110 protein-coding genes, 1 tRNA gene and 2 pseudogenes (1 of these 113 running past the window's edge) are annotated in these 109,352 nt (G+C 64.4%); 41 read left to right on the plus strand and 72 right to left on the minus strand.

The window, feature by feature from the left end:
• Nucleotides 1–351 carry the final stretch of an SLC13 family permease gene (locus PSAL_RS16830; RefSeq protein WP_119838715.1) on the plus strand. Its footprint begins 1,422 nt before the window's first position, so only the last 351 of its 1,773 coding nucleotides appear in the window; its start codon lies off the left edge, out of view; the stop codon is at nt 349–351.
• A gap of 162 nt (nt 352–513) precedes the next feature.
• Nucleotides 514–771, plus strand: coding sequence for a DUF6455 family protein (locus PSAL_RS16835; RefSeq protein WP_119838716.1), 258 nt, complete (start codon nt 514–516; stop codon nt 769–771).
• 9 nt (nt 772–780) lie between these two features.
• Here the strand turns inward: PSAL_RS16835 and rimO are convergent, their stop codons facing one another.
• The 5 genes from rimO to meaB form a co-directional block, all read right to left on the minus strand.
• A complete protein-coding gene (rimO, locus tag PSAL_RS16840; protein ID WP_119838717.1) occupies nt 781–2,160 on the minus strand; it encodes a 30S ribosomal protein S12 methylthiotransferase RimO in 1,380 nt (459 codons plus the stop codon).
• Between the two features lie 306 nt (nt 2,161–2,466).
• Complete coding sequence (locus PSAL_RS16845) at nt 2,467–3,051, minus strand: GcrA family cell cycle regulator (protein WP_119838718.1); 585 nt, start codon at nt 3,049–3,051, stop codon at nt 2,467–2,469.
• Nucleotides 3,052–3,212: 161 nt separating this feature from the next.
• A complete protein-coding gene (argF, locus tag PSAL_RS16850; RefSeq protein WP_119838719.1) occupies nt 3,213–4,139 on the minus strand; it encodes an ornithine carbamoyltransferase in 927 nt (308 codons plus the stop codon).
• Nucleotides 4,140–4,196: 57 nt separating this feature from the next.
• Nucleotides 4,197–5,381, minus strand: coding sequence for an aspartate aminotransferase family protein (locus tag PSAL_RS16855; RefSeq protein WP_119838720.1), 1,185 nt, complete (start codon nt 5,379–5,381; stop codon nt 4,197–4,199).
• Nucleotides 5,382–5,724: 343 nt separating this feature from the next.
• Nucleotides 5,725–6,708: a methylmalonyl Co-A mutase-associated GTPase MeaB gene (meaB, locus tag PSAL_RS16860; protein WP_119838721.1), complete on the minus strand. Its 984-nt coding sequence runs from the start codon at nt 6,706–6,708 to the stop codon at nt 5,725–5,727.
• 140 nt (nt 6,709–6,848) lie between these two features.
• Here meaB and hrpB point away from each other — a divergent pair, with 140 nt between their 5' ends.
• The 3 genes from hrpB to PSAL_RS16875 all read left to right on the plus strand — a co-directional run bounded on the left by hrpB (nt 6,849) and on the right by PSAL_RS16875 (nt 10,556).
• Nucleotides 6,849–9,254 (plus strand): ATP-dependent helicase HrpB, encoded by a 2,406-nt coding sequence (gene hrpB, locus PSAL_RS16865; RefSeq protein WP_119838769.1) that lies wholly within the window; start codon nt 6,849–6,851, stop codon nt 9,252–9,254.
• A gap of 281 nt (nt 9,255–9,535) precedes the next feature.
• Nucleotides 9,536–9,826: a 50S ribosomal protein L28 gene (rpmB, locus tag PSAL_RS16870; RefSeq protein WP_119838722.1), complete on the plus strand. Its 291-nt coding sequence runs from the start codon at nt 9,536–9,538 to the stop codon at nt 9,824–9,826.
• Nucleotides 9,827–10,112: 286 nt separating this feature from the next.
• Entirely contained in the window at nt 10,113–10,556 is a 444-nt protein-coding gene (locus PSAL_RS16875; protein ID WP_119838723.1) for a copper chaperone PCu(A)C, read from the plus strand.
• Nucleotides 10,557–10,586: 30 nt separating this feature from the next.
• Here the strand turns inward: PSAL_RS16875 and PSAL_RS16880 are convergent, their stop codons facing one another.
• Nucleotides 10,587–11,282 carry an NAD-dependent deacylase gene (locus tag PSAL_RS16880; protein ID WP_119838724.1) on the minus strand — a complete coding sequence of 232 codons (696 nt, stop codon included), beginning with the start codon at nt 11,280–11,282 and terminating at the stop codon, nt 10,587–10,589.
• Nucleotides 11,283–11,346: 64 nt separating this feature from the next.
• Between PSAL_RS16880 and PSAL_RS16885 the strand changes: the two genes are divergently transcribed.
• Complete coding sequence (locus PSAL_RS16885) at nt 11,347–11,850, plus strand: low molecular weight protein-tyrosine-phosphatase (protein ID WP_119838725.1); 504 nt, start codon at nt 11,347–11,349, stop codon at nt 11,848–11,850.
• Between the two features lie 31 nt (nt 11,851–11,881).
• Here the strand turns inward: PSAL_RS16885 and PSAL_RS16890 are convergent, their stop codons facing one another.
• From PSAL_RS16890 to PSAL_RS16900, 3 genes are all read right to left on the minus strand, one after another.
• A complete protein-coding gene (locus PSAL_RS16890) occupies nt 11,882–12,214 on the minus strand; it encodes a hypothetical protein (protein ID WP_231388554.1) in 333 nt (110 codons plus the stop codon).
• 380 nt (nt 12,215–12,594) lie between these two features.
• Nucleotides 12,595–13,374 (minus strand): MBL fold metallo-hydrolase, encoded by a 780-nt coding sequence (locus PSAL_RS16895; RefSeq protein WP_119838726.1) that lies wholly within the window; start codon nt 13,372–13,374, stop codon nt 12,595–12,597.
• A gap of 561 nt (nt 13,375–13,935) precedes the next feature.
• On the minus strand, nt 13,936–14,733 hold the full coding sequence (locus PSAL_RS16900; protein WP_147407616.1) for a hypothetical protein: 798 nt from the start codon (nt 14,731–14,733) through the stop codon (nt 13,936–13,938).
• Between the two features lie 95 nt (nt 14,734–14,828).
• On the opposite strand from PSAL_RS16900, the gene lepA reads away from it, so the two are divergent.
• Together lepA and PSAL_RS16910 are read left to right on the plus strand one after the other, a co-directional pair.
• Nucleotides 14,829–16,628, plus strand: coding sequence for a translation elongation factor 4 (gene lepA, locus PSAL_RS16905; RefSeq protein WP_119838771.1), 1,800 nt, complete (start codon nt 14,829–14,831; stop codon nt 16,626–16,628).
• 204 nt (nt 16,629–16,832) lie between these two features.
• Nucleotides 16,833–17,540 (plus strand): hypothetical protein, encoded by a 708-nt coding sequence (locus PSAL_RS16910; RefSeq protein ID WP_147407617.1) that lies wholly within the window; start codon nt 16,833–16,835, stop codon nt 17,538–17,540.
• 94 nt (nt 17,541–17,634) lie between these two features.
• Here the strand turns inward: PSAL_RS16910 and PSAL_RS16915 are convergent, their stop codons facing one another.
• The 3 genes from PSAL_RS16915 to PSAL_RS16925 all read right to left on the minus strand — a co-directional run bounded on the left by PSAL_RS16915 (nt 17,635) and on the right by PSAL_RS16925 (nt 19,376).
• A complete protein-coding gene (locus PSAL_RS16915) occupies nt 17,635–17,772 on the minus strand; it encodes an entericidin A/B family lipoprotein (protein WP_119838730.1) in 138 nt (45 codons plus the stop codon).
• Nucleotides 17,773–17,877: 105 nt separating this feature from the next.
• Nucleotides 17,878–18,015 (minus strand): entericidin A/B family lipoprotein, encoded by a 138-nt coding sequence (locus tag PSAL_RS16920; protein WP_119838731.1) that lies wholly within the window; start codon nt 18,013–18,015, stop codon nt 17,878–17,880.
• Between the two features lie 599 nt (nt 18,016–18,614).
• Nucleotides 18,615–19,376, minus strand: a complete 762-nt coding sequence (locus PSAL_RS16925; RefSeq protein ID WP_119838733.1) for an alpha/beta fold hydrolase — start codon at nt 19,374–19,376, stop codon at nt 18,615–18,617.
• 111 nt (nt 19,377–19,487) lie between these two features.
• On the opposite strand from PSAL_RS16925, the gene PSAL_RS16930 reads away from it, so the two are divergent.
• Nucleotides 19,488–19,862 carry a hypothetical protein gene (locus PSAL_RS16930; protein WP_147407618.1) on the plus strand — a complete coding sequence of 125 codons (375 nt, stop codon included), beginning with the start codon at nt 19,488–19,490 and terminating at the stop codon, nt 19,860–19,862.
• On the opposite strand, the gene PSAL_RS16935 is transcribed toward PSAL_RS16930, so the two are convergent.
• From PSAL_RS16935 to PSAL_RS16950, 4 genes are all read right to left on the minus strand, one after another.
• Complete coding sequence (locus tag PSAL_RS16935; RefSeq protein WP_119838735.1) at nt 19,801–20,712, minus strand: DUF817 domain-containing protein; 912 nt, start codon at nt 20,710–20,712, stop codon at nt 19,801–19,803. The two genes, PSAL_RS16930 and PSAL_RS16935, sit on opposite strands and share 62 nt — an antisense overlap.
• A gap of 60 nt (nt 20,713–20,772) precedes the next feature.
• Nucleotides 20,773–21,216, minus strand: coding sequence for a MaoC family dehydratase (locus tag PSAL_RS16940; RefSeq protein ID WP_119838736.1), 444 nt, complete (start codon nt 21,214–21,216; stop codon nt 20,773–20,775).
• A gap of 87 nt (nt 21,217–21,303) precedes the next feature.
• Nucleotides 21,304–22,176, minus strand: a complete 873-nt coding sequence (locus tag PSAL_RS16945; protein WP_119838737.1) for a TIGR01459 family HAD-type hydrolase — start codon at nt 22,174–22,176, stop codon at nt 21,304–21,306.
• A 347-nt stretch (nt 22,177–22,523) separates the two neighbouring features.
• A complete protein-coding gene (locus PSAL_RS16950; RefSeq protein ID WP_119838772.1) occupies nt 22,524–23,444 on the minus strand; it encodes a manganese-dependent inorganic pyrophosphatase in 921 nt (306 codons plus the stop codon).
• A 183-nt stretch (nt 23,445–23,627) separates the two neighbouring features.
• On the opposite strand from PSAL_RS16950, the gene PSAL_RS16955 reads away from it, so the two are divergent.
• Entirely contained in the window at nt 23,628–24,287 is a 660-nt protein-coding gene (locus PSAL_RS16955; RefSeq protein ID WP_119838738.1) for a DUF2161 domain-containing phosphodiesterase, read from the plus strand.
• Nucleotides 24,288–24,289: 2 nt separating this feature from the next.
• Here PSAL_RS16955 and PSAL_RS16960 read toward each other — a convergent pair whose 3' ends face one another.
• Nucleotides 24,290–24,709: a nuclear transport factor 2 family protein gene (locus PSAL_RS16960; protein ID WP_119838739.1), complete on the minus strand. Its 420-nt coding sequence runs from the start codon at nt 24,707–24,709 to the stop codon at nt 24,290–24,292.
• Nucleotides 24,710–25,060: 351 nt separating this feature from the next.
• Here PSAL_RS16960 and PSAL_RS16965 point away from each other — a divergent pair, with 351 nt between their 5' ends.
• The 4 genes from PSAL_RS16965 to PSAL_RS16980 all read left to right on the plus strand — a co-directional run bounded on the left by PSAL_RS16965 (nt 25,061) and on the right by PSAL_RS16980 (nt 29,092).
• Complete coding sequence (locus PSAL_RS16965) at nt 25,061–25,348, plus strand: co-chaperone GroES (RefSeq protein WP_119838740.1); 288 nt, start codon at nt 25,061–25,063, stop codon at nt 25,346–25,348.
• A gap of 57 nt (nt 25,349–25,405) precedes the next feature.
• Nucleotides 25,406–27,055, plus strand: coding sequence for a chaperonin GroEL (groL, locus tag PSAL_RS16970; protein WP_119838741.1), 1,650 nt, complete (start codon nt 25,406–25,408; stop codon nt 27,053–27,055).
• Nucleotides 27,056–27,346: 291 nt separating this feature from the next.
• The gene (locus tag PSAL_RS16975) at nt 27,347–27,865 is read left to right on the plus strand and encodes a GNAT family N-acetyltransferase (protein ID WP_119838742.1); all 519 of its coding nucleotides are present in this window, start codon (nt 27,347–27,349) and stop codon (nt 27,863–27,865) included.
• 93 nt (nt 27,866–27,958) lie between these two features.
• A complete protein-coding gene (locus tag PSAL_RS16980; RefSeq protein WP_119838743.1) occupies nt 27,959–29,092 on the plus strand; it encodes an alpha-D-ribose 1-methylphosphonate 5-triphosphate diphosphatase in 1,134 nt (377 codons plus the stop codon).
• 85 nt (nt 29,093–29,177) lie between these two features.
• Here the strand turns inward: PSAL_RS16980 and PSAL_RS16985 are convergent, their stop codons facing one another.
• The 3 genes from PSAL_RS16985 to PSAL_RS16995 form a co-directional block, all read right to left on the minus strand.
• On the minus strand, nt 29,178–30,263 hold the full coding sequence (locus PSAL_RS16985; RefSeq protein ID WP_119838744.1) for a 5-(carboxyamino)imidazole ribonucleotide synthase: 1,086 nt from the start codon (nt 30,261–30,263) through the stop codon (nt 29,178–29,180).
• On the minus strand, nt 30,256–30,744 hold the full coding sequence (gene purE, locus PSAL_RS16990) for a 5-(carboxyamino)imidazole ribonucleotide mutase (protein ID WP_119838745.1): 489 nt from the start codon (nt 30,742–30,744) through the stop codon (nt 30,256–30,258). Before purE ends, PSAL_RS16985 begins: the two co-directional genes overlap by 8 nt.
• Nucleotides 30,745–30,916: 172 nt before the next feature.
• The gene (locus PSAL_RS16995; RefSeq protein WP_119838773.1) at nt 30,917–31,141 is read right to left on the minus strand and encodes a YdcH family protein; all 225 of its coding nucleotides are present in this window, start codon (nt 31,139–31,141) and stop codon (nt 30,917–30,919) included.
• Between the two features lie 167 nt (nt 31,142–31,308).
• Here PSAL_RS16995 and PSAL_RS17000 point away from each other — a divergent pair, with 167 nt between their 5' ends.
• The 3 genes from PSAL_RS17000 (at nt 31,309) to PSAL_RS17010 (ending at nt 33,000) form a co-directional block, all read left to right on the plus strand.
• Complete coding sequence (locus PSAL_RS17000) at nt 31,309–31,722, plus strand: Hsp20 family protein (protein ID WP_119838746.1); 414 nt, start codon at nt 31,309–31,311, stop codon at nt 31,720–31,722.
• 5 nt (nt 31,723–31,727) lie between these two features.
• Nucleotides 31,728–31,985 (plus strand): DUF1150 family protein, encoded by a 258-nt coding sequence (locus PSAL_RS17005; protein WP_119838747.1) that lies wholly within the window; start codon nt 31,728–31,730, stop codon nt 31,983–31,985.
• A 154-nt stretch (nt 31,986–32,139) separates the two neighbouring features.
• Nucleotides 32,140–33,000, plus strand: coding sequence for a glycosyltransferase family 10 domain-containing protein (locus tag PSAL_RS17010; protein WP_119838748.1), 861 nt, complete (start codon nt 32,140–32,142; stop codon nt 32,998–33,000).
• 36 nt (nt 33,001–33,036) lie between these two features.
• Here the strand turns inward: PSAL_RS17010 and PSAL_RS17015 are convergent, their stop codons facing one another.
• The 3 genes from PSAL_RS17015 to trxB all read right to left on the minus strand — a co-directional run bounded on the left by PSAL_RS17015 (nt 33,037) and on the right by trxB (nt 37,247).
• On the minus strand, nt 33,037–33,915 hold the full coding sequence (locus PSAL_RS17015; protein WP_119838749.1) for a glycosyltransferase family 2 protein: 879 nt from the start codon (nt 33,913–33,915) through the stop codon (nt 33,037–33,039).
• A gap of 62 nt (nt 33,916–33,977) precedes the next feature.
• Nucleotides 33,978–36,062: a bifunctional sulfate adenylyltransferase/adenylylsulfate kinase gene (locus PSAL_RS17020; protein ID WP_119838750.1), complete on the minus strand. Its 2,085-nt coding sequence runs from the start codon at nt 36,060–36,062 to the stop codon at nt 33,978–33,980.
• A gap of 177 nt (nt 36,063–36,239) precedes the next feature.
• Nucleotides 36,240–37,247, minus strand: coding sequence for a thioredoxin-disulfide reductase (gene trxB / locus PSAL_RS17025; protein ID WP_119838751.1), 1,008 nt, complete (start codon nt 37,245–37,247; stop codon nt 36,240–36,242).
• A 187-nt stretch (nt 37,248–37,434) separates the two neighbouring features.
• Here trxB and PSAL_RS17030 point away from each other — a divergent pair, with 187 nt between their 5' ends.
• On the plus strand, nt 37,435–37,938 hold the full coding sequence (locus PSAL_RS17030) for an Lrp/AsnC family transcriptional regulator (RefSeq protein WP_119838752.1): 504 nt from the start codon (nt 37,435–37,437) through the stop codon (nt 37,936–37,938).
• 30 nt (nt 37,939–37,968) lie between these two features.
• On the opposite strand, the gene pgeF is transcribed toward PSAL_RS17030, so the two are convergent.
• From pgeF to lgt, 3 genes are read right to left on the minus strand one after another with little or no spacing between them, the layout of a single operon-like run.
• Nucleotides 37,969–38,724: a peptidoglycan editing factor PgeF gene (pgeF, locus tag PSAL_RS17035; RefSeq protein WP_119838753.1), complete on the minus strand. Its 756-nt coding sequence runs from the start codon at nt 38,722–38,724 to the stop codon at nt 37,969–37,971.
• Complete coding sequence (locus tag PSAL_RS17040; RefSeq protein ID WP_119838754.1) at nt 38,721–39,809, minus strand: class I SAM-dependent methyltransferase; 1,089 nt, start codon at nt 39,807–39,809, stop codon at nt 38,721–38,723. Before PSAL_RS17040 ends, pgeF begins: the two co-directional genes overlap by 4 nt.
• A complete protein-coding gene (gene lgt / locus PSAL_RS17045; protein ID WP_119838755.1) occupies nt 39,806–40,708 on the minus strand; it encodes a prolipoprotein diacylglyceryl transferase in 903 nt (300 codons plus the stop codon). The genes PSAL_RS17040 and lgt overlap by 4 nt, the downstream gene beginning before the upstream one ends.
• Nucleotides 40,709–40,883: 175 nt before the next feature.
• Between lgt and PSAL_RS17050 the strand changes: the two genes are divergently transcribed.
• Nucleotides 40,884–41,129 carry an accessory factor UbiK family protein gene (locus PSAL_RS17050; RefSeq protein WP_119838774.1) on the plus strand — a complete coding sequence of 82 codons (246 nt, stop codon included), beginning with the start codon at nt 40,884–40,886 and terminating at the stop codon, nt 41,127–41,129.
• Between the two features lie 57 nt (nt 41,130–41,186).
• On the opposite strand, the gene PSAL_RS17055 is transcribed toward PSAL_RS17050, so the two are convergent.
• The 8 genes from PSAL_RS17055 to PSAL_RS17090 all read right to left on the minus strand — a co-directional run bounded on the left by PSAL_RS17055 (nt 41,187) and on the right by PSAL_RS17090 (nt 49,860).
• Nucleotides 41,187–41,831 (minus strand): DUF4136 domain-containing protein, encoded by a 645-nt coding sequence (locus tag PSAL_RS17055; RefSeq protein WP_119838756.1) that lies wholly within the window; start codon nt 41,829–41,831, stop codon nt 41,187–41,189.
• Nucleotides 41,832–42,004: 173 nt separating this feature from the next.
• Entirely contained in the window at nt 42,005–43,150 is a 1,146-nt protein-coding gene (locus PSAL_RS17060) for an iron-containing alcohol dehydrogenase (protein WP_119838757.1), read from the minus strand.
• A gap of 10 nt (nt 43,151–43,160) precedes the next feature.
• Complete coding sequence (locus PSAL_RS17065) at nt 43,161–44,537, minus strand: aldehyde dehydrogenase family protein (RefSeq protein ID WP_119838758.1); 1,377 nt, start codon at nt 44,535–44,537, stop codon at nt 43,161–43,163.
• A 2-nt stretch (nt 44,538–44,539) separates the two neighbouring features.
• Entirely contained in the window at nt 44,540–45,901 is a 1,362-nt protein-coding gene (locus PSAL_RS17070) for a glutamine synthetase family protein (RefSeq protein WP_119838759.1), read from the minus strand.
• A 129-nt stretch (nt 45,902–46,030) separates the two neighbouring features.
• Nucleotides 46,031–47,080, minus strand: a complete 1,050-nt coding sequence (locus PSAL_RS17075; protein ID WP_119838760.1) for a TRAP transporter substrate-binding protein — start codon at nt 47,078–47,080, stop codon at nt 46,031–46,033.
• A gap of 56 nt (nt 47,081–47,136) precedes the next feature.
• The gene (locus tag PSAL_RS17080) at nt 47,137–48,462 is read right to left on the minus strand and encodes a TRAP transporter large permease (protein WP_119838761.1); all 1,326 of its coding nucleotides are present in this window, start codon (nt 48,460–48,462) and stop codon (nt 47,137–47,139) included.
• Nucleotide 48,463: 1 nt separating this feature from the next.
• Nucleotides 48,464–49,057, minus strand: a complete 594-nt coding sequence (locus PSAL_RS17085) for a TRAP transporter small permease subunit (protein WP_119838762.1) — start codon at nt 49,055–49,057, stop codon at nt 48,464–48,466.
• Entirely contained in the window at nt 49,054–49,860 is an 807-nt protein-coding gene (locus PSAL_RS17090; RefSeq protein WP_119838763.1) for an N-formylglutamate amidohydrolase, read from the minus strand. The genes PSAL_RS17085 and PSAL_RS17090 overlap by 4 nt, the downstream gene beginning before the upstream one ends.
• Before the next feature lie 116 nt (nt 49,861–49,976).
• Here PSAL_RS17090 and PSAL_RS17095 point away from each other — a divergent pair, with 116 nt between their 5' ends.
• Nucleotides 49,977–50,873 carry a MurR/RpiR family transcriptional regulator gene (locus tag PSAL_RS17095; RefSeq protein WP_331274414.1) on the plus strand — a complete coding sequence of 299 codons (897 nt, stop codon included), beginning with the start codon at nt 49,977–49,979 and terminating at the stop codon, nt 50,871–50,873.
• On the opposite strand, the gene aroQ is transcribed toward PSAL_RS17095, so the two are convergent.
• The 9 genes from aroQ to PSAL_RS17140 all read right to left on the minus strand — a co-directional run bounded on the left by aroQ (nt 50,870) and on the right by PSAL_RS17140 (nt 59,963).
• Entirely contained in the window at nt 50,870–51,310 is a 441-nt protein-coding gene (gene aroQ / locus PSAL_RS17100; RefSeq protein WP_119838764.1) for a type II 3-dehydroquinate dehydratase, read from the minus strand. The genes PSAL_RS17095 and aroQ overlap by 4 nt on opposite strands.
• A gap of 56 nt (nt 51,311–51,366) precedes the next feature.
• The gene (locus tag PSAL_RS17105) at nt 51,367–53,346 is read right to left on the minus strand and encodes a sulfotransferase (RefSeq protein ID WP_119838765.1); all 1,980 of its coding nucleotides are present in this window, start codon (nt 53,344–53,346) and stop codon (nt 51,367–51,369) included.
• Complete coding sequence (locus tag PSAL_RS17110) at nt 53,343–54,113, minus strand: hypothetical protein (RefSeq protein WP_119838766.1); 771 nt, start codon at nt 54,111–54,113, stop codon at nt 53,343–53,345. The genes PSAL_RS17105 and PSAL_RS17110 overlap by 4 nt, the downstream gene beginning before the upstream one ends.
• Nucleotides 54,114–54,264: 151 nt before the next feature.
• The gene (locus tag PSAL_RS17115) at nt 54,265–55,215 is read right to left on the minus strand and encodes an AEC family transporter (RefSeq protein ID WP_119838122.1); all 951 of its coding nucleotides are present in this window, start codon (nt 55,213–55,215) and stop codon (nt 54,265–54,267) included.
• Nucleotides 55,216–55,257: 42 nt separating this feature from the next.
• On the minus strand, nt 55,258–56,055 hold the full coding sequence (locus PSAL_RS17120; RefSeq protein ID WP_119838121.1) for an MBL fold metallo-hydrolase: 798 nt from the start codon (nt 56,053–56,055) through the stop codon (nt 55,258–55,260).
• Nucleotides 56,055–56,867 (minus strand): TatD family hydrolase, encoded by an 813-nt coding sequence (locus tag PSAL_RS17125; RefSeq protein ID WP_119838120.1) that lies wholly within the window; start codon nt 56,865–56,867, stop codon nt 56,055–56,057. The genes PSAL_RS17120 and PSAL_RS17125 overlap by 1 nt, the downstream gene beginning before the upstream one ends.
• A gap of 63 nt (nt 56,868–56,930) precedes the next feature.
• A complete protein-coding gene (locus tag PSAL_RS17130; RefSeq protein ID WP_119838119.1) occupies nt 56,931–58,079 on the minus strand; it encodes a DNA polymerase III subunit delta' in 1,149 nt (382 codons plus the stop codon).
• A complete protein-coding gene (tmk, locus tag PSAL_RS17135) occupies nt 58,076–58,708 on the minus strand; it encodes a dTMP kinase (RefSeq protein WP_119838118.1) in 633 nt (210 codons plus the stop codon). The genes PSAL_RS17130 and tmk overlap by 4 nt, the downstream gene beginning before the upstream one ends.
• Nucleotides 58,709–58,724: 16 nt before the next feature.
• Entirely contained in the window at nt 58,725–59,963 is a 1,239-nt protein-coding gene (locus PSAL_RS17140) for a D-alanyl-D-alanine carboxypeptidase family protein (RefSeq protein ID WP_408004193.1), read from the minus strand.
• A gap of 212 nt (nt 59,964–60,175) precedes the next feature.
• On the opposite strand from PSAL_RS17140, the gene PSAL_RS17145 reads away from it, so the two are divergent.
• Nucleotides 60,176–60,265, plus strand: a tRNA-Ser gene (locus PSAL_RS17145).
• 349 nt (nt 60,266–60,614) lie between these two features.
• Nucleotides 60,615–61,451, plus strand: coding sequence for a DUF3883 domain-containing protein (locus PSAL_RS17150; RefSeq protein ID WP_119838117.1), 837 nt, complete (start codon nt 60,615–60,617; stop codon nt 61,449–61,451).
• Between the two features lie 63 nt (nt 61,452–61,514).
• Here the strand turns inward: PSAL_RS17150 and PSAL_RS17155 are convergent.
• The 3 genes and pseudogenes from PSAL_RS17155 to PSAL_RS17165 all read right to left on the minus strand — a co-directional run.
• Nucleotides 61,515–61,784 (minus strand): annotated as a pseudogene (locus PSAL_RS17155) (DDE-type integrase/transposase/recombinase); the annotation flags it as partial.
• Nucleotides 61,736–61,933, minus strand: coding sequence for a hypothetical protein (locus tag PSAL_RS17160; protein ID WP_119838116.1), 198 nt, complete (start codon nt 61,931–61,933; stop codon nt 61,736–61,738). The gene PSAL_RS17160 and the pseudogene PSAL_RS17155, both read right to left, overlap by 49 nt.
• A 21-nt stretch (nt 61,934–61,954) precedes the next feature.
• The gene (locus tag PSAL_RS17165; RefSeq protein WP_119838128.1) at nt 61,955–62,419 is read right to left on the minus strand and encodes an SRPBCC family protein; all 465 of its coding nucleotides are present in this window, start codon (nt 62,417–62,419) and stop codon (nt 61,955–61,957) included.
• A gap of 404 nt (nt 62,420–62,823) precedes the next feature.
• Between PSAL_RS17165 and PSAL_RS17170 the strand changes: the two genes are divergently transcribed.
• From PSAL_RS17170 to PSAL_RS17180, 3 genes and pseudogenes are all read left to right on the plus strand, one after another.
• Nucleotides 62,824–63,108, plus strand: coding sequence for a hypothetical protein (locus tag PSAL_RS17170; RefSeq protein WP_196941875.1), 285 nt, complete (start codon nt 62,824–62,826; stop codon nt 63,106–63,108).
• Nucleotides 63,109–63,158: 50 nt separating this feature from the next.
• Nucleotides 63,159–63,374: pseudogene (locus PSAL_RS17175) on the plus strand (integrase core domain-containing protein); the annotation flags it as partial.
• Between the two features lie 379 nt (nt 63,375–63,753).
• On the plus strand, nt 63,754–64,404 hold the full coding sequence (locus PSAL_RS17180) for a hypothetical protein (protein ID WP_147407601.1): 651 nt from the start codon (nt 63,754–63,756) through the stop codon (nt 64,402–64,404).
• Between the two features lie 111 nt (nt 64,405–64,515).
• Here the strand turns inward: PSAL_RS17180 and PSAL_RS17185 are convergent, their stop codons facing one another.
• The 4 genes from PSAL_RS17185 to PSAL_RS17200 form a co-directional block, all read right to left on the minus strand.
• Nucleotides 64,516–65,799 carry an RNA polymerase sigma factor gene (locus PSAL_RS17185; RefSeq protein ID WP_119838114.1) on the minus strand — a complete coding sequence of 428 codons (1,284 nt, stop codon included), beginning with the start codon at nt 65,797–65,799 and terminating at the stop codon, nt 64,516–64,518.
• Complete coding sequence (locus tag PSAL_RS17190) at nt 65,792–66,175, minus strand: YciI family protein (RefSeq protein ID WP_196941876.1); 384 nt, start codon at nt 66,173–66,175, stop codon at nt 65,792–65,794. Before PSAL_RS17190 ends, PSAL_RS17185 begins: the two co-directional genes overlap by 8 nt.
• A 90-nt stretch (nt 66,176–66,265) precedes the next feature.
• Nucleotides 66,266–66,595: a DUF1330 domain-containing protein gene (locus tag PSAL_RS17195; RefSeq protein ID WP_119838112.1), complete on the minus strand. Its 330-nt coding sequence runs from the start codon at nt 66,593–66,595 to the stop codon at nt 66,266–66,268.
• 23 nt (nt 66,596–66,618) lie between these two features.
• On the minus strand, nt 66,619–67,014 hold the full coding sequence (locus PSAL_RS17200; protein WP_119838111.1) for a hypothetical protein: 396 nt from the start codon (nt 67,012–67,014) through the stop codon (nt 66,619–66,621).
• Nucleotides 67,015–67,148: 134 nt separating this feature from the next.
• Between PSAL_RS17200 and PSAL_RS17205 the strand changes: the two genes are divergently transcribed.
• The gene (locus PSAL_RS17205; protein ID WP_119838110.1) at nt 67,149–67,937 is read left to right on the plus strand and encodes a helix-turn-helix domain-containing protein; all 789 of its coding nucleotides are present in this window, start codon (nt 67,149–67,151) and stop codon (nt 67,935–67,937) included.
• Nucleotides 67,938–68,091: 154 nt separating this feature from the next.
• Here the strand turns inward: PSAL_RS17205 and PSAL_RS17210 are convergent, their stop codons facing one another.
• The 3 genes from PSAL_RS17210 to PSAL_RS17220 are packed head-to-tail and all read right to left on the minus strand — an operon-like array spanning nt 68,092 to nt 69,653.
• The gene (locus PSAL_RS17210; protein ID WP_119838109.1) at nt 68,092–68,418 is read right to left on the minus strand and encodes a DUF1349 domain-containing protein; all 327 of its coding nucleotides are present in this window, start codon (nt 68,416–68,418) and stop codon (nt 68,092–68,094) included.
• 6 nt (nt 68,419–68,424) lie between these two features.
• Nucleotides 68,425–68,703, minus strand: coding sequence for a DUF1349 domain-containing protein (locus PSAL_RS17215; protein ID WP_196222715.1), 279 nt, complete (start codon nt 68,701–68,703; stop codon nt 68,425–68,427).
• A gap of 17 nt (nt 68,704–68,720) precedes the next feature.
• On the minus strand, nt 68,721–69,653 hold the full coding sequence (locus PSAL_RS17220) for an SDR family NAD(P)-dependent oxidoreductase (protein ID WP_119838107.1): 933 nt from the start codon (nt 69,651–69,653) through the stop codon (nt 68,721–68,723).
• Between the two features lie 137 nt (nt 69,654–69,790).
• Between PSAL_RS17220 and PSAL_RS17225 the strand changes: the two genes are divergently transcribed.
• On the plus strand, nt 69,791–70,417 hold the full coding sequence (locus PSAL_RS17225; protein ID WP_119838106.1) for a TetR/AcrR family transcriptional regulator: 627 nt from the start codon (nt 69,791–69,793) through the stop codon (nt 70,415–70,417).
• Between the two features lie 264 nt (nt 70,418–70,681).
• On the opposite strand, the gene PSAL_RS17230 is transcribed toward PSAL_RS17225, so the two are convergent.
• Entirely contained in the window at nt 70,682–71,290 is a 609-nt protein-coding gene (locus PSAL_RS17230; protein WP_119838105.1) for a glutathione S-transferase family protein, read from the minus strand.
• Nucleotides 71,291–71,354: 64 nt separating this feature from the next.
• Here PSAL_RS17230 and PSAL_RS17235 point away from each other — a divergent pair, with 64 nt between their 5' ends.
• Nucleotides 71,355–72,041: a helix-turn-helix transcriptional regulator gene (locus PSAL_RS17235; protein WP_119838104.1), complete on the plus strand. Its 687-nt coding sequence runs from the start codon at nt 71,355–71,357 to the stop codon at nt 72,039–72,041.
• A gap of 131 nt (nt 72,042–72,172) precedes the next feature.
• On the opposite strand, the gene PSAL_RS17240 is transcribed toward PSAL_RS17235, so the two are convergent.
• Together PSAL_RS17240 and PSAL_RS17245 are read right to left on the minus strand one after the other, a co-directional pair.
• Nucleotides 72,173–72,949: an anti-sigma factor family protein gene (locus PSAL_RS17240; RefSeq protein ID WP_119838103.1), complete on the minus strand. Its 777-nt coding sequence runs from the start codon at nt 72,947–72,949 to the stop codon at nt 72,173–72,175.
• Nucleotides 72,946–73,443 (minus strand): RNA polymerase sigma factor, encoded by a 498-nt coding sequence (locus tag PSAL_RS17245; protein WP_231388555.1) that lies wholly within the window; start codon nt 73,441–73,443, stop codon nt 72,946–72,948. Before PSAL_RS17245 ends, PSAL_RS17240 begins: the two co-directional genes overlap by 4 nt.
• A gap of 476 nt (nt 73,444–73,919) precedes the next feature.
• Between PSAL_RS17245 and PSAL_RS17250 the strand changes: the two genes are divergently transcribed.
• Nucleotides 73,920–74,831, plus strand: a complete 912-nt coding sequence (locus tag PSAL_RS17250; protein WP_119838101.1) for a jacalin-like lectin — start codon at nt 73,920–73,922, stop codon at nt 74,829–74,831.
• A gap of 148 nt (nt 74,832–74,979) precedes the next feature.
• Here PSAL_RS17250 and map read toward each other — a convergent pair whose 3' ends face one another.
• On the minus strand, nt 74,980–75,834 hold the full coding sequence (map, locus tag PSAL_RS17255; RefSeq protein WP_119838100.1) for a type I methionyl aminopeptidase: 855 nt from the start codon (nt 75,832–75,834) through the stop codon (nt 74,980–74,982).
• A gap of 115 nt (nt 75,835–75,949) precedes the next feature.
• Here map and PSAL_RS17260 point away from each other — a divergent pair, with 115 nt between their 5' ends.
• Nucleotides 75,950–76,156 (plus strand): ParD-like family protein, encoded by a 207-nt coding sequence (locus PSAL_RS17260; protein WP_119838099.1) that lies wholly within the window; start codon nt 75,950–75,952, stop codon nt 76,154–76,156.
• A gap of 104 nt (nt 76,157–76,260) precedes the next feature.
• On the opposite strand, the gene PSAL_RS17265 is transcribed toward PSAL_RS17260, so the two are convergent.
• The gene (locus PSAL_RS17265) at nt 76,261–77,163 is read right to left on the minus strand and encodes a LysR family transcriptional regulator (protein ID WP_119838098.1); all 903 of its coding nucleotides are present in this window, start codon (nt 77,161–77,163) and stop codon (nt 76,261–76,263) included.
• A 102-nt stretch (nt 77,164–77,265) separates the two neighbouring features.
• Here PSAL_RS17265 and PSAL_RS17270 point away from each other — a divergent pair, with 102 nt between their 5' ends.
• Nucleotides 77,266–78,006: an SDR family oxidoreductase gene (locus PSAL_RS17270; protein WP_119838097.1), complete on the plus strand. Its 741-nt coding sequence runs from the start codon at nt 77,266–77,268 to the stop codon at nt 78,004–78,006.
• Between the two features lie 330 nt (nt 78,007–78,336).
• On the opposite strand, the gene PSAL_RS17275 is transcribed toward PSAL_RS17270, so the two are convergent.
• The 5 genes from PSAL_RS17275 to PSAL_RS17295 all read right to left on the minus strand — a co-directional run bounded on the left by PSAL_RS17275 (nt 78,337) and on the right by PSAL_RS17295 (nt 86,228).
• Nucleotides 78,337–79,014 carry a glutathione S-transferase family protein gene (locus tag PSAL_RS17275; protein WP_119838096.1) on the minus strand — a complete coding sequence of 226 codons (678 nt, stop codon included), beginning with the start codon at nt 79,012–79,014 and terminating at the stop codon, nt 78,337–78,339.
• 32 nt (nt 79,015–79,046) lie between these two features.
• Nucleotides 79,047–79,910 (minus strand): glutathione-dependent disulfide-bond oxidoreductase, encoded by an 864-nt coding sequence (gene yghU, locus PSAL_RS17280; protein WP_119838095.1) that lies wholly within the window; start codon nt 79,908–79,910, stop codon nt 79,047–79,049.
• 673 nt (nt 79,911–80,583) lie between these two features.
• Nucleotides 80,584–81,939 carry an efflux transporter outer membrane subunit gene (locus PSAL_RS17285; protein WP_119838094.1) on the minus strand — a complete coding sequence of 452 codons (1,356 nt, stop codon included), beginning with the start codon at nt 81,937–81,939 and terminating at the stop codon, nt 80,584–80,586.
• Complete coding sequence (locus tag PSAL_RS17290) at nt 81,936–85,043, minus strand: efflux RND transporter permease subunit (RefSeq protein ID WP_119838093.1); 3,108 nt, start codon at nt 85,041–85,043, stop codon at nt 81,936–81,938. Before PSAL_RS17290 ends, PSAL_RS17285 begins: the two co-directional genes overlap by 4 nt.
• A 3-nt stretch (nt 85,044–85,046) precedes the next feature.
• The gene (locus PSAL_RS17295) at nt 85,047–86,228 is read right to left on the minus strand and encodes an efflux RND transporter periplasmic adaptor subunit (protein WP_119838092.1); all 1,182 of its coding nucleotides are present in this window, start codon (nt 86,226–86,228) and stop codon (nt 85,047–85,049) included.
• Between the two features lie 78 nt (nt 86,229–86,306).
• Here PSAL_RS17295 and PSAL_RS17300 point away from each other — a divergent pair, with 78 nt between their 5' ends.
• Entirely contained in the window at nt 86,307–86,888 is a 582-nt protein-coding gene (locus PSAL_RS17300) for a TetR/AcrR family transcriptional regulator (protein WP_119838091.1), read from the plus strand.
• Nucleotides 86,889–86,936: 48 nt separating this feature from the next.
• Here the strand turns inward: PSAL_RS17300 and PSAL_RS17305 are convergent, their stop codons facing one another.
• On the minus strand, nt 86,937–87,905 hold the full coding sequence (locus tag PSAL_RS17305) for an SLAC1 anion channel family protein (protein ID WP_119838090.1): 969 nt from the start codon (nt 87,903–87,905) through the stop codon (nt 86,937–86,939).
• A 420-nt stretch (nt 87,906–88,325) separates the two neighbouring features.
• On the opposite strand from PSAL_RS17305, the gene PSAL_RS17310 reads away from it, so the two are divergent.
• Nucleotides 88,326–89,420 carry a TRAP transporter substrate-binding protein gene (locus tag PSAL_RS17310; protein ID WP_119838089.1) on the plus strand — a complete coding sequence of 365 codons (1,095 nt, stop codon included), beginning with the start codon at nt 88,326–88,328 and terminating at the stop codon, nt 89,418–89,420.
• A gap of 112 nt (nt 89,421–89,532) precedes the next feature.
• Here PSAL_RS17310 and PSAL_RS17315 read toward each other — a convergent pair whose 3' ends face one another.
• Nucleotides 89,533–90,924: a TRAP transporter large permease gene (locus PSAL_RS17315; RefSeq protein WP_119838088.1), complete on the minus strand. Its 1,392-nt coding sequence runs from the start codon at nt 90,922–90,924 to the stop codon at nt 89,533–89,535.
• On the minus strand, nt 90,924–91,499 hold the full coding sequence (locus PSAL_RS17320; RefSeq protein ID WP_119838087.1) for a TRAP transporter small permease subunit: 576 nt from the start codon (nt 91,497–91,499) through the stop codon (nt 90,924–90,926). The genes PSAL_RS17315 and PSAL_RS17320 overlap by 1 nt, the downstream gene beginning before the upstream one ends.
• 579 nt (nt 91,500–92,078) lie before the next feature.
• Between PSAL_RS17320 and PSAL_RS17325 the strand changes: the two genes are divergently transcribed.
• From PSAL_RS17325 to PSAL_RS17350, 6 genes are all read left to right on the plus strand, one after another.
• Complete coding sequence (locus PSAL_RS17325) at nt 92,079–92,405, plus strand: cyclic nucleotide-binding domain-containing protein (protein ID WP_119838086.1); 327 nt, start codon at nt 92,079–92,081, stop codon at nt 92,403–92,405.
• The gene (eutB, locus tag PSAL_RS17330) at nt 92,402–93,433 is read left to right on the plus strand and encodes a hydroxyectoine utilization dehydratase EutB (RefSeq protein ID WP_119838085.1); all 1,032 of its coding nucleotides are present in this window, start codon (nt 92,402–92,404) and stop codon (nt 93,431–93,433) included. Before PSAL_RS17325 ends, eutB begins: the two co-directional genes overlap by 4 nt.
• Entirely contained in the window at nt 93,423–94,409 is a 987-nt protein-coding gene (locus PSAL_RS17335) for a cyclodeaminase (RefSeq protein WP_119838084.1), read from the plus strand. The genes eutB and PSAL_RS17335 overlap by 11 nt, the downstream gene beginning before the upstream one ends.
• 84 nt (nt 94,410–94,493) lie before the next feature.
• The gene (locus PSAL_RS17340; protein ID WP_119838083.1) at nt 94,494–94,973 is read left to right on the plus strand and encodes an Lrp/AsnC family transcriptional regulator; all 480 of its coding nucleotides are present in this window, start codon (nt 94,494–94,496) and stop codon (nt 94,971–94,973) included.
• A 146-nt stretch (nt 94,974–95,119) separates the two neighbouring features.
• The gene (locus PSAL_RS17345; RefSeq protein WP_119838082.1) at nt 95,120–96,595 is read left to right on the plus strand and encodes an NAD-dependent succinate-semialdehyde dehydrogenase; all 1,476 of its coding nucleotides are present in this window, start codon (nt 95,120–95,122) and stop codon (nt 96,593–96,595) included.
• Between the two features lie 32 nt (nt 96,596–96,627).
• Complete coding sequence (locus PSAL_RS17350) at nt 96,628–98,013, plus strand: aspartate aminotransferase family protein (protein WP_119838081.1); 1,386 nt, start codon at nt 96,628–96,630, stop codon at nt 98,011–98,013.
• A 57-nt stretch (nt 98,014–98,070) separates the two neighbouring features.
• On the opposite strand, the gene PSAL_RS17355 is transcribed toward PSAL_RS17350, so the two are convergent.
• The 5 genes from PSAL_RS17355 to PSAL_RS17375 all read right to left on the minus strand — a co-directional run bounded on the left by PSAL_RS17355 (nt 98,071) and on the right by PSAL_RS17375 (nt 105,253).
• The gene (locus PSAL_RS17355) at nt 98,071–99,390 is read right to left on the minus strand and encodes a sigma-54-dependent transcriptional regulator (protein WP_119838080.1); all 1,320 of its coding nucleotides are present in this window, start codon (nt 99,388–99,390) and stop codon (nt 98,071–98,073) included.
• A 60-nt stretch (nt 99,391–99,450) separates the two neighbouring features.
• Entirely contained in the window at nt 99,451–101,346 is a 1,896-nt protein-coding gene (locus PSAL_RS17360) for a sensor histidine kinase (RefSeq protein ID WP_119838079.1), read from the minus strand.
• A 96-nt stretch (nt 101,347–101,442) separates the two neighbouring features.
• Complete coding sequence (locus PSAL_RS17365) at nt 101,443–101,823, minus strand: DUF1850 domain-containing protein (RefSeq protein WP_119838078.1); 381 nt, start codon at nt 101,821–101,823, stop codon at nt 101,443–101,445.
• A gap of 22 nt (nt 101,824–101,845) precedes the next feature.
• The gene (locus PSAL_RS17370) at nt 101,846–103,936 is read right to left on the minus strand and encodes a TRAP transporter permease (protein WP_119838077.1); all 2,091 of its coding nucleotides are present in this window, start codon (nt 103,934–103,936) and stop codon (nt 101,846–101,848) included.
• A 369-nt stretch (nt 103,937–104,305) separates the two neighbouring features.
• A complete protein-coding gene (locus tag PSAL_RS17375) occupies nt 104,306–105,253 on the minus strand; it encodes a TAXI family TRAP transporter solute-binding subunit (RefSeq protein WP_119838076.1) in 948 nt (315 codons plus the stop codon).
• Nucleotides 105,254–105,500: 247 nt separating this feature from the next.
• Between PSAL_RS17375 and PSAL_RS17380 the strand changes: the two genes are divergently transcribed.
• Entirely contained in the window at nt 105,501–106,550 is a 1,050-nt protein-coding gene (locus tag PSAL_RS17380; RefSeq protein ID WP_119838074.1) for a Gfo/Idh/MocA family protein, read from the plus strand.
• Between the two features lie 314 nt (nt 106,551–106,864).
• Nucleotides 106,865–108,169, plus strand: coding sequence for a DEAD/DEAH box helicase (locus PSAL_RS17385; protein ID WP_119838073.1), 1,305 nt, complete (start codon nt 106,865–106,867; stop codon nt 108,167–108,169).
• A 274-nt stretch (nt 108,170–108,443) separates the two neighbouring features.
• Here PSAL_RS17385 and PSAL_RS17390 read toward each other — a convergent pair whose 3' ends face one another.
• Nucleotides 108,444–108,656: a DUF1127 domain-containing protein gene (locus PSAL_RS17390; RefSeq protein ID WP_119838072.1), complete on the minus strand. Its 213-nt coding sequence runs from the start codon at nt 108,654–108,656 to the stop codon at nt 108,444–108,446.
• Nucleotides 108,657–109,352 lie beyond the last annotated feature (696 nt).

Genomic DNA, 109,352 nt, shown 5'->3' on the forward strand with positions numbered 1-109,352 from the left:
GGCCTCGTGTCGCTGACCAACGGCTGGCCGGCCTGGGCCATCCTGACCGCGCTGATGGTGGTCACGATGACCCTGTCGGATGTGCTGAACAACACCGCCACGACCATCGTCGCCGCACCCATCGGAATTTCCATGGCCGCGAGCCTGGGCGTTTCGGCCGACCCCTTCTTGATGGCGGTGGCCATCGCGGCCAGCTCGGCCTTCCTGACGCCCATCGGGCACAAGAACAATACGCTGATCCTTGGCCCCGGCGGCTACAGCTTTGGCGACTACTGGCGCATGGGCCTGCCGTTGGAGATCCTGGTGGTCGCCGTCTCCATCCCGCTGATCCTGGTGTTCTGGCCGCTGTGACGACGCTCAGGGGGGCCTCCCTGCTCATATCCTGAGCACCTCGGGCGCGCTTGTCGGCCGCGCCGCGCCAATTTGATCCTGATCAAGGCGGGGCCCCTTTGGCGGTCCATAGCCTGATGGGCAGAAAGGCCGGAAACGGCCCTCGCGTACAGGAGACGACCGATGAAACCGCTTGGCGACCCGAACGAACATTACTGGCGCGTCCAGCGCATGGCGAAGGCGGTCGGCTCGGATCTGGCCGCAGCCCAAACCGAAGGACGCCTATCCGACCAGGACTGGGCCGATATGGTCACGCGTTGCCGGGGCTGCTCGGTGACCTGCGCCTGCAGCGACTGGCTGGACCGGGCCGAGATGGACGGGCGGACCCGAGACAGCGCCATCCCCGGCTGCGAGAACAAGCTGGTCTTCCCAAAGCTCTGACAGGTCGCGTCAGGCGTCCTGAATGCGGCCCCATAGATCGTATTCCCCGGCTTCATCCACCTCGACCGTGACAATATCGCCGGGTTTCAGCGTCTCGTGGCCTTCGTCGATGAACAGGTTGCCGTCGATCTCGGGGGCATCGCCCTTTGTGCGGCAGGTGGCGGCATCTGCGTCGACCTCGTCCACGATGACATCGATCACCTTGCCGACCTTGGCGGCCAGCTTGGCCTCGGAAATCGTCTGAGCCTTCTCCATGAAGCGATCCCAGCGTTCCTGCTTCAGCTCCGCGGGGATATGGTCGGGCAGATCACTGGATCGCGCACCGGCGACGTTCTCGTACTGGAAACAGCCCACGCGATCGAGCTGAGCTTCGTCCAGCCAGTCGAGCAGGTAGTCGAATTCGGCCTCGGTTTCGCCCGGATAGCCGACGATGAAAGTCGAGCGCAGGGTGATATCCGGGCAATCAGAGCGCCAGGCAGCGATTTCGTCCAGGGTGCGGGCACTTGCAGCAGGACGCGCCATGCGTTTCAGCACCTCGGGGTGGCCGTGCTGGAAGGGGATGTCAAGGTAGGGCAGCACCAGACCATCGGCCATCAGCGGGATCAGGTTACGCACATGCGGATAGGGATAGACGTAGTGCAGCCGGACCCAGGCGCCGAGGGAGCCGAGGTCGCGCGCCAGATCGGTGATATGGGCGCGGTGGCCGCGGTCTTCGGCATGCTTGATATCAACGCCGTAGGCCGAGGTGTCCTGGCTGATGACCAGCAATTCCTTCACCCCCGCCTCGACCAGCTTTTCGGCCTCGCGGACCACGGCATGGGCGGGGCGGCTGGTAAGTCGTCCGCGCATGTCGGGGATGATGCAGAACTTGCACTTGTGATTGCAGCCCTCTGAAATCTTCAGATAGCTGTAATGCCGCGGTGTGAGGCTGACGCCGGAAGCAGGCAGCAGATCGACAAAGGGATCCGGGCTTGGCGGTACGGCCCTGTGCACCGCGTCGAGGACCTGTTCGTATTGATGCGGTCCGGTGACCGCGAGAACCTTGGGGTGGGCGCCAGTGATGAACTCCGGCTCGGCCCCGAGGCAGCCAGTGACGATGACCCGCCCGTTCGCCGACAGCGCTTCTCCGATCGCATCGAGGCTTTCGGCCTTGGCGCTGTCGAGAAAGCCGCAGGTGTTCACGATGACCGCGTCGGCGCCGGAATAATCCGGGCTGATCGCATAGCCTTCGGCACGCAGCCGGGTCAGGATCCGCTCGCTGTCGACAAGGGCCTTGGGACAGCCGAGGCTGACCATACCGAGGGCGGGCTGGCCTGCCCGGCGCGTCCCGCTGCCAAATTGCGGCGCGGGGGCGAGGTCGGGGCGTAGGTCTGGCGGGTTCTGGGACATGAGGTGCCTATAGAGCGAATCGGTGGCTTTGGGAATTGGGTGTGATCACCGTGGGAAACCGTGTTGGGCAAAGGGGCGCTGCCCCTTCTTGCCCCCGTGCCGGTGGCAATTCATCCCCGGAGTATTTCCGGCCAGATGAGCGAGCCCGGATGGCTTCGTTGGATCGACGGCGCTACAGCGTGCGACCAAGCTTGCACTGACCCGTTCGCCTATGGGCACGCTTATTCACCTGGCCGGAAATACTCCGGGGATGAATTGGGCCTGAAAGGCGCAAGAAGGGGCAGCGCCCCTTCCTGTCCTTCGGGATTAACGTTTGCGATCGCGGCGCGAGGACATCGGTTGGAAAGCCACGCCCACATGAGCATCGCAATAGGGCTTGCCGGCCTGGACGGGCAGGCCGCAGAACCAGAAATCCTCGGTGGCAGGATCGCCCACCGGCCATTTGCAGGTCCGTTCGGTCAGTTCCATCAACGTGAGCCGCTTGGCCTTCTTCTCGATGGCCGAGACCTTGGCCAGGGCTTCGGGGCTGATTTCGTTGGCCGAGGGCTGCGGCGGCAGGGGCTGACCGGCCGGGATGATCGCCTTGCGCGCCGGGCTGGGCGCCGGTGCAGGGACCACGGCTGTCGGCTCGGGCTTGGGCTCTTCGCGGGGCGCGGCGGGCGCTTCTGTGGTTTCGCGCTTCGGCGCCGCCGGCTTGGCCTTGGCTTCGGGCTTGGCCGGAGTCGCGGCAGGGGCCGCCCCGCCGGTCCGGTTGGACAGGCCGAGGCGATGCACCTTGCCGATCACGGCGTTGCGCGTGACGCCGCCAAGCTCTTTTGCGATCTGGCTGGCCGACTGACCCTCCGACCACATCTTCTTCAGCAGCTCGACGCGCTCATCGGTCCAGGACATTGGGGAAGCCTCCAGCTTTCAGTTTGGCCGCCCGCGCCACGACAGTGGGGGCGGGCCGGGACGGCTTTTCTTGCCGCCTTTTCGGATCAGGTCTCTATTCTAGGCATCGGGGACGAAGTTACAAGCGGCCCCCGATGTCCTTCCTGCGCGTCAAAGCGGTTTCACAGGCCCAGACACCAGCGCATCACGGCCTTCTGCGCATGCAGGCGGTTCTCGGCCTCGTCGAAGATCACCGAATGGGGGCCGTCCATGACCGAGGATGTCACCTCTTCATCGCGATGCGCGGGCAGGCAATGCATGAACAGCGCATCGGGTTTCGCCGCCGCCATCAGCGCGTCGTTCACCTGGTAGGGGCGCAGCATGTTGTGGCGCCGTTCGCGCATGCTTTGCGGGTCATGCATCGACACCCAGGTATCCGCGACCACCAGGTCGGCCCCTTCGACGGCGCGCATGGCGTCGCGTTCCACGGTCACCCGGACGCCCTTGTCGCGGGCAAAGCCCATGGCCTTGGGGTCGGGGTCCAGCTGCATCGGACCTGCAAAGGTCAGGTCGAAGCCGAATTGTCCCGCCGCATGCAGCATCGAGGCACAGACATTGTTGCCGTCCCCCGTCCAGACGACCTTCTTGCCCTTGATCGGCCCGCGGTGTTCCTCGTAGGTCATTACATCTGCCATGATCTGGCAGGGATGGGTCGCATCGGTCAGCCCGTTGATCACCGGCACGCTGGCGTATTCGGACAGCTCGTGCAGGATATCCTCGGAAAAGGTACGGATCATGATAAGGTCGACATAGCGGCTCAGCACGCGGGCGGTATCGGCGATGCTCTCTCCGTGGCCCAGCTGCATCTCGCTGCCCGACAGGACCATCGTCTGGCCGCCCATCTGGCGGGTCCCGACATCAAAGCTGACGCGGGTCCGGGTCGACGGCTTCTCGAAGATCAGCGCCACCATGCGCCCGGCCAGCGGCTGGCTGTCATCCGGCGTGCCCTTGGGGCGGCCTTCGCGGGCGGTCTTCATGGCGCGGGCGTGGTCGATCATCTGCCGGAGTTCCCCGGCATCGGTCGTGTGCAGGTCTAGAAAATGGTTCATCGGTATACCTTGTCTGCGCGCGCGCCGCCTCGGGCGCGCGCAATGTCGTGCGTGAGATCAGCCGGCAAGCGCCGCCGTCACGGCGGTCGCGGCGGCATCCAGCCGGGTGACGGCCTCGGCGATCTCGTCTTCGGAAAGGGTGAGCGGGGGCAGCAGGCGCAACACGTTGTCAGCCGCCGGAACGGTGATGATCTCCTGCGCGAAACCGGCCTTGACCACTTCGCCGCAAGGAACCTTGCATTTCAGGCCGATCATGAAGCCCTGACCGCGCACGGCCTCGAACACCTCCGGATGGCCTGCGACCAGCCCTTCCAGCTTCTGACGCAGCAGACCGGCCTTGCGGTTTACCTCGTCCAGGAAATCGGGGTCCGAAACGATTTCGATCACCGCGCAGCCCACGGCACATCCCAGCGGGTTGCCGCCATAGGTCGATCCGTGGGTGCCGAGGGTCATTCCGCTCGCGGCCTCTTCACTCGCCAGCACGGCCCCAAGCGGAAAGCCTCCGCCGATGCCCTTGGCGACCATCATGATATCCGGGGCGATCCCGGCCCATTCATGGGCGAACAGGCGCCCCGTCCGTCCGATACCGCATTGCACCTCGTCCAGGATCAGCAGCACACCGGTCGCGTCACAAATCGCGCGGATCGTCTTCAGATCCTCGTCCGACAGCGGGCGAATGCCGCCCTCGCCCTGGATCGGTTCGATGATCACGGCGGCGGTGGTCTCGGTGATGGCGTCCTTCAGAAGGCCCCAGTCGCCGTGCGGCAGAACCTTGAAACCGGGCAGCAGCGGGCCCATCCCCTTGACCATCTTCTCGGTCGGTGCCGCAGCGATCGCGGCCGAGGACCGGCCATGGAAGGCGCCCTCGAAGGAAATGATCTCGACCCGCTCGGGCTGACCCTTCTCGTACCAGTATTTCCGCGCCATCTTCACCGCCAGCTCCATCGCCTCGGTGCCCGAATTGGTGAAAAAGACCGTGTCGGCAAAGCTCCGGTCGACCAGCATCGCGGCCAGGGCTTCCTGTTGCGGGATCTCGTATAGATTGCTCAGATGCCAGACCTTGCCGGCCTGTTCGGTCAGCGCCGCGACCAGCGCGGGATGGGCATGGCCAAGCGCGTTCACCGCGATCCCGGCCCCCATGTCCAGGAATCGGCGCCCGTCCTCCTCGATCAGCCAGGAGCCTTCGCCCTTCACGAAATGAAGCGGCGCACGGGAATAGGTCGGCAGAACAGGAGGGATCATGGGAGTCCTCTGGGGATGTAAGAGGCCTTCTCAGAGCATGCGCTCAAGGGCCAAGTCAAGTTTTCAGGAATTTGGCGAAATTTCCGCCGGGATGCGCCGCGACATTTTGGGCGCAGGATCACTCTGCCGCCTCCCGCAAAACGGGAAGGCAAGGCTTACGCGCGTCGGCGTCGGCGGATAATGGGGGCCAGAGCGATCATGGCGGATGGTCTAGGCCATTTCCCGCCCCTTGACCAGAGACATCCGCGCACCCTGCATGTTTCCCTGTTCCAAGTATCCCGGGGGGGCTCCGGCACGGAGACGGGGCAGAGCCCCATACACCATCCCGAACCTCTTGCCCGCCTCAACGCGGCACTACCCCCAGTCCCGTCAGCATCGTCTGGGCGGCTAGCTCCGGGGTCAGCTCCCCGGCCACCACCTGCGCCGCCAATTCCGCCATTCGGGCCTTCGCCGCGCCGTTGTCGAGGGCGCTCAGCAGCCCTTCGCGCACCTCCTCGCCGAACCAGAACCGCGCCTGTTCGGACCGGATGCGGTCGTAGTGCCCGGCCTCGCGCCGCCAGCCGACCAGCGCCTGCATTTCGTCCCATGCGGTCTCCAGCCCGGCGTTCTCCAGCGCCGAGACCGTGATGGCCTTGGGAAAGCCCTCGGGATCGCGCGCCCGCTTGCGCAGCAGACGCAAGGCGCCTGCGTAATCCGCGCAGGTACGCATGGCGGCGGGCTTCAGCGCACCGTCGGCCTTGTTCACCAGGATCAGGTCGGCGCGCTCCATGATGCCGCGTTTCACCCCCTGCAATTCGTCCCCGCCGGCCGGGGCCAGCAGCAGCAGGAACAGGTCGCTGATCTCGGAAACCACGGTTTCGGACTGGCCGACGCCGACGGTCTCGATCAGCACCACGTCGAATCCGGCGGCTTCGCAGAGCGCTACGGCCTCGCGGGACCGGCGGGCGATGCCGCCCAGCTGGCTTTGGCTGGGCGAGGGGCGGATATAGGCGCCCGGCGCGCGGGCCAGGAGCGGCATCCGCGTCTTGTCGCCCAGGATCGAGCCTCCGGTCCGGGTCGAAGACGGATCGACCGCCAGCACCGCCACGCGCAGGCCCTGTTCGGTCAGCATCATGCCGAAGCTCTCGATGAAGGTAGACTTGCCCACCCCCGGTGTGCCCGACAGTCCGATCCGGAAGGCCTGCCGCCCGGCCTGCGCAAGCTGCTGCAACAGCGCCGCCGCCTGGGCCCGGTGATCGGCGCGGCGGCTTTCCACCAGCGTGATCGCGCGCGACAGGGCGCGGCGGTCCCCGTCGACGATCTTCTGCGCGAGGGTCTCTGTCTCCATGGGCTTTGATCCTGTCCTGCTTCCCTCGGGTTTAACGCCCGCTGTCCAAGTCGAAAAGAGCGTCTGCCCGTTTCCGGCGCAAGCAAGAAGGGGAAGGTCCGAATATGGACGTGCCGTCCCCCGCGGCGCATAAGGACGCCATGGAAAGATTGCCGATCGAAGAAGGCCTGCCGCCGCTGCTCTCCGCCCTCAGGGTGCGGGGGCGCGCCGTGTTGCAGGCCCCGCCGGGGGCGGGCAAGACCACGCGCGTCCCCCTCGCGATGCTGGACGCAGACCTTTGTCAGGGCCGCATCCTGATGCTGGAACCCCGTCGCCTCGCGGCCCGCGCGGCCGCTGAGCGCATGGCCGAAAGCCTTGGCGAAAGCGCGGGCCAGACCGTCGGCTACCGGGTGCGCGGCGACAGCAAGGTTTCGGGCGCCACCCGGATCGAGGTGGTGACCGAAGGCATCCTGACCCGGATGATCCAGACCGACCCCGAACTGACCGGCATCGGCGCGGTGATCTTCGACGAATTCCACGAACGCTCGCTGAACGCGGACCTCGGACTCGCGCTCTGCCTCGAGATCGCCGGGGCGCTGCGCGAGGACCTGATCCTGCTGGTCATGTCGGCAACGCTGGATGCGGCGCCTGTCGCGGCGCTGATGGGCGACGTGCCGGTGGTGACCACCGAAGGCCGCGCCTTTCCGGTCGAGATCCGCAATGCCCCGGCGGCCCTGCCCAGGGGGCCGAAACTATGGCCCGCCCTGGCCGATCTGGTGCTTCTGGCGCTGGCCGAGGTCGATGGCTCGGTCCTGGTCTTCCTGCCCGGTGCGGGCGAAATTAATCGGGTCGCCACGGCACTGCAGGGGCGGGTTCCGGGGGATGTGCAGATCCGCCCGCTTTATGGTGCGATGAAATTCGCCGACCAGCAGGCCGCCCTGCGCCCGCCATCGCGGGGGCGCAACGTGGTGCTGGCGACCTCGATTGCCGAGACTTCCCTGACCATTCCGGCGGTGCGCGCCGTGGTGGATGCCGGGCTTGCGCGGCGGGCCCGCTTCGATCCCGGTTCGGGCATGTCGCGGCTGGTGACCGAAAAGGTCTCTCGCGCCGAGGCCACGCAGCGGGCCGGTCGGGCGGGCAGGGTCGCGCCCGGCCTCTGCCTGCGGGCCTGGACCAGGGGAGAGGAGGGCGCCCTTCACGCCTTCCCCCCGGCCGAGATCGAGGCGGCGGATCTGTCGGGTCTGGTGCTGGAACTGGCGCTTTGGGGGGCGGGACCGCAGGCGCTGGCCTTCCTGACGCCGCCCCCGGAGGGCGCCTGGCGCGAAGCCCAGTCGCTGTTGCGGATGCTGGGCGCGCTGGACGATCACGGCATCACCGCCCATGGCCGCAAGCTGGCGGCCCTGCCGCTGCACCCGAGGCTGGCGCATATGCTGGCCCGGGCCGGGCGCGGCGCGGCGGGTCTGGCGGCATTGTTGGCGGATCGCGATCCCATGTCGCGGGGCACGCCCGTCGATCTGACCTTGCGCCTGAAGGCGCTGGAGGGCGGGCGTGATCCCCGCGCCGATGCCGGCGCCATCGCCCGCATCCGCACCGAGGCAAAGCGGCTGGCCCGCGATTTGCCCAGTGCGCCCGGGCTGGGCGTGGCCGAAATGGCGGCTCTTGCCTATCCCGACCGGATCGGCCTGCGCCGTCCGGGCAGCGCGCCGCGCTATCTGCTGTCGGGGGGGAAGGGGGCGGTACTTCCGTCCGAGGACCCGCTGGCCGGGGCACCGCTGATCGTGGCCACGGATCTGGACGGCGACCCGCGCGAAGCGCGGATCCGTCAGGCGGTCCAGATTTCGGAAGGCGCAGTGCGTTCGCTGTTCGGTGACCAGATCGAATCGCTGCGCATCTGCAACTGGTCGCGACGGGATCGCCGGGTGCAGGCCCGCGAACAGGACAGGCTGGGCGCCATCGCGCTGACCGACCGCCCCTGGACCGATGCGCCCGAAGACTCCCTGGCGGCGGCCATGCTGGACGGCGTGCGCGACCTTGGCCTGAACCCGACCGGCAAGGCGCGGCTGTTCCTGTCCCGCGTGCGGCTGGTCGACAGCCTGCCGGATTTCTCGGACGCCGCGTTGCTGGAAACCATCGACGACTGGCTGCTGCCCTATCTCGGCAAGGTGCGCAGCGCCGAGGACTGGAAGCGTTTCGACCTGCTGCCCGCGCTGAAGGCGCGCCTCGGCTGGGACGGAGAGCGCATCCTCGACCGCGAGACGCCGGGCAGTTTCACCACCCCGCTGGGGCGCAAGATCCCCATCGACTACGCGGGCGACGCCCCGGCCATCGCCTTGCGGCTGCAGGAGATGTTCGGCCAGACGCGCCACCCGGTCGTCGCCGGCCGCCCGCTTGTGGTCACGCTTTTGTCCCCGGCGGGCCGTCCGGTGCAGGTCACCCAGGACATCCCCGGCTTCTGGACCTCGTCTTACGCGGATGTTCGCAAGGACATGCGGGGGCAGTATCCGAAACATCCCTGGCCCGAGGATCCGACGCAGGAGGATCCGACCCTGCGCGTTAAACGCAAGTAACCTTGGATCCGACGCAGGAGGATCCGACCCTGCGCGTGAAGCGCAAGTAACCTTGGATCCGGCGCGCGGACGATCCGGCCTTGTGCGCGGCGGCCAAAACATTGAGGACCCGCCCATCCCCCCGGATCAGGGCCCATTGTCATCCTTCCGTCACCAGAGGCTTGACCTTCCCGCTTCCGGGGCCTAAAGACCCCCAACAAGATTCAGGGCGCCGCCGCAACGGTGCCCGTATGCATTGAACTGGGCGCGACCCGCCCTTCTGATGAGACGAGGATAGACCCATGTCGCGCCGTTGCGAACTGACCGGAAAAGGCCCGATGACTGGCAACAATGTCAGCCACGCCAACAATAAAACGCGCCGCCGCTTCCTGCCCAACCTGAACGACGTTTCGCTGCGTTCGGAGACCCTTGGCCGGAACGTGAAGATGCGCATCTCTGCATCCGCCCTGCGTTCGGTGGACCACCGTGGTGGTCTGGACAAGTTCCTGGCCAAGGCCAAGGACATCGAGCTTTCGGCCAACGCGCTGAAAATCAAAAAAGAAATCGCAAAAGCCCAAGCCGTTCAGGCCTGAGCTGGCTGACCTGCCCGGCAGGTCACACATGCGTTTCGACAGTTTGAACCCCGCCTTTTCGCAAGGTGGGGTTTTTGCATTGGAAATGTCGTGCGTGTGGGGCGGGTCGACAGATCACGCAAAAGTTTGCTGTCCTCGCGCCTTGCTGCCCTAGGTTGATCGCTCGGGGCAGGCAGGTGCAATGGCCCCCGGCCGGATCGGGGCAGGGGCACGGGTTCAAGCGGACCATCTGGCGCCCTGGGGCCGGATTGACTGGCAGAAGTGATTCTCTGGAAGGAACAAGACAATGAAAATCGTGACGCGTACGGCTTCGGCTTTGGCACTTTCTGCGGGCCTCGCGGTCTGCGGGCTGACCATGACGGCGACGTCGGCGCTGGCGGATGTCTTCGTCAGCCAGTCCCGGATCGTGCCGGGGCCCGACGCAGGGACGGCCACGGTCTACATGGTGCTCAAGAATACCTCGCGCGAGGACGAGGTCCTGATGTCGGCCTCTTCACCCGCTGCGACGCAGATCACCATTTATCAGGGGCTGCGCAAGGGGGGCGAGACCGTCGCGACCCCCACGACCAACGGGCTGACCATCCCGGCAAAGCGGACCCTGCGGCTGACGCCGGACGGGCACTACATGACGCTCTCGGGTGTCACTGGATTGCAGCCGGGGGCCAGCGTGCCGATAGACCTCGATTTCGGAACTATTCCCAGCAAGACAATCGATGTTCCCGTCGAATGATCTGCCAACTGCGACTGTCGGGCTGGCGTCCTAGCTGACTTCAGCCAACATGTCGTCGACCCAGGCCGGCACCAGTTCCGTCGCGCTGCCCTGCCGGGCCTCGGCGAACTGGCTGGCAGAGTGCGATGCCTCGAGGTTCAACTCCAGCGTATGCGCGCCCACGGAATCGGCCAGCCGAAAGAACCCGGCGGCGGGATAGACATTGCCGGAGGTCCCGATCGAGACGAAGTAGCTGCAATTGCTCAGCTTCCGTTCGATTTCATCTATGTAGTAGGGCATTTCGCCGAACCAGACGATGTCGGGGCGCGCCTTTGGGGCCTGACAGGCGGGACAGGCCTCGCCCGGCTGCATCTGTTCCGGCGCCGGCCAGCGATGGCCGCAGGCGGCGCATAGCGCGCTGTTGACGGCACCATGCATATGCAGGACCTCGGCCCCGGCAGCTTCGTGCAGGGCATCGACATTCTGGGTAACGATGGTGACCTCACCGGGATAGTCACGCTGCAGGCGGGCGAGGGCCTCATGTGCTACATTGGGCCGGGCTGCGGCGGCCGCCCGGCGGCGGTCGTTGTAAAAGCGCTGCACAAGGGCGGGATCGCGGGCAAAGCCTTCGGGCGAGGCCACGTCTTCGACCCGGTGGTTTTCCCACAGGCCATCGGCGGCGCGAAATGTCGCCAGACCGCTTTCGGCGGAAATGCCCGCGCCTGTCAGGATCACGATCCGCTCCATGGTGGTTTTCCTTCTCGTAAATCGGTGGCTAGACTGTGGTCACCCTGCCCCGAAAGGCGCCCGCATGACCAGTTCCATCCTGTTCGTCTGTCTTGGCAACATCTGCCGGTCCCCCTCGGCCGAGGCGGTTGTGCGCGGCTTGGCGGCCAAGCAGGGCCTCCCGCTGCGGCTTGACAGCGCCGGGACCGGTGGCTGGCATGCCGGAGAGCCGCCCTATGGCCCGATGCAGGCCACCGGGCAGGCGCGGGGGCTTGCCATGTCCGACCTGCGGGCGCGCCAGATCCGGGTACAGGATTTCGCGGATTTCGACCTGATCCTGGCCATGGATGACAACAACCTGGCGGATATTGAGGCCCTTCGTCCTGCAGGGGATGCGACGCCGCTGCACCGGTTCACGGACTACCTGCCCGAAGACAGCCGCTTTGCCGGCGCGACCGAGGTGCCGGATCCCTGGTACAGCCGCGATTTCGACGGCGCGCTGGATCTGATCGAGGCGTGTGCCGCGGGTCTGCTGAAGTCCGTCAGCGGCACCGCAGGGTCAAAAGGCCAGCCTCGCCCGGCGGGCTGACCTGATCCCGGTGCGCCGGGGGAGCCTCAGGTCAGGAACACATCGCCTGAGCGGCATTGCCGAAGGATGTATAGCGTTCCCAGAAGGCATCGTCCCTTGGGCGCTTGGACATCTTCACTTCCTGCGCGCGATCGGGTTCCTGAAAGATCTTGGCGGCCAGGCGTTGGTCGCTGCGGTTCATGGTCATGTCCGCAACCTGCTGGATGCAACCGCAAAGCCGCGTCTGACCGGCGCCCTTGCTGGAGCCGAGGCAGGCCTGGCTGACCGGACCCGCCTGCGCCGGGAAGGCACCTGCAAAGGTCAGGCAAGTGGCTGCCACGAAACCGGCGGTCAGGGCCGCCCTTGGAAAAATAGTCTTCATCATCTGCCCTCGTTGAAAGCCCGGCCCGGCCATTCCTGCCGGTGCAAGGCTGATCTGCCTCTGCATGCCACCCCGAACAGGCGCCGGATGGCGCATGGAAGACGGATGCGGATCCATTTTCACGGATTCTTTCAGGACATTGCCCAATATTTCAAAAAATCTCAATAAAAAGCGATGAGAGGGCACGGGATGGTGATGCAGAACGGGGTTTGCAGGCCCGTAGCCCTTCGGAACCTTGCGGGAGAAGGGCGATTGCGGCGAATCAGGCCCGGGCCCGCGGCTCTGGATGACACGTGGCTCGGGTTGGCCGGTGTTTCAGCCGGGAACACTACGATCTGGCAGTTTGGCCCGGCGCTGCAAATCGCGCGCCGGGCCAGGCCGGATCAGGAGTACCAGGTGCCGCGAACGACGTCGGTCGGCACGTCCTGTTCGCTCAGCAGGGATTCGAAGAGATCGAGATCGCTGTCGTTGTAGTGGTAGGGATAGACCACGCCGGGGGCGAAGCCGCCGACACCGGTGGCCGCCTGGGCCTCGGTCATCGTGTAGGGCATGTTGAAGGGCACGAAGGCGATGTCGATGTCCTCGAGCGCCTTCATTTCATCGGTGTCCTCGGTGTCTCCGGCGATATAGACCCGCTTGCCGCCAACCTCGATGATATAGCCGTTGTCGCGGCCCTTCGGGTGATACTGCAGGCGTTCTTCGGTGAAATTGTAGGCCGGGATGGCTTCGATCGGCAGGCCGAGCAATTCGGCGTTCTGGCCGTTTTCCATCGCCGTGGCGGCGGCGCCGACTTCGGGGTCGAGCTGTTCGTGCACCGTGGGGTTGGTGATCATCGGGACCGGCCCGCCGGCGCGCTGTGTGAGGGCGGCAAGGGTGTCGGGGTCAAAGTGGTCGCCGTGGTGGTGGGTGATGAGGATGGCGTCCGGAGCCGGCAGGGCTTCGTACAGTGCGCCGCCGCCGACGGGGTCGACGTAGATGACTCCGGCGGGCGTGGTCATCACGAAGCTGGCGTGGGAGATCGGGTGGATGGAAAGGGTATCGGTGCCGTCGAGGGCGTAGATGTCGCCGGTCAGGTTCTGGGCCATTGCGGCGAAGGGGCGGATGAGGCTGGCGCCAGCGGTCGCGGCGGCGGCACTGGCGATTAGGTGTCGGCGGGTGATCATGGGCACATTCCTTGATTGATATGCTGCCAAGATAGGGCGGTTTGGCAGAGGGAGTCTTCACGATTGGTTTATGGGGGCTAGCTGGGGGCGATTGGGGCGTGGGCCTGTGTCTTGGCCCGGCGGGCTCGCCGGGCAGCGTTCGACCTTCCCCACAGGGGGGGTGATACGGTTGCGGGGTGTGTGGAACGGTGCTGCTTTTGGTCGAGCGGCTTTGCGTAGGGTGGGAATAGCGCTCGCCCGAGGTCGCGCGCCGCCCTTTGGGCATGGAGAATGCCAAAGAGCCTGGGGCTAAGGAAGATGTGGCATCCAGCGTTCGACGGCCTCGATAAGAAGCTGCACTGACTGAGCGTGCGCGGCAAGGTAAGTCATGCCGGCCGGAACGCCCCAGTCAATCGCCCTGTCTGCTGCGCGATCGAGCTTGCGGCCAATCCACTTCAGGCAAGCACGAAGACCTTCCCGGATTGCGCGCAGCGCGCTTTCCAACCGGGCCTTGTCCGGCACTTCCTTTTCGACCTCGTCCGCGATGTCGTCGATGGCGGCCCAGATGATCGTAACGGATCGTTAGGCTTCTACTGGGAGTTCGATGGGTTCTGGCGGTGCGTTGCCGCCGATGCCATGCCGGGAAGTCGCAGCCTGCAAAGCCCTCTCGGCCTGTAACGCGCATAATTTTTGCTTCACCTCGAAGCGAGCCTCGATCTCCGCGATGCGTTCGGCCACGGCTTCGGGGCCTTGTCGCCAGATGTCGTCGGGGATCAGGGCGATCCCGCGCTGTAGGTCCCAGGGCAATAGATTTCCGGACATGGCGCGGTCGTACCAGCGGGACCAGAAGAACCAATGTTCAGCGCTCTTCAGCAAGTTGTCCTTACCATCTGCATATCGGTCTAGCTCAATTTGGAGTTCAGGGGGCACGGAAACTTCTAGGGTCATCAGGTCAAATTTTGCTGCTGAGTTTGCGTCCCGAATGATCTCTTTCTCTAGAGACTGGCTACCCACAGAAAAAGCTATTCCGGCGGTGTTCAGAGCTGACTCGGCCGCAAATAGGTATCTGCTGGATTCTTCTTCTGCAGCAGAGCGGGCAGCGTAGAGAGCAGCATCGGCAGGTGCGAAGTTGTTTGGCCCCCGTTTGGCAGCAAGGTCACAAGCATTTTGGAGGTCTCGGTCGGTTCCTGAGTGAGTGCTGCTGGCGCAGATCAGGGCGCGAAATGTCCCTAACAGAACGAGTTGATCAGATTTGGAAGTGACTTTTCCAATGATGGAGAAGCCAAGTGCTCTGAGTGCAGCACGTGTAGCGAGCGCAGTGCACTGCGCTCGGGATTGAGTAGCAAGCCAATGACCAATCTCTGAATAGTCCTCAACCAACCTTCTGCCTCCACTCCGTGTTCGGCCTGATGTCCCACCATACCCCCTCACACCCCCTTGCCAACTGCCCCTTTCCCCCGCATATGCTGCCGATCATGACCGATCTCGCACATATCCGTAACTTCTCCATCGTCGCCCATATCGACCACGGGAAATCCACCCTGGCCGACCGGTTGATCCAATCCACCAATACCGTCACCGCGCGGGAGATGAAGGAGCAGCTGCTTGATGCCATGGACATCGAGCGCGAGCGCGGGATCACGATCAAGGCGAACACCGTCCGGATCGAGTACATCGCCGACAACGGCGAGCTCTACATCCTGAACCTGATCGACACCCCCGGTCACGTCGACTTTGCCTACGAGGTCTCCCGCTCCATGCGCGCGGTCGAAGGCTCTCTGCTGGTGGTCGACAGCACGCAGGGGGTCGAGGCGCAGACGCTGGCCAATGTCTATCAGGCCATCGACGCCAATCACGAGATCGTCCCGGTGCTGAACAAGATCGACCTGCCCGCCAGCGAACCTGCGCGCGTGGCCGAGCAGATCGAGGACGTCATCGGCATCGATGCCTCCAACGCCATGCTGGTCTCGGCCAAGTCCGGCGTCGGCATCAAGGAAACGCTGGAAGCCATCGTGCACCGCCTGCCGCCGCCCACCGGCGACCGCGACGCGCCGCTGAAGGCCATGCTGGTGGACAGCTGGTACGACCCCTACCTGGGCGTCGTCGTGCTGGTGCGCATCATGGACGGCGTGCTGAAGAAGAACGACCGCGTGCGTTTCATGCAGAACGGCACCATCCACCAGGTTGACCGCATCGGCGTCTTCCGCCCCGCGATGCAGAACGTCGAGGCGCTGGAACCCGGCGAGATCGGCTTTATCACCGCGCAGATCAAGCAGGTCCGCGACACCAAGGTCGGCGACACCATCACGCACGAGAAGAAGGGCGCCGACACACCGCTGCCCGGCTTCAAACCGTCGATCCCGGTGGTATTCTGCGGCCTCTTCCCGGTGGATTCCGCTGAGTTCGAGGACCTGCGCGACGCGATCGAGAAGCTGGCCCTGAACGACGCCTCCTTCAGCTACGAGATGGAAACCTCGGCCGCGCTCGGCTTCGGCTTCCGCTGCGGCTTCCTTGGGCTGCTGCACCTCGAAGTGGTGCGCGACCGGCTTGAACGCGAATACGATATCGAGCTTATCACCACGGCGCCCTCGGTGGTCTATCACGTCCACATGAAGGACGGCACGATGGAAGAGCTGCACAACCCCGCCGACATGCCCGACCTGACCTATGTCGATCATATCGAGGAACCGCGTATCAAGGCCACCATCATGGTGCCGGACGAATACCTCGGTGACGTGCTGAAGCTGTGCCAGGACCGCCGCGGCATCCAGCAGGAGCTGACCTATGCCGGCACCCGCCCGCTGGTGGTCTACGACCTGCCGCTGAACGAGGTGGTCTTCGATTTCTATGACCGGCTTAAATCGGTCACCAAGGGCTATGCGAGCTTCGATTACCAGATGATCGGCTACCGCGAAGACAACCTGGTGAAGATGCAGGTGCTGGTTAACGACGAACCGGTCGACGCGCTGTCGATGATGGTCCACCGCGACCGCGCCGAAGCCCGTGGCCGCGCCATGTGCGAAAAGCTGAAAGAGCTGATCCCGCGCCACATGTTCAAGATCCCGATCCAGGCGGCCATTGGCGGCAAGGTCATCGCGCGCGAGACCCTGTCGGCCATGCGCAAGGACGTGACGGCGAAATGCTACGGCGGCGACGCGACGCGCAAGCGCAAGCTGCTGGATAAGCAGAAGGCCGGCAAGAAGAAGATGCGCCAGTTCGGGAAGGTGGATATCCCGCAAGAGGCGTTCATCTCCGCGCTGAAGATGGATAGTTGAAGAGAGCCCGGGGCAAGTCTCCGGGTTTTTCAATTGCCCGGGGCATGAGGCTCCGTAGGGTGCGTGCTGGCGCGCAGCAAAGCTTTCGCAAAGCCTGCCACCTCATGGCGCCCCGCAACTTCCCGCCCAGGGCGCCAAACGCCCCTTGCGACTTCTCCGTTTCCACGGCTCTGTCATCGAAAGACAGCCAGTATGGGAACCAACATGGCCATCGAGTGGATGAAGACCTCCGCAATCGTCACGGCGCTGCTGCTCCTACCCGCAGCGGTCTCGGCCAAGGCCTGCGATTACCGGCCTACCAAGATCTTTCGCAGCGACGGGGGCGGATCGGTCACGGCGCGGGCGGCTGATGCCGGGGTCAGCGGCGCGGTCGAGGGGTTCTATACCCTGGTCAACGTGAGCAGCGGCGCGACGATGCTGGGGGCGGGGGCCACGGCGGCATCCGGCGTTGCGGCGGCGGCGACCTCGGGGGCGGCGGCGGCTTCGGCCATCGCGCTCAACCCCTTTGTCTGGGTGCCGGCGTTGGTCGCTGGCGTCGGTGGCGGCACCTTCGAGGCGGTCTGCGCCTATATGGTCGACGAACGGATCACGGATTACGACGAGGTCATGACCCTGATGCGCGGCTTCGAAGCCAGCGCCGACCCGGCCTATTTCGAATTGGTTGACGGCGTCCTGTCCCCGTTCATCCGCATCCGTGACATGGACAACTCCTGGGTCAGTTACAATGTCGAGGATCTCTACGTGGTCGAGGGGATCCTGATGCACCGCAAGTTCGGCCGGAACACCAAGATCGGCCGGGTGGTCCTGGTCGAGGTCGAGGAACAGCCGGACGCCCCCCCGGCACCACCCGGTCAGGATGCGGTCGTGGACGCGCCGGTCGAGCAAGCTCCGTCGGATCGACCGCCGGGCTGATTTTCGGGCGTTTTTGGCCAGACGCCTGCCGCAAAAATGAAAAACCCCGGAACACCTTGCGGTGACCGGGGTTTGATCCGCTGCGACGGCAGGATCACATGTCGGCTTGGACGTTGTTGGATTCCTGCGAAATCGCCTGGCCGGTGTTTTCGATATCCTGGCCGGCACCTTCGACGGTCTCGCAAGCAGCAAGGGCACAAAGAACGGCGATGGAAGCGATAATACGGGTCATTTAAGGTCTCCTGACTCTCGGTTTCACAGCTCAACACCCAAGCGCGGCGATGGGTTCCACCCCGCGCAGAAAAATCCGCGCACTTCGCCGTTACATATCGGCCCGTTACATGCTGGACTGGGTCTCGCTCGCGGTGGTCGAAATCGCATGGCCCGCGCTCTGGATGTCGCGGCCTGCGCCGTTGATCGTGTTGCAGGCCGTCAGGGCCAGAAGGGCCGCAAGGCAGGTCAGGATGCGTGGCATAATGTTCTCCGGAAGGTCACTTTGTCAGTTGTGGCCCAGACCGGGCCTCGCGGTATCATTGCGGCCTCTGCGGTTCCGCGCCAGAGAAAACGTCGGCGCGGGCCGGGGAATTCGCGTGGTCCGCCAAGGCGAAGGACACTTCGGCCCTGAACAAGGCTGGAATACACTTGGCCCGCTTGCCGGAATGCACGCGGCTTTCCTTTGACCGACCCGACCGAGCCCGGCGCGCCTGCGTCCGGTTCCCGCGAACAGACGGTGTGCAATCGTCCCGAACATGGCCTTGATCGAGGTCAATGCGCCCGGAGCTTTAAAGATGCGACAAAGATCCCGCAAATAGGCGCGGCATCCTGCTGCGTGCGCAAATCGATTCCACAGGCCAGACAATGTACCTCTTCCGAACCCTCGTCTTTTCCCTCATTGCCATGTCGCTTGTCAGCGCAGGCACGACTGTCTTGCTGGCCTTCGGCAAGACGTCGGGGGCCTGGGTCGGTGGGCTTTACCTTGCCGGGTTCGCGCTGGCTTTGCCGCTGAGTCTGGCCTTGCTGCGGCGGCTCGACACGGATTGTCGAAACGACGCGGGGCCGGGTCTGTCCGCGACCTCAGAGCGCGAGGAAATGCGCCACGGCGGCCTCGAACTCGCGGGGCTTGTCCGCGTGCAGCCAGTGGCCCGCTCCCGGTAGCTTTGCAAAGACCGCCTGGGGGAAAAGCGTCTTGATCCGGGGTCGGTCCTGCGGGCGGACGTAATCGCTTTCGGCGCCGGTCAGGAACAGGGCGCGCCCGGTGTAGGGCGTGCCGAGATCCTCGGGGAAGCCGATGATCCGGGCCATCTCGGCCTGCAGCACGTCCAGGTTCAGCCGCCAGGCCTTGGCCTGAATGTCGAGGCTTTGGGTGAAAAAGCTTTGCAGTGCCCGTTCCACACCCTGATCGGCCAGTTGCGCCTCGGCGTCAGAGCGCCGCGTGACGCTGGCCAGATCCACCGCGCGCATCGCGTCGATGAATTTCTGCTGACTGTGCCCATAGGAGACCGGCGCGATATCGGCGACGATCAGGCGTTCGACCCGCTCGGGCTGGGTCAGCGCCAGGGCCATTGCGGCCTTGCCCCCCATGGAATGGCCCAGCAGGGCGCAGGGGCGGCCTTCGGCGGCGATGACCTCGGCCAGATCGGCGGCCATGTCGGGATAACTGTGCGAGGCGGCCTGCGGGCTGAGGCCGTGGTTGCGCATGTCCACGGCGATGACGCTGCGATCCACCGCCAGCCTGCGGGCGATCACACCCCAGTTGCGGGCCGAACCGTAAAGCCCGTGGGCGATGACAAGCGGGGTGGCCTCGGGTGGGCCATCATGGCGGATCAGATTGAGCATGCCGCAGACTTAGCGCAGGCGGCCCCACGGGGCCAGCGCAATAGGCGCAGGGTGATTGGAAGGCGCGCCCGTTCAGGGTAGGCTGGGGGGCGATTCTTCCGGGGGGATATGATGAGCACTATCAAGGGTGTCGACGCCGATCTGGCCCGGATCGAACGTCAGCTGCAAAAGAAACTGCACCGCCGTCGGGGCAACCTGTCCGGGTTGATGCGGCGCGCCGGTCGGCGGCTGCCGGCCCGGGCGCATCGCGCTGCCGGCGAAATCGCGGCAGCGCAAGAGCTTGCCCTCAACCCCCGCTTGGCGCGTACGCTGGATGCGGGTCGCCTGAAGGCGCCGGTGCGGGTGCTCGACGAAGCGGTCGCCACTTATGATCCGGGGAAAGAGCGGCTTGATTTCTGGCTGTCGGTTCTCAGAAGTCTGGCGTTCAACCTTCTGGCGCTTGCCGTGGTGCTTGGGCTTCTGGCGCGCTGGCGCGGACTGATCTAGACGCTGCATCCGCTTCGGGCCTGAAGGGCGTCGCGGACAGCGCGTCGCGCAGCACCAGCGTCACGGTGGTGAAACTGACGAAGAACAGAAGGTACCAGCTGCCCAGTTTCGACAGGCGGACCAGTTCGAAACTGTCCTGTCCGGCGTAAAGCCAGGTGCCGGTAAAGGTGCCGATATTTTCGGCCACCCAAAGGGCTGCGGCAATCAGCAGGGCGGCGGCGGGAAAGGGCATCCAGTGCCAGGCGCCACCGACCCGGAACCACATCCGGCTGCGCAGGAACAGCAGCAGGCTGGCCACGAACAGGCCAAGCCGGATGTCGGGAAAATAGTGATGCGCAAAGAAATTGCCATAGATCGCCACCGCCAGCAGGACCGAGGCCCAATAGGGCGGATAGGGCGCGAAACGGGCATCGAACAGGCGGATCGCCCGCGCGATATAGCTGCCGACCGAGGCGTACATGAAGCCGGTGAACAGCGGCACGTCGAAGGCCTTGAAGATCCCCGGCTCGGGATAACCCCAGCTGCCGGCATTGACCTTGAACCACTCCATCGCTGTGCCGGTAAAGTGGAACAGCAGGATCACCCTGGCCTCGTCCCAGGTTTCCAGCCGCGTCGCGATCAGCACCACCTGCGTGGTGATCGCGATCAGGAACAGCGCGTCATAGCGTTGCAACGCCCAGTCTGGCGACCAGATCGCCCGCGTGATCAGGATCGCGCTCAGGATGATCAGCGCGAACAATCCCGCCCAAAGCTGTTTTGCCGTGAAAATCACCAGCCCGGCCCAGAAGGGCGGCAGGGTCCTGTGCAGCAGGCGTGAGGCGCGGGCGTGCAGGGGGGCGGTTTGATCCATCCCGCCTTGTCCCGCGCGGGCGGCCCCCTGTCCAGTGCCAGCCTGCGCCAAGGCGCTGCCTCAGTCGAATTTGCGCGACGGGGCCAGCACCAGAGCCTCGCCGCTCAGCACCTTGCGCCCCGCGACGATGCAGCGACAATCCAGCGTCACCCGGCGCTTCGTGTAGTCGATCGAGGTCACCTCGACTTCGGCGGTCACCACATCGCCCGGGCGCACGGGGGCGAGGAATTTCAGCGACTGGCCCATGTAGACAGTGCCATGCCCCGGAAGCTGCTCACCGATCACCGCCGAGACCAGCCCTGCCGTCAGCATCCCATGGGCGATGCGTCCCCCAAAAATCGTGTCGCGGGCGTAGTCGTCGTCCAGGTGCACCGGGTTCCGGTCGGTCGAGACCTCGGCGAACATCTCGATATCCGCATCGGTGATTTCCTTGCGCAGGTGGCGGGTCATGCCCATCTCCAGGTCCTCGACGCAGATCGTGCCACGGGGGAAGTTGTCCAACATCGCGCCCTCTTCTCTAGGGTAATATTGCGACACCACGAAATCCGGCGTCGCAATAATATTACCGAGCAGATGCAGCATTGGCAAGCCTCAGCGCAGTTTCCCGATCGCGAAGCTTGGGGCCAGCTGTTCCGTCGCGATGTAATCCTTCAGCGCCTGGGGCTCCGGCTGATCGGTGGTGAGGGTCTCCTGCGCGGCCAGGCCCCCGGTGATGAACAGGCTGTCGATGTTCTCGCCAAGCGCGCCTTCGACGTCGGTGCGGATCCCGTCCCCGATCGCCAGCACGCGGGCCGAGGAAATATCCACCCCCGTCGCCGCCAGCCTCAAACGAGCCAGGTCGTAGATCGGCGGATGCGGCTTGCCGAAATACAGGCTCTCGCCCCCCATCTCGGTGTAAAGCGCGGCCACCGCGCCGGCACACCATTCCCGCAGCTCGCCCCGGTCAACCACGATATCGGGATTGGCACACAGCAGCTTTATCCCGCGCGTCTTGGCCAGCAGCAGCTGCGGACGCAGGACATCGGGGGCAGCCATCGGATCGAAGTGACCGGTGCAGACGATGCCCTCGGCCTCATCCACCGGCACGCGGGTGATCTCGGTCGGGTCTTCAAGAAGGTTCATGGGCTCGAAGAAGTGGCTCTCGGCCTCGGAGCCGATGAAATACACCTTCCGGCCAACGGCCCCCTGGAACATCGCGGCGCGCGCACTGTCGCCCGAAGTGGCAATGGTATCCCAGCAATCATCCGGCGCGCCGAAGCCGACCAGCTGCTTTTCCACCTCGGCCCGCGTGCGGGGGGAATTGGTCAGCAGAACCACTGTCCCGCCGCGCTTGCGATAGGCCTGCAGGGCGGCGACAGCTTCGGGAAAGGCGGTGACGCCATTGTGCAGGCACCCCCAAAGGTCGACGAACAAGGCGTCGTAATCGTCGGAAATCTCGGCAAGGGAAGCGATGATGCGGGTCATGGGTCTCACTGTTTCGTCTCGGGGCCAGGCAACCGTCCCAGGGGGCGTCCCGGGGGGCTGACGGACCATGGCAGCAGGGCACACCGGGCAGGAGGGCTGACCGGATTGAAAGGGCGGTTCGGCCGCACCACATCGCGGCACATCCAACGCCCCCAGATATGGCCGAAACCATCCCGCACGGCCAGAGCTTTCCTCGACACCCTCCCGCCAATCGGCCCCGCCCACGTTTCCCTGTCTGAAATATCCCGGGGGAGTCTCCGCCTGCGGAGACGGGGGCAGCGCCCCCCGCTGAAACCTAAAAGGGCGCCCCGCAAGGCGCCCTTTTCCGTTCAATGCCGTGAAAGCCCTCAGACCTTCAGGTTCGGGATGATCTGCTTCTTGCGGCTCATGATGCCCGGCAGGACGACCGCATCGCCTTCGACGGTCGCGCCAAAGCTCTTCTCGGCCACGGTCCTGACCAGGTCATTGGGCACGAACAGCGTGGCTTCCTCGTTCAGGATGTCGACGACGAACAGCAGCACCTGGTCGACACCGTCCTCGGTCTCGACAGCCTTGAAGCTTTCCATCAGCGAGACCTTGCGATCCAGCACGATCTTCGGCGCAGTGGTTTCCAGCACCGAGACCCGGAACTTGGTGCCATCGACGGCATATTCCTTGCTGTCCATGCGGATCAGTTCGGCGTCGGAAAACGCCGAGATATCGGACTTCGCCTCGAACATCTCCGAGGCGTAGGCGCCAAGGTCGAGGTTCAGTTCGCCGGCCAGTTTCTCGGCCAGGGCACGGTCGGTTTCGGTCGTGGTGGGGGACCGGAATTCCAGCGTGTCGGACAGGATGCAGGACAGCATCGCGCCCTTGATGTTGTCGGGCATCCTTGCGGCGTCATCGCCCATCAGGTCGTACATGATGGTGGCGGTGCAGGCGAGCGGACGGATGGTGATCTCGATGGGACCCTTGGTTTCCAGCCCGCCGACCAGCTTGTGGTGGTCGATGATCTGGATCACGTCGGCCTCGTTGATCGCCGCCGGCAGCTCGGCCGGGTTGTTGGTGTCGACGATGACGACCCGGTCGGAGGCGCTGACCTCCGAGATGATCTCGGGCTTGTCGAAGCCCCATTTCGCCAGCACGAAGGCCGCTTCGGTATTGGGTTCGCCCAGCAGCTTGGCCTCGGCGGGTTTCCCGGCGATCTCGGAAAGATACCAGGCCCAGATAAGCGGCGCGCCGGTGGAATCGGTGTCGGGGGATTTGTGGCCAAAGACCTTGATCGTCATGTGATGCATCCGTGTTCAAAAATGGAAAATCCGGCGTCCTTATAATGGGCCAGCCCGGCCCTGTCACCCATCCGCCGTTGCCTGAGGCACGGACGGGCGCCGTAAAGGGCGAGCCTGATCTTCCACTGGCCATTCCTGCGCCGGGCATTGTTCGGCCACCCTGCGCAGGATAGGTCTTCGGCTATGGCGAAACTGCGTGAAACCGATCTTTACGCCCCGGTAAAGGGCTTCCTGCAGGCGCAGGGGTACGAGGTGAAGGCCGAGGTCGCCGGCGCCGATGTCGTGGGCCTGCGCGCCGATGATCCCGCCCCCGTGGTGGTCGAGCTGAAGACAGGCATGACCCTGACCTTGCTGCAGCAGGGGATCTCGCGCCAGGGGCTGACGGATTTTGTCTACCTCGCCATCCCTGCGATGCGCGGGCGCAAGGCGTTGGCGGCGCATGTCTCGCTGTGCCGCAGGCTTGGGCTTGGCCTGTTGACGGTCCGGTTGCGCGACGGTTTCGTGACGGCCCATTGCGACCCGGGACCCTTCGCCCCGCGGAAGTCGAGGGTACGGCAGGGGCGTTTGTTGAAGGAATTTCTGCGGCGCGAAGGGGATCCGAACATTGGCGGCTCGACCCGCGTGCAACTGATGACCGCCTACCGCCAGGACGCGCAGCGTTGCGCGGCCCACCTGGCGGTGCATGGCCCCTGCAAGGGGGCTGTGGTCGCCAGGGCAACCGGAGTGCCACGGGCGACGACCATCATGCGGGATGATCACTATGGCTGGTTCAAGAAGGTGGAAAAGGGGGTCTACGCCCTCAGCCCCGAAGGCGCGGCCGCCGCAGCGGCCATTGGCCCCTGATTTCAGGCGCTGGCGGCCATCGCGGCGCCCAGCCCGGCCAGCATGTCCGGGGCCGGCATTTCGGCCAGCATCGCTTCGGGGGTCTGATGGTGCTGGATCATCTGCCAGCTGCCCCGCCGCACCACCCAGCAGGAGGTGCAGAGACAATTATAGGGCTCATCGTCCCGCGGGCGCCGGGCTTCGGCCCGATAGGCCAGCACGGCGGCGCCATGGTGTTCCGACACCTTCTGGCCACTCATCTTAACGGCGTACCAGCGTGGTGCGCTTTTAAGTCCCTCGATGATTTCCTTGCCGCGCAGGATGCCCGCGCCGGGAAAGGCCATCAGGCAGAAGGGGGCGATCCGTTCTGCACAACATTCGATTGCTCCGGTCCAGAGGTCACGTTCTCTAGCCCAAAGGGTCTTTTCTATCGTCTCCAGCATCCGGTCCCTCCGGTTGGGTTACCGGATAAAGGTTCCGCGGGGCCATCCGGTTCCGTTCATCGCTGCGAAAGCTGTCCGGGGGGACCAGTTCCCGACCCGCCCGCAGGCTGTCATCTGACAGTCACGCGCCTGCGGTATTTGCTTTGCAGGCAGGCCTTGGGGCGCTTTCCAGCCGGCTTGCGAACGGCCTTTCCGTCTGGTCCGGCGAATTTGCGCAGAGCTTCCTTGACACACTCCCGGTGCTTGCCTATCTCGATGTCGTTAGCACTCATCTGGCATGAGTGATAATGCCCGCCAGGCACCAGCCTGAGACTGGGCAAGGGAGAAACTTTGAGCCAAGGAGCCTCAGAGATGGCATTTACACCGCTGCATGACCGTGTGCTTGTGGAACGCGTTGAAGGTGAAGAAAAGACCAAGGGCGGTCTGATCATCCCCGATTCTGCAAAAGAAAAACCCGCCGAAGGCATCGTTGTTGCCGTTGGCGCAGGTGCCAAGGACGATGACGGCGAACGCGTTGTCATGGACGTCAAGGCCGGCGACAAGATCCTGTTCGGCAAATGGTCGGGCACCGAGATCTCGCTGGACGGCAAAGACCTGCTGATCATGAAGGAAAGCGACATCATGGGGATCATCGCGTAAGCGACGATCCTTTTTCGCATCCCTCAATTTCAACAAATTTAGTCAGGAGAGACAGACATGTCTGCCAAGGACGTCAAGTTCAGCACCGACGCACGCAACAAGATGCTCAAGGGCGTCAACATCCTCGCCGACGCGGTGAAGGTGACCCTCGGCCCCAAAGGCCGTAACGTCGTTCTCGAAAAATCCTTCGGTTCGCCCCGGATCACCAAGGACGGTGTCTCGGTCGCCAAGGAAATCGAACTGGAAGACAAGTTCGAGAACATGGGCGCGCAAATGGTGAAGGAAGTCGCTTCCCGCACCAACGACGAAGCGGGCGACGGCACCACCACCGCCACCGTGCTGGCCCAGGCCATCGTCAAGGACGGCCTCAAGGCCGTTGCCGCCGGCATGAACCCGATGGACCTGAAGCGCGGCATCGACCTTGCCACGCTGAAAGTCGTTGAAGCCATCAAGGCCGCCTCGCGTCCGGTGAACGATTCCGCCGAAGTCGCACAGGTCGGCACGATCTCGGCCAACGGCGAAGCATCGATCGGTACCATGATCGCGGAAGCCATGCAGAAGGTCGGCAACGACGGTGTCATCACCGTTGAAGAAGCCAAGGGCATGGAAACCGAAGTCGAAGTCGTCGAAGGCATGCAGTTCGACCGCGGCTACCTGTCGCCCTACTTCGTGACCAACGCCGACAAGATGACCACCGAGCTGGAAGACTGCATCGTGCTGCTGCACGAGAAGAAGCTGTCCTCGCTGCAGCCGATGGTTCCGCTGCTGGAGCAAGTCATCCAGTCGCAGAAACCCCTGCTGATCATCGCCGAAGACGTCGAGGGCGAAGCCCTGGCGACCCTCGTCGTGAACAAGCTGCGCGGCGGTCTGAAGATCGCAGCCGTCAAGGCACCGGGCTTCGGCGATCGCCGCAAGGCCATGCTGCAGGATCTCGCGATCCTCACCGGCGGCCAGGTGATCTCGGAAGACCTCGGCATGAAGCTCGAGTCCGTGACCATGGACATGCTGGGTTCGGCCAAGAAGGTTTCCATCACCAAGGACGAGACCACCATCGTCGAAGGTGCCGGCGACAAGGCCGAGATCGAAGCGCGCGTCGCCCAGATCCGCAACCAGATCGAGGAAACCACCTCGGACTACGACCGTGAGAAGCTGCAGGAACGCGTTGCCAAACTGGCAGGCGGTGTTGCAGTCATCCGTGTCGGCGGCATGACCGAAACGGAAGTGAAAGAGCGCAAGGACCGCGTCGATGACGCGCTGAACGCGACTCGCGCTGCCGTTCAGGAAGGTATCGTCGTCGGTGGCGGTGTTGCCCTGATCCAGGGTGCCAAGACGCTCGAAGGTCTGACCGGTGCGAACTCCGACCAGGACGCAGGCATCACGATCGTTCGCAAGGCCCTCGAAGCGCCGCTGCGTCAGATCGCTGAAAACGCCGGTGTCGACGGTGCCGTTGTCGCGGGCAAAATCCGCGAATCGGATGACCTGAAGTTCGGCTTCAACGCTCAGACCGAAGAATACGGCGACATGTTCGCCTTCGGTGTGATCGACCCTGCCAAGGTGACCCGCACGGCACTGGAAGACGCTGCTTCCATCGCCGGCCTGCTGATCACCACCGAGGCAATGGTTGCCGACAAGCCCGCCAAAGAAGGCGCGGCTGGCGGCGGCATGCCCGACATGGGCGGCATGGGCGGCATGGGCGGCATGATGTAATCTGCCGATCCATTTCGGATCTCCTGTCTTCGGGCAGGACGGGAAAGGGGGCCTTCGGGTCCCCTTTTTCGTGGCCGGCCTCGCCCGGATGTCGGGGGGTGACGCTGCGTCGGGGTGATTCCGCGTCGCCTTGACCCGCATTTCTGGTCGGATTTTCAGCAAGACTCCGCCGGTTATGCAGAAAAATGCTGCTCTGCGGCAAAGTCCGGATGCACCCGGTGCCCAGACGGATAGAATGGCCTGAGGGTCCGCGAGACGGGCAAATCCATTTCAGTTTCAGTCAGGACGACCATGGCAAAGCGCTTGAACCTCCAGCTTCGTCTCTACACGTCCAGCGACGAGATCGGCGTCAGCAACGTGCTGACCAGCAGCTATGACACCCCGGCCGAAGCCCGGCTGGTCTCGGCCCTGCGCGCCAATGGCGAACTCGCCGTAGAGCTTCTGGCCTTCGATGGCGACAGGACCGTCGGCTATATCGGGTTTTCCCGCCACATCAGGCCCGATGGCTGGATGGCACTGGCGCCGCTTGGCGTATTGCCGCAATGGCGGGGGCACGGGATCGGGGCCGACCTGATCCGTTACGGGCTGGATTACGCCCGTCGCGCCGGGGCCAAGGCGATCACCGTGCTGGGCGACGGGCGCTATTATCAGCGGTTCGGGTTCACCTACAAGGCGGCGCAGAACCTGACCACGCCCTATACGGTCGAGAACACCTTGCTCTACCCGATCGCGGCCGGGACCGCCTTCGCCGAGGAACGGTTGGTCTATTCCAATGCCTTCGAGGCCTTCGAAACCACCCCTACCCGCTAGGCGCGCCCGATATCAGGCCTTTTCCGACGGGGCAGGGCGCGCTAACAGGCGCGCCATGACCCGTCTTACGCTCCTGTCCTCAAGGCCTGCCGCATGAGCCTCCCGCTGCATTTTACCGGTGCGCGCGTTTTGCGTCCCGGCGGCTGGGATGACGCGCCCATCGGCATGGCCGAAGGCCGGATCACCGATGACCTGCCGGGCCGGGCTGTGGACCTTTCGGGCTGGTGGATCCTGCCGGGCATCGTGGATGCGCATGGCGACGGGTTCGAGCGACATCTCGCGCCGCGGCGCGGTGCACTGCGCGATCTTGGGGATGCACTGGCAATGGCCGAGGCTGAACTGGCAGTCAACGGCATCACCACGGCGACACTGGCGCAGTTCTTTTCATGGGAAGGCGGCATGCGCAGCCCGGATTTCGCCAGGGCCATGATCCTGGCCCATGCCGCCTATCCGGCTACCCTCGACCTGCGCCTGCAATTGCGGCTGGAAACCCACCTTCTGGAGGGTTTCGATGCGGCCGCCGACCTGGTTGAAACCTATGATATTCCCTACGTTGTCTTCAACGACCACCTGCCGCACGCCGCGTTTCTTGCCGGAAAACGCCCCCCCCGGCTGACCGGACAGGCGTTGAAATCCGGCCGCAGCCCCGAAACACACCTTGCCCTGCTCCAACGATTGCACGCCAATGGCCCGCTGGTGCCGAAGGCCCTGTCGCAGCTCATCGCCCGGCTGGCGCCACGCGCCACCCGCTTGGGCAGCCACGACGACCAGACCTCGCAAGGCCGCCGGGACTGGCGCGCTTTGGGCGTCCCGATCTCCGAATTCCCGGAAACCGCCGAAGCTGCTGCCGAAGCCTTCTCGGCAGGCGACGGCATCGTCCTCGGCGCGCCCAATGTCGTGCGGGGAAATTCCCATGCCGGCAAGGTCTCGGCCCGCGATCTCATTGCGCGGGGTCATTGCACGGCGCTGGCGTCGGATTACCACTACCCGGCCCCGCGTCAGGCCGCCCTCGCCCTGGCGCAAGGCCTCGGAATGGAGGCCGCCTGGGCGCTCGTCTCCTCCGGCCCAGCCCGCCTGCTGGGCCTCTCGGACCGGGGCAGCCTCGCTCCGGGTCTGCGCGCCGACCTCATCGCGTTGAACCCTGCAACGGGCCGCATTGGCGCCACCTTCGCCGCCGGATGCCCGGCCTGGATCGGTCCCGACATCGCCCCGCGCCTGCTGCGCTGACCGGCCCGCACCAACCTCCAATGTTTCCCTGTACCAAATATCCCGGGGAGGCTCCCGCAGGGAGCCGGGGCAGAGCCCCACTTACTCACCCCAAAGGCGTGACGAAATTCACATGACCCATCTTGCGCCCGTCTCGGGTCTCGGCCTTGCCGTAAAGATGCAGCGCCGCATTCGCCTGCGCGGCCAACTCCGGCACCCGGTCCATGTCGTCACCGATCAGATTCTCCATCACCACATCCGCATGGCGCTGACCATCGCCCAGCGGCCAGCCGGCCACGGCGCGGACATGCTGTTCGAACTGATCCACCACGCAGCCATTCTGCGTCCAATGGCCCGAATTATGCACCCTCGGGGCGATCTCGTTCACGATCAGCCCGGCGGGCGTCACGAACAACTCCACCCCCAGAATTCCGACGTATTCGAGCGCATTAAGGATGCGCCCGGCCAATAGCACCGCATCGGTGCGCAGGCTGGCGGGCAGGGCGGCGGGCACCGTCGTCCGGCGCAGGATGCCGTCGCTGTGTTCGTTTTGGCCGGGGTCGAAGCAGGCCACCGCCCCATCCGCGCTCCGCGCCGCAATGACCGAAATCTCGGCGCTGAAGTCCACGAACCCTTCCAGGACCGAGGGGCTTCCCCCCATGTCGGCAATCGCCTGGTCCGCCTCCGCGATATCCTTGATCCGCACCTGTCCCTTGCCGTCATAGCCGAACCGCCGGGTCTTCAGGATCGCCGGGGCGCCGGTCTGGTTCAGCGCCGCCTCCAGCCCGGCAAGGTCATCGACCGCCGCATAAGGCGCGACCCGCAGGCCGAGGCCGGTCAGGAAGTCCTTTTCCGTCATTCGGTCCTGGCTGATCCGCAGCGCCTCGCGGCCGGGGCGGATGGGCACCAGGCTCTCGATCAGGTCCAGCGCCGAGGCCGGCACGTTCTCGAATTCATAGGTCACCACGTCGACGGACCGGGCAAAGGCGCACAGGGCGGCTTCGTCCTCGTACCCGGCGGTAGTCAGCGCATGCGCCATGTCGGCGGCGGGGGGATTGCTGCCGGGTTCATAGACATGGCAGCGCAGCCCCAGACGCCCGGCCGCCACCGCCAGCATCCGGCCAAGCTGACCGCCGCCAAGGATACCGATCACGGAGCCGGGGGGAAGGGGCGCAAGCGAGGTCTCATTCATCGCGCGGCTCCTCTGGGATCGAGGCCGACAGCGCAGCGCGCCAGCCATCCAGCCGCTCGGCCAGGGCGTCGTCCTGCAAGGCCAGAATGCCGGCGGCCATCAGCCCGGCATTGGCGGCCCCGGCACTGCCGATCGCCATGGTTGCCACGGGAAAGCCCTTGGGCATCTGCAGGATGGAATAAAGGCTGTCGACCCCGGAAAGGGCCCGCGTCTGCACCGGGACGCCGATCACCGGCACCCGAGTCTTGGAGGCCATCATGCCAGGCAGATGCGCCGCGCCGCCAGCCCCGGCGATGATCACCTGCAGGCCACGGTCGACTGCCGTCTTGCCATAGGTCCACAACCGATCCGGCGTGCGATGGGCCGAGACGATCCGCGTCTCGTAGGCCACGCCCAATTCGTCCAGAATGCTTGCCGCTTCGCGCATGGTGGGCCAGTCGGACTGGCTGCCCATGATAATGCCAACCTTGATCTCTTGCATCACCGCCCCCGTGGTTCAGGTCAGGAAATAGGGCTTATAATGGATCTGGACGCAAGGGCAATGCAGGCAGGAAAGACATGCGGTACCCGCGTTTTCCTGCCGTTCCGTGAAGGCTGCCTTATGCGCAAGGGGCCGTGAAAAGGGGCTTGTAAACCGGAGCCGCCAGCGCGGCTCAGGCGATGATATCCGGGGTCAGCCGGTCCTCGATCACCGCGATCTTGTCCTTCAGGTGCAGCTTCTTCTTTTTCAGCCGTTGCAGGGTCAGCGGATCCACCAGACCGCGTTCATGCAGCGCCGCGATCGCATCGTCCAGATCGCGGTGTTCATGGCGAAAGACTTCAAGCTCCACGCGGAGCACCTCGTCGGTCTTCATCGACAGTTCGGTCAGGGCATTCATGCGTGATTCGGCCTCGTTGTCCCGGGCCTTCAGGATACCGGCAAAGCCCGAATTTCGCAAAGCTCTTGCACCCCGCCCCGGCTGATCCCATATTTCAAAGGCGGGGGCCTGCCTTGTCAGGGGGCGCCGCGATGACGTCGCTTACGGATCAAGGACGCACGACAAAGATGACCAAACTCAGCATGGGGTCCCACCCCTATCTTCTTGGGTTCGAACAGCTGGAACGCCTGCTTGAACGCAGCGCGAAGACCGGGAACGAGGGCTATCCGCCCTTCAATATCGAACAGACTTCCGAGAACTCCTACCGTATCACGCTGGCCGTGGCCGGCTTTGCCGAAGACAACCTCGCCATCACGCTCGAAGATCGCCAATTGGTGATCCGTGGACGGCAGGGTGAGGACGGCGATGGCCGCATCTTCCTGCACCGTGGTATTGCCGCCCGTCAATTTCAGCGCAGTTTCGTACTGGCAGAAGGTGTCGAGGTCGGCGAAGCCGTCATGGAAAACGGTTTGCTGCATGTCGACCTGAGCCGGGCCGAACCGGAACGCGTCATTCAGCAGATCTCGATCAAGAGAGGATGAATCCCATGGATACCACATATGATTTCGACACGGCCCCGAACCGGGCACAGGACGGGTCCGACCGGATCGTCTATGTCCGTCCCGTGAACACCGCCGACCTGCCCGAAGAGGTCCAGGAAGAGATCGAAAGCGAACTTCCCGGACTGGAACGTCTTTTTGCCGTCCACAACGCCGACGGGGAACGTCTGGCGCTGGTGCGCGACCGTGACATGGCCTTTGTGCTGGCGCGGGAAAACGACCTGGCTCCGGTCACGGTACATTAATCAGCCAATGGCGCCGGTGCCTGCCCGCTGATGGGTGGGGGCCGGTGCGCTAGACCGGTACAGGGACGGTACCCCGCCGGATTGCGCCGGTGGCGTGTATGGAATATTCCCTTTCCGACAGGGCCTCTGGGGCCGCGCAGCGACAGGTCATCCCATGCAGAACCCCGCCATCGCAATTGCCCCTTATGGCACAAGGCTGACCGGGCGCTACGACCGTCAGCCCTGCGATGACCTGATCTGGCCGCTGGGTCAGCCCGACAGGCTGCGGGGTGCGACCCTTGGCGAGATGACCGCCGGGGATCACCTGATCCTTTATCCGCGCAATGAATTCCACCTGCGCCCCTTCCACCGCCTGAGGGCGCAGATTTCGCTGATGGTGCAGGAGCCCCGGGTGATCCACGGCCATCACCGCCGCTGGCTGCGCCTGTCGGCGCGCAAGTTCTTTCGGGTCATCAGCCATGATCGCGGGCTGGTGGACGGGTTGGCCAACGGGATCTTCGTGCCTTTTGGCACCACATGGGTTTCCGATTGGAAAACGCGCGACCTGACCAAGACAGGGATGTCTTCGCTGATCGCCTCGGCCAAACGGTCGCAGGAAGGTCACCGCCTGCGGCATGAGGTGGTCGACTGGGCCGCAGGGCAGGGCATCGACCTGCAGGCCATGGGCGGTGGCTATGCGCCTTTCGATCAGAAGGCAGATGGCCTTGCGCCCTATCGCTATTCCGTGGTGATCGAAAACGCGCGGGAACCGGATTACTTCAGCGAAAAGCTGGTTGATGCCATGCTTTGCCTGACCGTGCCGATCTACTGGGGCTGCCCGAATATCGCCGATTACATCCCGACCGGGGGCATGGTGATCTGCGACGACATCAATGACATCCAGACCGCCCTGCGCGGGATGAGCGTGGCGGATTACGGCGCGCGCCTTCCTGCCCTGATGGCGGCCCGCCCGGAGGTTGCGCGCTGGACGGACCTTGAATTGCGCACTGCCGAGGCCCTGCGCGACAGCCTCTGATCGCAAATCACCGGCCGGGGCGCAGGGGCGGGGGGCCTACGCCGGGACCGACCCCTTGGCCGCACCGGGTAGCTTGCTGCTTTGCCAGACCCCGTAGTTTTCCTGCAGGTAACGCGCGCAGGCGGCATTGGCCTGCTGGCGGTCATAGCCTTCGATGACCTGCAGATAGAGCGCATCTGCATGGGCCTCGTCCTGCTCGGCCGGCACATGGCCTATGCGGTTCATCCAGACGCCAACATTGTTGGCCTCCAGCATCCCCGACAGCCAGATATCATCCACGGACCAAAGCTTGGCCGGAACGTCGAACACCCGATCGTCGAAGGAATCGGGGCGCACCAGGACGCCGCCACAGCCTTCTGCGATATCGACATAGCCCTCGCTGCCAAAGATCCGGGTGCGCGGCGGCTTGGGAAGCTTCTTGCCCGTGCGAAGTTGGCGCAGCTGCTGGCGGATGCGGTTCCAGCGATAGGTGCTGTCCCAGAGGCTGCGCAGCGGGACGCCGCGCGGGGTGCGGGCTTCGTCGTGCGGGATGCCGATCTTGTTCAGATGCCAGCCAGAGTTGACGATGCAATCCCCGGGGCGTTCATTCGACTTGGCGATCAGGCCGCCGATCCAGTCGGGATGGGCGATCCGGTCGTCGTCGCAATAGATGATGCGCACGCCGGGCCGGTCGCGGTAATCGGTCAGGGTCGGCAGGATCTTGGTGGCGGGGCCGTAATCTTCGTCCCCGACACTGATGGTCACGCCGTCCGGCAGATCAGGGCGATAGAATTCGTGTTCGGGAAAGCGCCGATAGGTCCGGGGGATGTTCACCCGGACCACATCGATCTTGTGGCGCTGGTTCAAAATCGAACGCAGCGTGTCACCCAGCATGTTGAACCGGGGCGGAATGGTCGAGAGCGAGACTACAATCATGCGTGATATGTGCATGATCCTTTGAATCGCCTCAAGCCGGAAAGAGCCCGCCCCGGCATTTATCAGCCCTTGATCAGACCCATGCTTTCCAGCTTGAGGATGACCTGGTGGGCGCAATTGTCGACATCTGCGCCTTCGGTGTCGATCGACAGCTCGGGATTGGCGGGGACGTCATAGGGGTCCGAGATCCCGGTGAACTCCTTGATCTTGCCTTCGCGCGCCAGCTTGTAGAGACCCTTGCGGTCGCGGCGTTCGCATTCCTCGATCGAGGTGGCGACATGGACTTCGACGAAGGCGCCATAGTTTTCGACCGCCTCACGCACCTTGCGCCGGGTGACCGCGTAGGGCGCGATCGGGGCACAGATGGCGATACCGCCGTTCTTGGTGATCTCGGAGGCCACGTAGCCGATGCGCAGGATGTTCAGATCGCGGTGTTCCTTGCTGAAGCCCAGCTCCGAGCTGAGGTTCTTGCGCACGATGTCGCCATCCAGCAGCGTCACCGGACGGCCGCCCATTTCCATCAGCTTGACCATCATTGCATTGGCGATGGTCGATTTTCCCGAGCCCGAGAAACCGGTCAGGAAAACGGTAAAGCCCTGCTGAGCGCGCGGCGGCTTGGTTTTGCGCAGTTCCGAAACAACCTCGGGGAAGGAGAACCATTCCGGGATCTCCAGGCCCTCGGACAGACGGCGGCGCAATTCGGTCCCGGAGATGTTCAGGATGGTGACGTTGTCGCGATCCTCGATCTCGTCAAAGGGCTCGTACTGGGCGCGTTCCTGGACGTAGACCATGTGTTTGAAGGGGACCATGGTGATGCCCATTTCCTCTTCATGCTGCCGGAACAGGTCCTGCGCGTCATAGGGGCCGTAGAAATCTTCGCCCTGGCTGTTGGAGCCGGGGCCGGCATGGTCGCGGCCGACGATGAAATGCGTCACGCCATAGTTCTTGCGGATCTGGCCGTGCCAGACGGCTTCGCGCGGGCCGGCCATGCGCATCGCCAGCGGCAGCAGGGACATCGAGGTGGTCGAGGTCGGGTACTTGTCCAGCACCGCTTCGTAGCAGCGCACGCGGGTGAAATGATCGACATCGCCGGGCTTGGTCATGCCGACGACCGGGTGGATGAGCAGGTTGGCCTGGGCTTCGCGGGCGGCGCGGAACGTAAGTTCCTGATGCGCGCGGTGCAGCGGGTTGCGGGTCTGGAAGGCCACGACCTTGCGCCAGCCCATCTTGCGGAAATAGGCGCGCAGTTCGTTGGGCGTGTCGCGGCGGGCGCGGAAATCGTAGTGCATCGGCGGCTGGATGCCGGTGATCGGGCCGCCAAGGTAGACCGCGCCGGCGGTGTTGTGCAGGTAATGCACGGCCGGGTGGGCCTGATCATCGGCGCCAAAGACCTTTTCGGCCTCGTTCGTCTTGTTCGGGGTCCAGTTGTCGGTGACCGTCATGGTCGCCAGGATGACGCCTTCCTGATCGCGCAGGGCGATGTCCTGCCCGGGTTCCAGCTTGGCGGCGAAATCTTCGGAGACGTCCAGCGTGATGGGCATCACCCAGAGCTTGCCGTCGGCCAGGCGCATGTTTTCGACGACGCCGTCGTAATCTTCTTCGCTCAGAAAGCCCTTCAGCGGGCTGAAGCCGCCGTTCATCAGCAGTTCAAGATCGCAGATCTGGCGCGGGGTCAGGTCCCAGCTGACCAGGTCGGCCGCCTCGACCTTGAGTTTCTGGGCGGAATCCGAGGAAACATAAAGTTCCGGGATGGGGGCAAGGTTGTTCTGCATGAAGGTCGTCCTGTCGCTTAAAGGGGTTAGGCCGGGGCGAGTGCCGGTCAGCTCGGCATGGAGCATCTGATATTCTAGGAATTTCGCGGCCAGGAACCGGTCCGTCAGTCGGAGCTTCTCGGCCGCGCCGCGCGCGGTCAGCGCATAGGCAAAGCGCTGACGTCTGTCGGGCCCCGCGCGTTCGCTGATCTTTATGAACCCGGCTTCGACAGCCAACCTGAGCTGCGCGTTCAGCCGCCCCAAAGACACGCCGATGGCCGATGCGATGGTGCGCTGCGACGCGTCCGGTGCCATGTCGAGATGGCGCAGGAGGCGGAAGAGCTGACCTTCCTCATCGGTAATCAAAGATGTCTTCGGGTTTGACAAGACGTACATCCAAGTGTGTTCACCCGTGAACGCATTGCATATCGACGTAAGTCTGCAAAGAGGTTTCTGTCAACCCACGCCCATTTTATCTATTTTCAGGAAAGAATGCGGCCCGACCGGGGCCTCAGCGACCCCACCAACAGGGGGCTGGGGGCTGCCGGCCCGGGTCGGGCCGGCAGAAACGGATCAGGCCGCGCCTTCGTCTTCCGGGGCACCATGACCCAGGGGCAGGGTTTCGTCCTTGCCCTCGTCAAGGCCCGCTTCGGCGAGAAAGCGTTCGGCATCCAGTGCGGCCATGCAGCCCATGCCGGCCGAGGTCACGGCCTGACGGTACTTGTGGTCGGTCAGGTCGCCGGCGGCAAAGACACCGGGCACCGAGGTTTCGGTTGAGCCGGGGTTCACCTTGACGTAGCCGCCGTGGTGCAGATCCAGCTGGTCCTTGACCAGCTCAGAGGCCGGGGCATGGCCGATGGCGACGAAGACGCCCTTGGCCGGGATCTCGGATTCCGCGCCGGAGCGCACATCGCGCACCTTGATGCCCGTCACGCCTTTGGGCGTGTCCTCGCCGACCACTTCGACCAGCTCATGGAACCAGAGCGTTTCGATCTTAGGGTTCTTGTGCATCCGGTCCTGCAGGATCTTCTCGGCCCGCAATTCGTCGCGGCGGTGGATCAGCGTGACCTTGGAGGCGAAATTGGTCAGGAACAGTGCCTCTTCGACGGCCGTGTTGCCACCGCCGATCACCACGATCTCCTGGCCGCGGTAGAAGAAGCCGTCGCAGGTGGCGCAGGCCGAAACGCCGAAGCCCTTGAAGGCCTCTTCGCTGTCCAGCCCCAGCCACTTGGCGCGCGCGCCCGTGGCCAGGATCACCGCGTCGGCCACATATTCGGTGCCGCTGTCGCCGCGGGCCACGAAGGGCCGCTTGGACAGGTCGAGATCGGTGATGATGTCGCCGATGATCTCGGTCCCCATCGCCTTTGCGTGGGCTTCCATGTTCACCATCAGCTCAGGCCCCTGGATCTCGGTCGCGCCGGGCCAGTTCTCGACTTCGGTGGTGGTGGTCAGCTGGCCACCGGGTTCGATCCCCTGCACCAGGATCGGTTCCAGCATGGCGCGGCTGGCATAGACCCCTGCCGTGTAACCGGCGGGCCCGGATCCGATGATCAGTACCTTGGTCTTGCGCTGTACGCCCATGTCTCGTTCCTTGTTTTGCAGCTTTGCCTACTTAAGCCTGCGGGTCTCTCGGCGCAAGGAAGCGGCGCGCGCGGAATTACGCGCCGGATTTCGCCGCGCCGGTAACAGAATCTTGCCGAAATGGGAAACATTATTGCGCCGCAACTGGGTGCTGCTATAAGAAACGCAATTCTGGAGAGAGATAAGAATGCCTGCTGGTACGCGACTGGACCCCATTGACCGCAAGATTCTGGCCGAGCTTCAGGCGGATGGTCGCATGACCAATGTCGAGCTGGCAAAACGCGTGGGCATTTCCGCGCCGCCTTGCCTGCGCCGGGTCCGCACCCTGGAAGAAGCCGGGTATATCCGTGGCTATCACGCCGAGGTCGACGCCCGCGAACTGGGCTTCGAAGTTCAGGTCTTTGCCATGGTCGGTCTGGTCAGCCAGGCGGAATGCGACCTTGTCGCCTTCGAGGAAAAGTGCCGGACATGGCCGCTGGTCCGCGAATGCCACATGTTGAACGGAGAGGTGGATTTCATCCTGAAATGCGTCGCCCCCGATCTGTCGACCTTCCAGAGCTTTCTGACCGGACAACTGACCTCGGCCGAGAATGTCGCCAGCGTGAAGACTTCCCTCGTCATTCGCGGTGCCAAGGATGAACCCGGCGTGCCCTTCGAGATCCTCGAAGCCCGGCTGGCCCGCAACGCCTGATCGCGTCAGGCCAGCGCCTGAACGCAGGGCTTAAAGCCGGATCACCGAAATCAGGCGGCCGTAGTCCGCTTCGCCTTCATGGGTCGCGCGGCGGTAGGAAAAATACCGCGCCGGGTCGGAATAGGTGCATTGCCCGATCCAGTCGGCGCTGCCGATCCCGGCGGCGCGCAACCGCGCCAGACCATAGCTTGGCAGATCGAACTGATAACGGTCGCCTTCGCCATTGGCGAAAAAGCGGCTGTTGTCAGGATCGTCGTCCAGAAAGTCTTCGAGGAAATCGGGGCCGACCTCATAAGCGCGCTGGCTGATGGTCGGGCCGATCACCGCGCGGATGTCGCCGCGCTGCGCGCCCAGTTGTTCCATCGCCTCGATCGTGGCCTCAAGAACACCGTCGCGGGCCCCACGCCAGCCCGCATGGGCGGCACCGATGACCTGCGCCTGGGGATCGGCAAACAGCACCGGCTGGCAATCGGCCGTCAGCACCGACAGGGCGATGCCGGGGGTGGCAGTGGCCAGCCCGTCGGCCTCGGGGATCTGGTCCAGTGGGCCGCTGGCGGTGACGGCGCGGGCCGAATGCACCTGACGCAGCTGCACCATCTCGGCCGGGGCGACCTGCATTGCATCGGCGACGCGTGCGCGGTTGATCGACACGATTTCGCTTTGATCCGAAGACCCCGCACCGCAGTTCAACCCGGTGAAGATCCCCGAGGAGGCGCCGCCGCGGCGGGTGAAGAACCCGTGCCGGATCGCGCCGAGCGTCGGGTGGGTGAGGATTTCCAATGTCATAAAGGCTTTGTCGTCGGTATGGGGTCCAGGCCGGGTGGCGGTTGCTGACCTTCCGGATAAAGGGCCAGCGCCTTGAAGAGCGTCCCCATTTCTTGCGGGTGGGTCAAGCGGCGATGTGCGGCGATGTGATCTGAAAGCGCCGCATCGCTCAGGCCGGCGGACAGCGCCTGCGCCCGCGGCGTGATGCCGAGACGCTCCAGAAAGACGCCTTGGGTGGTCAGCAGCGAATGGCAGGCAGGGGCGGCGGCGCGGGCGATTTCCTCGAAATCGACATGTGCGGTCAGATCGGCGGCACCGGGGCTTTCGTATGGGTCGGCATAGGCGTGGCCCTGCAAGGCCTGCAGGGTATCGCCCTGACTGCGCCAATCGCCGTAGTCCAGGATCAGTGCCGCGCCGCCCTGCTCTGCGATCCGTGTCCCGATGGTCGCGGCGATGGCGCTGGCGGCGGGGCAAAGCTCTACCAGGTCGCCGTCCCTGGTGTCCTCAAGACGGTGCGCCAGCGCCGGTTCCGGTGCCGCCCCGGCCTGCGCAGGGTGCAACCGGCCATCGGTGGCGGTGATGCGACGTTCGCTCCAGCCCTCGCCATCGCGCAGGAACTGGCGGATCGGCAGGGCATCGAAGAATTCATTGGCCACAAGGAACAGCGGCGCGCCCTCGGGCAACGCGGCGGCGTTGTCGAGCCAGGTCGGGTCGTAGGCCTCCAGTCGCGCCTGCTGTTCGGCCCTCAGTGGGGGCGAGGCTTCGACCAGCACGAGGTCGGCGGCGGCGTGAAAGCCGGGCACGCCCCTGGTCGCGCGCATCAGGTCGGCCATCAGCGTGCCGCGACCCGGCCCAAGCTCGGCCAGGGTAAACCGGGCCGGGGCGCCTTGATCCAGCCAGCTTTGCGCAAGGGACAGGCCGACCAGTTCACCGAACATCTGTGAAATCTCGGGGGCGGTGGTGAAATCCCCGGCCTGACCCAGCGGGTCGCGGGTGGTGTAATAGCCAAGCTGCGGGTGCAGCAGGCAGGTCGCCATGTAATCGTTGACCTTCAGTGGCCCGTCCTGGGCGATCCGGGTCAGCAGGTGATCCAGAAGCGTGGTCATGCCGGGGGGCGGCCTGCCTTGCGCAGGGACCACAGGACGAAGGCCAGGCCAAGGACCACCATCGGCAGCGACAGGATTTGACCCATGGTCAGGCCCATGGCCTCGGTGAACCGGATCACATGGCCATGCGGATTGCCGGGGGTGATGAACTGCTGATCGGCAAGGCGGAACATCTCGACCAGCATCCGGGCCAGGCCATAGCCGATGATGAAGATCCCGGTCAGCCGTCCGGGGTATTTCAGGGTCCGGGTGCCAAAGGTCAGCGCGATCAGGATCAGCCCCAGCAGCAGCCCTTCCAACCCGGCTTCGTACAATTGCGACGGATGGCGCGCGCAGGCGCCGATCACGCCGGGGCAGCTTTGCGCCGCCGGGCCGGGAAAGACCACGCCCCAGGGCATGTCGGTGGGGCGGCCCCACAGCTCGGCGTTGATGAAATTGGCAATGCGGCCCAGCAACAGGCCCGGTGGCGTCGCCAGGGCCAGCATATCGGCCGCCGACAGGACCGGGATGCGGGCGCGGGCGCAGAAGATCAGCGTGGCCACCGCGACGCCCAGAAGCCCGCCGTGGAAGGACATGCCGCCCTGCCAGATCGCCGGGATCTCGGCCGGATTGGCGAAGTAATAGGCAGGCTGGTAGAACAGCACGAAGCCGAGCCGCCCGCCGATCACCACCCCGAGGATCAGCCAGGTGATGAAATCGCCAAGCTGGGTCTCCGACATCGGCGGCCGATCCGCCGGCCACAGGCGGATGCGCCGCAGGGCGGCCCGGGCCAGCAACCAGCCAAGGAAGATCCCCGTCAGATAGGCCAGCGCATACCAGCGCAGGGCAAAGGACAGGCCAAAGACCTGAAGGGTGAAAATCTCGGGCGAGATATCGGGGAAGGGGATCACAGCCTGCATTACGGGTATCTGCCCGCGCGCCCGATCCAGAGTCAAGCGAGCCTTGGGCCGCCTGTCCCTGCGGCAGGGGGCTGCGACGGGCGTGCGGGGGCAGGGCGCGCCCACCTCGGGGGTTGAGCCTGCGCGCCCGGAGGCCCATATAGAAGGTCAGTGCAACATCAGGCGCGAGGCCGAAATGCAGACCCGTTCCAAGTTTTTCGACGACATGTCGCAGCTTATGACCAATGCCATGGGCGTCGCCCAGGGCGCCAAGGGCGAGGCCGAGACGGCCTTCAATTCCATGATCGACCGCTGGCTGGCCGAGCGTGACCTTGTCACCCGCGAGGAATTCGACGCGGTAAAGCTCATGGCGCAGAAGGCGCGTGAGGAAAATACCGAGCTGAAGGCGCGGCTTGACGCGCTGGAAGCCGCCGCGAAGTAAGACCGCGGTCAGAACCGCTTGGCGCCCGGGCACCCCGGCGCCCTGCGGTGCCTGCCGTCAGCAGCCGTTTTCGGTCTTGATCGTGACCGGCCCCTGCCGCCCGGCTGGGAACTTGCTGAGAACCGCGCCGATCATCGGCGCGGCCAGCGGCGCAAAGCTGCTGCATCCCCCCCGGTACACCCCGCGGCCTTCAAAGACCTGCTTTCCGCTGCGGCTGTCGGTCATCGAAATCGTGACCTCGGCTGTATAGATCGTGTCGATGCGGGTGCGGTAATCATAGCCGATTGTGCCCCAGACCGGCACCCGTTCGGCGATCTGACCGCCATTCGGCCCCGGCCGGTTCACGACCTGATAGCCGATGATGCCCCGTTCCGGCACCATGTATTGGCTGGTTACGGTCTGCCCGTCGTCGATCCGGTAGCCAAAGCGTGTCACCAACCGCGCACCGGATCGCGCGGCCACCGGCGTCACCCCCTTGCCCAGAAGCACCCCAGCCAAAACCTCCGCCCCCTGCTGCCAGCCAAGGGACCCGGCGTCCATTCCGGGACCGGGCACCACATGGGCATTGGTGGGCGTCAGGTCGGCGGGGATCGCCGACAGGGCGTCGACTTCGGTCGTTACGCTGGTGCAGGCCGCAAGGCCGAGCGACAGGGCCAGCGCCAGGCCAAGGGTCAGGCGGGCGGCGAAGATACGCGAAAGCATGATCAGGGGCCTTTCGTCGGGAACCGGTCAGGTCAGCTTACGCCTGCGGTTGTATCCGCGAAAGGGGGATTGCCGGCAACGCGGCGAAGGCCGGCTTCGCGCCCCTATGCACACGAAAAACCCCGCCGCGTGCAGGGACGCGGCGGGGGAAATGTTCGGGCGGGCAGGGGGGATTACAGGACCGCTTCAAGCACCGGCTTCAGGTTCCCGGCCGTCAGGGTCACCGGGTTGCCACCGCAGGAGGGATCCTCCAGCGCCATGGCGACGATATCGTCTGCCCGGTCCCCGGCAACGCCCAGAACCGACAGCTTGCGCGGAATGCCCATCTGGTCGTTGAAGGCCTGCACGAAGGTGCAGAACCCGTCGAACCCGCCCTCGATGCCCAGATAGGGCGCGGCATTGTCGAACCGCTCGCGGATGGCATCGGCGTTCAGCTTCAGCACTTCGGGCATGAAGACCGCGTTGGTGGTGCCGTGGTGGGTGTTGTAGACGGCGCCGATGGGGTGGCTGAGCGCGTGGATTGCACCAAGCCCTTTCTGGAAGGCCGTGGCCCCCATCATCGCGGCAGACATCATGTGGGCGCGGGCCTCGATGTCGGTGCCGTCTTCATAGGCCAGCGGCAGGTTTTCGATTACCAGGCGCATGCCTTCCAGCGCGATGCCCTGGGACATCGGGTGGTAGTGGGGGCTGGAAAACGCCTCGACGCAATGGGCAAAGGCATCAAGGCCGGTGCCGGCGGTGATGAACTTGGGCATGCCCACCGTCAGCTCGGGGTCGCAGATCACGACGGCGGGCAGGACCTTGGGGTGGAAGATGATCTTCTTCACATGGGTTTCGGAATTGGTGATGACGCTGGCGCGGCCCACTTCCGATCCGGTCCCGGCGGTGGTCGGCACGGCAACGATGGGCGCGATGCCCTCGGGGTCGGCCCGCGTCCACCAGTCGCCGATATCCTCGTAATCCCAGATCGGGCGGGTCTGCCCGGACATGAAGGCAATCATCTTCGCCAGGTCGAGACCCGAGCCGCCGCCAAAGGCGATGACGCCGTCATGGCCGCCCTCGTGATAGGCCTTCAGGCCTTCGTCGAGGTTCTTTTCCGTCGGGTTGGCATCCACGCCCGAGAACATCGCGCGCCCCAGCCCGCCCGCGACCATCAGGTCGAGCGTCTTCTGGGTGATGTCCATCGAGGCCAGCCCCCGGTCGGTGACCAGCAGGGGCTTGCGGATATTGGCGGCGCCGCAGGCTTCGGCGATTTCCGCGATACGGCCAGCGCCGAAGCGGATGGCGGTCGGGTAGGACCAGTTTCCGGTGAGGGTCATGAAGGTTTCCTCAGGATTTGCGATAATGATGCGATTTGGGACGGGTCAGTGCCTGGAAGCCAAGCGCCGACAGGCCGGCGCCATGGCCGGTATCCTTGCACCCGGTCCAGCACAGCGCCGGGTCGAGATAGTCACAGCGGTTCATGAAGACGGTGCCGGTCTGAAGCTGCGGCGCGATCACCTCCATCGCCGCGGCGTCGGTGGTGAAAACGGCGGCCGTCAGCCCGTATTGGCAGTCGTTCATCAGCGCGATGGCCTCTTCGTCGCCCGAGACCGGCATGATGCCGACCACGGGGCCAAAGCTTTCTTCCGTCATGACCTCCATGTCATGGGTCACGCCGGTCAGGATCTGCGGCGTCAGGTAGGCCCCGCCATCGTCGGCCGGCATGGGCGCGATATGGGCGGTGGCGCCAGCGGCGACCGCGGCGTCGATCTGGGCGCGCACGGTTGCGGCAAAGCGCACGTTGGCCATCGGACCAAGCGTGGTTTCGGTGTCCAGCGGATTGCCCAGCTTCTGGGCATTGACCCAGGCCACGGCCTTTTCCACGAAGGCCTCGTAAAGGCTTTCGTGGACATAGATCCGTTCCATTCCGCAGCAGCACTGCCCGGCGTTGAACATCGCGCCGTCCATCAGTCCGTCGACGGCCGCGTCGAGGTCGGCGTCGGCCCGGACATAGCCCGGATCCTTGCCGCCAAGCTCGGTCGAGACGGGGGTGAAGGTGCCCGCCGCGGCGTGCTCCATCGCCTTGCCGCCCCCGACCGAGCCGGTGAAGTTCACGAAATCGAAGGCCCGCGCCGCGATCAGCGCCGAGGTGGTGTCATGGCTCAGCACGACGTTCTGGAAGACCTCCGAAGGCACCCCTGCGGCGGCAAAGGCCTCGGCCAGGTGTTCGCCCACCTTGAGGGTCTGGGTGGCGTGTTTCAGCACCACCGTGTTGCCCGCGATCAAAGCTGGCGCGATGGTGTTGATCGCCGTCATGTAGGGATAGTTCCAGGGCGCCACGACCAGCACGACGCCATGGGCCTCGCGGGTGATCTTGCGCGTGAAGGCGGCGCTGTCTTCGATCACGGTCGGGGCCAGGGCGGCCTCGGCGATATCGGCCATGTAAAGCGCGCGTTCCTCGAAGCCGCCGAATTCGCCGCCGTAGCGGACGGGGCGGCCCATCTGGTGGGCCAGTTCGGTGGTCATGCGGTCCTGCTGTTCGCCGATGATGGCGACGGCCTTGCGGACCATGGCGATCCGGTCGGCCATGGGGCGGGCAGCCCATGCGGGCTGCGCCGCTCGGGCGGCCTCGACGGCCGCTTGCGCGGCCCCCTGGTCCAGGGGGGAGCGCTCCAGGTAGACGGATCCGTCCACGGGCGAGATCAGTTTCACGGTTTCAGTCATGTTCAGGCTCTTTCGAATCCGCGTTGCATTTCCCAGTCGGTGACCACGGCATCGAAAGCTTCCTGCTCCCAGTCCGCGGCATGGGTGTAGTGGTTGATCACCCCGTCACCGAAGGCTTCGCGCAGCATCGCCGACCCGGCAAGGGTCTCGCGCGCGGCGCGCAGGGTGGCGGGGATCTCCGCCACGGCTGCATTGTCATAGACATCGCCGGTGATCGGCGCGGCCAGTTCCAGCCCCTCTTCCATGCCTTTCAGGCCGGCGGCCAGTTGCACGGCCATCCCGAGGTAGGGGTTCATGTCCGACCCGCCGATACGGCATTCCATGCGCACCGACTTGCTGCCGGCTCCGCAGAGGCGGAAGCCCGCGGTGCGGTTGTCGACCGACCAGACGGCCTTGGTCGGGGCAAAGCTGCCCTTCTGGAACCGCTTGTAGGAATTGATGTTGGGGGCCAGGAAATAGGTGTAGTCCGGCGCGTACTTGATGATACCGGCGCAGTAGCTTTTCATCATCGCCGACATGCCGAGCGCATCATCGGGGTCGCGGAAGGCATTGTCGCCATCCTTCCACATCGACTGGTGGATATGGGTCGAATTACCCACCTTGTCGCGGTGCCATTTGGGCAGGAAGCTGGCCGCATGGCCCTTCATCAGCGCCACGTCCTTGACGCAATGCTTGGCGATCGTGTGGAAATCGGCGCAGTCCAGCGCGGCGGCATACTTGATGTTCAGCTCTTCCTGACCGACCTCGGCTTCGCCCTTGGTGTTCTCGACCGGGATGCCGGCGGCATAAAGTGCATTGCGCACCGGGCGCAGCACCACCTCGTCGCGCAGGGTCAGCTGGATCGAGTAATCCTCGTTGTAGGGCGATACCGTGGTCAGGTCGCGATACCCCGAGGCGCGGATCTCGTCATAGCTGCGGGCGAACAGGTTGAATTCCAGCTCTGTCGCCATCATCGGGGTAAAGCCCAGGGCCTCCATCCGCGCGATCTGACTTTTCAGCATGGCGCGCGGGGAATGGGGCACCGGGGCGTGGTGATGGTGGTCCAGCACGTCGCAAAGCACCAGCGCGGTGGCCTCCAGCCAGGGGGCGGGGCGCAGGGTCGCAAGGTCCGGCTTCATGATGTAATCGCCGTAGCCGCCCGCCCAGGAGGTCGCGGCATAGCCTTCGACCGTGTACATCTCCAGGTCCGTGGCCAGCAGGTAATTGCAGCAATGGCTTTCTTCCCAGGCGCTGTCGACGAAATGCGCCGCGTGGAACCGTTTGCCCATCAGGCGGCCCTGCATGTCGATGATGCAGGCCAGGACGGTGTCCACCTCGCCCTTGGAAACCTGTTCTTTCAGCGCGTCGAATGTCAGTGCGGCCATTGTCGCTTGTCCTTTCGTGCGGGGTCAGTCGTCGGCCCCTGTTCCGCTTCGGGTCTGCCCTGTCGGGGCTGAACCCGCAAGAGGGCGACCCCGAGAGGCCGCCCCTTTGGTTGTTCAGTTTCGCAAGGGTCAGCCGAAGGTATAGGGTGGGCCTGCCTTGGAGGTCACGTCGTTGTAGTCGCGGAAGATCTGCACGATCTTGGCGGCCACTTCGCCTTCTTCGGCCATTTCGTCCCAGAAGGTGACGGCGGCCTCTTCGACGGCTTTCCATTCTTCCTGGGGGATCGAACGCAGTTGCAGCTTGTCGCCCTGCGCCCGCAGACGCGCCTCTCCGCCCCAGTACCACTGGTTGCGGTAGGTGTGGCTGGCTTCGATCGCCGAAGACACGATGACCTTCAGGTGCTCGGGCAGATCGGCCCAGCGTTGCTGGTTGACGAAGAAGGACCCGATCCAGGCGCCCGAGATGTTGTTGGTCAGGAAGTAATCGGTCACATCCGCCCAGCCGACGGTATAGTCTTCGGTGATGCCCGACCAGGCCATGCCGTCAAGCTCGCCGGTCTGCACGGCAACCTGTGCATCCTCGTAGGGGATGTTCACCGGCACGACGCCGAATTGCTGCAGGAAACGCCCGGCAGTCGGGAAGGTGTACAGCTTCAGACCTTCGAGATCGGCCAGCGAGGTGACTTCCTTCTTGGTGTTGAAGTTGCAGGGATCCTGACCGGCGGCCGACAGCCACTTGACCCCGACCTTGGCGTATTCTTCTTCCCAGATCTCGGCCAGGCCGTACTGGTTGAACAGCACCGGCACGTCGAGCGAATGCTTGGTCGCCAGCGGGAAGTACCCGCCGAAGTTGCGCACCGGGGTGGGCGAGGCCATGGAATCGTCGTCCGAATGGACGCCGTCCAGGGTGCCGCGCTGAAGTGCCTGGAACAGTTCGCCCGTGGGGACGATCTGATCGGCGTAGTAAAGCTCGATCTCAAGCTCGCCCTGGGCGGCGGCGTTGATCGCGTCGATGGCGGGCTTGGTGACTTCCTGACCCAGGGCCGAGCCCGCATAGGTCTGGAAGCGCCACTTGATCGCTTCCTGGGCGCGCAGGATGCCGGGGGCGGCCAGGGCTGCGGGGGCGGCCATCGCGGCCCCGCGCAGGAAGGAACGTCTGTTCGTCGGTTTGTTGGTCATTCGGTCTTCTCCCATTGATGTGATTGAGGCGCCCCGCTTTGCCGGGGTTCTTGTTGCTATCGGTAGACGTAATTGGGCAGCCAGGTCGCGAGACCCGGGAATACCATGACGATGACAAGTGCCAGCACCATGACGGCCACGAAGGGCGCGATGGAACCGTAGATATCCTTCAGCGTGATTTCCGGCGGTGCCATGGCGCGCATCAGGAACAGGTTATAGCCGAAGGGCGGCGTCATGTAGGCGATCTGGCAGGTGATCGTATAAAGCACGCCGTACCATACCAGATCGAAGCCCAGTTCGCCCACCAGCGGCACGTAGAGCGGCGCGACGATGACCAGCATGGCCGTGTCGTCAAGGAAACTGCCCATGACGAGAAAACTGAGCTGCATCAGGATCAGGATCATCCAGGGGCTCATCCCCAGCTTTTCGGTAAACAGGAAGCTGATCGCCTTGACCGCGCCCAGCCCGTCGAAAACCGCGCCAAAGGCCAGGGCGGCCAGGATGATCCACATGAACATGCAGGAAATGCCAAGGGTCTGGCGGGTCGCGGATTCGAAAACGCGCCAGGACATCCGGCCCTTCAGCACGGCGGCCAGGAAGGCCGCGATGGCCCCGATGGCCGAGGCTTCGACGAGCGAGGTCCAGCCCTTCACGAAGGGCACCATCATCACCGCAAAGATCGCCACCGGAAGAAGGCCGGCGCGCAGCAGGCGCATCTTTTCGGCGCGGGTCACGGCGGCGCGTTCCTCGGCCGGCAGGGTCGGGCCAAGGGCGGGGTTCTTCGTGCAGCGGATGACGATATAGGCGATGAACAGCGCCGCCATCATCAGCCCCGGCAGGATCCCGGCCAGCCAGAGCTGCCCCACGGGCTGACGCGCGATCATAGCGTAAAGCACCAGCACCACCGAGGGCGGCACCAGGATGCCAAGCGAGGACCCCGCCTGGATGACCCCGGTCACCATCTTCTTGTCATAGCCGCGCTTCAGCAGTTCGGGCAGCGCGATGGTCGATCCGATGGCCATGCCCGCGACCGAAAGGCCGTTCATGGCCGATACCAGCACCATCAGCCCGATGGTCCCGATTGCCAGTCCGCCCTTGATGCCGCCCATCCAGACATGGAACATGCGGTAGAGATCGTCGGCGATCTTGCTCTCCGACAGAACGTACCCCATGAACACGAACATGGGCAGCGTCAGCATCGGGTACCATTTCATCAGCTTCATCAGGGCGCCGTAACCCAGATCATAGCCCCCCTTGTCGCCCCAGAGCAGCAGGGCGGCCACCACGGCGACAAAGCCGATGGCGCCAAAGACCCGCTGGCCGGTCAGCAGCATCAGCATCATGGTCGAGAACATCAGCAGGGCGATGAGTTCGTAGGACATCTCAGATGGTCTCTCCGCGCAGGCGCAGGATATCCTTGAAGAATTCCGACAGAACCTGAAGCAGCATCAGGAAAAGCCCGATGCAGGTAATCAACTTGATTGGCCACATGATCGGTCGCCAGGAAGACGAAGATCGTTCCACGTAGCCGATGACGTCAGAGGCACCCTCCGCGCCGCCGGTGACAAAGGCCCAGATGAGCTTGCCGAAGAAGGGCAGCGGGGCGCCCATGAAGTTCCCCAGCGAATAGGCCAGGCTGGCCAGCCCGCCATAGATCATCACGCCAAGGTAGAAGATCAGGAAGAAGACGGTGAAGGCATCAAACCAGGCCTTCCTGCGGTCCGACAACTCCGAATAGATCAGGTCCATCCGCACGTTCGACCCCAGTTGGATCGAATAGGGCCCGCCAAGGATGTAATAGGCGACCATCACGAATTGCGCGGTCTCCAAGGTCCAGAGCGAGGGCAGGAAGAAGGTCTTGGACACCGAGGACCACAGCAGGATGCCCATCAGGATGAACAGGCCGAACATGGTGATCCGTCCGATCAGCCAGTTCATCCCGTCGATCCAGCGGATGTAGCCGCGCAGGGCCGTCATGGGGTGCCCCCCGTGGCAGGCCCGTCCTGACAGCAGGCGGTGCTTCGGGTGCCGAATTGGCCAAGCGACCGGCTCAGGACGGCGCAAAGCTGATCCGCGACGCGGGCGATGGCCTCGGGGGTGGTCAGCAGGTCGTTGCGGACCTCGATCATCACGTTCAGCCGCTGCCGGGGCAGGGCATGCAGGGCCAGCGTATGGGTCACGCCGTCACTGGCGGAATAGGGGGCGTTCAGCGCAGCCGTCAGGGGGCCGTTCCATTCTGCCATCATCGCATTGGCCAGACGCGAGTCACGGTCGTGCAGCAGGCCGATTTCGGTGGCGCGCTGCTGGCCATGCCAGAGCGGGGTGAAGCTGTGGATCGTGACCACCGCCCCGCCATGCCGGTCCAGCACCCTGGCCAGCGCGTCGCGGAAGGGCTGGTAGACTTCGGTCACGCGGGCGGCGTGCTGATCGGCCGTAAGGTCGCGATTGCCGGGGACCTCGACCACTTCGCTTCGTGCCGGGGTGGCGCTGGCGGCTTCGGGCGGACGGTTGCAGTCGTAGACCAGGCGCGAGACCCGGCTGGCGACCAGCGGCGCTTGCAGTTGTTCGGACATGGCGCGGGCGAGGTCCAGGGCGCCGGGATCCCAGGCGGCATGGCTCTGACGGTCCTCGGGACGCAGACCAAGCCCGTCCAGCGCGGCCGGTATCCGCGCACTGGCATGTTCACAGACCAGCACGACCGGGCCGGGACCGGCCGGGTTGATGACCTCGGTCGCGGGCAATTCGTCGGGGGCAAGGATTTGTGGCGCGGTCTGCAGCATGGGCGCAGAAGAAAACCTCAAACGCCCTGCTGTCAACGCAATTTTGTAGACATGACTACAGAGCGCAAATATTTTGTAACAATCACTACACGACAGATCAACGAGGAGGCGTCGCCTTGTCAGAACCAGAGGCAGAGCCGGAAGCGACCCCCGACATTCAGGAGGTCAAGGCGGCGATCCACGATGCCAATGCGCGGCTGACTCCGTCGGAACGGCGGGTGGGCGAGGTGATCCTGCGGGACTATCCGATGGCGGGAATGCAGTCGGTGACCAAACTTGCCGATCTGGCCGAAGTGTCCACGCCCACGGTGATCCGCATGGCCCGCAAGCTGGGCTTCGAGGGCTTTCCCGAAATGCAGGCGGCCCTGCGGGCAGAGGTGGCCGAACGGATCAAGGCTCCGTCGCTGAAACGCGATGCCCGCGCCGAAACCGGGGCGCGGCACATGATCCACCGCTATGCGGAAACGGTGATCTCCAACATCAATGCCTCGCTGGACCGGCTTGACCCGGCGGTCTTTGACGCGGTGGCCGATCTGCTGGCCGATACCGCGCGCCCGGCCTATTTCGTCGGCGGGCGGATCACCCGCGCCAATGCATCGAACTTCCACAATCACATGCAGATCATCCGGTCCAACGTGACCCTGCTGAGCCAGACGCCGAATGTCTGGCCGCATTACCTGCTGGACATGGATGCGGGCGCGGTCCTGGTGGTCTTCGACATCCGGCGCTATGAAAAGGATCTGCAGAAGCTGGCCGAACTGGCCCATGCGCGCGGCGCGGCGATCGTGTTGTTCACCGATCAATGGGGCTCTCCCATCGCCGAGTTTGCCGCCCATGTCTTTCGCCTGCAGGTCGAGGCGCCGTCGAACTGGGACAGCACCATTGCCATCATGGCCGTGGTCGAGGCGCTGATCGCCGCGGTTCAGGCCAAGCGTTGGGACGACAGCCGCGACCGATTGGAAGAACTGGAATCGATGTTCTCGACCACGCGGGTCTTTCGCAACTTTACCTAGTCGGCGATCAGCGTCGCCAGCCGCCGCAGCGCCAGTTGGTAGCCTTCGGTGCCGCAGCCCGCGATCACCCCGTCAGCGCGCAGCGAGACATAGGAATGATGTCGGAAATCCTCGCGCTGATGCACGTTCGAGATATGCACCTCGATCACCGGCCCGTCGAAGGTCTTGAGCGCATCGAGGATCGCGACAGACGTATGGGTATAGGCGGCCGGGTTGATCACGATCCCGGCGGCCTTGTCGCGGGCCTGATGGATGCAATCGATCAGCGCGCCTTCATAGTTCGATTGATAGAAGGCGCATTGCAGCCCGAGGTCGGCAGCCAGCGCGGCACAATCGGCCTCCACGTCCTCGAGGGTCTCAAAGCCGTAGATCTCGGGCTGACGCTTGCCCAGCAGGTTCAGGTTGGGTCCGTTGATGATCTGGATCAGCCCGGTCATGGCGCGCTCCGCTTTGCAGGTGTTTGCAACTGCTTAAGGGTTTTCCACGCGCTTGGCTATTGCTTCGACGCGGGGGGCGATTGGGCTTCAGGGCCGGTTGCCCGTTCGGCGCTGGGGCGGTCAAAGCCAAGGCCGGCGCGGCGGCAGACCGTCTTCAGCCCGCCCGGATCGCCGGCCAGAACCGGACCGGCGTCGACCTCGATCACCGAGGCACCGCTGTCGGCCAGCGCCCGCAGGCGGCTGTCATAGGCGTTGCAGAAGGGGACCCAGTATTCGGGGCTGGTGGAATGCATCCGCAGGAAGCTGGCCCGCGCCATCGAGGTCAGCACCTTGTCCCGGTCCCGCCTCACGATCACCCAGAGCGCAGCGGGAAAGGCCCGCGCGAACAGCGGCCAGAGCAGCGTCAGCTTGGGGTCCTTGAAGCCCCATGGCGCGTCCCCGTTGTAGCCTTCGGTGCGGATCGCCGTTTTCATCAGGCGGGCAAGGTCGGGATGCGGCGGCAGCGCCTCGGTCCGGGGCAGGGGGGCGATGCCGCGCGGATCGGCCCCAAGGGCGGCCAGGGTGGGTTTCAGCACCGTCTCGCGCAGGCGGCGGTTTTCGAAAAAGCCGGTCGGGTTGTCGGGCCCGGCGGGGATTGTTTCGCCCAGCCAGAGGCCCTGAGACGCGAGTACCCGCGTGCACAGGGATGTGCCCGAACGCGGCAGACCGCAGATGAAGATCGGCTGATTGACCGCGTGGCGCTGCGGATCGCGCCGCCTTGGCCGGGCCCCCAGCGGGCGGATGGGGCGGGCCTGCCAATCGGCGCTGCGGGCGGCCACCCAGGGCGCGATGACCTCGGCGGTCAGCTGCGGTTTCGGGACCGTGGTCGCCGACGCAAAGACCGAGGCCGCATCCGCCCCGCGCCCCCAGAACCAATGCGCCGTCCGGTTCATCACCGCCAGCAGCGGCACGTCGCAGAACCCGGCCATGTGCCAGTTCGCGCTGTCGACCGAGATCACCCCGGCCAGCGGGCGGATCATGTCGATGGTTGTCACCGGGTTTCGGCTGATGTCGCCAAGCGGCACCGCGCAGCGCGGATCTGCCAGCAGGATCTTGCGCTCGGCCCCGGTCAGATCGTGCTGCAGGGCGAGGTAGCGCGCACCCATGGGCAGCATGTCGAGCAGGAAGGGTAGCGGGATATGGCGTTCCTCACGCCGGTTCTGTCCCGATCCGCCGCGCCAGCAGATGCCGAAGATCGGGAGGTCGAAGGCATGGCGCGTCGGGCTGTCGAGCATCCGGTCCGGGGCGATGCGCCCGCAGCGTCGCCAGGCGCGGGCGACGAAGTCCCCGGCCAGGTGGGCCGGGCCGGGGCTCAGCTGATCAAAGGGCACAAAGCGCGCTTGCGACAGGTAGCGGCGGATCAGCGGCGCATATTTCGTCTGGCCGGTAAAGCTGCTGTGGGCATGGCGGCCTTCGGCGCGGATATGGGCGAGGTGGAACAGGACCTCGCCCAGACCCTGTTCCAGGACGATCATGTCGCAATCGTTCCCCGGGTCCTCGGGCAGGGGCGCATGGGTCAGCGGCGCGGACAGGACGCGGGGAAAGTTGATGGCATTGTGGCGGGCGGCATAAAGCGCAAAGCCGCTGGAACAGCGCCCCGCCCAAAGCGCATGCAACCCGGCCGAGGTCCGGAAATCGGCCTGTTCGCGCGGGCCGTTGCCGGGGGCCCGGCGCAACCGGCGCGCGGTCGCCGGATCACGCTGACGCAGGGCCAGACGATAGCGCAGCGTGGTCAGGCGTTCCACCGGCAGGCTGGCGTTGAGCGCCCGCGCGGCCTCCAGATCGCCCTGCCGGTAAAGCGCGCAGCCAAGGCGCAGGAAATCCAGCGCCTCTGCCTCGGCTCGGGTCAGGTCGCGCAGTGCGATCAGCGGCGCGATTTCCTGCCAGCAGGCGGCGATCTGTCCGGACTGGAACAGCTTGCGCGCTCGGCCCAGACGGGCGGCGCGGTCGGCGTCTGCATCTGCCCCCGGTCCCGCACCGCGTCCGGGCGCGGTCATTTCACCTTCGGGCTCAGCAGGTGCTGCGGGCGCGCGCGCTCTGCCGCCTCGAACAGCGCAAAGGTCTGGTTCACATAGTTCACCGCGCCGCTGATATGATCGAGGTAGGTTTGCAATTCCGGCGTCATCTCGGCCTCGACCAATTGGGTAGAGCGGTCCGGTCCATCGGCATCGAACTGGCAATAGAACAGCGGATCGCCGCGCTGGATCACCAGCGGCTTCGTGATGTCGTGCCATTCAAAGGCCCACATCAGCGGGCGCGGCCAGAGATGGATCGGAAAGCGCCCGGCAAAGATCGTGCCGGGCAGGGGCTGACGGCGGTAATGCATGTAGGCGTCAAGCTGGGTCAGGTAGACCGGTTCGTCGCAGACGAAGAGATAGGGCAGCTTCATCTGCACCACCGGGCGATCCGGATAGCGCCACTCTTTTTCCGCGACGAGCGTCAGCATCTTGCCCAGCTTGCCGGCCCGCACGGTGCTGCCGTCGCCGGCAAGGTTGCGCAGGATCGCGCGGCCCTCCTTGTCGCGGTCAAAGCCGATGTTCACGTCGATCGGGCAGGGGATCTCGAAGTAACGGCTTTCGACATTCAGCACGGCGGGGCAACGTGAGGCTGCCTTGGCATGGGTTCGCCGCGCATCGCGGGAATTGACCCGGCGCGGCGCGTCGTAGATCACCGGTGCGTCCACCTTGCTCAGCAGCCAGCCGACGCGCACCGGGCCGTTGCCCGGATCGGTCTCGCCGCGGTGGTAGGAGATATTGATGTCCATGGGTCGCAATTCTCCGCTCCGGGTGGGCTGATCAGAGCCGTGAGTGTCCTGCAAAGGGGTAAGTCCTTCGCTAAGGTCGCGCAAGAATTTCAATGCGCCGGGCGGGTCTGCGTCCGGTGGGGCCTGCCGGGGTGGGCCTGCCGGGGTGGGCCTAGGGCAGCAGGCTCAGCCAGAACCACATGGTCAGCAGGCAGGCCGAGGTCGAAATCAGCAGCGACGAGGCGGCGGACCGTTTGCCCCGGTCATAGAGATTGGCAAAAACATAGGTGTTCACCCCCGGCGCACAGGCGGCGGTCAGAACGGCGGACCGGAAGTCCCCGATCCCGAGGCCGGTCCAGCGCCCAAGCGTCCAGGTCAGCGCCGGGTGGATCGCCAGGGTGACGAGGCAGATCATGCCGATCAGCCGCCAGTCGCCTTCCAGCTTGTATTGCACCAGCACGCCGCCGATGGCGAACAGAGCGCAGGGCAGGGCAGAGCGGGCGATCATCTCAAGCGCATCGGCCAGCGGCACCGGCATGACGAGCCCGGTCAGGTTGGCGACAAAACCAAGCGCCAGGCCGATGACCAGCGGGTTCCGGGCAATCTGCAGAACGATCCGCTGCGCCAGCTTCAGCGGGACCAGACCCGCGCCGCCGCCTGTGCGGGCTTCGCGGGCGCGAACGATCTCCATCGCCACGATGCCGATGGTGTAGCAGACCGGTGCATGGATCGCGATGATGGCAAAGTTAGGGTCCAGCGCGCTGATGCCGAAGGCGCGTTCGGTCACCGGCACCCCCAGCATCATGGAATTCGAGAACAGGCAGCAGAAGCCGATGACGACGCTGTCCTGCATGTCCCGGCCAAGCGCGCGCGCCCCGGCCAGCCCGATGAAGAAACAGGCAAAGGCCGCCGCGTAGAAGCTGACCAGCAGCGGTGCGTGAAAGGCCGCGCCGACATCGAATTGACTGACCGCGTTGAACAGCAGGATCGGGAAGGCCACGCTTTGGGTATAGAGCATCAGCCCGTCGATCACCGATTGGTTCAGCACGCGGGTCCGGGTCGCGACATAGCCCGCGCCGATGGTCAGGAAGACCGGCAGGATGATGTTGAGAAGCGCGCTCATGCAGGCAGGCCCGCGATGGGGGCGGGCCGCTGCCAAAGGCGATCAGATCTCATAGGTGATCTGCATCCCGTCGAAGGCCGGAACGATGTGATCCGGGGTCTCGGCGGCCAGGACATCGTGGTCAAGGTCGATATGCATGTTGGTCAGCACCGCGCGATCCGGGGCGGCGCGGTCGATCCATGCCAGGGATTGTTCCAGATGCGAATGGGTCGGATGCGGCTTGCGGCGCAGCGTGTCGAGGATCCAGCAGTCGAGCCCGGCACAGACCTCCCAGGCCTCATCGCTCATTTGGGCGACATCGGGCAGATAGGCCAGGTCCCGGATCCGGAAGCCGAGCGCATCGATCGCTCCGTGATTGACCCGGAACGGCAGCAGGGTCACCGGTCCCCCGGCGCCATCCACCGTGAAGGCCCCGGTGATCGTGTTCATGTCCAGGATCGGCGGATAGGGCGATCCTTCGGGTTGCACGAAGGCATAGGCAAAGCGCGCATAGAGCGCCTCTTGCGTATCGCCATCGGCCCATACGGGCAGGCGCGTGCGGGTGTTGAAGACGATCTGGCGCAAATCGTCGATGCCATGCACGTGATCGGCATGGGAATGGGTATAGGCCACGGCGTCCAGTTCCCCGATCCCCGCATCCAGAAGCTGGGCGCGCATGTCGGGCGAAGTGTCGATCAGGATGCGGGTGCTGCCCGCTTCGCGGATCTGTTCGACCAGCAGCGAACAGCGGCGGCGGTGGTTCCGGGGATTGGCGGGGTCGCATTCGCCCCAATGGCCGCCAAGACGCGGCACGCCACCAGAGGACCCGCACCCAAGGATCGTGAAGCGCAGCTGTCCCATCAGGCGACCCCTTCTGGCGACCATGCGGCGGCCTTGGAAAACAGCCGGTCGAAGTTTGCCTGCGTCCGGGCGGCGAAATCGGCGTAATCGAGCCCGAAGACCTCGGCGCCGACCTTGGCTGTCAGGGCCGAGAAGGCCGGTTCGTTGCGCTTTCCGCGATGCGGCGGCGGAGCCAGGTAGGGGCTGTCGGTTTCAACAAGGATGCGGTCGATGGGCGCCTTGGCGAAGATATCGCGCAGCTCCTGGCTTTTCGGGAAGGTCGCGATGCCCGACATCGACAGGTAGAATCCGAGGTCGAGCGCCGCCAGCCCCAGGGCCTCGGACGAGGAAAAGCAGTGCATGACGCAGGAAAAGGCGCCGTTGCGGTGTTCTTCGGCCAGGATCGCGGCCATGTCGTCATCGGCGTCGCGGGCATGGATGATCAGCGGCAGGCCCGTCAGATGTGCCGCGGCGCAATGGATGCGCAGGCTCTCGCGTTGGGCGGCGGCGCTGTCCGAGGTGTAATGATAATCAAGGCCGGATTCACCGATCCCCACCATCTTGGGATGCTGCGCCAGCGCCACCAGCTGATCGACCGATGCCATGGGTTCCTCGGCCACGGACATCGGGTGGGTGGCGGCGGCGTAGAAGACGGGCGCATGGGCTTCGGCGATGGCGCGCACCTGGGGTTCGTGGCGCAGCCGGGTGCAGATCGAGACCATCCGGGTCACCCCGGCCTCGGCGGCGCGGGCAATCACCTGGTCCAGTTCACCGTCGAAATCCGGAAAGTCGAGATGGCAATGGCTGTCGGTGATCTGGGCAATATCGGTCATGCTGGTCCTGTCTGGCGGTCATCTCGCCCCGCCCGATGCGGCGGGCACCGCCTGACGCGGGCCTCAGGCGGCGCGGGCGGCGGCGGCGGCTTTGGAAAGCCTGAAAACCGTATCTAGGATGAGTGCGGCAGGGTCAAGGTTGACCGCCAGCCCATGACGCAACCGGCTGCCGATCTCCTGCGCTTCTGCCGCCCAGATCCGCGCCGCTGCTGGGGTGGGGGCAAGACGGGCGAGGATCTCGGCCTCGTCGGGGGCGGCGGCATGGGCAGGCGGGCGGCCCGAGGCGCCGCAAAGCGCCAGCCGCGACAGGGCCTGATCCAGCAGCAGCACCATCAGGGCGCGGCGTTCCTCGGCCCCGCGTGCGGCGGCGGCATCGGCCATGGCCTGGGCACGGCCCCGGTCAAAGCGCGGCATGTCGCGCAGCAGGGCGATCCAGTCGGCGTACAGCGCCAGCCCGTCGAGATTGGCCAGACGCACCGCCGCCCCGACGGAACCTTCGGCTAGGGCGGCCATCGCCTCGGGGTGATCGGTGGCGATCCCGGCCTGGTCCAGCGCCACCTGCATGTCCTGCGGAGCCAGCGGATGCAGCCGCAGCAGACGGCAGCGCGACCGGATCGTCGGCAGCAGGGAGGACGGCTGATGCGTGACCAGTAGCAGGGTGGTGCGCGCGGGGGGCTCTTCGAGCAGTTTCAGCAGGGCATTGGCGGCCGAGACGTTCAGTTCATCCGCCGCATCGACGATCACGACCCGACGCCCGCCATCGGCTTGTGAAAGCGCGAAGAAGTTCTTCAGTTTCCGGGCCTCGTCCACGGTGATGCGGTCCTTGAGGCGTCCTGTCTTTTCGTTATGCCCGCGCCGCAGCACGAACAGCCCCTGTTCCGATCCCGCCTGCATGCGGCGTGCGACCGGATGGGACGGGTCGATGGAAAGGTTGTCGGCACGGGGCGCGGGGGCATCGCCGAACAGGCTGTCCCCGGCATCCGCAACCGGATCGGGCGTGGCCAGAAGGAACCGTGCAATGGCCCAGGCCAGCGTCGCCTTGCCCGCGCCGCGCGGCCCGGTGATCATCCAACCGTGGTGCAGTCGCCCGGAATGGAAGGCATCAAGGAATTCGGCCTCTGCCTCGGCCTGGCCAAAGATCCGGGCGGTGTCGCGCGGATGCGGCGCGCCTTCGGCGCGATCCGGTTCGGGGCGGTCCTCGTCACTGCTCATGCGCGGGCCTCTGGCAGCTCGGGAAGGGCGGCGATCAGTCGGTCAAAGACCGCATCGGCGCTGCCGGCGCCGTCGATCACGCGAAAGCGGTCGGGCGCGGCCTTTGCCAGATCCAGAAAGCCCCGGCGCATGGCCTGTTGCAGAACCAGCCCGAAGGTTTCAAAGCGTTCCTCGTGGCCCTTGCGCGACAGGGCGCGGGCCAGCCCGTCTTCGGGGTCCATGTCGATCAGCACGGTGATATCGGGTTCGCGGCCGATCATCAGCGTGTGAAGCTGGTTCACCACGTCCTGAAGATCGCCGCGCGAAATGCCCTGATAAACGCGGGTGCTGTCGGCAAAACGGTCGCAGATGACCACTGCGCCGCGCGCCAGGGCAGGCAGGATGGTACGTTCCAGGTGGTCGCGCCGGGCGGCTGTGAACAGCAGGATCTCGGTCTCGGCGGACCAGCGGTCGGGGTCACCTTCCAGCACCAGGGACCGGATTTCCTCGGCCCCGGCAGAGCCGCCGGGTTCGCGGGTCAGCACCACGTCGCGGCCCGTGGCGCGCAGGGCCTCGGCCAGGCGTCGGGCCTGGGTCGACTTGCCGGACCCGTCGATCCCTTCGAAGGACAGGAAAACCCCTGTGGTCATGCCGCTAAGTGCCGGATCAGGAGGTCGCGGCGGGCTGGGCATCATCCGGCGCAACATCCGCCGGGCCCTTGTTGACGCGGCGCATCAGGTAGGTGGCAGCGGCTTGCACCTTCGCCATGAAGCCGCCATCGGGCACCGCCTGGGCCGCCACCAGCGGGACCGAGCGTTCGGGCAGCCCTTCGGGGCGCAGGATCAGCGTGCCGACTTCCTGACCGGCGGCGACGGGCGCGCGGATCGGTCCGTCAAAGACCACTTCGGAGGCGATCCCGTCTCGCGACAGGAAGGGCACCAGCGTGACCAGGTCTTCGGTCACCGTCAGTCCGACATCATCGGCACTGCCGCGAAAGACCGGGGCACGGGCCACGATGTCGCCGGCGGGCAGCAGGTTGGCTTCCTTGAACTGGCGGAAGGCCCAGTTGACGACGGCGCGGCTTTGCTCGGCGCGTGCGCTGTTGCTTTCAAGACCGGAGAGCACGAAGACCACACGCCGGTCGCCCTGAGTCGCGCTGCCGACAAGGCCATAGCCCGCTTCCTCGGTATGGCCGGTTTTCAGCCCGTCGGCGCCGATCCCGAGACCCAGAAGCGGGTTGCGGTTGAGCCGGTTCGACGGTGTGCGGTTGTCGAAGGGAAATTCGGTTTCCGCGAACAGCGGATAGAATTCGGGGAAATCCTGGATGATATGGGTGGCGATCAAGGCCAGATCGCGCACCGACATGCGCTGCGTGGGGGCGGGCCAGCCGTTGGAATTGGCGAAGGTCGAATTGGTCATGCCAAGCTGTTGGGCCCGTTGGGTCATGTATTGGGCGAACCCGGCTTCGGTCCCGTCGGGCGACAGGGCTTCGGCGATCACGGCGCAGGCATCATTGCCCGACAGCACGATGATCCCGCGCAACAGGTCATCGACCCGCACCATGTCGGTGGTGTTCAGGAACATCGACGAGCCGCCGTAGCTCATCGCGTGCTGGGACACCGGCAGTTCCTCGTCAAGGCTGAGACGGCCGTCCCGGATCGCTTCGAAGGCGACGTAAAGCGTCATCAGCTTGGACATCGAGGCCGGGGGCAGGGGGGTATCGGCGTCCTTGTTCAGCAGCACGGTGCCGGTAGTCAGATCGGCGATATAGGCCGCCCGCGCGCTTGTGTCGAAGGCTTGCGCAGGCAACGCCGCGATCAGGCAGGCTGCCGCCAGAGAGGCCTTGAGCGCAGGGACCAACAGGAAGGGCCGCTTGCGGGCAGCGAGGGAACGAAGAGGCATCATGCGGGGCTCCTGCTTGGCGATCATGGGGCGCGGGGCGTTAGGCACAGGGCCTTTCCCTGTGGAATTGCTACCTGAAACGGGCCTGCATTGACCAGAGCTTTCCGATCATATCCGCGCTAGCAGGGGGTAAAAGGGGTGCCGGGCAGGCGGCAAGGCGCACTTTCTTTTGCGCCTTCCAGAATCACGCACCGGTCTTTAGAGCGATGCGGACCGGAGGAGTGGCAGAGTGGTCGAATGCACCGGTCTTGAAAACCGGCGTGCGTGAGAGCGTACCGTGGGTTCGAATCCCACCTCCTCCGCCACAAACCATTCGCAAACCCAAGACCAGGCCCTAGTGCGGGCCTTTTTTCTTTTTGGTTCAAAGGGGTTTAACGATGCTATCCGACTTTCGGAGACTGGCCGTTGGCCCAAAAGTGGTCTCCGAACGCCCCGCGTCTCCTTTCACCCGCCCTTCACCCAAAACGAGACGCATTAAAAAATGCTTTTACCTTCGGAAGGTTGCCTAAAATTCACTGCGCCGCAGTTGAGGCAGGTTCGACCGCTATCGAAACGGTCAGAGACACCTGAAGGCGGCGTAGTTCTTCGAAACAGTGCGAACTGTCGCGAGAAGTCTTTGATGACAAACAGACTTTCCGCTCATAGCCTGGCGGCATGTTGAATGGGCCCTGGACCGATGAAGAAAACGACCTGATCGTTGCGGATTACTTCGCGATGCTGGCTGAGGACATGGCGGGCTGTCGCTACAGCAAGGCTCAGCATCGGCGCAGTTTGATGCCCCTTTTGCGGAGCCGAACGGAAGGCTCGATCGAGTTCAAGCATCAGAATATCAGTGCGGTGTTGAAGGGGCTCGGCGAGGATTGGATTCCCGGCTACAAGCCAGCGTTCAATTTCCAGATGACCTTGGTCGATGCTGTGGCGCGCTGGTTGGCATGGAACCCGGCCTGGCTTGGGCGGATGCCGGGCTCGCGATCAGCAAATGGTTTGCGCGAGGCTGCGCAGATCTGGATTGGACCGTCACCGACGCTGTCGAACCAGCTGCCGCCGCTGGAACTGGAGCAGATGTTGCATGTCGCTAAAAAGTTCGACGTGGCGGGTCGGGATGAACGCAACCGCGCCCTCGGACGTGCGGGAGAAGAGCGCGTCGTTGCACACGAACGGTCCGCTTTGAAAGTAGCCGGTCGAGATGATCTGGCGCGCAAAGTGCGGTGGATTTCCGAAGAGGACGGTGACGGTGCCGGGTACGACATTGCCAGCTTTACGCCGGACGGACAGGAGCGTTTGATCGAGGTGAAAACGACAAATGGCTGGGAACGAACGCCCTTTTACATTTCCCGCAATGAACTGGCTGTCGCCGAAGAGCGCCGGTCAGAATGGTGCTTGTTCCGTCTCTGGAATTTCTCGCGTGAGCCGAAAGCATTTGAGTTGCGCCCGCCGCTAGATGCCCATGTCTCGTTGACCGCGACGGCCTTTCAGGCGAGCTTTCATTAGAATCCAACTGAACCCGCGCTGTTCTTGCTCTGGCCAAGCCTCTTCGGCGAGAAAGCTCAGATCGTACAGGCTGGAGACGTATTGGGACCCGCGATCGCTGTGAAGCACCAGGCTGCCGCCCCCATCGGAGCGTCGTTTGTAGAGCGCCTGCTCCAACGCATCCAGAACGAAGTCCGTCTTGGCCGACCCTGACACCCGCCAACCAACGATGTGGTTGGCAAATGTGACGATCACGAAGGCCACGTAGACGAAGCCGGCCCAGGTTGCGACGTAGGTGAAGTCGCTCAGAGGTAGAGCACAAGGCAGGCAAGTTCGATCGACCCGATCATCAGGGTGTCATCGGCCGACCAACCCAGTGCCTCCAGCGTCTCGGTGGCCTCTGGCATGAGCAGCAGCTTCGGCGTGACCGAAGCGCCCGCAATGAAAAGGGCGAAGATCCCGGTCAGGGCCCAGCCTGTGCTGGGGGCGTGAATATTAAGCATCATTTTCTCCTTTCCCACGCATCACAGCGTCTGCGCCAAGGCTTCCAACTGGACCCCCGCCGCACCCCATCCTTCGTGGAAACCCATGGCCTCGTGCTCCTGCTTGGCCTCGTCGGACCAGTGGCGCGCCGTTGCGGTATAAAGCGTGGTGCCGTCGCCCTGATCTTCCAGGGTGATCTCCGTTGTCAGGAACGCGCGGTCGGACGGGATCCAGCCGGGCTTGAAGGCGTCGGTCGTGACGAGGCGCTTGCCCGGTTCGGCAGCGAGGACGACGCCGAGGCTCGGGAATTTTTCGCCGCCCGGCCCATTCATCGTGCAGGCGAATTCGCCGCCGGGGGTCAGGTCGATGCGCGCATCGGTCACGAACCAGGGCTTGGGGCAGAACCATCGTTCCAGCAGTTGGGGTTCCGTCCAGCAGCGCCAGAGCGCGGCGCTGCTGGCGGCCATGGTGCGGGAAAGGACGAGGTCATGCAGGTGGTTGGTCATGGTGTGGTTCCAATCAATTTGTGTGGTCACTAATCAAAGGACGTCTGGCAATCGTCCCTCCCGACATCGCTCAGGACTTTTTCTCGAATATTTTTGCTGCATGTATGGGCGAGACCGGGAGTGGCTCGGTAGAGGTTGACCGCACATAGGTCCTGCTTCGAGCCCTTCGTGGCCATTTTCAAATCATGCCTCGACTACCCGTCGCGACATAGCCACATACAAATTATCGATAGTATAAGGTGGAGGCGCGACCGTTGAGCGACTTCTTTCAGGGCGTAGTCGCAGAGCATCTGGAGGCCTCGTCTGGGACCATCCGCGTGCGCCTCGTCGGTTCCGGGTTTCCCCTCCTGCTCCTGCACGGCCACCCGAGGACGCACACGACATAGTGGCAGGTCGCGCCTCTGTTGGCGGAGCGGTTCACGGTAGTCTGCGCTGACCTTCCGGGCTTCGGCAAAAGCTATCAGCCCGAGACTTTGGAAGGTTCGTCCGATCGGGCAAAGGCGGTCGCGTTGCATGCGGCCATGGGCATGCTCGCCGACTACCGCGCGGTCTCGAGTTCGACTAAGCACGTGCTTATGTCTGACTATGAGATTGTCACCGATGGCGACGGCAAGCCCGCCGCGCCGCGTCAGCGGCGCATGTCGGCAAAGAGGAAGCAGGAGGCCGTTACTGCGGGTTCTGCGTGGTGAAGATCTGGAGGTGGTCAGCCGCGAAATCGGCGCCACCGCCGCCGATCTGAGCGCCTGAGGGACACGGCTGCGCCGAGCGGTTCATCAGGACATTGAAGGAAAACCTGCTCTGGGTCCGCTGGTTTGACACGAACGAGGACCTCCGCCAGGCCCTGCTCGAGTTCCAGCGCACCTACAACGAGCAATGGCTGATCGAACGTCACGGCCACCGACCGCCCACAGCAATCAGACGAGATCAAACCGTGAATATGCAAAATGCCGCTTAACCCCAGTCCTCCGTCTCAAAACCGTGGACCGGTACATCAGGGCGATGGCGCGCCCATAGCGTCGCGCGCGCTCTGGGGCTGGCCGAGTTCATCGGGCAATGCTGCGGAACGATCATCAGGACCTGAATGCCTACATCCGTTGGCTGGAGATTCGGCTGACCGGCATGCGACCGGTAGAGATGGCCTCGGCATCATAACCTGTGGACGCAGCAGAGGACTGCTTTGAGCCCAGAGTTACTGATGCTGCTTCATGCAGGAAGGTCAGTTTTGGTGGGCTTGGTGCAGAAATCCAAAAAGCAAGAACCTACCCGCCACTCGGGTTTCGCGTTTGACGCTATATGAGTTGTTGTTTGACGGTAAGTACTGCAGATTGGCTCCCATGACCGATCAGAAAGAAAAATTTGTCCAGAAAGCTGCACCAGAATTTTGGTACACCTACGCTCGCGAGTTGGCCGACACCGCCGATGCAATCTTCGGAAAGTCAAAAGGCCAGTTTGTCGCCTACATCCACAAAAATGCCGACGGATCAACAACCGAGGCACGCCGTCCTTTAGTATCTCGCCCAGTACTTCTCTTGTATGGGCTAGGCCTCGAAAACATTCTTAAGGGGCTTCTCATATCTGAAGACCCAATGCTACTGCAGGGTGGGAAACTGAGTAAAAACCTTCAAGTACATGATCTCGCAAAACTTGCCGAGCGACTAAAGTTTATTCAATTTGATAAGAGCGAGATTCAACTTCTAGAATTGCTGTCTGACGTTGTTCCTTACCACGGCCGCTATCCAGTGCCACGAGAAGCAGAGAGTATCAAACCGGAGCAGTACATTTCCGAGAGCATTTATGATGCTTGCAGGGCACTCTTTAAGCGTTTGGAGATGCAGCTCTACAAACTGAATTATCAAGGTATTGACGGTCCGGAAGGGGTCCGCTTTGCAAATTTGCGGCTGACGCACCTAGATGGTGAAGCGGATTTTATTACTGATGAACTTGACATGGACTGGGATGGCTTCAGCAAGGAGCTTGATAGTTAGCAGACGGTCAACGGCACGAATATCATGCCCTAATGGCCCGTTGGTTCAAAAAGCGGACTTTCATTGTAGAAGAACTAAGGTCCGAAAAATCCGCAAAGCTGACTGCCACGGTCACCCCCCAAATTCGTTGGCCGGCGTGGCCGCCTGTGCCGACCCGGCCAGACGATCCAACTGCGCGCGGATGTGAATGGCTTCGGCGGCGGTGCTGGCCAGGGCGATGGCCCGTCCATAGGCGTCGCGCGCGCCCTGCGGCTGGCCGAGTTCTTCGAGGAAGTGCCCGCGCACGCCGTGGAAATAGAAATAGCCATCCAGCGCATCGGCCAGCGGCTCGATCAATGCGAGCGCAGCCGCTGCGCCTTCAACCCTGGCCAAGGCAACCGAGCGGTTCAGCGTCACCACGGGCGAAGGCGCGTGGCGTTCAAGCGCGATGTAGAGCTGGTTGATCTCTGCCCAATCCGTCGCGTCCGCCGCTCCGGCGCGGGCGTGCAAGGCGGCGATGGCGGCCTGGATCTGATAGGGGCCGGGCCGACGGTGCCGCATCGCCTTGTCGAGCATGACGAGCGCCTCGGCGATGGCCTTGCGATCCCAGAGGGTGCGATCCTGATCCTCCAGACGCACCGGCGTGCCGTCCGGCCCGATGCGGGCATGTCGCCGCGCGTGCTGAAGGAGCATGAGCGCCAGCAGGCCCATCATCTCCGGCTCGGCTGGAAAGAGACCCAGCATCAGCCGGGCAAGGCGGATGCCCTCGGTGCAAAGGCGGGCGCGCTCGCTGTTGGTATCGGCATCGGTATAGCCTTCGTTGAAGACCAGATAGACCATCGCAGCCACGATGGCGAACCTTTCGGCGCGCTCAACGGGGCCAGGGGTTTCGAATTCCACCGCCGCAGCGGCGACCCGCGCCTTGGCGCGGGTTATGCGCTGCTCCATCGCGCGTTCGTTCACCAAAAACGCGCGGGCGATATCCCTGACCGAGACGCCGCAGACGATCCGCAGGGCTAGCGCCACCTGCTGCGTCGCAGGCAGGTCCGGGTGGCAGCAAATGAACAGAAGGCGCAGGATGTCATCACGGTAATCGGCGGCATCGAGCCGCTCAACTAGGTCGGCCTCGCGATCATCCAAATCGGAAATCCGCTCTTCGCTTGGCAGTTCCTGCATGCGGGCCTGCTTGCGCAGATGATCCAGCGCCGCATTACGGCCTACCATGATCAGCCAACCTTCGGCATCGCGCGGAGGGCCGTTTACAGGCCATGTGCGCAAGGCCCGGAGCGATGCTTCCTGATACGCTTCCTCGGCCAGGTCGAGGTTGCGGAAGTAGCGCAGCAGGGCGGCAACGACACGCGGGCGCGCCGCGATTAACCGCAGCTCCATCCAGTCAGGCGGCAGCGTCTCATCCATCCTTTGGGCCTGATCCATCTGGGATGTAAATCATCACCGGGCGCACCTCATAAGCACCACCGGGGTTGGCCTCGGCCAGATCGCGGACGATGTCATGCGCCTGCTCTAGCGTTTGCACATCGACCACGTAGAACCCAAGCAATTGCTCCTTGGTCTCTGCGTATGGGCCATCCGTGATCAGCTTCTCTACCTTGCGATAGGTCGTGGCAGCCGATGTCGGCATGAGCCGCACCACAGGCTTCATGTTGTCAGCCCATTTGCGATGCACAACGTCGAGCCGCTCCATGACAGCGGCATCCTCTGCCTCGGACCAGGCCGAGGTCATGGTTTCGTCGTTGTAGCACAGCAGGGTGTAGAGCATGTTCAAAACTTCCATGTTTCAAGGACGAAACAGACCAGCGCGTTCCGACAGAGGTCCAAAGATATTCTGTGTTTTATGGCGATCTCGCAAGCCGCGGCGCTACTTTCATGGCGCGGACGAAAGGATGTCGGTGGCCTTGTGATCAGTCCCAACGCCCTCGATCAGAAACACCTCGCCCTCGGCGTTCTCTGTTCGAAGCGGCAGGATCGCACGATAGGCAGGGGAGGCGTACCAGCCTTGAGCCTGGCGCAGATCGGGGAACTCAATGATGATGAGATCGCCTGCGAACGTGCCTTCGAAATGATGTTTGCCGCCGCCGTGGATGATAAAGCGTCCGTCAAAGGGTGCCAGTGTGGCATCGATCCCCTTGAGGTAAGCGACGATTTCGGGGCCCATTTCGACGGTGCGCAGGTGGCCTATGGCATAGCATGTCATGGTCGGTTCCTTTCCTATTGGGTTCAGGCAGCAGCGGCCGCGGGACTCCGCGCCGACCACTCCGCCGCCGCAATCAGTGCCACGACGACCGCCTGCGCCAGGATGAAGATCCAGCCGAGCGCGTTCGGTGCTATGGCACCGGTGGCCGGAAGTACCAAGCTGGCAACGACCCAGAGCACGTTCCCCGCGACGATCACGCGTAACATCCACGCTGGCCGTGGGCCCCGCGCAGCGATCGCCATGAAGATTGCGACGGGAAGAAGGACCAGCCCTGCCCAGAAGAGCAGCGCCGAAGGGATATCCGTCAGACCGCCGATCGGGCCGGAAGCGAGAACAAGCAGCGCCCCCATGGCCGTGCAGGTCATCGCATCCAGATAGAGAATTGTATTCAAGGTGGATCGGTTGAGAAAATTGGTCATTTCGCGCTCCGTTTGATGGCTTTCGCTTGGCGCGAAAGACTGAGGGATTGGCGAAATATCCCACGGTCGCGGCAGGCCGTCGATTATCTCGGAGGTAATTGAAGAGGAGCGAGTCGCCGGATAGGTTCGCCAGCATGGAGCAACAAAATTCGGTCGGGACACTATTGAAGCAGTGGCGGAACCGCCGCAGGCTCAGTCAGCTCGAGCTTGCATTGAACGCGGAGGTTTCTCAGCGGCACCTGAGTTTCGTGGAGTCCGGCCGTGCACAGCCGAGCCGGGACATGGTCATGCAACTGGCTGAACACCTTGGCGTGCCCTTGCGCGACCGCAACGTCATCCTGAACGCGGCTGGTTTCGCGCCGGTCTTTCCGCAGCGCCCCCTGGATTCGCCAGAGCTTTCGGTGGCGCGCCAAGCCATCAACCAAATTCTGCACGGGCATTTGCCGCACCCGGCGCTGGCAGTGGACCGGCACTGGAACCTGATCTCTGCCAATGACGCAGTGGCGTTTTTGTTAAGCGGCGTCGCGCCGCATCTTCTGCAAGGGACCGTGAATGTCCTGCGGCTGAGCCTGCATCCCGAAGGTCTCGCGCCGCGTATCATCAACTTCGCGGAATGGCGTGGGCATGTGTTGTCGCGACTGGGGCACGAGATCGAGGTGACGGCGGATCCCGGTCTGGCGACTTTGCGGTCCGAATTGATGACCTTCCCCTGCCACGGACCCACGAGGCAAAGCACGCATGCTCTGAGCATCGCTGTCCCGCTTCGGCTGAAGAGTGCGTCCGGCCCGTTGTCCTTCATCAGCAGCACTACGGTTTTTGGTACGGCTGTTGATGTGACGCTGGCCGAAGTGACAATCGAGGCATTCTTTCCCGCAGATGCGGAAACCGCCGCTGTCATGGAGCGCCGCGACCTCGGATCGTGACGGAACAGTGAGCTGATCTCTCATTTGTTCTCACCGGGATCCCTCTAAGGATTCCCGGGCAAGCCACGATCCCCGCATTGGTGGTCCGTTTATCAAATGTGCGAACGGCTTAGAGGCTTTCGGCCTGCGGGGGCGGCAAGGGCTACACCCGCAATCAACTTCCGTCCCGGAGATCCGGCAATACTGCTTTCTGCCAAGAAACTTGGCTGAAATCGACGGTGCAATCGTCTCCGACAGGGGATTGGGCAGTCATCTCGACGGTTGGTTCTCCTGCCCCCAAAGGCAGGGAAAACAGACGCGCCAGGTTCCAGAGCCTGCCGTCGAGCGAGTGGTGGTGGAAGGCGAACACTTTTCCGTCCCAATAGACCCGCAAGTAAACGGCTTTGGCATCGACGGATGGACCATTGGCGTCGTCGGACGTGTCATTGGTCACCACGCTCACGATGGTGGACAGGTTTGCAGGCGATTGTTCGAACGCCAATTTCGCCTATGCACCCGCTGCGGTGCGAACCGTGAATGTTCCGGCGTCGAAGGTCTTGCTGAACTGTGGCTTCACCAACGCCGAGAACAGGACCGGGCCACGCCCCAGCCCGAACCTTATGCCGGGCGCATTATCCACTGGTGGGGCCCCGGCGGGATCGTGGAACAGATCAGTGCCCGCGACTGCCGCGATGGAGCAGCCGTGGCCATCTACGGCGAAGCGACCGTTCCGTTCACGGATGAACTCTCCGGTCTTCAACTGCCATTGGTCCATTGCGGTCCTCATCCATAGCAGGCTGATTCTCAGCCGGTTCCCGTTCCGCCGTCTACGCCCAGCACCGATCCGTTGAGATAGGTCAATCCCGGCGATGCCATTGCGACGACAAAGGCCGCGATCTCCTCTGCAGTCGCCATGCGCTTGATGCCCGCCATGTTGGCTTGCGCCCATTGCGCCGAACCGATGGCCCAGACTGCGTCGGGCGCGTTCTCCATGCCTCCGACCCGGCGCACCAGCGCGGTGTCAGTGGTGCCCGGCGCGATTGCATTGATGCGGATCCCTTGTTCGGCATAATCCAGTGCAGCCGAACGGACCAGCCCGACCAGCCCCCGCTTGCTCGCCGTGTAGATACCACGCCCCGGCGCGGTGTTGTGTTCGACCGAGGAAGAGGTGACGAGGATGGTCCCGCCGCCACGTTCCAACATGACCGGTATTTGGTATTTCATGGAAAGGAAAACACCGCGCAGGTTGGTATCTGTCATGTCGTCCCATTCGGCGGCGGTAAACTCGTGCAGCGGTTTTTCGAGGGTGATGCCGGCATTGTTGAACGCGATATCGAGCCCGCCGAATGCCTCGACGGTTTGTTGGACAAGCGCCGCAACCTGATCATCCTCGCGCACATCCGCACGGATATAGAGAGCTTCGCCGCCGGCCTCTCTAATCTCGCCTTCGACTTCCGTTCCGAGAGTTTCTCGCCTGCCGCAAAAGGCCACCTTTGCGCCCTCAAGCGCGAACGCCATGGCGGTGGCGCGGCCAATCCCCGAGGTGCCCCCGGTGACCAGGACCACCTTGCCATCGAAACGACGTGATCCGTCGATGACAACGGATGCTGGCGGTGTTGCACTGGCTGCCACCGCAACGCCGCCCACCAAACCGGCAACAGCACCAACGGCAAGTCCACCGGCAGCGCCTATTGCCAGCCGGCGGCCGGGATTTGAGGGAGAGAGATCGTCCGTCATTGAGAATATCCTTTGGGAACAATCAGCATATAGGGTTTCGGCCTTCACTTTGCCTGGTGGGCAGGTCTCTGCTTCGTCTGAAGACAAGGCGCAGAAAACGCGTCTTGCCTTCAATCCAGACACTGTTAAGATTGGATATGGATCAAAATTTTAACAGTGTCAAGATTAAGCGCGACTATCACCACGGGGATCTGAAGCAGGCCCTGATCGACAGCGCGCTTGCCGTGCTCGCGGACAAGGGCGTCGAGGCGTTCAGCCTGCGCGAAACAGCGCGCCGGGCGGGTGTTTCGCCGGCGGCCCCCAAACATCACTTCACCGATACAAAAGGTCTGTTGACCACATTGGCAGCCATCGCTTTTGCGCGTCTGGCGGATGAACTCGAAAGCGCAGACCAGGCAGCGGGCCAGGGTCGCCGCGACCGTCTCATGGCCCAGGCCGCAGCCTACATCGATTTCGCGACAGCGCAGCGCGCCCTGTTCGACCTGATGTGGCGGGCTCCACTGCTCGACCTTGACGATGAAGGGCTCCTCAAGGAGAAGGCACGGGCGTTCGACTGCCCCGATCGGCTGATCCGGGGGGCCGATGCACCGCGCATCCCGCACGATGATCCGGCGATGGCCCCGACCATCGCAAGTTGGTCACTCGTCCACGGCTACGTCCGGCTTTCCCTTGATGGCGGACTTGGCCATCACCTCAATACCCCTGCAACTTTATCGGAAACCTTGCTGCCCTCGATGCTGGACATGCTGGGAACGGCAAATTGAAGAATTTGATCCGAGACCTTTGGAAAAAGATGAGCGCGGAGCGGGTCTGGACTTGGTATCTTGCGGTAGCCGCAGTTGAAGGGAATGCCTTTCGGTGGAGAAGGTTGGATATCAGGCCCATTCCTTCCGCCATTATCCCCATTGCGAACCAGTGACACCGCCCTGACGGGCACGGATCTCTTCGTGCTATCAACGGCGTTGGCAGCAAGCGAGCAAATTTCACAGCTTCAAGAGGCTATCCGACCGCCCGCCAAACGCCCGTCTCTAGGCCGGCGCTGCCGCGTTCTCTCGCGCCATGGCGGCGGCGAAGGCAGGCCGGGCCGTGCAGCGCTTGATCCAGGCTTGGATGGATGGCTGTTCGGGCGCGGCGTCCGGTAGCCATTGGAAGGGGCTCGACAGCAACAGATCAACCGCCGAGTATTCCTGCCCCAACAGATAGGGCTGATCCTTCAATGCTTCGGCCAGGCGGGCAACAAGGGCATTGCGGTCGCGGAAGGTCGCCTGCAGGGCTGGATGTTCAATTCCCGCCCAGTCGAGGACCAGCACCGGTTCCATCACGCCCTGATAATAGAACAACCAGCTCAGGAATTTTCCGCGCTGCGGGTGTCCGACGGGCCGGCCAAGCCCAGCATCGGGGAACATGTCGGTCAGATAGGCGATGATTGCACCGCGTTCCCGCACATGGTCATCGCCGTCGGTCAGGAAGGGCACCTTCTTTTCGGGGTGCGGGTTGTCTGCATCGGGGCCACCGCTGCCATCCTGGCGCGCAATCGACACGTCGATCACGTCGATCCGGTCGCTGACGCCCATTTCCTCGATCAGCAAAAGGATCGAGGTCGAGCGGGAATTGGGGGAATGATAAAGGGTCGGCATGGGAGCATCCTCAATGTGTGTCATGCCTTGTCTTAGCCTCGGCATGCTGACAGATTGCGTCAGCATGGCCAGAACCGATCGCCTGATGCGCCTGATGGATGCGCTGCGCCGCCTGCCGGCACCGGTCACCGCCGCACGGCTGGCGGCCGAGACGGGCGTGTCCCGTCGCCAGCTATATCGCGACATCGCCACGCTGCGCGCAGGCGGTGCCCTTATCGATGGCGAGGCCGGGGTCGGGTACAACCTGACCGAGGACCCCGCGCTGCCGCCGCAAAGCTTTTCCCGGCTGGAAATCGAGGCGCTTGTCCTCGCCGTTGGTGACCTGTCCCGCACAGGCGATGCGGCGCTTGAGATGGCGGGTCGTTCCGCCCTTGCCCGGATCATCGCCACACTTGCCGACGGGCAGTCGCGCCAGGCCATGCACACCGTGCTGCGCAGTTTCCGAACGCCGCCGGCGCGGGTGGATTTCACCGTGGACATGGCGCTTTTGCGTCGCGCCTGCTGGGAGGAACTGGCGTTGAACGTTCGCTATCGGGATCTCAAGGGCCGAGTTACCGAACGCGAGGTCTGGCCCCTGGGCATCAGCTATTCAGACCGCACATTGATGGTGCTGGTCTGGTGCTGCCTGCGTCAGGACTGGCGGGTCTTTCATGCTTCGGGGATTGAAACTGCTTGTCTCAACGGGCACAGCTTCAGGCCGCGTCGGGTGCCCTTGCTGCGTGACTACGTGGCGCGGCCAGCGAACGGGTAACGTCGTTTGACCAGCCCATGGGCTGTTTCGACCACGCCCGGGTACTTCAAGAGACGGTTGATGTGGCAGATCGCCGGCAGGATACCTGGCGACACAACCCAGCGACGGGCGCTGGTCTGAAGGGCAGGCGCCTAGACCTGAATTTGCGCGGCTTCGGCAACGGCGCGCAAATCCTCGCGCCCCGCATCGCCGATGATCACGAAATTCGCGCCATTGCCGCCCCAGGTCACCATGTCGAAGGCATCCATCCTCTGCTCAAGCAGCGCGTGGCGGGGCGCATCGGTTTGGATCTGGCATAGGGCAACGACGCGGTTGTCGGCATCAGTATAGATCAACTGGGAAACCGGCCTGCCTGCGGCCACCAGCAGGCGCGCGCCCTGGAATGTCAGCCCCTGGGAAGTCAGGTCGGGAATTGCGACATCTGCGCCAATCGACGCCGTGAGCCAGGTTTGGATATGCGGCGCCTCAGCGGCGGGGACTTCGACCAGGTGACGGTCCTGGGCGGCATAAACGCGGTGGTAATCGGCAATGTCGGTCAGCCAATCACGCGCCGAAGCGACCTCGACCCCTTGAGAGGTGCCCGTGAAATAGCCCCCCGATGCTCCGATCAGCAAACAGGCCGCGGCGACCGCCCCCCAGCGCCATCCTGAGGCCGGTCCGTTTCTGTTCGCCGCCGGTTCGGCGGACGGGTCCGGGGCGGTGCGAATAGCGTCAGCCAAACCCAAAGGTACGGGGTCCTCGAGCATCGCGTCAAACACATCGCGGGCCCCGGCATCGGCCGCCATCAGTGTCTCCAACTCGGCCTGAAGGGCAGGGTCCCGGGCCAGAGCCGCTTCGACCTCAAGCCTCTCGGCCTCGGTCAGTTCACCATCCAGGAAGGCGCTCAGTTTTTCCTCGGTTCCCCTCATCTGTCCGCTCCTGCCGGTGCGCTTATTTGTGCCGCCAGTGTCTTTCGGGCGCGGTGAATGCGGCTCATGACGGTGCCCTGGGGGATGTCGAACAATTGCGCGGCCTCGGCATAGCTGTATCCTTCAACGGTCACGCAGAGCAAAATGGCGGACAGCCCTTCCGGCAGGGCCGCGATCTGCCTGTTCAGCTGGGCCGCCATGATGGCATCTTCGCCGGTACTGAGCGATATCAGCTCCTCGGTTTCCTCGGCGGGCACATGGCCTTGCCCCATTCGCACGGTACGCTTGCGCATTTCGCTGATCCAGAGATTGCGCATGATGCGAAAGACCCAGCGATCCAGCGGCTGCGCGGGATCCCATTGGTCGGACCGGCTTAGGGCGCGCAGACAGGCGTCTTGCACCAGATCATCCGCTTCGACCTCGGAACGGGTAAGCGACCGCGCAAATCGCCGCAATCGCGGAAGCATCACGATCAGGTCACTCTTGATGTCCACTGCCAGACCACCTTTTCGAGCCGGGTCATCGCACCGTTTCCCAAACGCCACCGGCACATTGATCCACAAGATGCTGCACCCGTATGGGGGCGGCATGCAAGGGGTGACTCGCGCGATTATAGCCTTTTCCGTTCACAGGTCTCCGCGATGGGTTAGGCATGACGCTGCGGAAAAACAAATTTTTTTGCCAAAGCGGGAATAATACGGGGTCCCCGGGCGTAGGTAATTGTCGATTCACTTCGCGTCATTGATGTCATGGTTTCCCAGGCGCAGAGACGGACCATTGGACATGAAGATATTCCTTTAGCCCAGCCCCCATTTACACTTAATCTATTGATATTTAAAAATAATAATTTATGCGAATAATCCGGACACCTTGAGCGTAACTCTTATGCAAGGCCGCAAGACGGCGGTGTGGTTTGAAATTGAAATGGCAATCCAGAGGTTGCCGATAGCGCATACGAGAGGAAATCATCATGTCCATTCAAACAATCGCAATTGGTGGTGACGGCGGCAAATCATTCGAAGAAAAGACCGTACGTTCCATTGGATTTCGCTCGGGGGAACGCGTGGATGCGATCATCCTGAATGGCGAAAGGCATGGAGGCAACGGGGGGAAAGAGCGCCCGATCTTCGAAATGCAGTCGGACGAATATATCGACGAGATGACGATCTGGCGCGGTGGCCGCATTCACCGCATCAAGCTGACCACCAGCCGGGGCCGGGCGATGGACGTGGGGCAATCGGGGGGGAAGCAATCCATCACCCTGAAGGATATTCGCGTGCTGGGCATCGGCGGCAAAAGCGGTGAAGAACTCGACAAGTTGCGTATTCGCTACATCGAAAACTACAAGGCGTCGGACCTCATCGAAACGGGCGTCTCGGCGGTGGTGAGCGTCATCCCCCAGGGGCAGCGGATCGAAGTTTCCACATCCCAACGCGTGTCGAAATTGTCGGCCACCCGGCAGTTGATGGAAACGGTCTTCCGTTTTGAAACCTCGACTGAGACCTCCGCCGGGGCATCCAATGCATTCGGCGAATTTTCGGCCAAGGTGAACACGACGTTCGGGTTGGAAGTGACCTCGCAGACCGAGATCAACGAACAGGTCGAAACCGAGGAAACCAGCACCGAAACCATGAGCTACACACCGCCGCGCGGGCAGGTGGGGCTGGAAATCGTGCAGGTCGATGTCTTCAGATCCCAGGACGGCCTTGCCTGGATGTTCCCGACGACCGAGCCTGCAATCGTCTCCGTGTCTCAGTCAGAGCCGCTGGCAAATCACGCGAATCTCTACGACATGACCGGTTTGCTTGGCCTGCACATTCCGGCCATGGCTGGCCAGAAGACGTCGCACAACGGGTACGATTACTTCAGGATGACCGACTGATCCGGATGGCCGCTTGTGGGGTGATGGTCACCCCTTGAGTGGCCATTTCGTTCGTCTTGCGTTCGGGTTTGCACCTGCTTGCCGGTCCTGATGACGGCCTGCGCGAAGGCCCTGATCTGCCTGTTGCCACGGGGGCGCCAACGCTCTGCTAGGCAGGGCGGGTTTCAACCTCGACCCCGGGCGCGTGCAGGCCCGCGGGAGAGAGCGTGAAGATCTCGACACCCTTCGATGTCACACCAATCGAATGTTCGAACTGTGCCGAAAGGGACTTGTCCCGCGTCACGGCGGTCCAGTCATCCGCAAGCATTTTCACATCTGCGCGGCCCAGGTTGATCATCGGTTCAACGGTGAAGATCATGCCTTCTCTCAGTTCAGGCCCTGTGCAGGGCCTGCCGAAGTTCAGGATATCGGGGGAATCGTGAAAGACCTGCCCGATGCCATGGCCGCAAAAGTCGCGGACCACGGAACAGCGTTCGGCCTGGGCGTAGGTCTGGATCGCGTGGCCGATATCCCCAAGGCGTGCGCCGGGCTGCACGGCCCTTATCCCGCGCATCATTGCTTCATGCGCGATCTGGATCAGGCGTTCGGCCGCGCGCTTCGGCTTGCCGACCACATACATCCGGCTTGAATCGCCATGCCACCCGTCATGGATCAGCGTGACATCGACATTCACGATATCCCCGTCGCGCAATTTCTTCTGATCGGGAAAACCGTGACAGACCACGTGGTTGACCGATGTGCAGCAGGCGTATTGATATCCCTCATAGCCCAAAGTCGCCGGCGTCGCGTCATGGGCGGCCGCGAAGTCGCGCACGAAGGCATCGATCTGCGCCAAAGCACTGCCTTCGCGAACCAGATCACAGACACCGTCAAGGCATCTGGCGGTCAGGGCGCCCGCGCGGCGCATCCCCTCGAAGGCATCCGGTCCGTAAAGCTTGATCGCCCCGGTTCTGCGGGCGTCCTGCGCCCTTGGTGCGACAGGCACATCTATGTAACTGTCCATTTGTGGCCTCCTTTCCGGTATCCATCGCAGCGGCAGGGGTCGATTGACCGGTAGCCGCCTATGCGTATATACGAATCGTATATGTTTCGTATATTGATGAAAGAGAGGTCCGTCGATGGGCATCGTGAAAATCGGGGACGACCTGCACGAGGAACTGCGCAAGGCCAGCTCGGTCATGTGCCGTTCGATCAATGCGCAGGCCGAATTCTGGATCAAGGTCGGCATGCTGGCCGAAGCAAACCCGACCTTGTCCTTTTCGGACATCATGGCGCAGCAGCTTAAGAACGCAGAGGTTCAGGTCCCGGTGATCAAAGCGGCCTGAACCTGACGCCGGGCTGGTCGGCGCGCAGCGTGGGTCAAGTGGTCGCCAATCCTGTCCGGGGATCCAGATGGCGCCCCACCCGGGGTGATGCCACCGGCGGCGTGCTACCCTGCGAAGGGCTGGCTCCCGAAGGGTTGGTCCGCGAGCCAGTCGATGAACACACGCAAGCGGGGCGAAAGCTGTCGGTCGCGGGGATAGAGCGCGACAATGGGCGATGGCGCGGGGGCATGGTCGGCCAGGACCTCCACCAGACGACCTGCGGCGATGTCGGCACCAAGGTGATAGCGCGGGACCTGCACAAGACCAAGCCCGCGCCGGGCCGCTTCCACCATCGTTTCGGCCCCGGTGGTCGTCAGCGAGGCGGGCAGGGCGCGCGTGACCTCCTTGCCGTTGAAGGTAAACGCCAGGTCCAGCGGCGCCCCGGTGCTGGTGGACAGGAAGGCCACGATCCGATGGCCGTCCAGATCGTCGGGCGTCTGGGGGATACCATGCCGGGCGAAATACTCCGGCGCCGCGACCACGGCTTCCGGCAAGGCCCCCAACCGGCGTACGATCAGGTCGCTGTCGGCCGGTTCGCCCACGCGCACCACGCAATCCACGCCCTCGCGGACCAGATCGACCAGACGGTCGCCTTCGGACAGAACGAAGTCGAGATCAGGGTGCGTGGCAAGGAAGTCGGGCAGACCAGGCAACAGGAAATGCCGCGCCAGTGTGCCATGGACATCCACCCTTAGCCGGCCCCGGACCGAGCCGCCCTTGAAGGCAGCCTCTGCGGTTTCGACGTCCGCTACGATGTCGAGGCAGCGTCGATGCCAGGCCTCGCCGTCGAGGGTCGGCACCACGACCCGCGTCGTGCGGTCGAGCAGACGCACGCCCAGCCGGGTCTCAATCCGCTTGATGACCTCGGACACGGTCGAGCGGGGCAGGCCGAGCGTTTCGGCCGTGCGGCGAAAGCTGCGTGTCTCAACGATGCGGATGAAGACGTGCATCTCGTCGAACCGGTCCATTGTTCGCTCCTGTCGAATTATCATTCCCAAAAGATGGCAATTAACCGAGCCGTTCAATGGCCTATGTCCGTAAAGCAGACCCAAACAGCAAGGAATTCCCGAATGTCAGATGAAACCCAGAAGATCGCCCTTGTGACCGGTGCGTCGCGCGGGATCGGCGCGGCCATCGCCCGCCGCCTGGCCAGCGACGGCTTTGCCGTGGTGGTGAATTACGCCGGCAGCGAAGATGCCGCGCACGCGGTGGTCGCGCAGATCCGCACCGATGGCGGCCGCGCGATTGCCGCACAGGCCGACGTGTCGGACCCTGCGCAGGTTGCGCAGCTTTTCGACCGGGCAGAGGCGACCTTCGGTGTGCCCGACGTTCTGGTGAACTCCGCCGGGATCATGCAGCTTGGCCCGCTTGCCGAAAGCGAGGACGAGATGTTCGACAGCATGATCGCGACGAACCTGAAGGGAACGTTCAACACCCTGCGCGCCGCGGCGCGACGGATGCCGAATGGCGGGCGGATCGTGAACCTGTCCACCTCGGTCGTGGGGGCGAAACTGCCGACCTACAGCATTTATGCTGCCACCAAGGCCGCAGTCGAGGTGATGGGCGATATCCTGTCCAAGGAACTGCGCGGGCGGAAGATCACGGTAAATTCCGTCGCGCCGGGCCCGACGGCAACCTCGCTGTTCCTTGATGGCAAGACCGACGCGCAGATCGAAAGCCTGTCGAAGGCCAATCCGCTTGAGAGGCTGGGGCAGCCGGAGGACATCGCGAACACCGTCGCCTTTCTTGTCGGCCCCGACGGCGGCTGGATAAACGGTCAGACCCTGCGCGCCAATGGCGGCATGGTCTGATGGTCACAGGCGCTACAGACGGAAGAAGGTTCGGATGGAATGGGCCGGCAATTCGGGTTGCTCCAACGCTGCGAAATGCTCGCCGCGCGGCAGGGAGTTCCATTGCCTGATGTCAAAGGCCCGCTCGCCCCAGGATCGGGGAGACGTTGATAGTTCCCTTGGAAACAGCGCCATGCCCGTCGGGGGCCAAGCCCGTCGGGCGAAGGATCCGTTCATCGGGTGCAAAGGCGACAGGGCGCGCACGGATCACGGAGAGAGGGGCAACGCGGCCCTTTTGCCTGGCAGGTGGAAAGACCCGCCCCAAGGGGGTCGCCTTGGGGCGGGGTTTGGTCACTTGTCGACGTAGTTGCTCGGGAACAGGGCGCGAAGCGAGGCTTCGTCGCCCGGCGTCTTGAACGTCTCGTCCTTGCCGATTTGCTGCGCCTTCTCGACAGCCGGGCGCGCGTTGATCGCCTTGAACCATCGCGCAACCTCGGGGAACTGCGCCAGACCTTCGCCGCCCAGCACACGATCGCCCCGGATCGCCCAACCCCATGCGGAAATATCTGCGATGGAATAGCTGTCGCCAACGATGAACGTGCGCCCCTTCAGGTGGTCGTTCAGCACCTGGTAGTGGCGCTCAGCCTCGCGCAGGTAGCGGTTCTTGGCATAGGGAAGGTCTTCGGGCGCGCTGTGATGGAAGTGGACGCTTTGACCCGAAAACGGCCCCAGACCGGAGGCAATGAATTGCAGCCAGGACAGCAACGCGCCACGGTCTTCGGGCGCCACGCCCAGCTTGCCGGTCTTGTCGGAGAGGTAGAGCAGGATTGCCGTGCTGTCGAAGACGACCGTGCCGTCGTCGTCGATCGCGGGCACCTTGCCGTTCGGGTTGATCGCCCGGAACTCCGGCGTGTGTTGCTGACCCTGCGCGGTGTCGACCGGCACCAGTTCGTAGGGCAGGTCGGCTTCTGTCAGAAACAGGGCGATCTTCAGCGGGTTGGGCGTCGGGTGATAATAGAATTTCAACATCTGGTATCCTGTAGGCTTGAGATGGGCCGGGGTCATTCGTCCGCAGGGGCGATCTTGTCCTGGGTTTTCGTGTCGAAATCCGAAGCATCATGGCGCTCGTGCAGTTGCTCGTTCAGCGGACCGCGGGTGCGGTTCACGATACGGCCACGTTGGACGGCGGGGCGGGCAAGGATCTCTTCGGCCCAGCGACGCAGGTTGGTGTAGCTTTCCACGTCCAGGAACTCGCCGGCGTCATAGGCCTCGCCCAGTACCAGGTTGCCGTACCAGGGCCAGGTCAGCATGTCCGCGATGGTGTATTCGTCCCCGCCCAGATAGCGGTGCTGGGCCAATTCGCGGTCCAGGACGTCCATCTGGCGCTTGGTTTCCATCGTGAAGCGGTCGATCGGATATTCGAACTTTTCGGGGGCATAGGCGTAAAAGTGGCCAAAGCCGCCGCCGAGATAAGGCGCGGAGCCTTGCAGCCAGAACACCCAGTTCAGGGTCTCGGTGCGCGCTGCGGGGGTGTTGGGCAGGAAGGCTCCGAATTTCTCGGCCAGATACAGCAGGATCGAGCCGCTCTCGAAGACGCGGGTGCCGGTTTCGCTGTCCAGCAGCGCCGGGATCTTTGAATTCGGGTTCAGCGCCACGAAGCCCGAGGAAAACTGATCGCCCTCGCCGATCCTGATCAGATGGGCGTCGTATTCCGCGCCCGTCTTGCCAATCGCCAGAAGCTCTTCCAGCATGATCGTGACTTTCTGGCCGTTGGGCGTCCCCATCGAATAAAGCTGAAGGGGGTGCTTTCCGACCGGCAGTTCCGCGTCAAAGGTGGGGCCGGCGATCGGACGGTTTGTCTTGGACCAGTCTCCGCCGTTTTCGGCGTCCCATGTCCAAACCTTGGGGGGGATGTAATCGGCCATAACAGGTCTTCCTTTCAAGTGGATCGCGCGAATGAACTTTCGCGGCAGGTCGTCTTGCCCCGGTTCAAGCGAGCCCGGGTCGTGATCTCCCATGCCTTGAACACGGCGCAGGCGCTCCGGGTGGGTCATGGCGCCCTCTGGTACTGTCAGATAGGTCGCATGGCCGCCGGGTCTTCGAACGTGTCTCTGCTTAGCCATTGTTGAGCAATCACTCAACGCCTTCTGTTGCGCTCACAGCCATTTGATAGGGACAGGGTCCACCATGCGGGACAAACCCACCGGTCCTCTGAGGGTCCGGGCAGCCTGACCTGCGGCGTCTCTGCCGCCGATAATTCTGCGTCCCGGCACGACATTGCCCCTGTCTTTCGGGGCAGTTGAAAGCGGGGAATATCCAGTTGAGCGAAGGAATACACCGGGGAAGGAAAAGGGGCGATCTCGCGGGAAAGCCCTGTGCCGGGTCCTGCACGACGAAGATATGCAGCCCCCCAAGACCCAGGTGCCCGACGCGGTCGAGCACGCCAGCTTTGCCTTGGACATGGGCCTGGCGCCCGAGAGCGGAGCAGGGACGAGAGGTCGTCCCCGGAGGCAACGCAGCCGAAAGCCGGCTGCCCCCGCGGACCGTTCAACGCGCCACATCTTCCGGGCGCAAGGGTGTCGAACGCGGTATTCCGCGTCAGCTATCGCCTTGGGCCGTCGCGGCCGCGCCAGCCCCGGTGGCGATCTTGAGCGTCGCCCAGGCCTGCGCGGCATCGTTCACCGCCGACGCGGCCGAAATCCGCGCCGAGGCGGTGTTGCGGTCGGTGTCCAGCAGATCCAGCAGCGTGATCGCGCCATTGCGGTAATTCTCTTGTGCAAGGGACAGCGCGCGGCCGTAATCGTCTGCGGCGGTGCGCAGCAGGCCGGCTCTCTGGCGATAGCGGGCCAGGTTGGACTGCGCGACCTGCACATCCTCGACCGCATCCAGAACGGTGGCCCGCCAGGTGATCTCGGATTGTTTCGCCATCGAGATTTCCGCATCGCGGCTTGCCCTCAGGCTGCCCTGATTGAAGATGGGCAGCGACAGGCTCGGCCCGAAGCTCCAGGTGTCGCTGCTGTCACTGCGCCCGACCGAACCGGTCAGGGACAGCGACGGGTAGAGCGCGGCTTCGGCCACACCGACCTCGGCCACGGCCACGGTCAGTTCGGCTTCGGCGCTGCGGACATCGGGGCGGTTGCGCAACAGATCGGCGGGAACGCCGGTGCTGGACCCACCCGGGGTGCGCAGTTGCGCCGAGCCTTTCTGCATCTGTTGCAGGATCGGGGCAGCGGGTTCGTTCAGCAGGGTCGCGATTGCATAGACCCTGGCGTCGAACAGGGCGGAATACTGGGGCAGGGCGGCGCGCGCGGTGGACAGCAGCGCCTGGGCCTCTGCCACCTCGTATTCGGTTGCGGCCCCCGCATCGTACTGGCTGCGCGTGATGTCCACGGTTTCTTCGCGCGCCTGGATGGTTTCCCGCGTCAGGGCGAGAATTTCCTGATAATAGCGCGCATCCGAATAATCGGCGAGCAGCTCTGCCAGCCAGGCAAGCCGGGCGGTTTCGGCATCGGCACGTGCGGCAGTCACGCCGGCAAGGGCGCTTTCACGTTCGCGCTGGATGCCGCCGAACAGGTCGATGACGAAGGTGGCGCCCAGGTCCGCCGAAGTCGTCGTGGTGGTGGCGATGCCATCCCCCCCGGCCCGCGTCTGAGAGGCCGAAAGCGATCCTTCCAGCGCGGAATTGACGCCGGTCTGGCGCAATTCGGCCTGCGCCTGGCGGATCGCCTCGTTGGCGGTCATCACGTCAAGGTTTTGCGCCAGACCGCGCGTCACGAGCGCATCAAGAGTGTCATCGTTGTAGCTGCGCCACCAGGTCTGGGTCGCGACGGCGCCGATGGCCTGGGCATCGCCCTGAACGAAGCGCGCTTCCAGCGAAAGATCGGGGCGCTGGTAGTCGGGACCGACAGCGCAGCCGGCGAGGGCCAGGGTAAGCAGAAGGGAATGAGGTTTCACTTGGAAGTCTCCACACGGGTACGCAACAGGCTCGTGGCCTTGATGACGGCGACATAGAACAGCGGGACCATGACGACCCCGATCAGGGCGGAAAAGATGATCCCCCCGAGCATCCCGGTGCCAATGGATTTCTGCGCGTTGGCCCCGGCGCCGGAGGCAAGGACCAGCGGCATGATGCCAAAGCCGAAGGCCAGCGATGTCATCAGGATCGGGCGCAGACGCTGACGCGACGCGGCCACCGTGGCCTCGAGCAGGTCCATCCCCCGACCGCGCAGCGTCTCGGCGAATTCGACGATCAGGATCGCGTTTCGCGCCGCAAGGCCGATGGTGGTCAGCAAGCCGACCTTGAAATAGACATCGTTGGATTGCCCGAAGTACCAGGTCGCGACCATCGCCCCGAGGATACCCACCGGCACCGAGAGCATGACCGCGAAGGGCACCGACCAGCTTTCGTACAGCGCGGCGAGGCAGAGGAAGACCACCAGCGCGGACAGGCTGTAAAGCAGCGTCTCCTGGTTGCCCGCCAGCCGCTCCTGATAGCTCAGCCCGGTCCAGGCCGTGCCGTAGCCGCCGCCCAGATCGGCGGTCAGTTCCTCCATCGCCGCCATCGCATCGCCCGAGCTTAGCCCCGCAGCGGCGGCACCGGAGATTTCCAGCGCACGTGTGCCCCCGTACCGGGCCAGTTTCGGGGTCACGGTTTCCCATTCCTGCGTGATGAAGGCCGAAATCGGCACCATCTCGGAATTCTCGCTGCGGACATACCATTGATTGATGTCCTCGGGTTGCATCCGGGCGGTTGCGGTGCCTTGCACGATGACCTCGCGCAGATCGTTTCCAAGCGGGAAATCGTTGACATAGGAGCCCGAGAAGACCGTCGACAGCATTGAGTTCACATCCGAAAGCGACACGCCGAGGGCCTCGGCCTTCTGCTGATCGATCACCATCTTCAGCGAGGGTTCCGTGGCGTCTTCGTTGCCCCGCATGTTCGTGACGCGGCCATCTTCAGTGGCGAGCGTGACCAGCTTGTCCGCCGCAGCGCTCAGGGCGGCCTGGCCTGCACCCGACTGGTCCACGAGGTACATGGAGAAGCCCGATGCGGACCCCAGCCCCTGAATCGCCGGAGGTTGCACGACAAAGAACTTGCCCAGACGTGATTGCGCAAAGGCCATGTTGGTGCGGTTCATCAGATCCGCGGCCTCAAGGCCGGGACGGTCATCGAAATCCTTCAGCTTGATGAACAGCATGCCATAGTTCTGGCCGCTGCCGCTGAAGCTGAAGCCGACGTTGGAAAACACGTTTTGCACGATGTCGGTTTCTTCCGTCAGCAGATGGGTTTCGAGCGCGGCAATCGCATGTTCGGTCTGCTGCGTGGTCGAACCCTGGGGCAGTTCCACGATGGTCATCAGCACGCCCTGATCCTCGGTCGGCAGGAACGAGCTGGGCAGGCGGTCATAGACCCACCAGGCGGCAAATCCGACACCGAGCAGCAGCACCAGCACCCGGAAGGGGCGGCGCGCAAGGCGGGCCACGGTGGTGCCATAGCCCCCCGTCAGCCGGTCGAGCCCGGTGTTGAACCAGCGCAGCGGGGCGATGGTCCTTTTCTCATGCGCGGGCTTGAGAAGCTGCGCGCACATCGCCGGTGTCAGGATCAGCGCCACGAATAGCGACAGCACCATGGCCGAGATGATCGTGACCGAGAACTGCTTGTAGATCACGCCGGTCGATCCCGACATGAAGGCCATCGGCAGGAAGACCGCCGACAGGACCATCACGATGCCGATCAGCGCGGTCGAGATTTCTCCCATGCTTTTCTCGGTGGCGGCCACGGCGTCGAGGCCTTCTTCCTCCATCACGCGCTCGACGTTTTCGACGACCACGATGGCGTCATCCACAAGCAGGCCGATGGCCAGCACGAGGGCGAACATCGACAGGGTGTTGATCGACATGCCGAAGACCGCCAGCACGCCGAAGGTGCCCAGCAGGACGACCGGCACGGCGATGGTCGGAATGATCGTCGCGCGCCAGCTTTGCAGGAACAGCAGGATCACGAGGAAGACCAGCACCACCGCCTCGATCAGGGTGTGATAGACCTGTTCGATGGACTCCTCGACAAAGGGCGAGGTGTCGTAGGGGTATTCGACCGTCACGCCATCGGGCAGGGACGGGACCAGATTTTCGACCACGGCGCGCACCCGTTCGGCGGTGTCGACCGCATTGGCCCCTGTGGCAAGGTTGACACCAAAGCCCGCTGCGGGATGGCCGTCAAAGCGGCTCGTGGTGCTGTAATCCTCGGCGCCAAGTTCGATTGTGGCGACGTCCTGAAGATAGACAGCCGACCCGTCGGTGTTGGTTTTCAGCAAGATGGACTGGAAGTCCTGGACCGACTGAAGCTGTGATTGCGCCGAAAGGGAGACGGTGAATTGCTGGCCCTCGGTGACCGGCTGATCACCGAGGCTGCCGACGGTGATATTGGTGTTCTGCTCGGAAACGGCGGTGGTCACGTCGTCGGCGGTCAGCTGGTACTGATAAAGCCGCGAGGGATCGAGCCAGATGCGCATCGCATATTCGCTGCCGAAGCTGTTGATGGAGCCGACGCCTTCGGTCCGCTGCACGGCATCTTCGATGGTGCTGCCCAGGATGTCGCCAAGCTCAAGCGTGGAATAGCGGCCATCCTCGCTGACCAGAGCGCCAACCAGAAGGATCGAGCTGGTCGAGCGGGTGACCGAAACACCGGAGGTCGTGACGCTGTCGGGCAGCTTGGATTCGACAAGCTGGAGCTTGTTCTGCACCTGCACCTGCGCCATGTCGGGATCGACCGTATCGTCGAAGGTCAGCGATACGCTGGCCGAGCCTTCGGTCGAGGAGGCGGTCATGTAGGTCAGGCCGTCCAGCCCGGTCAGCCCGTCTTCGATGATCGTGGTGACCGAATTCTCGACCGTCTGGGCCGAGGCCCCGCTATAGGTCGCGCTGATGCGAACGGTCGTGGGGGCGATGTCGGGATATTGCGAAATCGGCAGGCTCGAGACGCTGAAGGCCCCGACGAGCATGGCGACGATCGCCAGGACCCAGGCAAAGACCGGGCGGTGAATGAAAAACGATGCCATGGATCAGTCCTCTGCGCCGCTGGTGTCGCCGGAGACGCTGTCCTGGACATTGCCGTCGGAGTCGATGGTTGCGGCCACCGGCGTGACGGCCTGACCGGCCTGCAGGGACGACAGCCCGTCCACGATCAGCTGATCGCCTTCGCTCAGCCCTTCACGCACGATCCAGGCGTTCCGGTAGCTGCCCTCGTCGGTCAGCGTGACCTGTTTCGCATTGCCGTCCTCGCCCACGATAAAGGCGGTCAGCTGGCCGGAGTTGGCCCGTGTGGCCGCGCGTTGCGGCACCAGGTAGGCCTGCATCGTGCCAATCACGATCTCGCTGCGCAGGAACATGCCGGGAATGACGATGTGATGGGGGTTGTCGAACTGGAAACGAACAGTGACGGTCCCGGTGGTCGTGGAAACCAGGTTGCCGGGGGTGACCAGCGTTCCCGTGCCCCTGTAGACATCGCCGTTTTCCAGCGTCAGCGTGGCCTCAAGGTCTTCGTTGGGCGTAAGGCTGCCCTCGTCGGCGCCCTTGCGGAATGACAGGATGCGCGCGCTGGTCTCTACCATATCGACATAGATCGGGTCCGAGCGCACGATGGTCGTCAGCTCGTCACTTTGCCCTGCGGTTACAAGATCCCCGACAGAGACGGTGGACACATCCGGGCGCCCCTCGATCGGGCTTGTCACGGTGGCCCAGGACAGTTCCGTCTGGGCGTAATCGAGCGCCGCCTGCGCGGCCTCCAGCGTCGCTTCGGCTTCGGCCAGGCTGGCGCGCGCCTCTTCGACCTCGGCTTCGGTATATCCGCGCCCCGACAGTCCTTCGGCGCGATCATAGGCCGATTGGGCCACGGGCAGATTGGCCCGCGCCTTGGCCAGATCCGCACGCGCCGAGGCTTCGGCAGCCAGGTAGGCGGAATCGTCGATGCGGAACAGCGGATCCCCCACGGCAAGCTGGTCGCCCGGTGTATAGAGGACCTCTTCGATCACGCCGCCGACGCGCGGGCGCACCTCGACCTCCTGAAAGGCAACGGCGCGGCCCGGCAAGGAGGCCGAACGCGGCACTTCTTCCAGTCGGGCCTCGATCACGCCGACCTCCATCGGGCCCGCCGGACCTGTTGGCGCCCCTTGGGCCGATGCGATTGATGCGAGAACCGACAGCACCATTGCGGCCCCCGAGAGCTTTTGAACGCCAGCTAGCATGATCCTGTGATCCCTTGACTGTTTCGAAGTGTCGGTGCTTAATATGCACAGTTTGCACAGTATGCAAAGAGCAACGAGATGACACTTAGTTTACGAGACAGGCGGCGCCTGGAGACAGCCCGTGAAATCCAGCAGGCGACGTTGCGATTGGCCATGCGCGAAGGCTTCGACGCCGTGACGACAGAAGCGATTGCGGCAGAGGCCGGTATCAGCACGCGCACCTTCTTCAACTACTATCCGAACAAGGAATCTTCGGCGATCGGCGTGCCTCCGGGGTATCGCACCGAAGACAAGGCGGCGCTGCGCACGGGCACCGGGCCGTTGGCCACGGACATCAAGGCGTTTCTTGATCGGCACATGATGGCGCTGGCCGAGAACGAGGAAACCTTGCGGATGGTCCGCAAGATCGTGCGTGCCAACGCCAAGGCCAGCGGCGTCCTGGATCGCATTCACCTTGACGAGCGCGACGAGCTGGCCGAATGCCTGCGCCCCCGCGTCAACGACGTGCACGTCGCGATAGCGCTTGCCGCCAATGCGGCGGCCTGCACATCACGCGCGATCCACCTATGGGAGAACGAGGATAGCGTGCCCCTGGCACAGGCCCTCGATACCATCTGGGCCGGACAAGTCACTGCCGCGCGATTGCTGACGGCCGGATAGTCGCCCTCGAACTAAGCCTGCGCTCGCGCTGCGGGATCGAGGCCTCCTCTACTCGGGAACACAGATTTCGCCGCGGGCAATGGCACGGCCCGTTCCGAACAGGAGACCGGCGATGATCAGGCATAGTGCAGTCAGACCGACCTGACCGGCCAGTGTGTGACCCGGGCTGGCTGCCAGAGTGCCAAAGCGCAGGCTGGCAAGGGTCAGCGCGGCGACCGGAAAGCTGAGCGCCCAGAGGGACAGGGAAAATGGTTGGCCGCGCAGCTTGCCGACCTGGGTCAGGGCCAGCCCCAGAAAGACCAGTGTCGCGCCGTAGAGGATCCGCGCGAAGGCGTCCAGCACGCCGCCATTCAGTTGCAGCCAGGCAAGGAACGTCACCGCAGGGGGCGCTATCAGGATCGCCAGTGTCGGCACCATGCGCCCCGGCAGGGGATCGTGAAAGATCAGCCTGTTCATGACCAGAACAAGCAGGACGATCCAGAAGATCAGGCCGGCCGAAAAGAACACCCAGGACGTTTCGGGAAAGCCAAGGCCGACCCCCGCCACCGGTGCCACCACGTTGCCCACGGCCGGAATGAACCAGGCGGGCGAGATATGGATGGTCTGGAACTTGCGATGGCCGATCCAGTTGGACAGGACTGCCAGCGACAGTGTCGCCTGGCTTGCGGCGCCGATCAGCCAGATCACCCGCGCCAGACCTTGCGACGTCGGGGCCAGCGCCGTGGCAATCAACAGCATCGAAATTGAGAACGCCGGAAAGAAGGCCAGCTTGACCGGGTGCTTCCATTCCGCCGCGACGGCCCCGGGATACCGCAGCGCCTTGAGCGAATAGATACTGACCAGGGTCACGAAGACCGCCACCGTCCCCGCCAACGCCACCAGACCGGCAAGGGGAAGCCCCGCGAGATGCAGCGCGGTCGTCAGCCCGGACAGCCCCATGACGGCGGCAAAGAACGGCACCGGAAAGTGTTCAAGCCGCGATGTCCGCGCCTCGGACCGGCTGTCTGATAAGGTCATGTCGTCTCCGATGCGGAAGGCTTTGCTTGGGCAATCCTCCCCAAAATCAGGGGTCTGCGGAAGTATTATATTTTCCGATGACGTCCCCCCGGCTGTGTCATGTGTCGATGCCAGAAGTCCGACCGGGAGCGTTGCCGGTTCGCGGTCGGCAAGCTTCAGGGGCGGTATGGGCCCTCCTGCCGGAGCCGATGCTGCCATAGGGGTTTTCGGACCCGGCGATCGTTCAGCCTGAGGTATATCTGCTGCGGTTCACCGGGGGGCGGCGGTGTCGGGCCCTTTGTCGGGCGACTTATGCCTGTTCTATTCCCGCCTGCGCCTCTGGACAGGGCCAACAGGTGTTGTATGCGTTAGGAATTGCGTTCCGCTTGCCTCTTCTTTCGCGAGACGGCGCATTTCGAAGCATTACCCATGGGAGGAATCATGGATCGTCGTTCTTTCATTCGCCAAGCTGGCCTGGCCGGTGCGGGCGCTGGCGCTGCCGCTTTGGCAACCCCCGCCGTTGCACAGGATCGCATCACCTGGCGCATGGTCACCACCTGGCCGAAGAATTTCCCCGGCCTCGGTGTCGGCGCGCAGCGTATGGCTGACCGTATCACCACCGCCTCGGGCGGCCGCCTGACCATCCAGGTCTATTCGGCCGGCGAAATGGTTCCGCCGCTGCAATCGCTGGATGCCGTCATCGATGGCACCGCGGAAATGAGCCACGGTGCCGCCTACTACTGGCAGAACAAATCCACCGCCCTGTCGTTCTTCACCGGCGTGCCCTATGGCATGACCTCCGGCGAACTGGCCGCATGGGTCGGTCACATGGGCGGTCAGGAACTGTGGGACGAGGTCTATGACCAGTTCGGCGTTCAGGGCTTCCTGTCGGGCAACACCGGCACACAGGCCGGCGGCTGGTTCCGGGAAGAAGTCACCGGTCTCGACAGCCTGAAGGGCCTGCGCTTCCGGACCCCCGGTCTTGGCGGCCGCGTCTGGGAAAAACTGGGCGCCACGGTCACCAACATGGCGGCGGGCGAGATCTTCCAGGCACTGCAATCGGGTGCGCTGGACGCGGCCGAATTCGTCGGCCCCTACAACGACCTGGCCCTCGGCTTCTACCAGGTGGCGAAGAACTATTACTTCCCCTCCTTCGTCGAACCCGGTCTGGCCACCGAACTGGTCGTCGACAAGGCCAAGTACCAGGCCCTGCCCGAAGATCTGCAAGCCATCGTTCGCGATGTCTGTCAGGCCGAATACGACACGGTTTCCTCGGACTTCATTGCCAACGACCCGCGTGCGCTCAAGACCCTGGTCGATGACCACGGCGTGCAGGTGCGCCAGTTCCCCGATGAGATCCTGGAAGCCGGTGCCGTGGCCTCGATGGAGATCATCTCGGAGCTGCGCGACAGCGATGACGAGATGACCCGCAAGGTCACCGAGCACTTCATCGAGTCGCTGAACCTGATGCGGACCCGGACCGAAGGCAACGACATGAACTTCATCGAAGCCCGCGAAAAGTACTTCACGCTCTGAACGCGCGTCTTTGCGACATTGAAAAGGCCCGGGCAGATGCCCGGGCCTTTTGCGTTTCCGATACCCGGTTCATTGGGCGCTGCGGTGGAAGGGGGGCGCAGCGCCCTTGGCTCTAGCCCGCGATGATCGAGGGCAGCCAGGTGACGACCTGGGGGAAGGCGAACAGCAGGGCGATGGCCAGGATCTGCAGCGCCACGAAGGGCAGGATGCCCCTGTAGATCGCCGATGTCGGCACATCGTCCGGCGCCACGCCGCGCAGGTAGAACAGCGCAAAGCCGAAAGGCGGCGTCAGGAAGGAGGTCTGCAGGTTCACCCCCACCATGACGCCCAGCCAGACCGGGCTGATGTCCATGCCCAGAAGGATCGGCGCGGTGATCGGGATCACGATGAAGATGATCTCGAAGGTGTCCAGGATGAAGCCCAGCACGAACATGATGGCCATCACAACTGCCACGGCCATCAGCGGTCCACCCGGCAAGCCGGTCAGGAATTCATGCACCAGGGCGTCGCCGCCCATCATGCGGAACACCACGGAAAAGACCGCGGCCCCGAACAGGATGATGAAGACCATGCTGGTGATGGTGGCCGTCTGGACCGCCGTCTGATGCAGGATCTTCCAGGACAGCTTCCAGCGCAGCGCCGCCAGCAATGTAGCGCCGACCGCCCCGACAGAGGCCGCTTCGGTCGGAGTGGCAATCCCGCCCAGGATCGAGCCCAGCACGGCCAGGATCAGCAGCAGCGGCGGCACCAGCGCGGTCATGATCTCGCGCTTCAGGTGGTGTTTCTCTTCGGGCGGCACCGGGGTGGCAGGGCAGCTTTCGGGATCGGTCGCCGCCTTGAACAGCACCCAGCCGATATAAAGCAGCACCAGCATCACACCGGGCAGCAGCGCGCCGGCAAACAGATCCCCGACCGAGACGGGCGCGGGGGCAAAGTTGCCCTTGGCCATCTGCACCTGCGCGTTGATCCCCGACAGCATGTCGCCCATGAAGATCAGCACCGTCGAGGGCGGAATGATCTGCCCCAGCGTGCCCGAGGCACAGATCACCCCGGTGGCCAGCGTCGGCTTGTAGCCCGCGCGGGTCATCGCCGGCAGCGAAATCAGGCCCATGGTGACCACCGTGGCCCCCACGACCCCGGTCGAGGCCGCCAGCATGGCGCCCACGATCACCACGGAAATCGCCAGACCGCCGCGCATGTTGCCGAACAGCTTGCCCATGGTCATCAGCAGCTGTTCCGCGATCTGCGACCGTTCCAGCATCACGCCCATGAAGACGAACAGCGGCACGGCCACGAGGACCTCGTTCGTCATGTAGCCGATGTAGCGATTGGGCAGAGAGCCGAAGTTCGACGGGTCGAAGACCCCGAAATGCATCCCCAGCAGGGCAAACAGCAGCGAGGTCCCCGCCAGGGTGAAGGCCACCGGGAACCCCAGCAGCAGGAAGCCGATGATGCCGACGAACATCAGCCCGGAGAGCAACTCTCCGATCAGAAGGGGATCCATCAGACGGCCTCCACGGGATGCGCGGGATCGTTCCGGCGGGTATAGCGAATGCGTTCAGGCACCAGGTCCTCGTGCCCGGTCAGGGTCAGGACAGAGCGCAGGATCATGGCCAGCCCCTGCAGGGCGATCAGCAGGGCGAAGACCAGGATGAAGGTCTTGAGCACGAAAAGCCCCGGCATCCCGCCGACGTTGGCCGATCCTTCGCCGTAGCTCCAGGCGCGTTTGACGAAGGGCAGGGAATAGGTCCAGACGACGTACATGGCGGGCATCAGGAACAGCACGACACCGATCAGGTCGATGACGGCCTTCTTGCGCGGGCTGGCCGGGCGATAGAAGATATCGACCCGGACGTGGTTGTCCCGCAGCAGGGCGAAACCGGCCACGGCGGTGAACATGGCGCCGTTCAGCCAGATGTAGAGATCCTGCATCCAGACATAGCTGATGGCGAAAACGTACCGCTGCACCACCACGGTGAAGCAGACGAGAACGATGCCGACCGAAAGCCAGGACAGCACGGTCCCGACCAGCGCATTGATCGCGCAGATTATCGCGGCGATCCTCCCAAGGATCTGCATGGTATATCCTCTTTTGACAGGCACGGCCCCCGCCATGCGATTGACCTGCTCTATGCCGCGTCAACCAGGGGAGTCCAAGAGTTGAGCGCCAGGAAAAGTGGAGCTTTACCGCGAAAAGGGCCCGGCGCAAGCCACCGGAGGTTCCTTGGGCGGATTGAACCGGATCTTTGCCCGACGAGACCGGGGGGCGCATGGCAGGACCCCGGCGCCGATCTTGAAACCATATCGAAGCGCCCGGCGGGTGAGATTCTGACCGGCTTTGCATATCAGAAGGTATGCCACACGCCCAAGACCCTCCCCCTCGCCGGCGCAACCGATGGCCCCGGCCTTGCTGGTGCATCTTCCCTTGCCTGTCCGGGAACAGGGCAGGCGCATGGCCGCGCAAGCGCATCAATTCAGTGATCTGAAGCCTGAAACAAGGTGAGGCTGCGTCACGGCAACAGGCAGATGGGGACAGATGGGCGATCCATCGCTTCGCGATGATCCAGGCAATGGTCGGGGCAATGTACGCTCTGCGGTCCCGCAAACACCCATCGTGCCAGACCCCGGCCGCTGCCGAAATGGTTCGCGACGCTCAGGTTGCTGACGCCCGACACCCGCGATGCGGTGCTGTCCGTGGGCGAGACGGTGCAGGTTACGGCCGGCAACATCGTGGTCCGGGAAGGCGAAGAGACCACGGATCTCTACATCATCGAAGCCGGAGACGTCGCCTGCATGCGCGCCGGTGCCGAAGAAGACGATGACGACTGGCCGGTTCTGGCGCGGGTTTGGCACAGGGCTGCCGCATTGCGGCGGGCATCCCACTCATTTCTGCGCAGACCTTGCCGGCATCGCACCATGATTGCCGCCCTGTGCGCCGGCAGTCATTGCGCTGTCTCCGCCCGCCCGGCTAGCCTTGCGCCATGACATCTTCCCCCAAGTCCGCTGCCACCCTGACGCTGTCCGATATCCTCTCCGCCCGCCGGGTGCTGCGCGGGCAGGCGGATGCCACGCCGATGGTGCCCTCCGCGAAGATGAGCGCGCATCTGGGGCAGGAGTTTCTGCTGAAGCTGGAAACCACCCAACCCATCGGCGCCTTCAAGCTGCGCGGCGCGTTGAATGCCATTGCCAACCTGCCGCCCGACACCGCCGGGGTGACCTGCTGTTCCACCGGCAACCACGGGCGCGGTGTTGCCCATGCGGCGCGGGCGCGGGGGATGCGGGCGGTGGTCTGCATGTCCGCGCTGGTGCCGCAGGCCAAGGTCGATGGCATCCGGGCGCTTGGCGCAGAGGTCCGCATCTGCGGCACCAGCCAGGACGAGGCCGAGGCGGAAAGCCAGCGCCTTGCGCAGGCGGAAAACCTTGCCGTGATCTCTCCCTTCGACGACCCCCACGTGATCGCCGGGCAGGGCACCATCGGGATCGAGATGATGGAGGCCCGCCCCGACCTCGACCTGATCCTTGTGCCACTGTCCGGTGGCGGTCTGGCGGCGGGCGTGGCGCTGGCGGTGAAAACGGTGAACCCACGGACCCGCGTCATCGGCGTCTCGATGGATCGCGGCGCGGCGATGCATCTGTCGCTGGCCGCCGGCCACCCGGTTGCGGTGACCGAGGTCGCCAGCCTTGCCGACAGCCTTGGCGGCGGCATCGGTATGGATAACGCGTTCAGTTTCGCGCTCTGCCGCCGCCATCTGGACGCCACGATCCTGGTGACCGAGGCCGAGATCCGCGATGCCATGCAGGCGCTGTTCTTCGAAGACCGCATGGTGGCCGAAGGCGCCAGCGTCGTCGGTCTGGCCGCCGCGCTGGCGGGCAAGCTGCCGCCGCTGCGCGGCCCGGTCGGTACGATCCTGACCGGACGCAACCTCGACATGGATCAGTTCCTCGGGATCATGGCAGGCAGGGACATTCCGCTGGGTGATCTGACCCTGAAAGGACGCGCCTATGCCCCATGACATCCGCATCCTGACAGAAGCCGATCTGCGCGGCCTTCTGACGCTGGATCTGGCGCTGGTCGATGTCATCGAACGCGCCTTTGCCGCGCTGGCTGGCGGGCAGGTCGTGATGCCGCCGATCCTGTCCATGGACCTTCCGGCGGTGAACGGCGAGGTCGATGTAAAGACCGCCTGGATCCCCGGTTTCGACGGCTTCGCCATCAAGGTCTCGCCGGGGTTCTTCGACAACCCGTCGCTGGGGCTGCCCAGCCTGAATGGTCTGATGCTGCAGTTTTCGGCAACGACGGGGCTGGCCGAGGCGGTGTTCCTCGACAATGGGTTCCTGACGGATATGCGCACCGCCGCCGCCGGGGCGGTCGCCGCGCGCCATCTTGCGCCGCGTCAGGTGCAGACCGCTGCGGTCTTCGGCACCGGCGCTCAGGCGCGGCTTCAGATGCAGGCGGCGTATCTGGTGCGGCCCTTCGAACGTTTGCTGGTGCATGGCCGCGACCTGGCCAGGGCCCGTGCCTGCGCCGACGATCTTGCCGCGGCCCTTGGCGTTCGCGCCGAAGCGGTCGAAGACCCCGCCGCCATGGTCGCGCAGGCTCAACTGGTCGTCACCACCACCCTGGCGCGCGTGCCGATCCTGCGCGCCGAATGGCTGCATCCGGGGCTGCATGTCACTGCCATGGGATCAGATCAGACCGGCAAGACCGAGATCGCGCCCGAGGCACTGGCGCGCGCCGACCTCTACGTCTGCGACCGGGTCAGCCAATGCGAGGTCTCGGGCGAGTTGGAAGCGGCCCTTGCCGCTGGTGCCTGGGCAAGGGGCACGCCGCCGGAGCTGGGCCAGATCATCGTCGGCAGTCATCCCGGCCGAGTGGACGAGGATGCGGTGACCATCTGCGACCTGACCGGCACCGGGGTGCAGGACACCGCCATCGCAACCCATGTGCTGTCGCTGGCCGGGGTGGCGGGGGTGACGGTGCGCAGCTAAGGCGCGCCCCGTGGACAGCAGCCCCCATGCGCCCTAAACCTTGGCCAACCAACCCTGCAGCATTGCCCCACCTGAAAGGCCCGGATGACCCCCCTCGACAGCCGCGATATCGAGATCCTGCGCGTCATCTCCCGCGAGGGGCGCATCACCAAGGCGGCTCTGGCCGAACGGATCGGCCTGTCTCCGACGCCCAGCTGGGACCGGCTGCGCAAGCTGGAAAAGGCCGGGCTGATCGAAGGCTACGGCGCGCGTATCAACCTGCGCAAGCTGGCGCCGCATGTCACCGTCTTCGTCACTGCCGAACTGGCCGATCACACGGGCGCGCGGCAGCGGATCTTTGAAGAGGCAATGCAGAATTATGACGAAGTCACGGGGTGTTGGGCGCTTGGCGGCGGGTTCGACTATCTGTTGCAGATCGTCACACGGGACATCGATGCCTATCAGCGCCTGATCGACGCGATGCTGGATAACCGGATCGGGCTGGCGCGTTACTATACCTATATCGTCACCAAGCCGGTGAAGGGCGATGGCCCGCCGCCGCTGGACGTCCTGCTGGACGACTAGGCCCAGTCCAGACAGCTTTTGGGCGCCGCTTCAAAAGCTGTCTGGACTGTCACGCGCATCAACTTCAGTCCCGACGGACTGTTGCGCTGCTCCAGACTGCCTCTTGCGATACCCGTGCCGAACCGGCGCGGCACCAGGAGGGAACCATGCTTCGCACCGCGCTCTCGGCCCGCCCCGAGATTACCGACAAATCGCTCGTCCGCTCGTTTTCCTATATCGATGGGAAGTGGCGCGCCGCCGCCTCGGGCGAGACGATCCCCGTCACCGATCCGGCGACCGGCGACCTGATCGGCGGCGTCGCCAGCCTGTCGGGCGCGGAATCCCGTGCGGCCGTGGATGCGGCGCAGGCGGCCTTTGCCGGCTGGTCCGACACGCTGCCGCAGGACCGGGCGCGCATCCTGCGCCGCTGGTACGAGTTGATCGTCGAGAACCGCGAGGATCTCGCCCGGATCATGGTGCTGGAACAGGGCAAGCCCCTGTCCGAAGCCCGCGGAGAAATCACCTATGGCGCCGATTTCGTCGAATTCTACGCCGAGGAAACCCGTCGCCCCAATATCGAAGGCGTCACCAGTCACCTGCCGGATGCCGAGGTCGAGCTGTGGCGCGAACCGGTCGGGGTGGCTGCCCTGATCACGCCCTGGAACTTTCCCATGGCGATGCTGACACGCAAGGCCGCCGCCGCGCTGGCGGTCGGCTGCACAGTTGTGGCGCATCCTTCGGGCGAAACGCCCTTCAGCGCGCTGGCGCTGGCGGAACTGGCCGAACGCGCGGGCCTGCCGGCCGGTGTCTTCAACGTCGTGACCGGCGCGCCGGCGACGATCTGCGAACCCTGGACAAGCGATCCGCGTGTCCGCGCCCTGTCCTTTACCGGCTCGACCGAGGTCGGGCGGCTTCTGTACCGTCAATCCGCCGAGACGGTAAAGAAACTGGTGCTGGAACTTGGCGGCCATGCCCCGGTGATCGTCTTTGACTGTGCCGATCTGGAGCAGGCGGTGGCCGAAACCATCAAGGCGAAATTCGCCACCTCGGGGCAGGATTGCCTTGGGGCCAACCGGATCTACGTGCAGCGCCCGCTGTACGAGGCCTTCTGCCGGAAATTCACCGAAGCGACCGAAAAGCTGACCCTTGGACCGGGGCGGGACGATCCCGATCTTGGGCCGCTGATCAATGAACGCGCGGTGCAGAAGCAGGAACAGCATGTCGCGGATGCGCTGGACAAGGGGGCAAAGGTGCTGACCGGGGGCAAGCGCGCCAGCGCCGGGCCGCTGTTCTACGCGCCAACCGTGTTGGCCGATGTCCCGCATGACGCGCTGATCCTGCGCGAGGAAACCTTTGGCCCTGTCGCCGCCATCCTGCCCTTCGATGACGAAGCCGCCGTGGTGACGGCGGCCAACGACAGCGAATACGGCCTTGTCGCCTATGTCCATGCTCAGGACCCGCGCCGCATCTACCGGGTCAGCCGGGCGCTGCAATACGGCATGGTCGCGGTCAATCGCACCAAGGTCACCGGCGCGCCGATCCCCTTCGGCGGCACCAAGCAATCGGGGCTGGGTCGCGAAGGGTCGCGCATCGGATCCGAAGAATTCACCGAAATCAAATATGTCTGCCGCGACTGGGCCTGAGACCCGCCGCGCAAGTAAGAGGACGCATCGACATGCTGAAGACCGATCTGCGCAACGACCAGCTTGAAAGCTGGGACCGCGAGAACTTCTTTCACCCCTCCACCCACCTGGCGCAACATGCGCGGGGCGAGACGCCGAAGCGGGTGATCCGCACGGCCTCTGGCGTCTTCATCGAGGACCGCGACGGTAACAAGCTGCTGGATGCCTTCGCCGGGCTCTATTGCGTCAACGTCGGCTACGGCCGTCAGGAAATCGCCGAAGCCATCGCCGATCAGGCCCGCGAACTGGCCTATTACCACGCCTATGTCGGCCACGGCACCGAGGCCTCGATCACCCTGTCGAAGATGGTGCTGGATCGCGCACCCAAGAACATGTCCAAGGTCTATTTCGGGCTTGGCGGTTCGGACGCCAACGAAACCAACGTCAAGCTGATCTGGTATTACAACAACATCCTCGGCCGCCCCGAGAAGAAGAAGATCATCTCGCGCTGGCGCGGCTATCATGGGTCGGGCCTTGTCACCGGGTCGCTGACCGGGCTCGAGCTGTTCCACAAGAAATTCGATCTGCCGGTCGAGCAGGTCACCCATACCATCGCGCCCGACTACTTCCGCCGCGAGGACCTGAGCCAGACCGAAGAGCAGTTCGTCGCCCATTGCGCGGCGGAACTCGAGGCGCTGATTGCCCGCGAAGGGGCCGACACCATCGCAGCCTTCATCGGGGAACCGGTGCTGGGCACAGGGGGCATCGTGCCGCCGCCCGCCGGCTACTGGGCCGCGATCCAGGACGTGCTGAAGCGCCACGACATCCTGCTGGTCGCGGACGAGGTCGTCACCGGCTTCGGGCGGACGGGGTCGATGTTCGGGTCCGATCACTACGGGATCGAGCCTGACCTGATCACCATCGCCAAGGGCCTCACTTCGGCCTATGCGCCGCTGTCGGGCTCCATCGTCGGGGACAAGATGTGGAAGGTGCTGGAACAGGGCACGGATGAAAACGGCCCCATCGGCCACGGCTGGACCTATTCCGCCCATCCGATCGGTGCCGCAGCCGGTGTTGCCAACCTTGAACTGATCGACAAGCTGGATCTGGTGAGCAACGCCGGGGCCGTCGGGGGCTATCTCAACAGCGCGATGAAAGAGGCGCTTGGCGATCATCCCAACGTCGGGGACATCCGCGGCGAAGGCATGCTTTGCGCGGTGGAATTCGTCGCGGATCGCAATGATCGCCAGTTCTTCGACGCGTCGAAGAAGATCGGCGCCCAGGTCTCGGCCAAGCTGCTGGAACAGGACAGCATCATCGGGCGGGCCATGCCGCAGGGCGACATCCTTGGCTTTGCGCCGCCCTTCTGCCTGAGCCGTGAAGAGGCCGACCGTATCGTCGCCGGCACCGTGCGGGCCGTGAAGACCGTGTTGGGCTGATCCGACACCTTTCGCAGATGGAGGCGGCCGGGGTGCATCCCCGGCCGTTTTCACGTGTCAGACCCGGATGCCGTAGCGGCTGATCTTGTCGTTCAGGGTCCGCCGCGCAATGCCGAGCGCGGTCGAGGCGCGTTCGGTATTGCCCCGACAGCGTTCCAGCGTGTCGCGGATCTCGCGCGCTTCGAAGGCGGCGACCTTGTCGGCAAGGTTGCCCGGCTCGCTTGCCGGGGCGGGGCCGGCGGCCGGCCCGGCCTCTGGCAGGTCGAGGCCCAGGGCAAAGCGTTCGGCCGCCGCCTTCAGTTCGCGGACGTTCCCGGGCCAGGCGCGGCGCATCAGGCGTTGTTTCATCGTGTAGTCCATCTCCGGCACCGGGCGGGCATAGCGCCCGGCGGCGAGGCTGGCGAAATGGCTGAACAGCAGCACGATATCCTCGCCCAGCCCGCGCAGGGGCTCGGTCGCGATCTCGGCCCCGGCAAGACGATAGAACAGATCGGCGCGGAACGACCCGTCGAGGGTCAACTGCCGCAGGTCGCTTTTCGAGGTGGCGATCACCTGAAGATCCAGCGGACGCAGGGCGTTTTCCCCCAGCCGCACCACGCTGCGTTCCTGTAGCGCGCGCAGCAGTTTGGGCTGGATGCAGGCCGGCATCGCCTCGACCTCGTCCAGCAGCAGGGTCCCGCGAGAGGCCGCTTCCAGCTTGCCCGGCTTGTCGCGCGCGCCGGGGAAGGCGCCCTCGACATGGCCGAAGATCTCGATCTCGAAAAGGTCTTCGGGCAGGGCGGCGCAATTCACCGCCACCAGCGGGCCGCAGGCGCGGGCGCCACCGGCGTGCAGGGCGCGCGCGACCAGTTCCTTGCCGGTGCCGGTTTCGCCGCTGATCACGATATCAAGGTCGGTGGCGGCAAGGGCGGCGATGCGGCTGCGCAGGTCGCGCATGGCGGCCCCCTGGCCCAGCAGGCCGCCACGCCGGTCGGCCTGGGTGATCTGGGTTTGCAGGCGCTGGATCTCGGCCCGGGTGGCGCGGGTGCGCAGGGCGCGTTCCACCACCATCAGCAGATGCATCCCGTCATAGGGTTTTTCGAGGAAATCCTCGGCCCCCAGCCGCATCGCCTGCACCGCCTGACCGACATCGCCATGGCCGGTGATCATGATGATCGGGCAATCGGGGTCACGGTCCCGCGCCGCTGTCAGAAAGCCGAGGCCGTCCATGCCCGGCAGGCGCAGGTCGGTGATCGCGAGGTCGGGCAGGGGGGTGGCGGCCAGCGCCAGATCGGCCCGCGCAAAGCCTTCGGCGCCGTAGCCCGCCGCCGACAGCATGTCGCAAAGCGCGGCGCAATGGTCCGCGTCGTCTTCGATCACATGGATCAGGCTGCTCATCCCCGTTCCTTTCGCTGCGGGCTGCCAGACCCGTTCGCCTTCCAGACTGGCCAGCCCGCGTCACCTTATCCCGGGCGTCGGGGCACAAGGCAGGACCGGCAGCACGATGCTGACCCTCGTGCCCCGGTTCATCTCCGGCGCGGGCGGCGAGGCGATGTCGAGCCGGCCGCCGAACTGCAGCACGATCTCGTGGGAAATGGCAAGTCCAAGGCCCAGGCCTTCGCTATGGGTCTTGGTGGAAAAGAAGGGTTCCGTCACGCGCGGCAGGATGTCCGGGGGGATGCCGGGGCCATCATCGGTGACGTTGATCCACAGGTCGGAGCCCTGCGTTTCCATCGACAGGCGAACCTGCCCGGTGCCGGGTTCGATGGCCTCCAACGCGTTGTGCAGCAGGTTGACCAGCACCTGTTCCAGCCGCATCTGCCCGGCCATGACGCAGATTTCCTGCTCGGGGGGCTGATAAATCGGGCGAATGCCGATGCTGTCGGCGCGCGGCTGCACCAGTTCCAGCGCCGCCGTGGCGATGGTGCGCGCCGAGACAGGCTGGCTCGGGGCGGCTTCCTTGCGGGCAAAGTTCTTGAGGTTGCGGGTCATGCGCTGCATTCGCCGGATCAGCCCATGCGCCGTGGTCAGCCGCGCGCCGACCTGGTCGGGGGCGCGGTCCAGCGCGAATTGCGCCGCCGTCAGCGTGGCCTCCATCGCGGCAAGCGGCTGGCTGACCTCATGCACCACGGCGGCGGACATGCGGCCCAGGGCGGCCATCTTCTCGCTGTGCACAAGGGTTTCCTGCGCGGCGCGCAGGTCCGCCTCGATCTTGCGGCGGGCGTCGATCTCGTGGTTCAACTCGGCGGTGCGCAGGGTGACCTTTCGCTCCATCACCTCGGTCTGGCGCAGACGCAGGGCGATCAGGCGGTGGCGATGCTGGCGCAGGTTCAGCAGCGCCAGCGCCAGAAGCCCGGTCAGCGTGACGACACCGGCGGTCACCAGCGCCGCCAGATGCGCGGGCCAGGGCGAGGCCGCCGCAAGCACCTGCCAGCCGCGCGAAAAGGGCGCGCTGCGCAGGCTCAGCGACCGTCCCGCCCCGTCAACGGCCCGCGCCAGACCGCTGCCCATCAAGCCACTGCCCAGCAGACCCGTTCCCGCCGTGCCGGTCAGCACCGGGGTCGCGCCCTCCAGCCCGCTGCCGACATATAGCTGCGACCGGGTCAGCCGCGCGCGCGTGGACTGGTCCAGCGGGCGCAACGGGCGGTAGCGCCAGATGGCTTCGCTGCTTAGAAAGACGACGCCGTCGGAATCCGCCACGGCGATCTTCTGCCCGGTCTCCGTCCAGGTGTTTTCCAGCGACCTCAGGTCGATCTTGACCACCAGCACACCCATTGCCCCGTCGCGGCTGTTGCCAAGCCGGGTGGACATGAAGAACCCCGGCTCGCCGGTGGTGACGCCGATGGCATAGACCGCGCCTTCGCCGCCCGCCATCGCATCCGAGAAATAGGGCCGGAAGCTGTAGTTGCGCCCGACATAGCTGTTGCGTTCATCCCAGTTCGAGGAGGCAAGGGTCAGCCCCTCGGCGTCCAGCAGGTAAAGCTGATCCGCGCCGGCGTGTGCGGTGACGGTTTCCAGATAGGCATTGGCGGCCGCGATCGCGGTGGCATCCTGCGGCGCGGCAAGGGCGGCGGCGATGCGGGCGTCCTCGGCGGCGACTTCCGGCAGATAGCGGAAACGCTCGACCTCGGATTTCAGGGCGCGGTCGCTCAGCAGAAGAGCCTGCGCCAGACTGCGGTCAATGCGGGCGGTGACGAATTGCCAGGATAGCCCGGCGCAAAGCAGCGCCACCAGCGCCACGGCGGCGAGACGAAGCCAGAGTTGCGGTGCCAGCAGGCGCGCGGCGGCTGGCCAAGCGCGGCGGCTCAGGCGGCGGCGTGTCAGACGGCTGCGGGTGTGGGGGGGGCGGATCATGGGGCGGTTCCTGCTGTCCGGGCCGGGGCCATCCGCGTTCCCTTTCCTATCGGCGCGCCTCTGGCGGCGGCTTTTCGATCTGCGCCGTGGCGCGGGCTAGCTGGCGCAGGGGGCGATATGCAGCGGGGCTTCGGCATGGGCCCCAAGCTGGACGCACTTCGCGGCACAAAGTGTCCAGGCCGAGGGTGTTTCCCCCGAGGCGGCCAGCACCAGTTCGCGCACCGGCGCCAGATCCGGCACCCAGATCCACCAGCCGGCCTCGAAATGTCCGCCGGGACCGGGTTCCATACCTGCGCCGGAGCCCTTTACGGCGGCTTCGACCAGATGCAGGCGCTTTTCGGGGCTACCGTCCGGGGTCACGATTTCCCAGGTTTCGCGCCAGGTTTCGCGTTCCACGGAATGGGTCCATTCCAGGGTAAAGCGGTCCCCGGCCGCCAGGCCGAGGACCATGGCGCCCGCCATCAGGCAGGCGCTCATTGGCAGGTGCCGGGCAGGGCGATCACGCCACCGCCCCCTTGTCGCGGCGAATCCATTGCAGGATGCCGAAGGCTGCCACCAGGGCAAAGCCGATTTCGTCGGTCAGCGGCAGGGCGGCGACCAGGGTAAAGGCCGCGACCATCGCCAGCGCCCGTTCCCAGACCGCCAGCGGCCGACCCAGCCAGCCGATCACGGCCACACCCCAGAGGGACAGGGCGATCAGTGCCTTGATGATGACGTAGATGACGGCGGGCCAATAGCCGATGGCGACGGCCAGGTCGCCCCCGTCCTGCAGCATCAGGGCCGGGGTATAGACGGCCATGTAGGGCACGACGAAGCCGGCAGCGGCGACCTTGACGGCCTCCATGCTGATCTTCAGGCCGCTTTCCTTGGCGATCGGGGCGGCGGCAAAGCAGGCCAGCGCCACCGGCGGGGTCAGATCCGCCAGGATGCCGAAGTAGAAGACGAACATGTGGCTGACGATCAGCGGCACGCCAAGCTCCAGCAGGGCAGGTCCGGCGATGGAGGAGGTGATGATGTAGTTGGGGATCGTCGGGATACCCATGCCGAGGATGATGCAGGTGATCATCGTCAGCACCAGGCTCAGGAACAGGCTGTTCTGCCCGACCGAGACGATGAACTGGCCAAAGGTATTGGCCCCCCCGGTCAGGGTCATCACGCCGATGATCACACCGACCAGCGCACAGGCGATCCCGACGGGCAGGGCGGTCTTGGCCCCGTCCGCAAGGCTGTCACGGCAGATGGCCAGCGTCGGGCGCCCGCCGCGCCAGATGGCACAGGCGGCGATCAGCGTGCCGATCACCAGCAGCAGGGCATTTACCCCGTAGGCAAAGAAGCCCGAGGCCGCGATGCCCAGAAGCACCCAGAACACCACCCGCATCACCATAGAAGGCAGGCCGAGGGCCAGCGAGGTGCCGAGGATCAGGATACCGGTCAGCGCCAGGCCGATGGTGCCCGCGAACAGCGGCGTATAGCCCGAGAACAGCAGCCAGACCAGGACGGCCAGCGGCAGGATCAGGAACCAGCCTTCCTTCAGCGCCTTGCGGGCCGAGGGCTGGTCTTCCTTGGACATGCCGCGCAGGTTGCGCTTGCCGGCTTCCAGGTGAACCATCCAGAAGACGCCGGCAAAGTAGAGGATCGCGGGGATCAGCGCGGCCTTGACGACCTCGATGTACTGAACGCCCAGGGTCTCGGCCATGATGAAGGCCACGGCGCCCATCACCGGCGGCATGATCTGCCCGCCCATGGAGGCCGTTGCCTCGACCCCGCCGGCGAAGGCCGGGCGGTAGCCGAACCGCTTCATCAGCGGGATGGTGAATTGCCCGGTGGTCACCACGTTGGCGACGCCCGAGCCCGAGATCGTGCCCATCAGGCCCGAGGACAGCACTGACACCTTGGCCGCGCCGCCCATGCGGTGGCCCACCAGCCCCAGAGAGACATCGGTGAACAGCTTGATCATGCCGGCCTTTTCCAGGAAGGAGCCGAACAGGATGAAGAGGAAGATATAGGTCGCCGAAACATAGATCGGGATGCCGTAGATCCCTTCGGTGCCATAGGCGATCTGTTCGACCACCTGTTCAAAGGCATAGCCGCGGGTCTGCATGGCGCCCGGCGCATATTGTCCGAAGAAGGCGTAGGCCAGGAAGATGCCGCAGATGATCGGCAGGGCCGGCCCCATCAGCATCCAGGCGGCGATGAAGACGGACACGATCAGGATCACGCCCATCACGATGTCCATCTGGTTCGGCGCCCCGGCGCGGAACAGCAGCGGCTGGTATTCGATCCACTGATAGGCGGCGACCGAAATCCCGGCCAGGGCGAGGATCCAGCAGATGGTCTTGCCGAGCGCGCCGAAGTTTTTCGACAGGCTCAGCAGCGGATAGCCGAGTGCCATCAGGAAGCCGACATGCACTGCCCGCATCACCTGGCTTGGCAGGTCGATCACATGGGCGGCGATGGACACCTGGTAAAGCGAAAAGGCGACGGCGAGCCAGAACAGGTAGCGGCCTTCCAGGGTGCCCGGAAAGCTTTTCGCCAGTGGGTCGTGCATCTCGGACGTACCGTCCGGAAGCTCATGCGTATGATCGGTCATATGGGTACTCTCCCCCGGACGTCAGCCGGGACCAAAACGGATGCTTGTCGTTATGTCGGCGGGCCCGGCAAGCGGGTGAACGAGGCGGGCAGGCAAGCGGGCCATGCCCCATGCCCTGTCGACGGTGTGCAAATCCGTATGCCCGAACGGTCGGTCTGTCGGTCGGGCAGGCGAATTCGGCAGGGTCGGGCCGAAGGTGAAGCGGGGCGCGTGGTGCCGACTGTCTGGTCGGCATGTCTCGCAAACGGTGGTGGTCGTCGCGATCCGGTCTGCAATGCGCCCCCTCGGATCTTCTCCTTGGGTCCGGCCCTGGAAATGAAGGAACCGGCCCGGAGTGTCCGGACCGGTTCCCTGTCTTTCAGGCGCTGATCACATCAGGCCCATTTCCTTGTAGTAACGCTCGGCACCGGGGTGCAGCGGGATCGGTGAGTTCTTCACCGCGTCCTCGATGTTGATCGCACCGGCAGCGGCGTGGGCGGCCTTCATCGTGTCGAGGTTCTCGAACAGCAGCTTGGTCATCGCGTAGGCGGTCTCGTCGGAGACGGCCGTGCTGGTCACGAGAATGTTGGTGATCGCCAGCGTCGGGATGTCCGCGTCCTGGCCGGGGTAGGTTCCGGCGGGGATGACGCCTGCGGCATAGGGCGCGCCAAGGGTCGCGGCCACTTCGGCGGGAACGGAGACATAGGTCACGTCCTGGGTCGCCGACAGATCCTTCAGCGCCGCCGAGCCGAGGCCCGAGCTTTGCACGGTTGCGTCCAGCTGACGGTTCTTCATCAGTTCGACGGATTCGGCGAAGGGCAGGTATTCGACCTTGCCCAGATCGTCATAGGTCATGTCCAGCGCGCCAAAGATCTTGCGTGCATTGACTTCGGTGCCCGACTTGGCGGCCCCGACCGAAACGCTTTTGCCGGCCAGGTCGGCCACCGTGACGGCGCCCGATGCCGAAGTTGCGGCGATCTGGATGAAGTTCGGATAGATCGCGGCGATGGCGCGCAGGTTCTCCAGCGGCTGGGCAAAGCCGACTTCGGCGTTGCCTTCAAAGGCGTCCTTGACGGAATCGCCGAGGGCAAAGCCCAGCTCTCCGCGGCCCTGCTGCAGCAGGTTCAGGTTCTCGACCGAAGCCTTGGTCGATTGCACCTGGGTGCGGGAATCCTCGATCCCCGAGGCGTAGATTTCCGACAGGGCCACGCCAAGCGGGTAATAGACCCCCGAGGTGCCGCCGGTCAGGATGTTGATGAATTCCGTCGCCATCGCGGCTGGCGCGGTAAAGGCGAGGCTGCCGGCGACAATCGCGCCAAGGCCATATTTCTTGATCATGGTAATCCTCCCAGATTCAGCGCCCGGTGGGGCGCACGGAGGCATTCTTGGGGCTGATCGTGCCGCTTGCAACGGGGAACACGGGCCGCGCGCAGGATTTTTCGCAGGTTTCTGCCCGGCCCGTGGCGGGAATCTGCGTCGGCCGGCCATGTCGCACAGGCGCGGACAGGCCGCCGGGGATGAATTCTGGCATCACGCGGGCGTTTCGCCGATAACCGTCAGCATAGGGATAGAGGAGGCGACGAACATGGCCAAGGACTTGACGCAACAGCCCGTCGGGGTGGCCCTGATCGGGGCCGGCATGATCGCGCAGACCCATGTGACGGCCCTGTCCGGCGCGCAGGATCGCGCGCAGTTGCGGGCCGTCGTCTCGCGCACCCCGGAGCGGGCCCGCCCGCTTGCAGACCATTATGATGGCGCGGCCCCCGATTTCACCTCCGATCTTGCGGCGGTGGCGGCTGATCCGCTGATCCAGATGGCCATCGTCGCCACCCCGCCAAGCGTGCGGACAGAGGTCATCCGCGCCCTTGCCGCGTCCGGCACGCATATCCTGCTTGAGAAACCGGTGGGACGCACCCCGACCGAGGCGCTGGAAGTCGTCGAGATCTGCGAGCAGGCCGGCGTGGCCCTTGGCGTGGTCTTCCAGCACCGTGTGCGGGCGCCGTCGGTCGCGGCGGCCCGGCATGTGGCCAGCGGCGCGCTCGGCAAGCTTGGCGTGGTCGAGATCGCCGTGCCGATCTGGCGCGATCAATCCTATTACGATGAACTGGGGCGCGGCACCTATGCCCGCGACGGGGGCGGGGTCATGTTGACCAACGCGATCCATTCCATCGACCTCGCGCTTAGCCTGACGGGGCCGGTCGCCAGCGTTCAGGCCATGACCGCCACCTCGCCCCTGCACCGGATGGAGGCCGAAGATTTCGCCGTTGCGGGCCTCAGGTTCCCCTGTGGCGCGGTCGGCTCCTTTATCGCCAGTACGGCAATGTTTCCCCACCGGACCGAAGTCATCCGGCTGCATTTCGAAAACGCCAGCCTGCGGCTGGACAAGGATGCGCTGGAGGTCAGCTGGCGCGACGGGCGCAGCGTCGTCGAAGGCCGGGTCGAGGCCATCGGCGATGATCGCCCCCTGTCCGGGGGGCGGCATGAATGGCATCAGGCCATAATCGAAGATTTCGTCGATGCCATTCGGGCGGGGCGCAAACCGATGGTGACCGGGCGCGAGGCGCTGGTGTCGCACCGGCTGATCGCGGCCATCGAAACTTCATCGCGCACCGGCCGCCCGGTCGAGATGGCGTAGCAAGCCTGCCCGGCCCGGCGGGTTTCGGCCCCGGATTTGGTCCCGGGGTGCTTGACTTTTGCCGCGCGATACCCCACTTGGGTCCCAACGCTGCGCTGCCGCGTGAGCAAGCCGCGCCCATTCCATGGCGCATCAGCGTATCATCCCCAAGGATCCCATTCACGCAGGGTTCATGACGCGAGGCCGGACAGGCGGGGCACGCCCATTTGTCCAGAGGTCGCGCGACACCCTCGTTCGTCACGCGGATTCGCGGGACGATGATACATCATTCGGCTCTGCCGGCAGAATTGCCGCGGGCCGATAAAGGATATGACTTGATCGATTTTTCGACGCTCGGCCTCGCGCCGCAACTGAACGCCGCCCTTGCCGCCGCCGGGTTCAAGGAACCCACCCCCATTCAGGCCAAGGCCGTGCCGCTGGCCCTGGAAGGCCATGACATCCTTGGCCTGGCCCAGACCGGAACCGGCAAGACGCTGGCCTTTGGCCTGCCGCTGATCGACTCCATGCTGAAGCAGCCGGGCAAGCCCGAACCCAAGACCGCCAAGGCGCTGGTCCTGGCCCCGACCCGTGAACTGGTCAACCAGATCGCGGAGAACCTGCGCGGCCTGACCACCGGCACGCAGCTCAAGGTCGCCACGGTTGTCGGCGGCCAGTCCATCGGTCGCCAGATCAACCTGCTGGCGCGCGGCACCGACATCCTTGTCGCCACGCCCGGCCGCCTGATCGACCTGATGGACCGTCGCGCGGTCGACCTGTCGACCGTCACCCGCCTGGTGCTGGACGAAGCCGACCAGATGCTCGACATGGGCTTCATCCACGCGCTGCGCCGCATCGCACCCAAGCTGGGCACGCCGCGCCAGACCATGCTGTTCTCGGCCACCATGCCCAAACAGATGGAAGAGCTGTCCTCGGCCTACCTGACCAATCCGCAGAAGATTCAGGTTTCGTCGCCCGGCAAGCCCGCCGACAAGATCACGCAAAGCATCCACTTCCTGCCCAAGGGCGAGAAGCCGTTCAAGCTGCGCGAAATCCTGTCGCAGGACCTTGAGGCGTTGACGCTGGTCTTCTCGCGCACCAAGCATGGCGCCGAAAAGCTGATGAAAAGCCTCGTGGCCGACGGCTACAACGCCGCCTCTATTCACGGCAACAAGAGCCAGGGCCAGCGTGACCGCGCCATCAAGGCCTTCCGCGATGGCACGATCACCGTGCTGGTGGCGACCGATGTCGCCGCGCGCGGTATCGACATTCCGGGCGTGGCCTATGTCATCAACTACGATCTGCCCGAAGTGCCGGACAACTATGTCCACCGCATCGGCCGGACCGCACGCGCCGGTCGCGAAGGCGAAGCGATCGCCTTCTGCGCCCCGGACGAAGCGGACCTGCTGCGCCAGATCCAGAAGCTGATGAAGATCGACATCCCCGTCGGCTCCGGCACGCCCTGGATGGGCACCGACAGTGACGGCGGCGCAGCCCGTCGCGGTGGCGGCAACGGTGGCGGTCGTCGTCGTAGTGGCGGCGGCGGTGGCGGCAACAAGGGCTTTGGCGGCGGTGCCGGCAAGCCCGGCGCGAGTGCCAAGCCCAAGGCACGTCGTCCGCGTCGCCGCTCCAACGCGGCCTGATCGCGGCCTCGCGGGGGTGACCCCGCGCGCCTGCTTGGAACTGGAAAGCCGCCGGGGGATACCCTCCGGCGGCTTTTTCATGTGCTTGTGGCGGCTTGGCCCGACCGGCACCTTGCGCGACCGGGCCCTGGCCGTCGCCCGGCCTTCCCCACCCGCGGCCTTCCGAACACGAAAAAACCCGACCGGAGCGTCATGCTCTCGGGTCGGGTCCTGTCTGCCATGCGGCGGGCACTGCCACCGCAACGTGCCGTTGGCCCCAGGGGCCGGCGGCCGTTCAGTCGGCGAAGTTGGTCTTGAAGACGTGGTCGGCGATGTCTTCACGCTTCAGGCCGATGCGGTTCAGTTGTGCATCGCTCATCTGGATCAGCGCGCTGGACTGACGGCTTGCCTGCATGGCGCGGCCAAGCGAGTCGAAGAAGTTGCGCACCGACTGCGTGAAAGAATAGCTGCGGGGAGCGGAAGTGAAGTTTGTAAAGGTCTGGGCCATCGAAGCCTCCTGTATCTGGTTGAGTCATTTCTAACCCATGCCGCAACGCAGCACCAATGCCGGCTCAGAAGGCCCGCCATGTGTCAGGCACAATGGTGAGGATTTTGGGCATTTCTGCGAGTTTTTCATCTATATATCTGATTTAAAAAGGAAGTATTGAATTCGCGGGTCCGAGTATTTGCCTAAAATATAGACGATGGTTAAGATTTGGTGACCGGCTATGGGCATGCTGCATGGCTTACATCTGTCCGCTGCGCGCTCAGGGCCGTGGCTCCGGGCCGGAGTGTCGCCGTTCGGGGGCTGTCGGCGCCGCTGTGCGCACTTTTGGGCCGTTGCAAGGGGACTGATCGCGGCCAGGGCGTGACGCTGGTCGCGTTTCGCCAACGATCCCTGCGCGGGTCTGTGCAAAAACAAGGCAGGCGAACGTTCATGCAGGGCGGGATCGATCTGGCGGGACCGGGATAATGCGCGCCGTCCGGTTTCGGTTCGCCCGAAGTCGTTTTCAGGCCAAATGGCGCAAATCGCCGGTGCTATAGCCGAAGGGCAAAGCGTGACGAGCGCCCGCCGGGACCCTGCCTGCCTGAAGGCCGGTACCCCCTCGTGGGACGTTATCGCGCCGATTGCTTGTCAACCGCGCCGCGATCGGGGTCCGCCCCCGCTTCAGGCTCAGAATGCCGCATGATGCGGCCGGAGATT

The sequence above is a fragment of the Pseudooceanicola algae genome, assembly GCF_003590145.2.
Classification (GTDB): Bacteria; Pseudomonadota; Alphaproteobacteria; order Rhodobacterales; family Rhodobacteraceae; genus Pseudooceanicola; species Pseudooceanicola algae.

Excerpts from the sequence above, each read along its gene's own strand:
- PSAL_RS17335 (WP_119838084.1), top strand. The coding sequence starts at position 93,423 with ATGCCCCATGACATCCGCATCCTGACAGAAGCCGATCTGCGCGGCCTT.
- PSAL_RS17085 (WP_119838762.1), bottom strand. The coding sequence starts at position 49,057 with ATGACGGCCCTGCGCGGCTACATCCGCTGGATCGACGGGATGAACTGG.
- tmk (WP_119838118.1), bottom strand. The coding sequence starts at position 58,708 with ATGACCACAGGGGTTTTCCTGTCCTTCGAAGGGATCGACGGGTCCGGC.
- PSAL_RS17000 (WP_119838746.1), top strand. The coding sequence starts at position 31,309 with ATGACCAAACTCAGCATGGGGTCCCACCCCTATCTTCTTGGGTTCGAA.
- pgeF (WP_119838753.1), bottom strand. The coding sequence starts at position 38,724 with ATGACATTGGAAATCCTCACCCACCCGACGCTCGGCGCGATCCGGCAC.
- PSAL_RS16910 (WP_147407617.1), top strand. The coding sequence starts at position 16,833 with ATGGCCATCGAGTGGATGAAGACCTCCGCAATCGTCACGGCGCTGCTG.
- PSAL_RS17250 (WP_119838101.1), top strand. The coding sequence starts at position 73,920 with ATGTCCATTCAAACAATCGCAATTGGTGGTGACGGCGGCAAATCATTC.
- PSAL_RS17320 (WP_119838087.1), bottom strand. The coding sequence starts at position 91,499 with ATGCAGATCCTTGGGAGGATCGCCGCGATAATCTGCGCGATCAATGCG.
- PSAL_RS17215 (WP_196222715.1), bottom strand. The coding sequence starts at position 68,703 with ATGAGGACCGCAATGGACCAATGGCAGTTGAAGACCGGAGAGTTCATC.
- aroQ (WP_119838764.1), bottom strand. The coding sequence starts at position 51,310 with ATGACCGGGCTGATCCAGATCATCAACGGACCCAACCTGAACCTGCTG.
- PSAL_RS16875 (WP_119838723.1), top strand. The coding sequence starts at position 10,113 with ATGAAAATCGTGACGCGTACGGCTTCGGCTTTGGCACTTTCTGCGGGC.
- eutB (WP_119838085.1), top strand. The coding sequence starts at position 92,402 with ATGACATCTTCCCCCAAGTCCGCTGCCACCCTGACGCTGTCCGATATC.
- PSAL_RS16915 (WP_119838730.1), bottom strand. The coding sequence starts at position 17,772 with ATGACCCGTATTATCGCTTCCATCGCCGTTCTTTGTGCCCTTGCTGCT.
- PSAL_RS17270 (WP_119838097.1), top strand. The coding sequence starts at position 77,266 with ATGTCAGATGAAACCCAGAAGATCGCCCTTGTGACCGGTGCGTCGCGC.
- PSAL_RS17130 (WP_119838119.1), bottom strand. The coding sequence starts at position 58,079 with ATGAGCAGTGACGAGGACCGCCCCGAACCGGATCGCGCCGAAGGCGCG.
- PSAL_RS17005 (WP_119838747.1), top strand. The coding sequence starts at position 31,728 with ATGGATACCACATATGATTTCGACACGGCCCCGAACCGGGCACAGGAC.
- PSAL_RS17205 (WP_119838110.1), top strand. The coding sequence starts at position 67,149 with ATGGAGCAACAAAATTCGGTCGGGACACTATTGAAGCAGTGGCGGAAC.
- PSAL_RS16930 (WP_147407618.1), top strand. The coding sequence starts at position 19,488 with ATGAGCACTATCAAGGGTGTCGACGCCGATCTGGCCCGGATCGAACGT.
- PSAL_RS17350 (WP_119838081.1), top strand. The coding sequence starts at position 96,628 with ATGCTGAAGACCGATCTGCGCAACGACCAGCTTGAAAGCTGGGACCGC.
- PSAL_RS16965 (WP_119838740.1), top strand. The coding sequence starts at position 25,061 with ATGGCATTTACACCGCTGCATGACCGTGTGCTTGTGGAACGCGTTGAA.
- PSAL_RS16920 (WP_119838731.1), bottom strand. The coding sequence starts at position 18,015 with ATGCCACGCATCCTGACCTGCCTTGCGGCCCTTCTGGCCCTGACGGCC.
- PSAL_RS17225 (WP_119838106.1), top strand. The coding sequence starts at position 69,791 with ATGGATCAAAATTTTAACAGTGTCAAGATTAAGCGCGACTATCACCAC.
- PSAL_RS17030 (WP_119838752.1), top strand. The coding sequence starts at position 37,435 with ATGCCTGCTGGTACGCGACTGGACCCCATTGACCGCAAGATTCTGGCC.
- PSAL_RS17230 (WP_119838105.1), bottom strand. The coding sequence starts at position 71,290 with ATGCCGACCCTTTATCATTCCCCCAATTCCCGCTCGACCTCGATCCTT.
- purE (WP_119838745.1), bottom strand. The coding sequence starts at position 30,744 with ATGCAAGAGATCAAGGTTGGCATTATCATGGGCAGCCAGTCCGACTGG.
- PSAL_RS17260 (WP_119838099.1), top strand. The coding sequence starts at position 75,950 with ATGGGCATCGTGAAAATCGGGGACGACCTGCACGAGGAACTGCGCAAG.
- PSAL_RS16885 (WP_119838725.1), top strand. The coding sequence starts at position 11,347 with ATGACCAGTTCCATCCTGTTCGTCTGTCTTGGCAACATCTGCCGGTCC.
- PSAL_RS17240 (WP_119838103.1), bottom strand. The coding sequence starts at position 72,949 with ATGAGGGGAACCGAGGAAAAACTGAGCGCCTTCCTGGATGGTGAACTG.
- PSAL_RS16890 (WP_231388554.1), bottom strand. The coding sequence starts at position 12,214 with ATGATGAAGACTATTTTTCCAAGGGCGGCCCTGACCGCCGGTTTCGTG.
- PSAL_RS17200 (WP_119838111.1), bottom strand. The coding sequence starts at position 67,014 with ATGACCAATTTTCTCAACCGATCCACCTTGAATACAATTCTCTATCTG.
- PSAL_RS16950 (WP_119838772.1), bottom strand. The coding sequence starts at position 23,444 with ATGACGATCAAGGTCTTTGGCCACAAATCCCCCGACACCGATTCCACC.
- PSAL_RS17370 (WP_119838077.1), bottom strand. The coding sequence starts at position 103,936 with ATGACCGATCATACGCATGAGCTTCCGGACGGTACGTCCGAGATGCAC.
- PSAL_RS17065 (WP_119838758.1), bottom strand. The coding sequence starts at position 44,537 with ATGACTGAAACCGTGAAACTGATCTCGCCCGTGGACGGATCCGTCTAC.
- PSAL_RS17265 (WP_119838098.1), bottom strand. The coding sequence starts at position 77,163 with ATGGACCGGTTCGACGAGATGCACGTCTTCATCCGCATCGTTGAGACA.
- PSAL_RS16975 (WP_119838742.1), top strand. The coding sequence starts at position 27,347 with ATGGCAAAGCGCTTGAACCTCCAGCTTCGTCTCTACACGTCCAGCGAC.
- PSAL_RS17060 (WP_119838757.1), bottom strand. The coding sequence starts at position 43,150 with ATGACCCTCACCGGAAACTGGTCCTACCCGACCGCCATCCGCTTCGGC.
- PSAL_RS17055 (WP_119838756.1), bottom strand. The coding sequence starts at position 41,831 with ATGCTTTCGCGTATCTTCGCCGCCCGCCTGACCCTTGGCCTGGCGCTG.
- PSAL_RS17340 (WP_119838083.1), top strand. The coding sequence starts at position 94,494 with ATGACCCCCCTCGACAGCCGCGATATCGAGATCCTGCGCGTCATCTCC.
- PSAL_RS16845 (WP_119838718.1), bottom strand. The coding sequence starts at position 3,051 with ATGTCCTGGACCGATGAGCGCGTCGAGCTGCTGAAGAAGATGTGGTCG.
- PSAL_RS16940 (WP_119838736.1), bottom strand. The coding sequence starts at position 21,216 with ATGTTGGACAACTTCCCCCGTGGCACGATCTGCGTCGAGGACCTGGAG.
- PSAL_RS17275 (WP_119838096.1), bottom strand. The coding sequence starts at position 79,014 with ATGTTGAAATTCTATTATCACCCGACGCCCAACCCGCTGAAGATCGCC.
- PSAL_RS17075 (WP_119838760.1), bottom strand. The coding sequence starts at position 47,080 with ATGACCAACAAACCGACGAACAGACGTTCCTTCCTGCGCGGGGCCGCG.
- PSAL_RS17110 (WP_119838766.1), bottom strand. The coding sequence starts at position 54,113 with ATGGACATCAATATCTCCTACCACCGCGGCGAGACCGATCCGGGCAAC.
- PSAL_RS17150 (WP_119838117.1), top strand. The coding sequence starts at position 60,615 with ATGTTGAATGGGCCCTGGACCGATGAAGAAAACGACCTGATCGTTGCG.
- meaB (WP_119838721.1), bottom strand. The coding sequence starts at position 6,708 with ATGGAGACAGAGACCCTCGCGCAGAAGATCGTCGACGGGGACCGCCGC.
- trxB (WP_119838751.1), bottom strand. The coding sequence starts at position 37,247 with ATGGGCGTACAGCGCAAGACCAAGGTACTGATCATCGGATCCGGGCCC.
- PSAL_RS17140 (WP_408004193.1), bottom strand. The coding sequence starts at position 59,963 with ATGATGCCTCTTCGTTCCCTCGCTGCCCGCAAGCGGCCCTTCCTGTTG.
- PSAL_RS17390 (WP_119838072.1), bottom strand. The coding sequence starts at position 108,656 with ATGGCCCAGACCTTTACAAACTTCACTTCCGCTCCCCGCAGCTATTCT.
- PSAL_RS17015 (WP_119838749.1), bottom strand. The coding sequence starts at position 33,915 with ATGATTGTAGTCTCGCTCTCGACCATTCCGCCCCGGTTCAACATGCTG.
- PSAL_RS17290 (WP_119838093.1), bottom strand. The coding sequence starts at position 85,043 with ATGGCATCGTTTTTCATTCACCGCCCGGTCTTTGCCTGGGTCCTGGCG.
- PSAL_RS16995 (WP_119838773.1), bottom strand. The coding sequence starts at position 31,141 with ATGAATGCCCTGACCGAACTGTCGATGAAGACCGACGAGGTGCTCCGC.
- PSAL_RS16880 (WP_119838724.1), bottom strand. The coding sequence starts at position 11,282 with ATGGAGCGGATCGTGATCCTGACAGGCGCGGGCATTTCCGCCGAAAGC.
- PSAL_RS17360 (WP_119838079.1), bottom strand. The coding sequence starts at position 101,346 with ATGATCCGCCCCCCCCACACCCGCAGCCGTCTGACACGCCGCCGCCTG.
- hrpB (WP_119838769.1), top strand. The coding sequence starts at position 6,849 with ATGGAAAGATTGCCGATCGAAGAAGGCCTGCCGCCGCTGCTCTCCGCC.
- PSAL_RS17355 (WP_119838080.1), bottom strand. The coding sequence starts at position 99,390 with ATGAGCAGCCTGATCCATGTGATCGAAGACGACGCGGACCATTGCGCC.
- PSAL_RS17120 (WP_119838121.1), bottom strand. The coding sequence starts at position 56,055 with ATGGGACAGCTGCGCTTCACGATCCTTGGGTGCGGGTCCTCTGGTGGC.
- PSAL_RS17315 (WP_119838088.1), bottom strand. The coding sequence starts at position 90,924 with ATGGATCCCCTTCTGATCGGAGAGTTGCTCTCCGGGCTGATGTTCGTC.
- PSAL_RS16925 (WP_119838733.1), bottom strand. The coding sequence starts at position 19,376 with ATGCTCAATCTGATCCGCCATGATGGCCCACCCGAGGCCACCCCGCTT.
- PSAL_RS17310 (WP_119838089.1), top strand. The coding sequence starts at position 88,326 with ATGGATCGTCGTTCTTTCATTCGCCAAGCTGGCCTGGCCGGTGCGGGC.
- PSAL_RS17160 (WP_119838116.1), bottom strand. The coding sequence starts at position 61,933 with ATGCTTAATATTCACGCCCCCAGCACAGGCTGGGCCCTGACCGGGATC.
- map (WP_119838100.1), bottom strand. The coding sequence starts at position 75,834 with ATGGACAGTTACATAGATGTGCCTGTCGCACCAAGGGCGCAGGACGCC.
- PSAL_RS17125 (WP_119838120.1), bottom strand. The coding sequence starts at position 56,867 with ATGACCGATATTGCCCAGATCACCGACAGCCATTGCCATCTCGACTTT.
- PSAL_RS17185 (WP_119838114.1), bottom strand. The coding sequence starts at position 65,799 with ATGGATGAGACGCTGCCGCCTGACTGGATGGAGCTGCGGTTAATCGCG.
- PSAL_RS17365 (WP_119838078.1), bottom strand. The coding sequence starts at position 101,823 with ATGAGCGCCTGCCTGATGGCGGGCGCCATGGTCCTCGGCCTGGCGGCC.
- PSAL_RS16985 (WP_119838744.1), bottom strand. The coding sequence starts at position 30,263 with ATGAATGAGACCTCGCTTGCGCCCCTTCCCCCCGGCTCCGTGATCGGT.
- PSAL_RS17180 (WP_147407601.1), top strand. The coding sequence starts at position 63,754 with ATGACCGATCAGAAAGAAAAATTTGTCCAGAAAGCTGCACCAGAATTT.
- lgt (WP_119838755.1), bottom strand. The coding sequence starts at position 40,708 with ATGCAGGCTGTGATCCCCTTCCCCGATATCTCGCCCGAGATTTTCACC.
- PSAL_RS17345 (WP_119838082.1), top strand. The coding sequence starts at position 95,120 with ATGCTTCGCACCGCGCTCTCGGCCCGCCCCGAGATTACCGACAAATCG.
- yghU (WP_119838095.1), bottom strand. The coding sequence starts at position 79,910 with ATGGCCGATTACATCCCCCCCAAGGTTTGGACATGGGACGCCGAAAAC.
- PSAL_RS16980 (WP_119838743.1), top strand. The coding sequence starts at position 27,959 with ATGAGCCTCCCGCTGCATTTTACCGGTGCGCGCGTTTTGCGTCCCGGC.
- PSAL_RS17235 (WP_119838104.1), top strand. The coding sequence starts at position 71,355 with ATGGCCAGAACCGATCGCCTGATGCGCCTGATGGATGCGCTGCGCCGC.
- PSAL_RS17090 (WP_119838763.1), bottom strand. The coding sequence starts at position 49,860 with ATGCTGCAGACCGCGCCACAAATCCTTGCCCCCGACGAATTGCCCGCG.
- rimO (WP_119838717.1), bottom strand. The coding sequence starts at position 2,160 with ATGTCCCAGAACCCGCCAGACCTACGCCCCGACCTCGCCCCCGCGCCG.
- lepA (WP_119838771.1), top strand. The coding sequence starts at position 14,829 with ATGACCGATCTCGCACATATCCGTAACTTCTCCATCGTCGCCCATATC.
- groL (WP_119838741.1), top strand. The coding sequence starts at position 25,406 with ATGTCTGCCAAGGACGTCAAGTTCAGCACCGACGCACGCAACAAGATG.
- PSAL_RS17165 (WP_119838128.1), bottom strand. The coding sequence starts at position 62,419 with ATGACCAACCACCTGCATGACCTCGTCCTTTCCCGCACCATGGCCGCC.
- PSAL_RS17375 (WP_119838076.1), bottom strand. The coding sequence starts at position 105,253 with ATGATCAAGAAATATGGCCTTGGCGCGATTGTCGCCGGCAGCCTCGCC.
- PSAL_RS17040 (WP_119838754.1), bottom strand. The coding sequence starts at position 39,809 with ATGACCACGCTTCTGGATCACCTGCTGACCCGGATCGCCCAGGACGGG.
- PSAL_RS16855 (WP_119838720.1), bottom strand. The coding sequence starts at position 5,381 with ATGATCCCTCCTGTTCTGCCGACCTATTCCCGTGCGCCGCTTCATTTC.
- PSAL_RS17050 (WP_119838774.1), top strand. The coding sequence starts at position 40,884 with ATGCAGACCCGTTCCAAGTTTTTCGACGACATGTCGCAGCTTATGACC.
- PSAL_RS16895 (WP_119838726.1), bottom strand. The coding sequence starts at position 13,374 with ATGATCACCCGCCGACACCTAATCGCCAGTGCCGCCGCCGCGACCGCT.
- PSAL_RS17295 (WP_119838092.1), bottom strand. The coding sequence starts at position 86,228 with ATGCTAGCTGGCGTTCAAAAGCTCTCGGGGGCCGCAATGGTGCTGTCG.
- PSAL_RS17305 (WP_119838090.1), bottom strand. The coding sequence starts at position 87,905 with ATGACCTTATCAGACAGCCGGTCCGAGGCGCGGACATCGCGGCTTGAA.
- PSAL_RS17195 (WP_119838112.1), bottom strand. The coding sequence starts at position 66,595 with ATGACATGCTATGCCATAGGCCACCTGCGCACCGTCGAAATGGGCCCC.
- PSAL_RS17010 (WP_119838748.1), top strand. The coding sequence starts at position 32,140 with ATGCAGAACCCCGCCATCGCAATTGCCCCTTATGGCACAAGGCTGACC.
- argF (WP_119838719.1), bottom strand. The coding sequence starts at position 4,139 with ATGAACCATTTTCTAGACCTGCACACGACCGATGCCGGGGAACTCCGG.
- PSAL_RS16935 (WP_119838735.1), bottom strand. The coding sequence starts at position 20,712 with ATGGATCAAACCGCCCCCCTGCACGCCCGCGCCTCACGCCTGCTGCAC.
- PSAL_RS17115 (WP_119838122.1), bottom strand. The coding sequence starts at position 55,215 with ATGAGCGCGCTTCTCAACATCATCCTGCCGGTCTTCCTGACCATCGGC.
- PSAL_RS17380 (WP_119838074.1), top strand. The coding sequence starts at position 105,501 with ATGGCCAAGGACTTGACGCAACAGCCCGTCGGGGTGGCCCTGATCGGG.
- PSAL_RS16960 (WP_119838739.1), bottom strand. The coding sequence starts at position 24,709 with ATGCTGGAGACGATAGAAAAGACCCTTTGGGCTAGAGAACGTGACCTC.
- PSAL_RS16945 (WP_119838737.1), bottom strand. The coding sequence starts at position 22,176 with ATGACCCGCATCATCGCTTCCCTTGCCGAGATTTCCGACGATTACGAC.
- PSAL_RS17190 (WP_196941876.1), bottom strand. The coding sequence starts at position 66,175 with ATGGAAGTTTTGAACATGCTCTACACCCTGCTGTGCTACAACGACGAA.
- PSAL_RS17080 (WP_119838761.1), bottom strand. The coding sequence starts at position 48,462 with ATGTCCTACGAACTCATCGCCCTGCTGATGTTCTCGACCATGATGCTG.
- PSAL_RS16835 (WP_119838716.1), top strand. The coding sequence starts at position 514 with ATGAAACCGCTTGGCGACCCGAACGAACATTACTGGCGCGTCCAGCGC.
- PSAL_RS16955 (WP_119838738.1), top strand. The coding sequence starts at position 23,628 with ATGGCGAAACTGCGTGAAACCGATCTTTACGCCCCGGTAAAGGGCTTC.
- PSAL_RS17020 (WP_119838750.1), bottom strand. The coding sequence starts at position 36,062 with ATGTACGTCTTGTCAAACCCGAAGACATCTTTGATTACCGATGAGGAA.
- rpmB (WP_119838722.1), top strand. The coding sequence starts at position 9,536 with ATGTCGCGCCGTTGCGAACTGACCGGAAAAGGCCCGATGACTGGCAAC.
- PSAL_RS17220 (WP_119838107.1), bottom strand. The coding sequence starts at position 69,653 with ATGACGGACGATCTCTCTCCCTCAAATCCCGGCCGCCGGCTGGCAATA.
- PSAL_RS17300 (WP_119838091.1), top strand. The coding sequence starts at position 86,307 with ATGACACTTAGTTTACGAGACAGGCGGCGCCTGGAGACAGCCCGTGAA.
- PSAL_RS17105 (WP_119838765.1), bottom strand. The coding sequence starts at position 53,346 with ATGACCGCGCCCGGACGCGGTGCGGGACCGGGGGCAGATGCAGACGCC.
- PSAL_RS17070 (WP_119838759.1), bottom strand. The coding sequence starts at position 45,901 with ATGGCCGCACTGACATTCGACGCGCTGAAAGAACAGGTTTCCAAGGGC.